106 protein-coding genes and 1 pseudogene are annotated in these 115,343 nt (G+C 43.9%); 52 read left to right on the top strand and 55 right to left on the bottom strand.

The annotated features are described in order from the left end of the window. Both D5I41_RS02870 and hpf read right to left on the bottom strand, forming a co-directional pair. Positions 1-2,121, bottom strand: a 2,121-nt coding sequence (locus D5I41_RS02870) for a tandem-95 repeat protein (protein WP_119008410.1), incomplete at its 3' end; no start/stop codon positions are given. Between the two features lie 386 nt (positions 2,122-2,507). Further along, complete coding sequence (gene hpf / locus D5I41_RS02875) at positions 2,508-2,864, bottom strand: ribosome hibernation-promoting factor, HPF/YfiA family (RefSeq protein ID WP_119008411.1); 357 nt, start codon at positions 2,862-2,864, stop codon at positions 2,508-2,510. 664 nt (positions 2,865-3,528) lie between these two features. Between hpf and D5I41_RS02880 the strand changes: the two genes are divergently transcribed. The 10 genes from D5I41_RS02880 to D5I41_RS02925 all read left to right on the top strand — a co-directional run bounded on the left by D5I41_RS02880 (position 3,529) and on the right by D5I41_RS02925 (position 17,559). Next, on the top strand, positions 3,529-5,607 hold the full coding sequence (locus D5I41_RS02880) for a DUF4962 domain-containing protein (protein WP_119008412.1): 2,079 nt from the start codon (positions 3,529-3,531) through the stop codon (positions 5,605-5,607). A gap of 247 nt (positions 5,608-5,854) precedes the next feature. After that, positions 5,855-6,316: a hypothetical protein gene (locus D5I41_RS02885; RefSeq protein ID WP_119008413.1), complete on the top strand. Its 462-nt coding sequence runs from the start codon at positions 5,855-5,857 to the stop codon at positions 6,314-6,316. A 92-nt stretch (positions 6,317-6,408) separates the two neighbouring features. After that, positions 6,409-7,308: a LysR family transcriptional regulator gene (locus D5I41_RS02890; RefSeq protein WP_119008414.1), complete on the top strand. Its 900-nt coding sequence runs from the start codon at positions 6,409-6,411 to the stop codon at positions 7,306-7,308. 133 nt (positions 7,309-7,441) lie between these two features. Beyond that, complete coding sequence (locus D5I41_RS02895; RefSeq protein ID WP_119008415.1) at positions 7,442-7,873, top strand: universal stress protein; 432 nt, start codon at positions 7,442-7,444, stop codon at positions 7,871-7,873. 273 nt (positions 7,874-8,146) lie between these two features. Further along, complete coding sequence (locus D5I41_RS02900) at positions 8,147-9,772, top strand: phosphoethanolamine transferase (RefSeq protein ID WP_119008416.1); 1,626 nt, start codon at positions 8,147-8,149, stop codon at positions 9,770-9,772. A gap of 824 nt (positions 9,773-10,596) precedes the next feature. Further along, positions 10,597-12,312 (top strand): aspartate-alanine antiporter, encoded by a 1,716-nt coding sequence (gene aspT, locus D5I41_RS02905; RefSeq protein ID WP_119008417.1) that lies wholly within the window; start codon positions 10,597-10,599, stop codon positions 12,310-12,312. A gap of 88 nt (positions 12,313-12,400) precedes the next feature. Then, positions 12,401-13,996, top strand: coding sequence for a bifunctional aspartate transaminase/aspartate 4-decarboxylase (locus D5I41_RS02910; RefSeq protein WP_119008418.1), 1,596 nt, complete (start codon positions 12,401-12,403; stop codon positions 13,994-13,996). 727 nt (positions 13,997-14,723) lie between these two features. Next, positions 14,724-15,683, top strand: a complete 960-nt coding sequence (locus D5I41_RS02915; RefSeq protein ID WP_119008419.1) for a TRAP transporter substrate-binding protein — start codon at positions 14,724-14,726, stop codon at positions 15,681-15,683. A 78-nt stretch (positions 15,684-15,761) separates the two neighbouring features. Further along, positions 15,762-16,253, top strand: a complete 492-nt coding sequence (locus tag D5I41_RS02920; RefSeq protein WP_186811089.1) for a TRAP transporter small permease — start codon at positions 15,762-15,764, stop codon at positions 16,251-16,253. A 1-nt stretch (position 16,254) separates the two neighbouring features. Further along, entirely contained in the window at positions 16,255-17,559 is a 1,305-nt protein-coding gene (locus D5I41_RS02925; protein WP_119008421.1) for a TRAP transporter large permease, read from the top strand. 68 nt (positions 17,560-17,627) lie between these two features. On the opposite strand, the gene D5I41_RS02930 is transcribed toward D5I41_RS02925, so the two are convergent. Then, entirely contained in the window at positions 17,628-18,299 is a 672-nt protein-coding gene (locus D5I41_RS02930) for a type 1 glutamine amidotransferase domain-containing protein (RefSeq protein ID WP_119008422.1), read from the bottom strand. Between the two features lie 134 nt (positions 18,300-18,433). On the opposite strand from D5I41_RS02930, the gene D5I41_RS02935 reads away from it, so the two are divergent. After that, on the top strand, positions 18,434-18,916 hold the full coding sequence (locus D5I41_RS02935) for a tetratricopeptide repeat protein (protein WP_119008423.1): 483 nt from the start codon (positions 18,434-18,436) through the stop codon (positions 18,914-18,916). A 20-nt stretch (positions 18,917-18,936) separates the two neighbouring features. Here the strand turns inward: D5I41_RS02935 and D5I41_RS02940 are convergent, their stop codons facing one another. Beyond that, on the bottom strand, positions 18,937-19,737 hold the full coding sequence (locus D5I41_RS02940) for an arylamine N-acetyltransferase family protein (RefSeq protein ID WP_119008424.1): 801 nt from the start codon (positions 19,735-19,737) through the stop codon (positions 18,937-18,939). Between the two features lie 136 nt (positions 19,738-19,873). Between D5I41_RS02940 and D5I41_RS02945 the strand changes: the two genes are divergently transcribed. Next, positions 19,874-20,212, top strand: coding sequence for a zinc ribbon domain-containing protein YjdM (locus D5I41_RS02945; RefSeq protein ID WP_119008425.1), 339 nt, complete (start codon positions 19,874-19,876; stop codon positions 20,210-20,212). Between the two features lie 21 nt (positions 20,213-20,233). On the opposite strand, the gene D5I41_RS02950 is transcribed toward D5I41_RS02945, so the two are convergent. Beyond that, positions 20,234-20,593, bottom strand: a complete 360-nt coding sequence (locus D5I41_RS02950; RefSeq protein WP_119009217.1) for a DoxX family protein — start codon at positions 20,591-20,593, stop codon at positions 20,234-20,236. Positions 20,594-20,693: 100 nt separating this feature from the next. Here D5I41_RS02950 and D5I41_RS02955 point away from each other — a divergent pair, with 100 nt between their 5' ends. Both D5I41_RS02955 and D5I41_RS02960 read left to right on the top strand, forming a co-directional pair. Continuing rightward, positions 20,694-21,581 (top strand): LysR family transcriptional regulator, encoded by an 888-nt coding sequence (locus D5I41_RS02955; RefSeq protein WP_119008426.1) that lies wholly within the window; start codon positions 20,694-20,696, stop codon positions 21,579-21,581. Between the two features lie 54 nt (positions 21,582-21,635). Further along, on the top strand, positions 21,636-22,265 hold the full coding sequence (locus tag D5I41_RS02960) for a YceI family protein (RefSeq protein ID WP_235868842.1): 630 nt from the start codon (positions 21,636-21,638) through the stop codon (positions 22,263-22,265). A 69-nt stretch (positions 22,266-22,334) separates the two neighbouring features. On the opposite strand, the gene D5I41_RS02965 is transcribed toward D5I41_RS02960, so the two are convergent. Further along, on the bottom strand, positions 22,335-22,802 hold the full coding sequence (locus tag D5I41_RS02965; protein WP_119008427.1) for a hypothetical protein: 468 nt from the start codon (positions 22,800-22,802) through the stop codon (positions 22,335-22,337). Between the two features lie 366 nt (positions 22,803-23,168). Between D5I41_RS02965 and D5I41_RS21175 the strand changes: the two genes are divergently transcribed. From D5I41_RS21175 to D5I41_RS02980, 3 genes are read left to right on the top strand one after another with little or no spacing between them, the layout of a single operon-like run. Beyond that, positions 23,169-23,327: a CCGSCS motif protein gene (locus D5I41_RS21175; RefSeq protein WP_162892780.1), complete on the top strand. Its 159-nt coding sequence runs from the start codon at positions 23,169-23,171 to the stop codon at positions 23,325-23,327. 47 nt (positions 23,328-23,374) lie between these two features. Further along, complete coding sequence (locus tag D5I41_RS02975) at positions 23,375-23,710, top strand: TehB family protein (RefSeq protein WP_119008429.1); 336 nt, start codon at positions 23,375-23,377, stop codon at positions 23,708-23,710. 53 nt (positions 23,711-23,763) lie between these two features. Beyond that, the gene (locus D5I41_RS02980; protein ID WP_119008430.1) at positions 23,764-23,982 is read left to right on the top strand and encodes a hypothetical protein; all 219 of its coding nucleotides are present in this window, start codon (positions 23,764-23,766) and stop codon (positions 23,980-23,982) included. A gap of 105 nt (positions 23,983-24,087) precedes the next feature. On the opposite strand, the gene D5I41_RS02985 is transcribed toward D5I41_RS02980, so the two are convergent. Further along, on the bottom strand, positions 24,088-24,840 hold the full coding sequence (locus D5I41_RS02985; protein ID WP_235868843.1) for an SDR family oxidoreductase: 753 nt from the start codon (positions 24,838-24,840) through the stop codon (positions 24,088-24,090). Between the two features lie 787 nt (positions 24,841-25,627). Between D5I41_RS02985 and D5I41_RS02990 the strand changes: the two genes are divergently transcribed. Both D5I41_RS02990 and D5I41_RS02995 read left to right on the top strand, forming a co-directional pair. After that, positions 25,628-25,888 (top strand): DNA polymerase III subunit epsilon, encoded by a 261-nt coding sequence (locus D5I41_RS02990; protein WP_119008431.1) that lies wholly within the window; start codon positions 25,628-25,630, stop codon positions 25,886-25,888. 515 nt (positions 25,889-26,403) lie between these two features. After that, a complete protein-coding gene (locus D5I41_RS02995) occupies positions 26,404-27,975 on the top strand; it encodes a polysaccharide lyase 6 family protein (protein WP_119008432.1) in 1,572 nt (523 codons plus the stop codon). Between the two features lie 352 nt (positions 27,976-28,327). On the opposite strand, the gene D5I41_RS03000 is transcribed toward D5I41_RS02995, so the two are convergent. From D5I41_RS03000 to D5I41_RS03010, 3 genes are read right to left on the bottom strand one after another with little or no spacing between them, the layout of a single operon-like run. After that, on the bottom strand, positions 28,328-28,696 hold the full coding sequence (locus tag D5I41_RS03000) for a GtrA family protein (RefSeq protein ID WP_119008433.1): 369 nt from the start codon (positions 28,694-28,696) through the stop codon (positions 28,328-28,330). Positions 28,697-28,734: 38 nt separating this feature from the next. Further along, entirely contained in the window at positions 28,735-30,138 is a 1,404-nt protein-coding gene (locus tag D5I41_RS03005) for an ArnT family glycosyltransferase (RefSeq protein ID WP_119008434.1), read from the bottom strand. Further along, complete coding sequence (locus D5I41_RS03010) at positions 30,135-31,136, bottom strand: glycosyltransferase family 2 protein (RefSeq protein ID WP_119008435.1); 1,002 nt, start codon at positions 31,134-31,136, stop codon at positions 30,135-30,137. Before D5I41_RS03010 ends, D5I41_RS03005 begins: the two co-directional genes overlap by 4 nt. A gap of 145 nt (positions 31,137-31,281) precedes the next feature. Between D5I41_RS03010 and D5I41_RS03015 the strand changes: the two genes are divergently transcribed. Together D5I41_RS03015 and D5I41_RS03020 are read left to right on the top strand one after the other, a co-directional pair. Beyond that, positions 31,282-31,959: a response regulator transcription factor gene (locus D5I41_RS03015; protein WP_119008436.1), complete on the top strand. Its 678-nt coding sequence runs from the start codon at positions 31,282-31,284 to the stop codon at positions 31,957-31,959. Further along, on the top strand, positions 31,956-33,206 hold the full coding sequence (locus tag D5I41_RS03020; RefSeq protein WP_119008437.1) for a sensor histidine kinase: 1,251 nt from the start codon (positions 31,956-31,958) through the stop codon (positions 33,204-33,206). The genes D5I41_RS03015 and D5I41_RS03020 overlap by 4 nt, the downstream gene beginning before the upstream one ends. A 266-nt stretch (positions 33,207-33,472) precedes the next feature. Here D5I41_RS03020 and D5I41_RS03025 read toward each other — a convergent pair whose 3' ends face one another. The 6 genes from D5I41_RS03025 to D5I41_RS03050 all read right to left on the bottom strand — a co-directional run bounded on the left by D5I41_RS03025 (position 33,473) and on the right by D5I41_RS03050 (position 37,828). Next, positions 33,473-33,862, bottom strand: a complete 390-nt coding sequence (locus D5I41_RS03025) for an ArsR/SmtB family transcription factor (RefSeq protein ID WP_119008438.1) — start codon at positions 33,860-33,862, stop codon at positions 33,473-33,475. 3 nt (positions 33,863-33,865) lie between these two features. Further along, on the bottom strand, positions 33,866-34,138 hold the full coding sequence (locus D5I41_RS03030; RefSeq protein ID WP_119008439.1) for a hypothetical protein: 273 nt from the start codon (positions 34,136-34,138) through the stop codon (positions 33,866-33,868). A gap of 202 nt (positions 34,139-34,340) precedes the next feature. Further along, a complete protein-coding gene (locus D5I41_RS03035; protein WP_186811084.1) occupies positions 34,341-35,240 on the bottom strand; it encodes a DMT family transporter in 900 nt (299 codons plus the stop codon). A gap of 130 nt (positions 35,241-35,370) precedes the next feature. Continuing rightward, complete coding sequence (locus tag D5I41_RS03040) at positions 35,371-36,744, bottom strand: FUSC family protein (RefSeq protein ID WP_119008441.1); 1,374 nt, start codon at positions 36,742-36,744, stop codon at positions 35,371-35,373. Beyond that, positions 36,741-37,616: an HlyD family secretion protein gene (locus D5I41_RS03045; RefSeq protein ID WP_162892781.1), complete on the bottom strand. Its 876-nt coding sequence runs from the start codon at positions 37,614-37,616 to the stop codon at positions 36,741-36,743. Before D5I41_RS03045 ends, D5I41_RS03040 begins: the two co-directional genes overlap by 4 nt. Before the next feature lie 8 nt (positions 37,617-37,624). After that, positions 37,625-37,828, bottom strand: coding sequence for a DUF1656 domain-containing protein (locus tag D5I41_RS03050; RefSeq protein WP_119008443.1), 204 nt, complete (start codon positions 37,826-37,828; stop codon positions 37,625-37,627). 200 nt (positions 37,829-38,028) lie between these two features. Here D5I41_RS03050 and D5I41_RS03055 point away from each other — a divergent pair, with 200 nt between their 5' ends. Next, the gene (locus D5I41_RS03055) at positions 38,029-38,931 is read left to right on the top strand and encodes a LysR family transcriptional regulator (protein WP_119008444.1); all 903 of its coding nucleotides are present in this window, start codon (positions 38,029-38,031) and stop codon (positions 38,929-38,931) included. 79 nt (positions 38,932-39,010) lie between these two features. Here the strand turns inward: D5I41_RS03055 and D5I41_RS03060 are convergent, their stop codons facing one another. The 3 genes from D5I41_RS03060 to D5I41_RS03070 form a co-directional block, all read right to left on the bottom strand. Beyond that, the gene (locus D5I41_RS03060) at positions 39,011-40,378 is read right to left on the bottom strand and encodes a TrkH family potassium uptake protein (RefSeq protein WP_119008445.1); all 1,368 of its coding nucleotides are present in this window, start codon (positions 40,376-40,378) and stop codon (positions 39,011-39,013) included. Then, on the bottom strand, positions 40,375-41,037 hold the full coding sequence (locus tag D5I41_RS03065) for a potassium channel family protein (protein ID WP_119008446.1): 663 nt from the start codon (positions 41,035-41,037) through the stop codon (positions 40,375-40,377). The genes D5I41_RS03060 and D5I41_RS03065 overlap by 4 nt, the downstream gene beginning before the upstream one ends. 203 nt (positions 41,038-41,240) lie before the next feature. Beyond that, positions 41,241-41,861 carry a 3'-5' exonuclease gene (locus D5I41_RS03070; protein WP_119009220.1) on the bottom strand — a complete coding sequence of 207 codons (621 nt, stop codon included), beginning with the start codon at positions 41,859-41,861 and terminating at the stop codon, positions 41,241-41,243. 129 nt (positions 41,862-41,990) lie between these two features. On the opposite strand from D5I41_RS03070, the gene D5I41_RS03075 reads away from it, so the two are divergent. The 5 genes from D5I41_RS03075 (at position 41,991) to D5I41_RS03100 (ending at position 45,946) form a co-directional block, all read left to right on the top strand. Then, positions 41,991-43,286 (top strand): alpha/beta fold hydrolase, encoded by a 1,296-nt coding sequence (locus tag D5I41_RS03075; protein ID WP_119008447.1) that lies wholly within the window; start codon positions 41,991-41,993, stop codon positions 43,284-43,286. Positions 43,287-43,813: 527 nt separating this feature from the next. Beyond that, positions 43,814-44,116 carry a hypothetical protein gene (locus D5I41_RS03080; RefSeq protein ID WP_119008448.1) on the top strand — a complete coding sequence of 101 codons (303 nt, stop codon included), beginning with the start codon at positions 43,814-43,816 and terminating at the stop codon, positions 44,114-44,116. 118 nt (positions 44,117-44,234) lie between these two features. Beyond that, on the top strand, positions 44,235-44,399 hold the full coding sequence (locus D5I41_RS03085) for a hypothetical protein (protein WP_162892782.1): 165 nt from the start codon (positions 44,235-44,237) through the stop codon (positions 44,397-44,399). A 474-nt stretch (positions 44,400-44,873) separates the two neighbouring features. Then, positions 44,874-45,431 (top strand): VC2662 family protein, encoded by a 558-nt coding sequence (locus tag D5I41_RS03095; RefSeq protein WP_119008451.1) that lies wholly within the window; start codon positions 44,874-44,876, stop codon positions 45,429-45,431. Between the two features lie 230 nt (positions 45,432-45,661). Further along, a complete protein-coding gene (locus D5I41_RS03100) occupies positions 45,662-45,946 on the top strand; it encodes a hypothetical protein (protein WP_119008452.1) in 285 nt (94 codons plus the stop codon). A gap of 65 nt (positions 45,947-46,011) precedes the next feature. On the opposite strand, the gene D5I41_RS03105 is transcribed toward D5I41_RS03100, so the two are convergent. The 10 genes from D5I41_RS03105 to D5I41_RS03150 form a co-directional block, all read right to left on the bottom strand. Further along, positions 46,012-46,812: a MalM family protein gene (locus tag D5I41_RS03105; protein ID WP_119008453.1), complete on the bottom strand. Its 801-nt coding sequence runs from the start codon at positions 46,810-46,812 to the stop codon at positions 46,012-46,014. A gap of 174 nt (positions 46,813-46,986) precedes the next feature. Then, a complete protein-coding gene (locus D5I41_RS03110) occupies positions 46,987-48,231 on the bottom strand; it encodes a carbohydrate porin (protein WP_119008454.1) in 1,245 nt (414 codons plus the stop codon). Between the two features lie 117 nt (positions 48,232-48,348). Further along, positions 48,349-50,892, bottom strand: coding sequence for a glycoside hydrolase family 3 protein (locus D5I41_RS03115; protein ID WP_119008455.1), 2,544 nt, complete (start codon positions 50,890-50,892; stop codon positions 48,349-48,351). A gap of 20 nt (positions 50,893-50,912) precedes the next feature. Continuing rightward, positions 50,913-51,938, bottom strand: a complete 1,026-nt coding sequence (locus tag D5I41_RS03120; protein ID WP_119008456.1) for an ABC transporter ATP-binding protein — start codon at positions 51,936-51,938, stop codon at positions 50,913-50,915. Next, on the bottom strand, positions 51,939-52,940 hold the full coding sequence (locus D5I41_RS03125; RefSeq protein ID WP_119008457.1) for an ABC transporter ATP-binding protein: 1,002 nt from the start codon (positions 52,938-52,940) through the stop codon (positions 51,939-51,941). Beyond that, the gene (locus D5I41_RS03130) at positions 52,940-53,872 is read right to left on the bottom strand and encodes an ABC transporter permease (protein ID WP_119008458.1); all 933 of its coding nucleotides are present in this window, start codon (positions 53,870-53,872) and stop codon (positions 52,940-52,942) included. The genes D5I41_RS03125 and D5I41_RS03130 overlap by 1 nt, the downstream gene beginning before the upstream one ends. An 18-nt stretch (positions 53,873-53,890) precedes the next feature. Next, positions 53,891-54,880, bottom strand: a complete 990-nt coding sequence (locus D5I41_RS03135; RefSeq protein WP_119008459.1) for an ABC transporter permease — start codon at positions 54,878-54,880, stop codon at positions 53,891-53,893. Positions 54,881-54,962: 82 nt separating this feature from the next. After that, complete coding sequence (locus D5I41_RS03140) at positions 54,963-56,612, bottom strand: ABC transporter substrate-binding protein (protein WP_119008460.1); 1,650 nt, start codon at positions 56,610-56,612, stop codon at positions 54,963-54,965. Positions 56,613-56,627: 15 nt separating this feature from the next. Then, positions 56,628-58,388 carry a DUF2264 domain-containing protein gene (locus tag D5I41_RS03145; RefSeq protein WP_119008461.1) on the bottom strand — a complete coding sequence of 587 codons (1,761 nt, stop codon included), beginning with the start codon at positions 58,386-58,388 and terminating at the stop codon, positions 56,628-56,630. A gap of 12 nt (positions 58,389-58,400) precedes the next feature. Beyond that, positions 58,401-59,579 (bottom strand): glycoside hydrolase family 88 protein, encoded by a 1,179-nt coding sequence (locus tag D5I41_RS03150; RefSeq protein ID WP_119008462.1) that lies wholly within the window; start codon positions 59,577-59,579, stop codon positions 58,401-58,403. Positions 59,580-59,776: 197 nt separating this feature from the next. On the opposite strand from D5I41_RS03150, the gene D5I41_RS03155 reads away from it, so the two are divergent. Then, on the top strand, positions 59,777-60,832 hold the full coding sequence (locus D5I41_RS03155; RefSeq protein ID WP_119008463.1) for a LacI family DNA-binding transcriptional regulator: 1,056 nt from the start codon (positions 59,777-59,779) through the stop codon (positions 60,830-60,832). 131 nt (positions 60,833-60,963) lie between these two features. On the opposite strand, the gene D5I41_RS03160 is transcribed toward D5I41_RS03155, so the two are convergent. Then, positions 60,964-61,983 carry a DUF1214 domain-containing protein gene (locus D5I41_RS03160; RefSeq protein WP_119008464.1) on the bottom strand — a complete coding sequence of 340 codons (1,020 nt, stop codon included), beginning with the start codon at positions 61,981-61,983 and terminating at the stop codon, positions 60,964-60,966. A gap of 135 nt (positions 61,984-62,118) precedes the next feature. Then, positions 62,119-63,189, bottom strand: coding sequence for a recombinase family protein (locus D5I41_RS03165; RefSeq protein ID WP_119008465.1), 1,071 nt, complete (start codon positions 63,187-63,189; stop codon positions 62,119-62,121). An 806-nt stretch (positions 63,190-63,995) separates the two neighbouring features. Here D5I41_RS03165 and napG point away from each other — a divergent pair. Then, complete coding sequence (napG, locus tag D5I41_RS03170) at positions 63,996-64,730, top strand: ferredoxin-type protein NapG (RefSeq protein ID WP_119008466.1); 735 nt, start codon at positions 63,996-63,998, stop codon at positions 64,728-64,730. Then, positions 64,730-65,578, top strand: a complete 849-nt coding sequence (napH, locus tag D5I41_RS03175) for a quinol dehydrogenase ferredoxin subunit NapH (protein WP_119008467.1) — start codon at positions 64,730-64,732, stop codon at positions 65,576-65,578. The genes napG and napH overlap by 1 nt, the downstream gene beginning before the upstream one ends. Here napH and D5I41_RS03180 read toward each other — a convergent pair. After that, positions 65,575-65,985 carry a DUF3429 domain-containing protein gene (locus tag D5I41_RS03180; protein ID WP_119008468.1) on the bottom strand — a complete coding sequence of 137 codons (411 nt, stop codon included), beginning with the start codon at positions 65,983-65,985 and terminating at the stop codon, positions 65,575-65,577. The two genes, napH and D5I41_RS03180, sit on opposite strands and share 4 nt — an antisense overlap. A 192-nt stretch (positions 65,986-66,177) precedes the next feature. Between D5I41_RS03180 and D5I41_RS03185 the strand changes: the two genes are divergently transcribed. From D5I41_RS03185 to D5I41_RS03195, 3 genes are read left to right on the top strand one after another with little or no spacing between them, the layout of a single operon-like run. Then, positions 66,178-66,846 (top strand): ABC transporter ATP-binding protein, encoded by a 669-nt coding sequence (locus D5I41_RS03185; protein WP_119008469.1) that lies wholly within the window; start codon positions 66,178-66,180, stop codon positions 66,844-66,846. Further along, positions 66,839-69,313: an ABC transporter permease gene (locus D5I41_RS03190; protein ID WP_119008470.1), complete on the top strand. Its 2,475-nt coding sequence runs from the start codon at positions 66,839-66,841 to the stop codon at positions 69,311-69,313. Before D5I41_RS03185 ends, D5I41_RS03190 begins: the two co-directional genes overlap by 8 nt. Continuing rightward, entirely contained in the window at positions 69,314-70,411 is a 1,098-nt protein-coding gene (locus D5I41_RS03195) for a lipocalin-like domain-containing protein (protein ID WP_119008471.1), read from the top strand. On the opposite strand, the gene D5I41_RS03200 is transcribed toward D5I41_RS03195, so the two are convergent. The 6 genes from D5I41_RS03200 to D5I41_RS03225 form a co-directional block, all read right to left on the bottom strand. Next, entirely contained in the window at positions 70,408-71,517 is a 1,110-nt protein-coding gene (locus D5I41_RS03200; RefSeq protein WP_119008472.1) for an ABC transporter permease, read from the bottom strand. The genes D5I41_RS03195 and D5I41_RS03200 overlap by 4 nt on opposite strands. Next, positions 71,514-72,653 carry an ABC transporter permease gene (locus D5I41_RS03205; RefSeq protein WP_119008473.1) on the bottom strand — a complete coding sequence of 380 codons (1,140 nt, stop codon included), beginning with the start codon at positions 72,651-72,653 and terminating at the stop codon, positions 71,514-71,516. The genes D5I41_RS03200 and D5I41_RS03205 overlap by 4 nt, the downstream gene beginning before the upstream one ends. Before the next feature lie 5 nt (positions 72,654-72,658). Beyond that, a complete protein-coding gene (locus D5I41_RS03210) occupies positions 72,659-73,639 on the bottom strand; it encodes an HlyD family secretion protein (RefSeq protein ID WP_119008474.1) in 981 nt (326 codons plus the stop codon). Then, entirely contained in the window at positions 73,629-75,050 is a 1,422-nt protein-coding gene (locus tag D5I41_RS03215) for a TolC family protein (protein WP_119008475.1), read from the bottom strand. The genes D5I41_RS03210 and D5I41_RS03215 overlap by 11 nt, the downstream gene beginning before the upstream one ends. 216 nt (positions 75,051-75,266) lie before the next feature. Next, a complete protein-coding gene (locus tag D5I41_RS03220; protein ID WP_119008476.1) occupies positions 75,267-75,992 on the bottom strand; it encodes a hypothetical protein in 726 nt (241 codons plus the stop codon). 85 nt (positions 75,993-76,077) lie between these two features. Continuing rightward, on the bottom strand, positions 76,078-76,731 hold the full coding sequence (locus D5I41_RS03225; protein WP_119008477.1) for a hypothetical protein: 654 nt from the start codon (positions 76,729-76,731) through the stop codon (positions 76,078-76,080). 206 nt (positions 76,732-76,937) lie between these two features. Between D5I41_RS03225 and D5I41_RS03230 the strand changes: the two genes are divergently transcribed. From D5I41_RS03230 to D5I41_RS03250, 5 genes are all read left to right on the top strand, one after another. Then, the gene (locus tag D5I41_RS03230) at positions 76,938-77,873 is read left to right on the top strand and encodes a Gfo/Idh/MocA family protein (protein WP_119008478.1); all 936 of its coding nucleotides are present in this window, start codon (positions 76,938-76,940) and stop codon (positions 77,871-77,873) included. Between the two features lie 12 nt (positions 77,874-77,885). Further along, positions 77,886-79,154 (top strand): diguanylate cyclase domain-containing protein, encoded by a 1,269-nt coding sequence (locus D5I41_RS03235; RefSeq protein WP_119008479.1) that lies wholly within the window; start codon positions 77,886-77,888, stop codon positions 79,152-79,154. 110 nt (positions 79,155-79,264) lie between these two features. Continuing rightward, positions 79,265-80,185 (top strand): DMT family transporter, encoded by a 921-nt coding sequence (locus D5I41_RS03240; protein ID WP_235868844.1) that lies wholly within the window; start codon positions 79,265-79,267, stop codon positions 80,183-80,185. Next, on the top strand, positions 80,179-80,721 hold the full coding sequence (locus tag D5I41_RS03245; RefSeq protein ID WP_119008480.1) for a MerR family transcriptional regulator: 543 nt from the start codon (positions 80,179-80,181) through the stop codon (positions 80,719-80,721). Before D5I41_RS03240 ends, D5I41_RS03245 begins: the two co-directional genes overlap by 7 nt. Before the next feature lie 82 nt (positions 80,722-80,803). After that, positions 80,804-83,155, top strand: a complete 2,352-nt coding sequence (locus tag D5I41_RS03250; protein ID WP_119008481.1) for a fatty acid cis/trans isomerase — start codon at positions 80,804-80,806, stop codon at positions 83,153-83,155. Positions 83,156-83,267: 112 nt separating this feature from the next. Here D5I41_RS03250 and D5I41_RS03255 read toward each other — a convergent pair whose 3' ends face one another. Then, positions 83,268-83,927 (bottom strand): GntR family transcriptional regulator, encoded by a 660-nt coding sequence (locus tag D5I41_RS03255; RefSeq protein WP_119008482.1) that lies wholly within the window; start codon positions 83,925-83,927, stop codon positions 83,268-83,270. 187 nt (positions 83,928-84,114) lie between these two features. Beyond that, on the bottom strand, positions 84,115-84,696 hold the full coding sequence (locus tag D5I41_RS03260) for a HupE/UreJ family protein (RefSeq protein WP_119008483.1): 582 nt from the start codon (positions 84,694-84,696) through the stop codon (positions 84,115-84,117). A gap of 258 nt (positions 84,697-84,954) precedes the next feature. Here D5I41_RS03260 and larC point away from each other — a divergent pair, with 258 nt between their 5' ends. Genes larC through larB form a run of 3 tightly spaced genes read left to right on the top strand, consistent with a single transcriptional unit; the run spans position 84,955 to position 87,618 of the window. After that, positions 84,955-86,172, top strand: coding sequence for a nickel pincer cofactor biosynthesis protein LarC (gene larC / locus D5I41_RS03265; protein ID WP_119008484.1), 1,218 nt, complete (start codon positions 84,955-84,957; stop codon positions 86,170-86,172). Continuing rightward, entirely contained in the window at positions 86,153-86,980 is an 828-nt protein-coding gene (larE, locus tag D5I41_RS03270; RefSeq protein WP_119008485.1) for an ATP-dependent sacrificial sulfur transferase LarE, read from the top strand. Before larC ends, larE begins: the two co-directional genes overlap by 20 nt. Continuing rightward, entirely contained in the window at positions 86,962-87,618 is a 657-nt protein-coding gene (gene larB, locus D5I41_RS03275) for a nickel pincer cofactor biosynthesis protein LarB (RefSeq protein ID WP_186811082.1), read from the top strand. Before larE ends, larB begins: the two co-directional genes overlap by 19 nt. Positions 87,619-87,699: 81 nt before the next feature. On the opposite strand, the gene D5I41_RS03280 is transcribed toward larB, so the two are convergent. From D5I41_RS03280 to D5I41_RS03300, 5 genes are all read right to left on the bottom strand, one after another. Further along, positions 87,700-88,989 (bottom strand): lactonase family protein, encoded by a 1,290-nt coding sequence (locus D5I41_RS03280; RefSeq protein ID WP_119008486.1) that lies wholly within the window; start codon positions 88,987-88,989, stop codon positions 87,700-87,702. A gap of 520 nt (positions 88,990-89,509) precedes the next feature. Continuing rightward, a complete protein-coding gene (locus tag D5I41_RS03285) occupies positions 89,510-90,805 on the bottom strand; it encodes a nickel pincer cofactor-dependent isomerase, group 22 (protein WP_119008487.1) in 1,296 nt (431 codons plus the stop codon). 81 nt (positions 90,806-90,886) lie between these two features. Further along, entirely contained in the window at positions 90,887-91,879 is a 993-nt protein-coding gene (locus tag D5I41_RS03290) for a TRAP transporter substrate-binding protein (RefSeq protein WP_119008488.1), read from the bottom strand. 256 nt (positions 91,880-92,135) lie between these two features. Next, a complete protein-coding gene (locus D5I41_RS03295) occupies positions 92,136-93,422 on the bottom strand; it encodes a TRAP transporter large permease (protein WP_119008489.1) in 1,287 nt (428 codons plus the stop codon). A gap of 1 nt (position 93,423) precedes the next feature. Continuing rightward, entirely contained in the window at positions 93,424-93,906 is a 483-nt protein-coding gene (locus D5I41_RS03300; protein ID WP_235868845.1) for a TRAP transporter small permease, read from the bottom strand. Between the two features lie 212 nt (positions 93,907-94,118). Between D5I41_RS03300 and D5I41_RS03305 the strand changes: the two genes are divergently transcribed. The 10 genes and pseudogenes from D5I41_RS03305 (at position 94,119) to D5I41_RS03350 (ending at position 104,466) form a co-directional block, all read left to right on the top strand. Continuing rightward, entirely contained in the window at positions 94,119-95,132 is a 1,014-nt protein-coding gene (locus tag D5I41_RS03305; protein ID WP_119008490.1) for a C-terminal binding protein, read from the top strand. A 2-nt stretch (positions 95,133-95,134) separates the two neighbouring features. Then, positions 95,135-95,788, top strand: a complete 654-nt coding sequence (locus tag D5I41_RS03310) for a bifunctional 4-hydroxy-2-oxoglutarate aldolase/2-dehydro-3-deoxy-phosphogluconate aldolase (RefSeq protein ID WP_119008491.1) — start codon at positions 95,135-95,137, stop codon at positions 95,786-95,788. A gap of 2 nt (positions 95,789-95,790) precedes the next feature. Next, a complete protein-coding gene (locus D5I41_RS03315; RefSeq protein ID WP_119008492.1) occupies positions 95,791-96,477 on the top strand; it encodes an RraA family protein in 687 nt (228 codons plus the stop codon). Positions 96,478-96,528: 51 nt separating this feature from the next. Beyond that, positions 96,529-97,509, top strand: a complete 981-nt coding sequence (locus D5I41_RS03320) for a 2-dehydro-3-deoxygalactonokinase (protein ID WP_162892783.1) — start codon at positions 96,529-96,531, stop codon at positions 97,507-97,509. Positions 97,510-97,580: 71 nt separating this feature from the next. Then, the gene (locus tag D5I41_RS03325; RefSeq protein WP_119008494.1) at positions 97,581-98,570 is read left to right on the top strand and encodes a zinc-binding dehydrogenase; all 990 of its coding nucleotides are present in this window, start codon (positions 97,581-97,583) and stop codon (positions 98,568-98,570) included. Positions 98,571-99,271: 701 nt separating this feature from the next. Then, entirely contained in the window at positions 99,272-100,090 is an 819-nt protein-coding gene (locus tag D5I41_RS03330) for an NAD-dependent epimerase/dehydratase family protein (RefSeq protein ID WP_162892784.1), read from the top strand. A gap of 81 nt (positions 100,091-100,171) precedes the next feature. Continuing rightward, positions 100,172-101,602, top strand: coding sequence for a sugar porter family MFS transporter (locus D5I41_RS03335; protein ID WP_119008496.1), 1,431 nt, complete (start codon positions 100,172-100,174; stop codon positions 101,600-101,602). Positions 101,603-101,664: 62 nt separating this feature from the next. Next, positions 101,665-102,837 (top strand): lactonase family protein, encoded by a 1,173-nt coding sequence (locus tag D5I41_RS03340; RefSeq protein WP_119008497.1) that lies wholly within the window; start codon positions 101,665-101,667, stop codon positions 102,835-102,837. A 98-nt stretch (positions 102,838-102,935) separates the two neighbouring features. Continuing rightward, positions 102,936-103,070 (top strand): annotated as a pseudogene (locus D5I41_RS03345) (fatty acid cis/trans isomerase); the annotation flags it as partial. A gap of 487 nt (positions 103,071-103,557) precedes the next feature. Beyond that, on the top strand, positions 103,558-104,466 hold the full coding sequence (locus tag D5I41_RS03350) for a LysR family transcriptional regulator (RefSeq protein ID WP_119008499.1): 909 nt from the start codon (positions 103,558-103,560) through the stop codon (positions 104,464-104,466). Between the two features lie 91 nt (positions 104,467-104,557). Here D5I41_RS03350 and D5I41_RS03355 read toward each other — a convergent pair whose 3' ends face one another. From D5I41_RS03355 to D5I41_RS03370, 4 genes are all read right to left on the bottom strand, one after another. Next, entirely contained in the window at positions 104,558-105,451 is an 894-nt protein-coding gene (locus tag D5I41_RS03355) for an SDR family oxidoreductase (RefSeq protein ID WP_208639135.1), read from the bottom strand. 261 nt (positions 105,452-105,712) lie between these two features. Continuing rightward, positions 105,713-106,699, bottom strand: a complete 987-nt coding sequence (locus tag D5I41_RS03360; protein ID WP_119008500.1) for a glutathione S-transferase family protein — start codon at positions 106,697-106,699, stop codon at positions 105,713-105,715. A gap of 70 nt (positions 106,700-106,769) precedes the next feature. Next, positions 106,770-107,507: a pirin family protein gene (locus tag D5I41_RS03365; RefSeq protein WP_119008501.1), complete on the bottom strand. Its 738-nt coding sequence runs from the start codon at positions 107,505-107,507 to the stop codon at positions 106,770-106,772. 55 nt (positions 107,508-107,562) lie between these two features. Further along, positions 107,563-108,009, bottom strand: a complete 447-nt coding sequence (locus D5I41_RS03370) for a DoxX family protein (RefSeq protein WP_119008502.1) — start codon at positions 108,007-108,009, stop codon at positions 107,563-107,565. Positions 108,010-108,444: 435 nt separating this feature from the next. Between D5I41_RS03370 and D5I41_RS03375 the strand changes: the two genes are divergently transcribed. Beyond that, complete coding sequence (locus D5I41_RS03375; RefSeq protein ID WP_119008503.1) at positions 108,445-109,458, top strand: helix-turn-helix domain-containing protein; 1,014 nt, start codon at positions 108,445-108,447, stop codon at positions 109,456-109,458. 77 nt (positions 109,459-109,535) lie between these two features. On the opposite strand, the gene D5I41_RS03380 is transcribed toward D5I41_RS03375, so the two are convergent. From D5I41_RS03380 to D5I41_RS03405, 6 genes are all read right to left on the bottom strand, one after another. Continuing rightward, positions 109,536-110,651, bottom strand: coding sequence for an MFS transporter (locus D5I41_RS03380; protein WP_119008504.1), 1,116 nt, complete (start codon positions 110,649-110,651; stop codon positions 109,536-109,538). 9 nt (positions 110,652-110,660) lie between these two features. After that, positions 110,661-111,833: a MalY/PatB family protein gene (locus tag D5I41_RS03385; protein ID WP_119008505.1), complete on the bottom strand. Its 1,173-nt coding sequence runs from the start codon at positions 111,831-111,833 to the stop codon at positions 110,661-110,663. A gap of 25 nt (positions 111,834-111,858) precedes the next feature. Continuing rightward, complete coding sequence (locus tag D5I41_RS03390; protein WP_119008506.1) at positions 111,859-112,248, bottom strand: RidA family protein; 390 nt, start codon at positions 112,246-112,248, stop codon at positions 111,859-111,861. Positions 112,249-112,329: 81 nt separating this feature from the next. Continuing rightward, complete coding sequence (locus D5I41_RS03395) at positions 112,330-113,598, bottom strand: dipeptidase (RefSeq protein WP_162892785.1); 1,269 nt, start codon at positions 113,596-113,598, stop codon at positions 112,330-112,332. 155 nt (positions 113,599-113,753) lie between these two features. Continuing rightward, a complete protein-coding gene (locus D5I41_RS03400) occupies positions 113,754-114,506 on the bottom strand; it encodes a GlcG/HbpS family heme-binding protein (RefSeq protein ID WP_119008508.1) in 753 nt (250 codons plus the stop codon). A gap of 54 nt (positions 114,507-114,560) precedes the next feature. After that, positions 114,561-115,076: a GYD domain-containing protein gene (locus D5I41_RS03405; RefSeq protein ID WP_119008509.1), complete on the bottom strand. Its 516-nt coding sequence runs from the start codon at positions 115,074-115,076 to the stop codon at positions 114,561-114,563. Positions 115,077-115,343 lie beyond the last annotated feature (267 nt).

Below are 115,343 nucleotides of genomic sequence, written 5' to 3' on the forward strand. Positions count from 1 at the left end.
ACCGTCAGTGATGGTGTAGCTAATGGTTGCATCGCCATTGAAATCTGTGGCGGGTGTAAACACCAACTTGCCATCCACAATCTCTACCGCACCTTGGTCAACTGGCACTGAGGCTGCAGTGATAGTCAGCTTGTCTCCATCAATATCTGTATCGTTGTTCAGCACATCAATGGTGACCGCGGTATCTTCATCCGTTGCAGCGGTGTCGTTAACCGCTATAGGGCCATCATTTTGTGGCGCAACCGCCACAGCCACTTCGGCGCTGGATTCTTTATCACCGTCAGTGATGGTGTAGCTGATCGTCGCATCACCATTGAAGTCTTTGGCTGGTGTAAACACCAACTTACCATCCACAATCTCCACCGTACCTTGGTCAGCTGGCACTGAGGCTGCAGTGATAGTTAGATCATCGCCATCGATGTCAGTATCGTTGTTCAGCACATCAATGGTGACTGCGGTATCTTCATCCGTTGCAGCGGTGTCATTAACCGCTACAGGGCCATCGTTTTGTGGCGTAACTGCTACCGCTACTTCAGCATTGGCATATTCACCATTACCATCCGTAATGGTGTAGCTGATCGTCGCATCACCATTGAAGTCTTTGGCTGGTGTAAACACCAACTTACCATCCACAATCTCCACCGTACCTTGGTCAGCTGGCACTGAGGCTGCAGTGATAGTTAGATCATCGCCATCGATGTCAGTATCGTTGTTCAGCACATCAATGGTGACTGACGTATCTTCATCGGTGCTTGCGGTATCGTTAACCGCAACTGGGCCGTCGTTCTGCGGCGCAACCGCCACGGCCACTTCAGCGCTGGATTCTTTGTTGCCGTCAGTAATGGTGTAAGAAATCGTCGCATCACCATTGAAGTCCTTCGCTGGTGTAAACACCAACTTACCATCCACAATCTCCACCGTACCTTGGTCAGCAGGGACTGAGGCTGCAGTGATAGTCAGCTTGTCGCCATCAATGTCTGTATCGTTGTTCAGCACATCAATCGTTACAGCCGTATCTTCGTCAGTGCTTGCGGTATCATTAACCGCAATTGGGCCATCGTTTTGAGGCTCAACAGTCACCACAACTTCGGCAGAAGACTCCAATCCACCTTCGTCTTCGATGACGTAAATAATCTTCACTTCGCCGTTAAAGTTTTCAGCGGGCGTGAACTCGACCTTGCCGTCCACAATCTCAACTGAACCCTGCGATGGGTCAACGAGCGATACGTCTTTTAGCGTGATTTTGTCACCGTCAATGTCGGTATCATTATCAAGCACATCGATAACCACTGCCGTGTCTTCTGGGGTTGATATGACGTCGTCGACTGCAGTCGGTGCGTCATTAACAGGGACAACTACGACAACGGCAGTTGCGCTGTCTTCGTTGCCATTACCGTCTTTGATGGTGTATTCGATTTCAGCTTCGCCATTGAAGTCTTTGGCTGGCTTGAAGTAGTAGCTTCCATCTGGGCTTTGGTGAACAGTACCTTGGTCTGCGGGTACGGAAATATCAATGATCTCAATATCGTTAGGATCAATAAAATCGTTTTCTAATAAATCTAGGGTGACGTTCTGATCTTCTAGTGTCTCTAAAAGGTCATCAACCGCAGTAGGAATAACAATTTTATCATTTTGAGAATCAGAATCGGCATCACTGCCTGGCGGTAGGATAGTGTTAGCATCAGTGACGAACTGTGTGATGGCACTTTCTTGTTCTTCAGTAAATAGATAGCCTGAAAAGCCTTCGGTATTGAACGTAGTTTGCGCAATAGTTTCGGCATTATCACGATCAACAGCGCCTGTTGCTGTTAGGCTTGAGCCCGATAGGTCACCTGAACTTGGTTCTGAGCCTTCCAGCTGAGAAGGATCATCGCCTTGTTTAACAATATTGATGACGTTTTCGGCATCAATATTGTTCAGAGCACCGTCTTTGGCCTGAGATATCTTTAGTTCTCTAACGAGATCCTCTGCAACCGTAACGGCATTGTCACCAACAGAAAGGACAACCTCTCCACTTTGCGGAGTATACCCTTCCGATGCCAACTTTAAATTACCATTCGCGTCTATAACTAACCACGCGTCTCCAAGAATCACTTCTTGAGCAAATGAGATACTATCCATGTCTTCTCCCGCTAAACTTCTTAATTAGCTTTTGTATGTATATTGTGCAGATCCTTCGCACTTGATCGAAATTTACCATGCAACAGTCAACAACTCTATTGTAAATTTCCATTAACAAATGATTTTTATGAAAAATGCAACATATGTGCTCCTAGACGCACTGATTCATATCCAACAAGTAATAACAGGCTCATAAATCCATAATCCAGGCGAATATTGCGAGGTGAAATATGCAGAGATTTGTTACGAGAGTTTTACACAAAAGAATCACATGAAAGGCTTGGTGAACACAGATAAAAGAGGGGAAGGGTTCCGAACTAGAATTAGATAAGATCAAAAAAGCCAGCATCTAAAATGCTGGCTTGATACAAATTCCGTTTTTGTTGTCACACTAGTTTCATTTCTTGAATAATATCGGATGCAATTTCCGGTTTAGTACTAGTTGGCTTTTCGTGAAGATCAGACTTCAGTTGTCCTTTACGGTTACGAAGACCCGTTTCCAGCTTCTTAAGTGCTCCAGCAATCGCCGGATACATTACCTCATTATTTGACTTCGCTGTAACTCTTACACCTTCATAGTTGGTGAAGACCTCTACCTCGTGTTCCCCATGTTCTTTGGTGATAATGATATCGCAGCTGATTAGTTGCGGAAAATGACTTGCTACCTTATCGAATTTCCCTTCAATCTCTTTGCGTGAATCTTCGGTAATTGATACATGATGCGTCTGAACATTTACTTTCATTGATTATACCTTTCTTATCACTCTGTAACTTAAACGTAGCAAACGACTGGCACTTCCACCAACAAAACTCCAAGACATCTGTGATTGGCTTCCCTGATATAAAATAATCTTAACTTTACCCCTTGAATATCACTTCACTAGACAGAATATGTTTGTCACCAGAGATTGTCGGTCTCTTCATTTCTATCTACTGTGCCTCAAATCACCCCTTAGAAAAGTGTAACAAAACATATCTTACCTTTGATTTTCGCAAGTGATTACTTCAGAAGCGACAAGAATGTCGAGCGAGCTCAAAATCGGAACACATGTCTTAATTTTCGACTATCTTTGATTCGGTTAATAAACCGTTTAGCCTTTGTAATCGAGCAAATAGTCATACTATATAAGGGAAATCAGCCACATAGTTGATAACGAAATATCCGTGCTCAAACATAGAAATGAGCGTGATTTTATCTACGTCAGCCTCGGTAAAATACTTCGTAGGCTCATATAAACATTGCTAATTTTTAATCAATACTTTGCATAAGGAAACGCTAGACCTGCGGAGGGCGTCACAAAATGAACAATTTTGTGAAATGACAATCGTGATCTTAGGTTAATTGTATTACAATAAGCTTTATAAGAATTTTATTTGTTCCCCCAAACACAATTTACGGGAGTTCGTATGAGCAACGACAAAGCGCTTGATGCTATCAGAAAGATGAAGCTTGAGAATGATACGTCAGCGGGTAACCTAGTAGACCTTCTACCAATCGAAGTTCAAAAAAGAGACTTTGATCTTTCATTCCTAGATAACCTTTCTGAAGCACGTCCACGCCTTCTAGTACAAGGTGCAGACCTAGCAGAATTCAAAGCAAAGGTTAAAGCAGATTCTTCTTTCTGCATGTACAACGATTTCATCAAGAACTCTACTGAGAAGTTCTATGAAACAGCACCGTTTGAAGAGCCACAGCCATACCCTGCAGAAACTGTAGGTAAAGCGTCTCTTTGGCGTCCTTACTGGCGTCAAATGTACGTTGATTGCCAAATGGCGCTTAACGCAACGCGTAACCTTTCTATCGCTGGTATCGTAAGCGAAGACGAAGACCTAATTGCTAAAGCTAAAGCTTGGACTCTAAAACTTGCTACTTACGATCCAGATGGCGTGACTTCTCGTGGCTACAACGATGAAGCAGCATTCCGCGTAGTTGCAGCAATGGCTTGGGGTTACGACTGGCTAAACGCTCACTTCACTGATGAAGAGCGCGAGATCGTTAGAAACGCACTAGTCGTTCGTCTAGACGAAATCATGCACCACCTGAAAGTAACGGTTGATCTACTGAACAACCCACTAAACAGCCACGGTGTTCGTTCTATCTCTTCTGCTATCATCCCAACGTGTATCGCGCTTTACCACGATCACCCGAAAGCAGGCGAGTACATTGCATACGCACTAGAATACTACGCAGAGTACTACCCACCATGGGGTGGTGAAGACGGCGGTTGGGCTGAAGGTCCTGACTACTGGAACACGCAAACTGCGTTCCTAGGCGAAGCATTCGACCTATTGAAAGCTTACTGTGGCGTAGACATGTTTAACAAAACATTCTACGAAAACACAGGTGACTTCCCACTATACTGCATGCCTGTTCACTCTAAGCGCGCTAGCTTCTGTGACCAGTCTTCAATTGGTGATTTCCCAGGCCTAAAACTGGCTTACAACATCAAGCATTACGCTGGTGTTAACCAGAAGCCTGAGTACGTTTGGTACTACAACCAACTTAAAGGTCGTGATACTGAAGCGCACACTAAATTCTACAACTTCGGTTGGTGGGACTTCGGCTACGACGATCTTCGCTTCAACATCCTTTGGGATGCTCCAGAAGAGCAAGCACCGTCTAACGATCCATTGTTGAAAGTATTCCCAATCACTGGTTGGGCTGCATTCCACAACAAGATGACTGAGCGTGATGAGCACATCCACATGGTGTTCAAGTGTTCTCCGTTTGGCTCTATCAGCCACTCTCACGGCGACCAAAACGCATTCACACTGCATGCATTCGGTGAAACTCTTGCTGCAATCACTGGTTACTACGGTGGTTTCGGTGTTGACATGCACACTAAGTGGCGTCGTCAAACGTTCTCTAAGAACCTTCCTCTATTCGGTGGCAAGGGTCAGTACGGCGAGAACAAGAACACTGGCTATGAAGGTCACCAAGATCGCTTCTGTATCGAAGCTGGCGGTAACATCACAGACTACGACACAGAATCTGATGTGAAGATGGTTGAAGGTGATGCGACGGCTTCTTACAAGTACTTCGTTCCTGAGATCGAATCTTACAAGCGTAAGATCTGGTTTGTTCAAGGTAAAGTATTCGTAATGCAAGACAAGGCTACTCTATCTGAAGAGAAAGACATGACTTGGCTAATGCACACGACTTTCGCTAACGAAGTGGCTGACAAGTCTTTCACTATCCGTGGCGAAGTAGCGCACCTAGACGTGAACTTCATCAATGAGTCTGCTGACAACATCACTTCTGTGAAGAACGTTGAAGGCTTCGGCGAAGTTGACCCATACGAGTACAAAGATCTTGAAATCCACCGTCACGTTGAGGTTGAATTCAAGCCATCTAAAGAGCACAACATCCTTACTCTTCTAGTTCCTAATAAGAACGAAGGCGAGCAGGTTGAAGTGTCTCATAAGCTTGTAGGTAACACGCTAGAGCTAACTGTTGACGGCGAGACAGTAACTATCGAGCTGTAATAGCTTGATATAATCCCCCCAAACGCCTAAATCCCAGAGTGACTCCCCCTCACTCTGGGATTTTTTTATGTGCCCCCCTTAATTCATACACCTCTTCATGCTACTCCCTCCCTTGATATTAATCCCATTATTGAGATTTAAGCTCTTAATATTTTATATTTACGGAATCAATAGCGAGGCGTAATATTCTTCTTGTCGGCAGGGAATGCGGAATATCAACTTTAAATTAATCTATAAAGGTGAACGTATGAAAACCCTATCAACACTATTAATTACAACTCTATTTGTCACTCCTGCCGTATTTGCAGCGAATCAAGACACGACTCAAATCACAGACCAACAAACCACAAGTTCGTTTATGGACTACAGTCAAAAAACTGGCGGTGGATACACTTGGGAAGATCCTAGTGATAAAACCGGTGGTAGCTTTACATGGGTAGACCCTAGCGAGAAAAGCGGTGGCGGCTATACATGGGAAGACCCTAGTGACAAAACCGGTGGTAGCTTTACATGGGTAGACCCTAGTGAGAAGAGCGGTGGCGGCTATACATGGGAAGACCCAAGCGACAAAACCGGTGGCAGCTTTGCATGGGTAGACCCTAGCGAGAAGAGTGGTGGCGGATACACTTGGGCAGACCCAAGCGACAAAACTGGTGGTAACTTTATCGGCGATGAAGACGATAAACGCAACGGTGGTCGTTTCTCGTAACCCTTATCCATGTTTTTATAGGCAAATAAACTCGCACCCTCAGCGTCTGTAATGTATTTTTATAACAGATACTTACAGACGTTGTATGGAACATGGCACGTAACCTAGATGACTTCTACCTATTCTGTCAGGTAGTAAAACTTGGCAGCATGAAAGCCGCAAGTGAAGAGCTCGAAATTCCTCTTTCGACTATCAGTCGGCGCATTGCTTACTTGGAAGAACAAGTAAGGTCTCCCCTATTTATTCGTTCTAAAGCCAGCCTTAAACCCACCAACATAGGCAAGCAATACTACGAACGTCTGTCTTCCCATTTTACTAGCCTTTGCGATGAGCTAGAAAATATCAATAGCGATAAAGACGATGTCTCCGGACGGGTAACCATTGATTGTACTGACTTTGTGTATCAGTATTTTATTAAAGATAGAATGGAAAACCTGCTTCGAAAATACCCAAAATTAAAACTGAAGTTTATTCCTGCTTCTGATACCTCAACTTTAGATCCAGACGCAGATATAGGCGTTTTGGTGGGCGATCTTCCAGACAGCAATTTAGTCGCAAAAAAGCTAATGTCAATTAACGTGAGAGTCGTTGCTTCACCTACGTTTTTAAGGTCACCCCCAACCACATTGGCGCAACTCAAAGAAATTGATTATGTTGGCCACCTTCAACATCAATCAATCACTGGCTACAACAAAAAAACACATAATCTCGAAACGGTTAAACTCTATCCAAAAATATCCTTGGCCAGCGCTGAATCCGTAGTGCAGATGGCGGAAAATGGCTTGGGGTTCGCATTTGTATCTGAATACTTTGCAGAGCAAGCCATGAAAAGAGGTAGCTTGATCGAGTGGTTACCCGACTACGATTTCTCTCATCGCGATATCTCCTTGGTGTATCGACACAGAACGCGGAAAACCAATGCCCAGCAAGTGGTCATCGAGGCTATTCTCGCCGAGTTCAAGGACTACAAAAGTAGGCTTGCTCAACAATAAGAACAAATAATTATCTCCATCACAGAAACCTTGAAATATATAAGGATATTCTCTGATGTGAGAGCTTTCCTACACTCTTTCTTTGTAAAAGTGTCTATTATTGAAAGTGTTACTAAAGGAACAGGGTGCCGTTATGAAATACAAACATATACTAGTCGCACTAGAGCTCGCGGAAGACAGCAAGGTGCTTATTGATAGAGCTGCCGTTCTGGCAAAAATACTCGACGCAGAGGTTTCATTTATTCACATCGATGGATCGCACGGAGAGATTTACCCAGACTTGGTAGATATTCAGGTGGATGAACAAGAACCTCCAATCAAACGTGCTTCTCTAGAGCAGTTGAAAACACTCACAGAGTATACCGATCAACCTATCAAGCACTTCCTCATTGGTACAGGAGATCTGAGCGATAAGCTACCTGACACCATAGCAAGTTACGGATGCGATCTTCTAATCTGTGGACATCACCATGACTTCTGGAGTCGTATTATTTCCTACTCCAAACACCTGATCCACAACTCACCTGTCGATATCTTAGTTGTACCGTTAGGAGAAAGTAACTAGAAGATATAAGCCACAGTCATCAAATAGAAAGGGCCTCTGAAGCGCAACGCTTGAGGGCTCTTTTTTTATTTAGAGTGCCTTCACATTCTGAACTTTAGACTAATCCCTTCCTAAATAAGTGATGAATTCCTTATCACAGTGTCAATAACAGCTAGAATCTTTCTAGACAGAGCATTCATAGCAGTAATCTAACTTTTACTCTCAGTCATCGCTGCACTCACTTGTTATCTTGCTCCCCTCAAAGAGGATAATTGTGAGCAAAGGGTTAATACAATGAACTTTCTATTTAGGATGATTACCGGACAATATAGGCTTATATGGTTATGTACCATCGTCTATTCCGCACTCTTTAACTTCTCATTCTTTAAGCACTTCACTGATGCCTTTCCTACAAGCGATGGTAATACCGGCTTTTTAATCAGTGTTGTCGTATTTTTGATTGCTGCTCACGCTCTAGTATTTTCAATCTTAGGTGGACGACTATTCACCAAGCTAGTGCTGATAATAGGTTTCTTGATTGGCGCTTCAGCCGCGTATTTCTCTTGGACTTACGGCATCGTGATTGACACGGTAATGTTAAGAAACATCATAGAAACCGATAGCAGTGAGGCGTTTGGCTTACTCTCACTAGAGCTCATCATGGTTATATTATTAGGCGCTCTGGTTCCCGCATATCTTGTCTACAAAGCACCGGTAGGTTATCAGGGGGTTCTCAAAGAAATTAGAGCTAAGCTTTTCTCTATCATGCTTGCTGTTGTGATGATAGCAGCCGCTCTAGTGCCTTATAGTGCCAATTACGCCTCGTTCTTTAGAGAATACAAGAGTGTTAGGTTTTACTCAGCACCTCTTTTTCCACTCTATTCAGTTGGGAAATACTTTGGCAAAAGCCATGTCAGCCCGCTTAAGCCAGAGTCTGAAATGATCAATGTTGTGCCAGATGCCAAAATAGAGCATAGCGACCCAAACAAACACGATCTCATTGTGCTAATTGTGGGAGAAACAGGACGCGCTGACCATTTCTCACTGAATGGTTATAAACGTCAAACCAACCCGAGATTGAGTAAGCGCAAGGGAGTTATTAGCTTCTCGCACATGACCAGTTGTGGCACCTCTACAGCAGTGTCTGTGCCGTGTATGTTCTCCCCTGATCCGAGAGATGAATTTGACAGTAAATCCATCTACAACAAGCTCAACGCCCTAGACGCGCTACATGAAAATAATGTCGCTGTCCTTTGGAGAGACAACAATTCCAGCTCTAAGGGCGTTGCTGAACGCGTTGATTATCAGTCATTTAAGTCTTCTGACCTCAATACGGTCTGCGACCCTGAGTGTAGAGATACCGGAATGCTAGTTGGTCTGGATGACTATGTCGATAAGCACCCAAATCAAGATATCGTTGTTGTACTCCATGCGATGGGCAGCCACGGGCCAGAGTATTTTAAGCGCTACCCTCAGGTCTTCGAACAGTTCACTCCTGTATGTAAAAGTAATCAACTGGCTAAGTGCTCTAGTGATGAAATCATCAATGCCTACGACAACACCATGCTATTTACTGACTTCTTCATTGATAGCAGTATTGATTGGTTAGATCAGTACTCAAACCAATACAAAACCGCTCTGCTTTACGTCAGCGATCATGGTGAGTCTTTGGGTGAAAACGACATATACTTGCACGGCATGCCCTTCGCTTTTGCGCCGGAGGTACAAAAGCACATTGCGGCAGTCGCATGGCTTAATGACTCGTCAACGTTCAAGTATCAAGACGTAGTTAAAAACAAAGAGGTGCCGTTCACTCAGGACAATTTTTACTGCTCAGTGTTATCACTGCTCGATGTAAATACGAAGTTTTGTCCTCATGAGAAATCAATTTTCTTTGAGCACCACAAAGAACAAAAGTAGTTGTGACGCTCAATTAACTGATTTAATTAGATTCTTAGTAAGAGAAATTTAAAAAGAGAGTATTTGACGGATCTGATCAGTCATATGCGAGTGTGTTGATCTTTACGCCTTGATTACACTCACTCGTGAACCTCGCCTAGTGTTTGATTAAGCCACAAATACTAGGCAGTTCGACCTACAAAGTTAGCGCCTTGAGCGTTTTATGGTCATCTTGACCAACATTTCTAATTGAAAAGTCCACACCTGAGACTCCCTTTGCCCTAGCTAGTTTGCTGGGGCTTTTTTTGTCTTAATTTCTCTCGCCAGTAGTACCCCTGTTTAAAAGATCATCATCGCTGCCCACTCAAAATGATTATCGCCTAACCCATTATTTTAAATAAGCACGCGCCCAATAAGAGAGTGCCAATCGCTACCCGAAGGGCTCGGCAAGAAAGGCTCGGCCAGAAGCCATTTACTCTTCGTTGAGCGACTTTTGCTTAGATGACTAGGCGGCAAGTCCCTCGCCTTGATTAAATGGCTTCTGGTCGAGCAAAATTTAATCGCAAAAGGTCAACAGACCCTAGTTACCTACCTAGAAAAGAGTGATTAAAGCAAATTTCAATTTAAATCAGTAACGCTCTACAGAGATTAAACCAATATAAAACAATAGGTTAATACTTTTTGCTAGCTAAGTGAGGATTTAATCATTCAAACCAGATTGTTTGATTTTAAATTACCTCGTTAAAGTTGCCTCACTCACTGATTTGGTGAGTTAATTTTAAGTCAATTCAAGCAATATGCCTCTGTTTGGCTACCTATTTTAGAATTTAGAAAGTGATTTAGTTATGAGCATAATTTCAGATTTATTTAACTTATCACCATTTATAGCTTTATTTATTACTCTCTCTTTAGGTTACCTAGTAGGTAAGATCACTATTGGACGTTTTGTTCTTGGTGGTGTTGCAGGAACACTATTGATGGGCGTAATAGTTGGCCAATTTGGTGTAAACATTGACCCTGGCGTGAAGAGTATCTTCTTTGCTTTATTTATCTACGCTGTTGGTTATCAGGGCGGAGCTCAATTCTTCAAAGCCCTTAACTTTAAAACCATCAACATTCTGCTGTCAGCAGTAGTGATGACAGTATCAGGCCTTTTATGTGTCTTGGCAGCAGCATGGCTGTTTGACCTAGACCGTGGTACAGCTGCAGGCCTTGCCGCCGGTGGTTTGACTCAATCTGCAATCATAGGTACTGCTGGTGATGCGATCGGACGCCTTGGCGGCTTGACCGAAGAAGCTAAACATCTAATGCAAACCAACGTTGCTGTGGGTTATGCGGTGACATATATCTTTGGCTCTCTAGGTCCAATCCTAATGGTAACTTGGGTATTCCCAACACTCATGAAGTGGGATATCCGCGCTGAAGCTATCAAAATGGCAGAAGCTAACTCAGATGGTCCGCAAGCTCTAAGTGAAGGCGAATTTAACGCTCTAACCAAACTAGAAACTCGCGCTTTTAAGATTGATAGCGAAAGCTCTCTTAAAAACAAAACCATTGCCAACGTCAATCAAGACTCAATCAATGCCCGCATTGAAATCATCGAGCGAGACGGCAAAGAACTTGATGCAGATAGATATAGCGTTGTTCAAGAAGGTGATGTTCTAGTCATCACTGGCACTCGAGATGCTATCTACAAAGTACAACACGCATCCATTGGCGAAGAAGTGGTGCTTCCAGCTGACTATCAAGTCATCGAAGAAAACCGCCAATTAATTGCAGACAACAAAAAGCTGATTGGTCGCACACTAAGCGATATACGTTCAGAGGCCAATGATGGTACTTACCGCGGCGTTTATGTCACTGACTACATCCGCGAAGGCAGTTCTATCGCAATTACTTCAGACCTAGTGGTTCAGAAAAACGATGTTATTCAGCTAACAGGTTCAGCTAAAGACATTAACCGTGTTGAGAAAAACATCGGCAAACGCATGAACACAAGTGCGATGACAGATTTCGTTATTCTTGGCATGGGTATGGTTGTCGGCCTTCTAATTGGCCTAATCAGCTTCAAGATTGCGGGCATCCCAGTGACCATTGGTTCTGGTGCAGGCTGTCTGATCTCTGGCCTGATAGTCGGTTGGTTGCGTAGCCGCAATCCGCATGTGGCTCAGTTCCCTCTTTCAGCTGCAGCCTTCATTCGTGACTTTGGTCTAGCTGCATTTGTCGGCATCGTTGGTCTAGAGGCTGGTCCTCAAGCTGTTGATACTATTAAAGAACACGGTATGAGCCTTCTGTTCCTAGGTATGGCAGTAACCATTATTCCGCAAATTATTTCGTTCTTCTTCTCTTACTATGTGTTGAGAATTAAGAACCCAATTGAAGCACTAGGATGTGTGACTGGTGGTCGAAGTGCAAACCCTGCATTCGCAGCCCTAATGGAGAAAACAGGTAATGCAACACCGGTATTTACCTTCACCGTCACTTACGCCGTAGCAAACGTTCTGCTTACGCTATGGGGCCCTATTATCGTCGGCATTATTACTGTTAACGCTGGCATGTAAATAACACAACTATTCAAGACTGATCCCTTACTCAAATAACAAGGGAGGGGATCGTCTTACCAAAAATTATTCAATTAAGGTTTTTAGAATGACTACTACAACTTCAAACATCGACTTTTCAAAATTTGCAGACCTAAGCCCATTCGAACTAAAAGACAAACTTATCGAAGTGGCACAAACTGTTCCAGATCGCGCACTGTTAGATGCAGGTCGTGGTAACCCTAACTTCCTAGCAACTCTGCCACGTAAAGCATTCATTCGCCTTGGTGAGTTTGCAGTCGCTGAAGCTGAGCGTAACTACGCTTACCTTGGTGGTGATTTCGGTGGTATCCCCGATGGTGTGGGTATTGTTGAGCGTTTCGATACCTTTACTAAAGAGTACTCAAACGACAAAGGTGTTCAGTTCATCGAGCGTGCACTCAGCTATGCAAAAGATCGTCTAGGCATCCAAAAACAAGCGTTCCTAAACGAACTCGTTCTCGCTTACCTAGCGTGTAACTACCCAGTACCACCACGCATGCTAGTAAACATTGAAAAAGTGGTTAAGCAGTACATCGCAGAAGAAATGTACGGCCCAGTACCAATGACCACAGATTTCGACCTATTTGCAACGGAAGGTGGCACGGCTTCAATGACCTACACATTCCAAACTATGTTCAACAACGGTCTATTGAAAAAAGGCGATAAGGTTGCGCTAATCACGCCAATCTTTACCCCTTACCTAGAAATCCCAGAGCTTTCTGAGTACGAACTAGAAATCGTTGAGCTACGTCTTGATGAGACCACTTGGCAGCTACCAATGTCTGAAATCGAGAAACTAGCAGATACAGACATCAAACTACTTTGCGTAGTTAACCCTGCTAACCCAGCATCAGTGAAATTCTCTAATGAGACTCTAGAGAACCTAACAAACTTTGTGAATGAGCAACGCAGTGACCTATTCATCATCACCGATGACGTATACGGTACATTTGCAGATGACTTTGTTTCACTATTCGCAAAACTACCGTACAACACACTTTGTGTTTACTCGTTCTCTAAATACTTTGGCGCAACAGGCTGGCGTTTAGGTACCATTGGTATCCAACACAAAAACGTATTTGATGATGCACTACGTTCTTTCAGCGAAGAAAAGCAATGCCAACTTGATGACCGTTACAAAACACTGACTCCAGAGCCACGTGACATTAAATTCATCGACCGCATCGTTGCTGATAGCCGTAGCGTAGCCTTGAATCACACTGCAGGTCTATCTCTACCGCAGCAAGTTCAAATGGCAATGTTTGCTCTGACTTGCCTTATGGATTCTGAAGGTAGCTACAAAGCAGCATGCAAACGCATCATTCGTGAGCGCTACATCACTCTATACACCAGCATGGGTCTAGAAGTTGAAGAGAACAAAGACCGCGTTGATTACTACACACTACTAGAGCTAGACACTCTAGGTGGCAAACTATACGGCGAAGAGTTTGTTGAGTGGTTCAAAGCAAGCGGTAAAGGTAAAGATTTCCTATTCCGTCTAGCTCATGAGACTGGTGTTATTTTACTACCAGGTAACGGCTTCGATACTGTGCATGCGTCTGTTCGTGTATCTCTAGCTAATCTGACTCACCACGAGTACGAACTTATTGGTCGCGCAACTCGCACCGTACTTGATGAGTACTTCGCTGATTTCCAGGGCTAATACTTCTTATTGAAGAATAAGCCAATGAGCCTCGGCTATACCGAGGCTTTTTCTTCTAAGAGTTGTCCCATCCTGAAATGTGTTTACACATTGAGGACAAATTATGACAATTCCCAATACTCTCTTTTCATGCCTATCTATCATTCGTAATCTCAATGTTGGTGCTTGTCATTAGGCTACTAAAACGTGTGCATTTTTTCCGAAAATACCAATTATTGGTGGGATTATCATTGCTAGACATCTTCCAAACCTATATTGCCATCTCGAATTAACTCGCTACCTACCCCCTCTAATAACGGTCCCCTCCCCCCTTTAAGAGGTCCTGCTTTAAACCAATGTCAATAAACCCCATAGACCTTCTCTAAAGTGTGACCTGATAAGGCACCGCACTTTCGGTTCACTTTGACTCAGGTCTCAATAACCCCACCAATACACCCAATGAATGACTGCCAAAATTTTAATCATCAGAAAAATCAACCAGTAGAGGTCAAAAAATAGTCAGCCGGCACATTCTTGATGTCGCTTTTCATAACACCACCAGCAACATCGTGATAAACCTTTGTTATTTAATACAAAAAACATACCAAACCAACTTAGTGAGAGTCTGCTCGAAAATAGGACGATATTTGTCATATAAGATGACATAGCACAAACACATTGAGTGGGTGAATAATTTACCTAAGTGTGTAAGTAAAAATCCATAATGATAAAAATAAGGATATCGTGAATGAAAAAGACTCTCGTAACGCTAGTGGCCACCTCTGTTCTTGCCGCCTTTGGCGTCAATGCTAAAACTCTTACACTAGGGCACGCAATGAATCTGGATAGCGCCGCTCACGCTGGCATGGTTATCTTCGCTGAGAAAGTGAAAGAGAAATCATCAGGTGATATGGACGTTAAGATCTTCCCTAACGGCATGTTGGGTTCAGAGCGAGACCAAGCTGAGCAGGTTGTTACTGGTGCCCTAGATATGGCGAAAATCAATGGCTCATTGGCTGAGTCGTTTGAACCTACCTACAAAGCAATTTCTATCCCTTATCTATTCCGCGACTCAGGCCACATGCATACCTTTATGCGTAGTGAATCTGCAGAAAAATTACTGGCATCCAGTGCGGGTAAAGGCTTTGTGGGAGTAACCTTATACGACTCAGGCTCTCGTAGCTTCTACAGCTCTAAGCCAATCAATACACCAGAAGATCTGGCTGGTTTGAAGATCCGTGTTCCTGAATCTCCAACCATGATGGAAATGGTACGCCTACTCGGTGCACGAGCGACGCCAGTACCATTCACTGAGGTTTACACTGCTCTTCAGCAAGGCGTCATCGATGCGGCTGAAAACAACATCTCAAGCCTTGTTGAGATGAGACACTCAGAAGTAGCTAAATACTACTCAATGGATCAGCACATGATGACTCCAGACCTCATCATGATCTCAGAGGTCACATGGGCAAGCTTAACCCCTGAACAGCAGAAGATTGTGAAGGAATCAGCCATCGAGTCTATGGAAGAAGAGATCAATATCTGGGCTGCAACCGATGCTAAGAACATGAAGATTGCTAAAGAATCTGGCGTGACATTTGTAGACGTTGACACAAGCAAGTTCCGCGAAAAAGTCCTGCCTATGATTGAGGACGCGAAGAAAGATCCTGCTCTGAAATACTACATCGATTCAATCGAAGCAATGTAATCACACCCACCTTTATTAATGCCCTCTGTTTTGGAGGGCTTATTTTACTGATCTTGACGTGGAGGGAAGATGTACTCAATTTTACGTCAGTTTAAAACACTTTTAGATAAGACCATTCTCACCTTTTGTGGAGTGGCAATTGTCACCTTAGTGGTTACCGTTACGTGGCAGGTTTTCAGTCGCTATGTACTCAACGACCCAAGCTCTTTTACCGATGAGTTGGCTCGCTATACCATGATCTGGTTTGGTCTCGCCGGGGCAAGTTACTTGTTTGGCAAGAACGGGCACTTAGCAATTACTCTCTTTATTGGTTCGGTTAAGACTGCACATCGCAAATATTTTCATGTCTTAATCAATCTAGTCTCTGTGACTTTCATCAGCTTGGCGATGGTTAAGGGCGGCATGTTACTAATGAGCCGTACCATGATGCAGTTCTCTCCTGCCCTGCAGATCCCTATGGCCTATGTTTACTTCATTTTGCCACTGTCTGGGATTGTGATGCTCATTTACCTAGCCCTGAATACCATGGAACTGTTCGCCCCTGCTCAAGACCTCAAGGAAGGTGAATAGTATGGATATCTCTATCGGATTTTGGCTACTGTGCCTGTTCCTATTTCTAATCGCATTTAGTGTACCTATCGCTATTGCGATCGCTATGTCTTCACTTGTGATCATGTGTACGATACTGCCAACCAACGTGGCATTTATGACCGCAGGCCAGAAGATAGTCACGGGTATAGACAGCTTTAGTTTACTCGCCATACCCTTCTTTATTCTCGCCGGTAACATAATGAACCGTGGCGGGATAGCCTCTCGTCTAGTGCACTTTGCCAAAGTATTGGTTGGCCGTATGCCGGGGGCGCTATCTCATGTAAACGTGCTCGCGAATATGTTGTTTGGTTCGGTCTCAGGATCGGCGGTTGCAGCAGCGGCAGCCGTTGGTAAAACCCTAGAGCCTGAATTGGAAAAAGAAGGTTACGATAAGTCCTATTCAACGGCGGTCAATGTGGCTTCCTGCCCTGCCGGATTGCTCATTCCACCAAGCAACTCTTTGATTGTATTCTCTGTGGTGAGTGGTGGTACCTCAATCGCAGCCTTATTCATTGCAGGTTACGTACCCGGCATTCTGATGGGCCTTAGTTGTATGGTGGTGGCTTACATCATTGCTAAGAAAAAGGGCTATAAGAGTGCGCCGATGGAGCTCACTTTACGTGAAAAACTCCTCATTACTTGGCGTGCCGTGCCTAGTTTAGGGCTAGTGGTCGTGGTTATCGGCGGGATCATTGGAGGCATATTTACCGCCACTGAAGGCGCCTGTATTGCCGTACTTTACTCATTCGGTTTATCGCTGTGCTATCGGACCTTAGGTCTTCGAGAACTCAGAACCATCTGTGTAGAAACCGCTGAAATTACCGGCATCATGCTGTTTTTGATTGGCGCTTCAACCATCATGTCGTGGGCCATGGCATTCACTGGTCTACCGAGCATGATCAGCGAATGGATGCTATCTATCTCAGATAATCCAATCATCATCTTTATCCTAATGAACATAATCTTGCTCATTGTAGGGATGTTTATGGATTTAACTCCTGCGGTATTGATTTTCACCCCTATCTTCATGCCTATTGCAACGCAACTGGGTATGCACCCAATTCACTTCGCTATGATGATGATATTCAACCTATGTATTGGTATTGCAACACCGCCAGTGGGTACTGCGTTATTCGTTGGCTGTAGTGTGAGTGGGGCCAAGATAGAGAGTGTCATACGATCCATACTGCCATTCTGCGCAGTGTTAATCGTCACCCTATTGATGATCACTTTTATTCCAGCGATTAGCTTGGCACTACCAAAAGCATTTGGCCTGATTAACTAATTTCTTGTTTAAAGCCAAAATTAAAAGCGCCTCTTCACTAACGAGCAAAGAGGCGCTTTTTTATTTATTTAAGAAAGCAACTTCACTAAGGCTTTACCAACTGCACTCGCACTGGTCGGATTTTGCCCTGTGATCACACGTTCATCAACAATCACTAACTCTTGCCAAGGCTGAACCTTGTTAAACCGAGCTGCACTCCTGGTCAAAGATTCTTCAAGTAAAAATGGAATGTCATTGATAGTGCCGAAGTCTATTTCCTCTTCTCGAGTAAAGCCTGTCACCGATTTCGACTGGAGCAGTGTTTCACCATTGCTTAGGGTAATAGGTAACAACGCTCCAGGACCATGGCAGACCGCTGAGATGATGCCACCCGCTTCATAGTGCTGCGCTGCAATTCTGGCGAAGTCTTCATTCGTTGCAAGATCTGAAAGCAGACCAAACCCACCAGGATAGAATATAGCGTCATAGTCTGCGATATTCACTGCAGATACAGGAATCGTGTTATTGACACGACTCTGAAAATCACTATCGGCAAGAATATCCGTATTCACGTTATCGCCCTCAATATCAGTTCCGTAAAGTGGGGCTTTACCACCTTGCATTGAAGCAATGTCATAGTCAAAACCAGCAGCTAGTATGGCATGCAGTGCATGAGTTAATTCTGGAGCGTATGTACCATTAGCTTGATCGGTTTCACCAAGAGTTGCATGGTTGGTAACGGGAATAAGTACTTTGGCCATTTTTTATCCTTGAGCGCTAAATGAAGTGGCTTAGTACTAGATAGTAGTTGCTAATTGATTGATGAGTAATAGTATTATTCATTAGTCAGCTCAAAGATGAGCGCCATTTTCAGATAGCAATCTAAGGAGCCAGCATCGATAATGTCATTGAAAATGCAATTGCATTGCGTAAAGAAGGAAAATATTCGGAGTCCCGACGACTGCTTGAAGGCCTTTTACTCAATGAACACTATCAAGGACAAGCGCACCTGCATATTGCCTGGTCTTTTGATAATGAAGGCAGGGAGCAACTGGCCATTTCACATTATCAACAAGCATTACTCGGCAAACTTACCTCAATAGAACGCTTCGACACGCTGTTTGGTCTTGCCTCCACTTTTACAAGTTTAGGTCAATACAAAAAGGCACTTAGATACTTTGAAAAGACGATCGATGAATATCCAAATTCGGTAGAGGTGCAACCATTTTACGCAATGTGCTTATACAATCTTGGCGAGCATAAAAAGGCGACCTCTTTGCTGCTAGAACTGCTCATTTCTACCACCAGCAGTGAGGCCATCAAAGAGTATCAACGAGCAATATTGCTGTACGCGAAAGATTTAGACCAGAAATGGTAGCAGCGGCAAAAGTATTAACATCACTTCACATCAAAATGCTGAGCAATCTTCTGATAAGGCACATCAAGATCTAAACCAAAATGAAGTTTTACTTGCTTAAAGTAGTCAAATTCATCCGACAGCTTGATCTCAGTAATCTGATCACCCTTCTTAATTTTCAGAAGATCATTCAGCAACGTAATTGCCCCGTCTTCAGTCGCTATAGAAGCTATGCTTGCAGACGTAAACACCGAGTTTGGGCTTGTTGACGTAAAATGATTACCATAATCAATATCTCCAGCACATACCTCTTCCATATCGAAACTATAAAGATCTAGCCAGTTATCTTGGTCTCTTACCTGAAGCATAGTTCCATATAAGTCATGGCTGACTAAACGAAAGGTTTGTAGATCAGTACAAAGCTCAGTATCCATTTTTAAAGGTAGCGGATGCCTTGGCGTTTGCGAACCAAAACCCACATCCACCAACCACTGCTGCCCGTCCAGAGTGACCAGTGAAGTTTGATGTCCTCGCCCAGTTGGTTCTCCCGACAGGTGAACTCGTCCTAGCAGTGCTCTTGCTTCAAAGCCCAAAGCCAGTAAGACTCTCAACATTAGGCCATTCAACTCAAAACAGTAACCGCCACGCTCACGAGTGACCACCTTATTGAAGATTCCATTTGCAGTAGTTTCGATATTTTTACCCGCAATCACATCAAAGTTTTCAAAAGGTACTGCTCTGTGCTGAGAAATGTGCAATGCCTTTAGACCTTGTGTAGAGACCTCGGGGGACATTGATAAGCCTATTCTAGAAAGGTATTGAGTGAGGGTATCTGAGTTCATTAGCCAAGTTCCTTATTTTAACTAAACAGCAAGTTAGCATATTTCTAGTCTTGTTAAACCCTGTTGTGCTCTCGCCAACACTGTAAAACCTCAGTACCATATGACGAAAATCTCAATCCATCGGAAACCCAATAATATGTCTCTTCCTCCTTGCCCAAATTGCGACTCAGAGTATGTGTACCAAGATCAGAGCAACCTTGTATGCCCGGAATGCGCTTACGAGTGGAACCCAACTCAAGAGGCTATTGAGGCAGAAGCATCAGCAGTGCGCGACGTTAATGGCAATAAGCTAGAGCAAGGCGACAAGGTCACAATCATTAAGGACCTCAAGGTCAAAGGCAGTTCATCAGCAGTAAAAATTGGTGCTAAAGCTGTAATCAAGCGCGTGACAATAGCCAAAGACCATCAACTAGACTGCAAAGTAGAAGGCTGGGGAGAAATCCTAATCACCGCTAAATATGTTAAGAAGAGTTAACCCCTGAGCGGATTCAAAACGTTAATAGAGCCTAAACAGTGGTAAGGCAACAAGTGTAGATAATAGCAATGTCACTATTGATGGAATCGCATCCTTCCACGTATCAAATCTAAAATGGAAGAATATCGCCCCAACGGAGACTATAGCCAACAAGCATCCGCCTAATGACGTCAGTAGGGATAAACTACTAATCATCCCTACTAAAATCATGCTTGCTCCCGTTGCCTCAATCACTCCAATAGCAAACATTATTGTCCGATTTAAACCGTACTTTTTGAAAAAGCTCAGCTGAATGTCAAACACCGCCTTTACCCAACCAAGCATTTTTATTGAGCTTGCAAGCAAGAAAAATACAACCAATAGACTTTTAACAATCAACATCATTTCAACCTCCGATAAACAGTCACAGCATTAAAGCATTCCTCTTTGAAGATAAGTACCCTAGTATTTAGCTAGTTATCATTCCTAAATGGAATACATTATGGATAAACTTGATTGTATAAAGGTATTCACTCGCGTAGCCACTCTTGGCAGCTTTACCGCCACTGCGAACGAATTGAATGTCACACAAAGCTCAATAAGCAAAAAAATCGCTTGGCTAGAAAACGATCTAGGCATTGCCTTGTTCAGCCGACATGCTCGAGCTATTAGCCTAACCTCAAGCGGCCAGAAGTACTTAGAGTTCGCATTAAAACTGACCGAAGATACTCATTTATTTGAATCTCAGCTTAGGCAAGAGCAAACGTCTGTCTCTGGCACCTTAAAACTCTCTGTACCTAGCGCGTTCAGTGTTCGATTACTCTCACAGCCTCTGAGTGATTTTATGTGTTTGCACTCTAATTTATATGTTGATGTGTCCGTATCAGACACACTTGTCGACCTTGTTGACGAGAATATTGATGTGGCAATTCGAGCATCCTACCTAAAAGATTCGGGACTAAAAGCCAAGTGGTTAATGGATAATGAACTCGCCTATTTCGCTTCGCCTAAATATTTAGATAACCACCCTAAGATCGAAAATGCCAATGATCTAGTTCATCATCAATGCCTGACATACTCCTTATCGATTCCTTCCAATTTGTGGCGATTCTCAATAGATAAGAACACGCTGAAGGTGAGAGTAAAAGAGCGTCTACGAAGTGACAGTCCGGAGATGTTGGTGCAAATGGCCAAACTAGGAGAAGGTGTAGCCGCTATGCCTAAGTGGATGATTGAGAAAGAATTACAAGACGGCTCATTGCAACTGATACTGGAGCAATATCAACAAACCAAGTTGCCCATGTATCTAGTTTTTAAAGATAGTGAGCACCAACCTCAACGCATTAGAGCCTTTATAGATTTTCTTGCAGACTACTTTCTTACGCGATAGTTTCCCAAGTTCCTCTTACATGAGTTGTTAAGTAAAAGTTGCAAAGTCTGTTGTTTGAACAACACTCTAACCCATACAATGGATATCGAGGAAAAAGATATGCGACCTCTACTGACGCTCTGCGCAATGCTCTCTATAAGTTTATTCATCCCTTTGAAGGCAATAGCTGCTGGACACTATAAGGTGGATTCAAAGGTCTCGACAGTCAGTTTTGCAACCATTAAGAAACAATATGTTGTTGAGCCTGCTGTAATTAGTGGTTTATCGGGAAATCTTGATGATAAAGGTATGCTCAGTGTTATGGTGCCTCTGAAGAACTTAGACACCGGTGTGTCGATTCGCAATGACAGGCTTAATGAGCTATTTTTCAACGCGGCAACTTTTTCAGACGTGAAGATTTCAGCTCAAGTTCCCGCAGAGTTGATGAAAGGAGATCGGGTAATAACCCAGGCAACAATTCCTGCAACAGTGACTTTATATGGAAAAACTCAAACTCTAGATTTTATGCTCAATATCGTAAGGGTGGGAGAGATTATTTCTGTATCGAGCGTCAAACCTGTGATCGTTGATGCTGGGAGTTTTGGTATTCCGAAAGCAAACCTTCAAGCCGTATCAAAAACGGTAGGTGATATAGCGATATCCGCCACGGTCGCTGTAAATGTTTCTTTGGTACTTATAAAGTAGCAGTTGCGAGGCGTAACTCAGTTAATAGCGCCGACTTTGTGGCGCTATTTTTGTATTTGATAACAAGTGTTATCTATTTGCCAGAACTGCTAAAGCCGACCCCATTGCCATACGAAAAAGCTTCTCCGTATCCTCTTCATTGAGCTCAAAAGCAGCTGATAAGCGCCCCTTTAGCTTCAATGACACTCGCTTAGAATAAGTACCGGTTAAGCCTTGAATGGCATCTAAAGCAAACAATTCATAATAGTTTCGGAACAGAGGCACTGTTAACGTATCGCACCAAGACTCTAGGAATGTATCAGGCGATGTCATATCAAGTAGAGGCAGCATTTCGGGGAACGCACGCCCCTCAATACCCTCCAAAAAATTTAAGCAATTTGGATAATAACCTTGAATTGTGCTTTTTCGGGTGTTCATAAACTGCGCAAGGCGCGAATAAGTCACAGCATCCCAGCCTTCGGCTTTAAACGTCTCCCAAATATAGTCATCCAGCATTTTTTTATTCGCTTCGTATTGCTCTCGTGAAATGCGCGCCATTGTAAATAAACACCTTCGGTTTTACGTACTAGAGACCCAATGTATCATATTGACCTGGATCAAAGCTAATTGATTAAACAATTAGCTTTGGCTAACTAGTAAAAAATGCCCATAAAGCACTGTTTAATTTGCTTAAACAGCATCAAAAACCGTTGACCCGTACAGGCGAGAAACGAAAGTTGAAAGGCATGCTAGTCACAAACGATCGAGATTTAAGAGGTTTTTATGTGTGAAAAAGCTTGATCTAAATAAGATTGAATATAAGATGTATTTCAGATGCAACTTAATAACATCAATGAGAACGCTCTCTGCTCTCAAGATCTAACGTTGTTAAAAACGATGAATGAACACACTCGGAGCTACGCTATGAACTTTTCAGTTAAAAAACTATTCGGCAAAAAAGACAACCAATCAGAAAATGCTGTACTAACTAAGCAACAAAATGCACAACCAAAAACAGACACACAAGAAGCACCAAAGAAAAAGCACGGTGAACCTGGTGTTTGCTGTGGCTCTTGTTCTTAGTTAATGGACGAAACTCACTCAATAATTCAACTTGGCAGGTGATAGATATGTCGATTCCAAACGATTTTGTAAATTATAAGAAAACGGACGTTTTCACAAAAGAGACTATCCCAAAAATGTTTTTGTTTGAGCACAACACAAAAGCGGGTGTATACGGAAAAATTAAGGTCATTACGGGCACATTGAAATTTACAGGATTTGAATCCCGCCGAGGTAAAGTCGAGAAAGAGTGTTTGATCGAGACCGGTGAAAGCCTTATTTCTCCCCCAGAGTACTGGCATAAGGTTGAGTTTATTGCAGAAGGTACTCAGTTCTATGTTGAGTTCTATGCACAAAAGGACTCTGAGATCGCTAGGCAAAACTTAAGCGAACGCAACGAGTGATATTGCTGAACCATTGATTGAACAATGAAGAAAATGAAAGGTAAAAATGGATTATGGATTTTAAAAAAGTAACTCAGATTGGCGGTATTATTCTAATTTTCAGTGCGTTAGTAATGGTGATATCGATATTAGTCAGCTTTCCTTTTGCCTCTCATTTTAGCATTGGTACACAAATTGCTGCACACATTGTAACCATACTTACCGCTGGCGTACTTAAGGTGGGATATGTCGCATTTATCGTAGGGAAATATGAGAGAGGCCTTGCATTTTAGAGTCTAAAAGTCGCTTCTAATCTAGATGAATCCGAAAACCTGCGAGTAGGCAAAGTGGTGGTGTTGACTGGCCTCGTAGAAGTGCCTACGAAGCCGTTACGTCAATTATTCCAATTCAACCAGAGGCCTAAAGGTCATCTCATGCATGACGATATCCTCGGGAAGTTCTAAGATATGGTTGATTGTTTTAGCAACACCTTTTGCTGACATATATTCAGGTCTATCAGCTTCTCGAAAATTGGTATCTGTACCGCCTGGAAATAAAGTGGTTACTTTTATCCCATGTGGTTGAGCTTCTTTCATTAAAATCGAACTAAAGCCAGCAAACCCTTGTTTCATTGCAGTGTAAATACTCATCGTTTCATTTGCTCGTTTGGCAACAGTGCTCACGACATTGATGATATAGCCTTGCTTTGAAGGTTTCATGGCTTTGAGAGCTTCTCTGCTAAGTAGAGCTGGAGCTCTTAAGTTAATAGCATACTGCAGGTCAAACTCTTCCAGTGTAAACTCGTCAATAGGGCACTTTCTTGAGTTCATCCCTGCATTATTTATCAGCACATCGATACCTGCTAGAGTTTCATGTGCCTGCTGAAACATCGCAAGTGTTTGGTTTGGGCTGCTAAGGTCGGCTTGAATAGCGGTACAATTATCAAGGCTCTCTAATTCTGTCAGTTTATTTTGGTTACGCCCAGTGGCTACAACCTGATGTCCTTCCGACGCAAGTAGTTTAACGGTTTCGAGTCCGATGCCGCTGGTGGCACCTGTTACTAGTATTTTCATGATGTAGAGCCCATGTTTATTAGGGTCTGTTGACCTTTTGAGTTTATTTTTGTAGCGATTTGTTGGGTATTTAAACAAGGCAGTCACTTTTAGGTGTGGTGGTTCCACATGAAAAGGGACTAACGCCGTAGAAATGCCCAACAAACGCTACCCGAAGGGCTCGGCTAGAAACCATTTACTCGTCGTTGAGCGTCTTTTGCTTAGATGACTAGGCGGCAAGCCCCTCGCCTTGATTAAATGGTTTCTAGTCGAGCAAAATTTAATCGCAAAAGGTCAACAGACCCTAGTGAATGATTGTATGGGTAAGTTAGCATAGTCTGTGATTTTTAGTTTAATAAAACAGTCAGTTAATACCGTGTTAAGACGAGCTCCCCTCTTTGGATTTTGTACCGATTTATCACATCAAAATATGGAATGCGTTGATATTTTCTAACCAATTGGGTCGTTTCATTACACCAATAACTAGGGCTTAAACTGTACGCTCGAGAAATTTAATTTTGAGTGATCAGATTTACTGTGCTGAATGCGGTACGGCTACTTTCCTTCCTCGCCTTATTATTTAGTGCTTTCCACAATCAGTGTGTACATGAAAATGGTCAGGCTGTGCTAAAATCGGCGCATCAGCGATATGAGTGTGTCAATCTCATTTGTTTGACTGAGGGAAGTAATACCAATCGTAGTAAATAACTGATCATCCTAGCTTGTTAAAACACTCGATAACGGCGTTAGAATTTTTGATTGTAGAATAACTACTTATCAAAAAGTTCTGCCTTGTTATCCAGCATTTTTCCTACGCTATTTCTGACCACTTACTTACTGTGATTGGTATAACCCCTGCCGTGATTGAATAATGAGGATACTCAAAATGAGTAAGTTAACATCAGCAGAACGTAAGGCTCGCGATGCAGAGCGCTTTTCACAACGAGTGAGTGAGCGCAGAGAAAAAGGCGAAGACGTAGTCGCGTACGCACTGACCAATAAGAAAGCGGTTAAGTTTTTAACAAAATCAGAGAAGAAAAGCCTAAACGAGCGAAAAACTCTGCTTCAAGAAGATAAAAAACGATTAGAGGAAGAAGAACTAAAACGAATTGAAGCGAGTTTTAGCCAATCAACCCACGAAGAGTAATCTGCAAAACCCGCCACTGACATGGCGGGTTTTTGTTTAAACACTTCGGACTGTTTATTCAAATAGAAAGTATTGTACGAGGCATCTCAACCTCCTGTAATAGCTCGGGGTCAATCATAGCCAACAGGGAGACGGGTACTGCTTTTACAAGGGTTGTTAGCCTAGGTTAGGCTGACCTGCACTTTCGTGATTGAAGTGGGTTCTCACTAAACCGGAACCGTTTTCAAATAACCTTAATGGCGCTGTGAATACTGACAATTACGCTTAATACACAGTAGTTCGTACCAACTACATGTTTTTATTGCCATTCGTTGATGCCTATTATTTGTTCTCGATTCATTTTTCAAGCCTAAGTTCAGAATTTTTATATTGTATTATTAAAATACATGAGCTAGCTTGCAATTTGACGAAAAAGACAAGTTCTTGATAACGCTTCTCAAACCATACAATTGCCTACCCATATTCCTTGTTGTTAATGTTCGCGTCACAATAACCCCCCTCAACAAGAGATTGTCATGAAAAAGACACCCGTTTTATTAATCGCAGGTTCCCTACTACTCACTGGTTGTATGTCAAACCAAGCAAGCACAGATCCCGTAACGAAACCAACATTGGTAATGGTAGATCAAGGCGTTAGTATCGCTTCAATGCAACAAGTTCTAGAACTCAGAGAAAGCATCCTAAACGCTCAAGATGGAGACGTGATCAGTATTAAGGCTGGTCACTATAGAGACTTGGGCAGCGTTACTTTAACCGCGAACAATGTCACCATTAAAGCTGAAGTACCAGGAACAGTAATATTTAATGGCTCAACTCAGTTCATCGTTAAAGGTGACAACAACCTGATTGAGAGCTTGGTATTTACAGATGGTGGCGCGACGCTAAGTACTGTAAGCCATGATGCAAACATCATGGGTGTGTTCGGTATCTTCGGCAAGAACAATACACTAAACAACTCAGTGATCTACAAGTTTAACGACTACGACTATGAGCCGGATGCAAAAGGCAAGTACCCTAACATCCGTTGGGTAACCGTTGGTGGCGAAAACAACAAGATCACTAACAACACCTTTGAAGGTAAGTACAAGCGTGGTGCAATGCTTGTAGTTGCAACCTCTGACAAGTTAGAAAAGACGTTAATCGAAGGCAATATCTTTAAAGATCTTACCGCTCTTGATATTGAGCTAATCGAAAACTCTGATCCTAAGATGGTTCGTACAAACCGCAACGATAGACAAGCAATCAGAATCGGTGATAGCCACAACTCATTGTTTGAATCTCAGAGTGTTGTAAAGAATAACTACTTTGACAATATCAGTGGCTATGTAGGTAAAAACGGCTCTGGTGAAATCGAACTGATCTCTGTTAAAGCGAGCGATGTGACCTTTGATGGAAATACTATTAGAAATAGTACTTCTATGATTTCACTAAGACACGGTCACAATAACACGGTTACTAACAACGTTATCTTGCCAGGTAATACCGCTAATTCGGGTGGCATCCGTATCTACGATGAGAATCACATCATCGAGAACAACTACATTGAGGGTACTTTAGGTAAGGGCACATATCGTGGTGGCCTAGTTCTAAATACTGGCATCATTGATGTTGCGAACGGTGAAGAGCTAAGCAAAGACTCTACCGAGGGTAAAACGCTACAAAAGCAGTGGACACCTAAGGATGTAATCGTTAAGAACAATACCCTGGTAAACAACACACAAGGCATCTTCGCTAGCAACGCGGTACATCGCGTGAGCCTAACGGATGATACTCGTGCCGAAACCATCTTCCCTGCTGTCGATACCCTGTTTGAAAACAACTTGTCTATTGCTGCAGAGGCAAACACCAACGCGTTTAGACAATTCGATGGTGAGAAATTCAAGATGATTGGTTCAGAGTTCAAGAACAATATCTTCTATGGCCAAATCGAAGGCTTAGATGAGCCATTGCCACAAGGTATCTCAACTGAAAAGCCAGCAATGGAACGAGATGAGCAAGGCTTGATTAAAGCTGTAGGAAGCGTAGGCGCAACTAACCTGACAGTATTAACTGAAGATATGGTTGGTTCTAATATCGCATTCAAATAGTAGGCTATAGCACTCACTATTAATGGGGCAGGTCTTTCAGTTTGCATTTAACTGCAACATGAAGGACCTGCCTTTTTTATTTTAAATCGCCTTAAGGGAAGTGCTGTGGGATAAAATAGCCCTTTAAACGAGATTTAATCTGATGCTTTAGTAAAGGACTTGAGATTGAAAGAAGTTGAAGAAGATACTCTAGATAGATGCCAATTTAGCAAGGTTTAGATTTAAGAGAAAAGGGTCTAAAGGAGATGAGGCATTGTTTGACCTTTATGCGAAGTGATTTCTCCCCATTACAATGTGCATTGTTAGTTAGCACCTACTTTTGAAAACCAAGTGTTATCCATTTTTCAAACCATCATTGTTCCAGCGAATTTCGATAAACCCAATGCTGACTTAAAAGGAAATTGCTCCCCATTCCAATCAGTGCGCCGCAAGCTAGGGCGATGAATAGACCGAGGTCTGAGCTAGGCAATAGTGTTGAAAGCCAAACAAACACAGCGAGATTGGGAATGGCAGAAATACCGGCACTAAACATAAACCTTAACCATTGCGTAAGTTTGTTTGGGTTATGCTTGCAAAAAGTGAACAGTCGATTGCCTAGCCAATTTGCGCTCGCAGCCACACAGAATGCGACTAAGCGAGCGTAAATGGTGTCTATTTCAAACAGTGAGAACAGTAGAAAAAAGCTGATACTGTCGATGAGAAACCCTAGGCTTCCAACCATAGAAAATCTCAAAATCTTCCTGTTAAGAAAAGGGTTGCTCAAGAGTTATTCTCACACTTGTACAAAGAGCGACGATTGTGTGGGTTGGTTTCGATGATGCAGTTCAGTTTTTTACTTTGAACAATTTCATCAAGCCTGTGTTGCTTGCCAATCAGCTGCACTTGACGCAATTTGTCGATCTCGCTCCAGTCCGTTAATTTTTTGGCTTGGCCTGCACTATAAAATTGACCAGAGAAGGGTCTTTTCCCCACGTAATAAGTAGTGACCTTTGGGGTTGTTTTGGCGAGTAGAACCTTGTCACTGCGCTCATCGCCGATGCCTTGTTGCAAAACCATGGCTGCAGCGACCAAAAGCACAGGAACCACACCTGCGGTCAGCTTTACCCAAAGTGCATCCCGGTCAATATCGTCGAGTAATATTGCTATTAAGCCAGCCAGGGCGGGGATGCCAGGCAGAACATAGGCAGGGAGTATGTTGCCTGCAAAGGTAAACAGCAGCATGGGTGATATGAGCCAGAACAAAAGGAAGCTAAACAAAGGGCTCTGTTTGAGTAGGTGTTTTAGACCTTTCTTTTGTTTCCAGCAAAATAGCAGTGGCAAAACAACCGACCATGGAGCTGCAGAATAGAGCCAGAACCACCAAATGGCACCACGAACCTCATCGTGTGCACTGCCATAGAGATCGCCCTCCCAACCACTGACGACAAAGCGGCTAAAGTGCTCACCTACAATGAAGTATTCTAAAAATCCCGGAGTGGCTTGTTCGGCCAATAAATACCAAGGCAAAGAGAGTGCGAATAACAGTGCAGTACCGCCTACAAGGGGGAATCGCGCCGAAAGTTCCTTAATCGCACCAATAAGCCCATGTTGTAGAATTAACCATGGCAACACCGCAATCCCAAATAGAACTAAGATCAATGGTCCCTTGGCGAGCATGCCAATGGCAAGACCAATAAAACCGATATATCCCCAAGCCTTGCTTCCCTGCCAGCATTGATAAAAACCCAGCATAGCGAGTGTCATACCTAAGGTCAGGGCCATGTCAGTCATCACAGCGCCCGCTGAGATAGAGAATATGCCACAGGTCGCCAGAACTACCGCAGTAAGCAAACCGCTAAACCCTTGTTTGTGAATAAACCGAGCGATCAGCCCGATCACCGCAAGGCCAGCCAACCAGTGTGGAAATCTAACCGCGAATTCGTTTACCCCAAACGCCTCGATGCCTATGGTGCTCATCCAAGTGAATAGTGGTGGTTTCCCCCAAAAAGGAACGCCATAGTCAAATTGAGGCGTGACCCAGTTTCCGGTTTCAAACATCAAGCGTGCCATTTCGCCGTAACGTGCTTCAGTGGTATCCATTAAGGGGTAAGCCGCAAGGCTGAGCAGTCTGATTAGCAATGCAGCCCCTAATAAGAACCACAGATGTAGGCGATTGATCCTCATGCTCGACACTCCAATGCGAGCGCAGTTGTCGCCGGCTTTTGGTTAACGGATTGGATTAGATACAAGGGGCGTTGTTTCGTTTCAATAAAGATGCGACCCACGTATTCACCAAGCAAGCCAATGCTTAGCAGTTGTATACCGCCTAAGGCAAGCTGCACGATCATCATTGATGGGTATCCTGAGGTAGGTTCACCTAAAAAGAGAGTTTTAACGACGATCAACATGCCATAAATGAATGCGCTACTGGCAACCAAAAAGCCGATTACCGAGGCAATTCGAAGCGGACTGACGGAGAAAGAAGTGATGCCGTCGATGGCTAGGCCTATTAAGCTAAGGTAATTCCATTTTGTCTCACCGCTGTGTCTCGCCTCTCGCTGGAATTGAAGCGTGGTTTGTTTGAATCCAGGCCATGAGAAAATGCCCTTCATGTAACGATTTCTCTCTGGTAGTCGATTGATGTGGTCAACGACTTCCCGGCTCAATAGGCGAAAGTCCCCCACATTTTCTGGGATGTTGGACTTAGACATCGTATTGAGCAGGCGATAATAGATGGCAGCGGATTGACGCTTGAACCAGGTTTCACCCAAGCGCTCAGAGCGCTGCATATTGACCACGTCATAGCCCTGTTGCCATTGCTCTAGCATTTGAGGGATGAGCTCTGGAGGATCTTGCAGGTCGGCATCGATAATGATGACCGCTTGCCCCTTACTTTGTGCAAGCCCGGCGCTCATGGCGGCTTCCTTTCCAAAGTTGCGACTCAAGGAGACGCTGACAATTGAGCTTGCTTCTGAAGTAAAGCGTTCGACGGCATCGAGACTATTGTCACTACTGCCATCATTGACATAAATGATCTCAGTTTGGCCGTCGATGGAACTCAGAACTGAGCTCAAGCGAGTGTGCAATTCAGGTAATACACACGCCTCATTAAAATAGGGAACAATGACAGTAAGAGTGATTGCTGTTTTTCCAAAAGTTGGAATAGAAGATACTATGCCCATAACGCTACCTTTATTATTCATGCAGTGATTGGATTCGCTGCGCGTGCGATGAAGGTTATCGGTATGGGTGTGAAAAGAGTGTTGTTCACAGTTTTTTCACGCTGAAATTGCGATCATCTAGGGATGATGAGTTGAGGGTAATGTAATGAGCCGTGTGTTGTTGGTTGAAGATAATCGAGAAATAGCAGGGATTTTGTTCGACTATTTTGAATTAGAGGGCATGGTGCTGGATTATGCAGACAATGGAGAGCTGGGGCTGAAGCTAGCACTCGATGGTAACTTTGACCTGATATTGCTAGACCTAATGCTACCCAAGATGGATGGATTTACAGTGTGCAATCGCTTAAGGGAGGCAGGCGTAAATACGCCAGTCCTGATGTTGACCGCACTGGATAATCGTGATGATTTGCTGAAAGGGTTTAAGCATGGCGCCGATGATTACCTCACCAAGCCGTTTGACCTAGAAATACTGGAAGCAAGAGTATATGCATTGATCAATCGGTATCGAGGTAAAGTCGCCAGCACTGAACTCAAATTTGGTGAGCTTAGAATCGATCAAAAAACACGACAGGCCTATCGACAAAATCGCCGCTTGGCCCTGAATCCTACCACTTACACCATCCTAGAAATGTTGTGTACCAAGGCACCAGAAGTGCTCTCTAAGCAAGAGCTATCCGACAAATTGTGGCAGGACGATGAAGGAAACTCGGATGCCTTACGCAGCCATATCTATCAATTACGAAACCAGTTAGATAAGCCCTTTTCCCATCCTATGCTCATTACGGTACCCAAGATAGGCTTTCGCCTCGAGGAAGCGCAATGACTGATGGTCTTTTCTCTAATACCAAGACACTAACTGGCAGACTGGCACTGTTCTTTATGGGCATGTCATGCGTGGTGGGTGTGATGGTCTTTCTGATTTTCTACGCGGCGGTTCATTGGTCGGAAGATAGGGTCGGCGAGAGGCGAATTGCCATTGATAGGGACAGTGCTGTTGAACGCTTCTTGTCAGGTGAACAAGGTAAGATCCGCTTAGATGCACTGACAGTAGCCTACAATGACCTATCGTTGGTACCCAGTGAAATTCAAGATATCCTCAAGGATGAAGCGAGCTTCTTGGGCGAAATAGAAGACCTCTCTTACATGGCTTTGAAAGGTCAATATTCAGATAAGGGACAGAGTAAGGATATCGTCTTAATCTCACAATTTGATAGCGTAGAGTTTGGTAACAAAGAAGTGTTGCTCGCTTGCTTGGTTGTGCTCGGGGTTATTATTCTTTTGATGGCGATGCTTGGGCTGGTGCTATCACGACTGTCGAAACGCCTGATTGAGCCCTTGAATGACATTACTAATCAGCTTAATCATCGAAGTGGAAATACTGAGCGAGCATTTGCAATAAACCAGGGTGCTGCTGACGAATTTCAGCTTTTAACCTCAAAACTGAACCAGTATCGCTCAGACTTAAACTACGCCTTAAAGAGAGAGCAAGCCTTTGCTCGCTACTCCAGCCATGAACTGAGAACACCATTAACCGTAGTAAAGGGAGCAAATAAACTGCTCTCTCGCTCAGAGCATACGGAGTTACAAGGTCGTCAAATCAATCGGATCGAGGATGCCACGGTGCAGATGACGACTATGGTTGATGCCTTGCTCTCCATTGTTCGTTATGAACGCCAGCAAGAACAGACGCCGCAAAGAGAAATCTCTGAGATTGAAATCAACAATATCATTGATTCAAATGCCATCAAAGCCAGTGAAAAGGACATCGAGGTTGAAGTGGAGTTCGTGTCCGCGCCTAAACTACGAGCCACCAATGCCGTGTTGAATATGGTTTTAGGAAACCTAGTGAGAAATGCCATTGCAGCCACGGCACAAGGAAAATTGAGTGTTCGAATTGAGGCATCATCAATATCGCTGGTGGATGATGGTGTTGGATTAGAGGGGAAACAAGACTCAGAGGGTCATGGCTTGGGTCTGATGATCGTCAATGATTTATGCTCTCGTTATCAATGGCAGTTTAAACTTAGCGATCACCCTACACGTGGTAGTGTGGCTGAGATCATATTCTAAAAAAATTCGTTACCAAGCTGCCCCAATAGGGCGGCGCTCAAGGTCAGACAAGACGCGATAGAAGCTTGGTATTGATAGATAGCTTGAATTACTTTGAACGCTGGCATGACTCCTTGCTAATCTGTGAGACAGTTTCTTCAGCATTTACAGTGCCTCTTCTAGGCTTGGCATACCATCGGCACCTGCTACTGTCTCTTCATCTACCATAACAAACGATGTCTGTGGGCTAATAGTTGAAGGGGATCATTTTAGGTTTTGTCTAGACCCTATTTAATTAAGCGATTCCACTCATCGCTAGCAGGGCCAACCACACACTCTCCATTAACTCGCATCTCTAACCTCAACTGACAACGGTTAGTCACCTCATTAAACTGTGAGGCAGGTAAAAACCCTACGGAATCAACCAATGACTTCCAGTGAGGAGCTTGATGTTTCGCTAAAGTGTAATATACCCACTTCCCACACTTCTCTTGAGTTAATAACCCAGCTTTATAAAGCATCTTTAGGTTACGAGACACGTTGTATTGTGTCTCGCCAGTCACATCCATAGCCTCAGCTACCGTAATCTTCTGATCCACATGAATGAGCAGCCAACATAGTCTTAATCGGTTCCGATCAGACAGCGCCTTTAATGCATCGAGATATAATAATTCCATCTATCACTTATTCGGTTTTCTTAAACTGGCAATCATTATAGCCAGACCAATAAGGAATACGATACTTGAGTGCGAGGCATGGAACACTAACTCGGGCTTGCTCGCCCCCGTAAACAGCGCATACCAAAATAGTGGGCAGAATATCCCTAGCAATGCGATTCTTCTTCCTGTTTTTCCCTGCTCTGACAAGTCGCCACCACGAATCAAAGTAGAGAAAACCTTAAACATATAACTGTATGCGCACCACTTACTTAGATGAACAACCATAGCTCTCATTTCACTAGACTCCTTTCGTTGCTTTATCGAATGAATTACAACACATAAGAAAAGCAATAATTGCATACATGCGCATTTTAGCAAGTGTTATGATTGAAGATTGTGATTTTAATTGAGTGGATAAAATGACACGCCAGACATCAGGGTAAAGTGCTCACCCTTGAAGTAGCAATGAGGCTTGAAGATATTGATAACCCAAGGTCTACGATTCCTTGCCTTTAAACGGTACCAGCAATTGCTTTCCAAATACATTAATCAGTGCACCGGTCACGATCAATCCACCGCCTATATAAGTCCATACTGACGGGATTTCATTGAAAACCCAAACCCCAAGCAAAGCGGAAAAAACTATCTGAACATAAGAGTAAGCGGAGGCCTTGCCGGCTGCTTGAGTTTGCATTGCCTTGGTTAATCCATATTGACCAATTTGAGTAAAGGTCCCAACCAATACCAACATGGCGGTAATGAATAGGCTTGGCCAAACAAAATCTTGCCATATAAGTAGTGTTGAGACTGGCAGTGCTACCAATGGGAAATAGAAGATAATCACTGAGCTGTCTTCAGATCGACTCAGCTTTCTTACTATGACATACGCTATTGAGCTTCCAAACGCCCCACACAAGGCAACCATGATACTGAACAGAGGCAGTTCACTATTGTTGCCGATCATATTGGGTTGAACCATGACTAGCAGGCCGACAAGGCAGAACGCGATGCAAATCATTGTAGATTGCTGAACCCGCTCTTTAAGAAACAAGACCCCAAGCAGAGCCGTAAACACGGGATGCACGTATTGCAGAATAGTCGCTTCTGCTAACGGTAATGTTGTTATCGCATAGTAGACGCACATTAGTGCCATGGTGCCTACCGTCCCTCGAAGAAACAGCAAAGGTCTATTGTTTCCCCATATCGATATTCCCTTGCGTCGCACGTCAACGTAACTGATGATCAAAGACACTAGCGCTCTTGCGGCCACAATTTCAAAAACAGGGATGCCATAGTTACTAATGTATTTTACGCACGCCGACATCAGCGCAAAGCCAAATGCAGAGAGAAGCATGAATCTGACCCCAACAGGGATCATTGATATAGAGGATGGCATAAAAATTTCGTCAAATCAGGGGGAAAGGAATCATATCCTAGTTTAGGACTATCCAGCGAAGTGTTTCTAAACAAAATCAACAATGCCAGTACTCACAGCTAAAGTACTGGCTTATCTTCACTGAGCGCTTCTACAGGTTTCGATACAGCTTAATGTAAAAAGCGCCAATCGACAGGCCTAGCGACATCACTGTAATCATGGTGATGGGGGTCATCAGCGAATAGCTTGGAGTAAGATACATAGCGCTCATCGTCATCACCAATAATAGGTTGACTCCCAGTAATTTTTGCAATGCAAGTGAAGGCTTTGCCGTTCCCCTCCATACTAGAAATACATTGATAAAGTAAAAGCCCGCCAATTGCCAAAGCTCGGTCAACTCAGGAAGAATCAACACATACTGAGTCAGAAATATCACTGCCCAAACAGCCATCCCAATGAAAGCTTGGCCGATAGCACTGTTAGGTAGGCTAACCAACACATTGGCAAAAATAGCGCACATCATAGGCATCATATATGCCCCTGGAATCGGTACGTACCACCAAACAACTAAACCAGTTAACAAGATGCTGAGTGAGCGCACCACATTAGCCAGCCGCGTCTCTAATGGAAGGTCAAATGCACTGTATTTGACCTTAGGAATCGTATACTTAGACTCAACGAGCTTAAGCCATTGTTGCAATTCACCCTTTGTCTCCATTGGATTGGCAATGGCTTTTGTGAGTAGATGTTGACCATCGTGGATGTCTATCCCTTCTACTGCATGAGTGGCCTTTGGGAGCTCAGCGAGAACCTCTAATATTTCAATCGTTTGGACAATGACACGCCATGCTGCACGCTCGTATCTCAATCGATAGCTGCCATTTAGAGGGAGATCGAGTATCGCCTTCAATTTGCTCAAATTCGCTTGCTGTTGCTGGGCAAAATCGTCATCACTCTCGGTATCTGTAGACGATCTTTGAGCGAGTTTTCTTGTTAGATTTTCGGTTGTAGGTGTCAGTAGTTCAAAGAAATTATCTTCTGTTTTTTGTGGCCAAAGCAAACTAAAAACCACACTGAAAACAAACAAACCTAAAACGGTTTCCTGAATACGAAGGATGGCAATATTAAAGGTATTAGCGCCGTCAAACGACCCCATACTCGCAACCAAGGTGCACACCGTAAAGGTAATAGTAAACGCATAACCGAATTTTTTATGTGACCCCATGAAAGAGCACACAGCAAGCAATAACGAGAAACAAAAAATAAACATCAAGTGGTCTTGAGGGAAGTACATCAACAGAAGTCCCGCACATACCACCCCGAAAATGGTACCCAAGAGCCGGTTTATCCCCTTCCTAATCGAATGAGAGTAAGACTCATTAGCCGCAGCTACAATGACCGCTATCCCCGCCCAATAAGGCTTATCCCACCCAAACCACAATGCTAGACAGATGGACAAAGAAACGGACAGTGCCACCTTTATCGCGTCTTGCGTAGATCGAGATAGCGTAAACACCCCGATCATTTCGCACTCTCTCCCTTGATGATCTTAACCGATGCAGTCATGCCAATGCGCAACTGAAGGTCCTCTGGTATATCGGTCAAATGGACCTTTACTGGGATTCTTTGTGCAAGACGAATCCATTCAAAATTAGGGTTAACCACAGGTAGCAAGCTATTTCCTGTAGAGCCATCTTGCATTGAGATGCCATAGCCAACACTTTGGATCTTACCCTCAAGGACACGATCAGATTGAGTCAGCAAGGTCACAAACGAGACGTCTCCTTCCGCAACGCCTTGCAGGTCGGTTTCTTTGAAGAAGCCTTCAATCCAAAAACTGTGCTCATCAATAAGGGCAACTACCGGTGTATTTGCCGTAACCTGAGAGCCCTCGCGAAGCTGTAGATTGGTAATGTAGCCATCGGTTGGCGCATAGATCTTAGTAAACTGGAGATTAAGCTTCGCTTCTTCAACAGCGGCTTGCATCACGCCTAGGTTCGCCCTTGCCGTTTCTACTGCATTGCTCAGGTTGTTGAGCGTTAGTACAGGTACTGCACCTGGCGCACGCTTCTCAAGATTGACAGAGCGACGTTGTTCATCACGTGCTTTTTTAAGTAGTGCACCCGCTTGACGTTCGCTTGCCAGCGCTTTATTTAATGCAGCCTGATAGATGCTCTGATCAATCTCAAATAAAAGGTCACCCTTTTTTACTTGGGAATTATCGTTCACTAGAACATGGGTCACTTGACCTGTCACACGAGGAGTTACCTCTACGATGTATGCTCTCACCTGACCATCTCGCGTCCATGGATTTGAATCATAGGTAGAATAAAGTGAAAAACCGACAAAACCTGCAGCAGCCACAAAAAGTAGGGTTGTGATATAACGCATCATCATGCTTTACCTTAAACTAAATGCCAAAAACGACTGATAATTCCGACGATTATCACCACCAGACTCAGCTCAAAAATCGCAGGTACCGCTATGTATCGATACATACCGATCTTGTTACCCACGAAAGAAAATATTGTTGTTGCTAGATAGGCGATCAGTACCGCCAATAACAATGGCGGAAAATAGATCTCTCCAATGACCACTTCACTTGGCATAGATTTCAACCTGTAACTCTGTTCAATAGCGCTAAGATATGTCGGATTTGTGGTTAGTTGTTAATCTCAGTTGACGGACAGAATCCATCAACTAGATAAAAAAAGAGGATAAGAATGCGTTCTTTTAGCTCGGTTAAGTGGTCTTTTTTGTCTTTAGTTGTTAATGTTTTAGATATGAATTAGATCGAGTACACCTACTTATGAATTTCAGTCTCGAACAACTGTTAGCCTTCGTAAACGTTTATGAACAACTCTCTTTCAGCAAGGCCGCAGTCAAGCTAAACAAGCACAGAACCACCATCGGACAGGTAATCACCAACCTAGAAGACCAATTAGCTGTCACACTCTTTAACCGGATTGGACGCTCGGTTGAGCCCACTGAAGATGGGCACCTGCTTTATCACTATGCTAAGCAAGCTATTGAGCAAGCCAGAACCTTTGATAAGGTCGCTTTGAGTCTTTCCTACGGGGAATTGGAAAGCATTAACATTGCCTACTCCAACATCTTGCCACAACAAGTATTAACCGACATACGAGTGCAGTTGGTCAAAGACTTTCCCAACATGAGAGTGAACTTTGCTGCTAAGACTAAAGCTGAGGTGAAGAGTGGCATTACCAATGGTGATTTGCATTTTGCTTTGGTCAACATTCATGAGAGCACTGCAATCCACAGTATTGATGCAACCTTTTTAGGTAACCTCGAATTCTTACCTTTTGTTAAAAAAGACAGTGAAGTTACAAAGCTACCATCAGACAAAGTTCAAGCTGCTCTGCGTGGCCAAAGGCAATTTGTATTAACTGCAATGGTAAACGATGGGATGAAGGATAAGATTTTGCTTTCAGCTGATCATGAAGAAATTGACCAGTTATCACTCATTGTAAAGTTGGTACAAGAAGGCTTGGGTTGGGCGTTTCTGCCTAGGACGTTGACCTCATCAGACTATGTTTCAGCAAAAATACAATACATTACGCTGGATCAAATGAAGCAAGGCTTTAAGTTTGGGTTTGCCCTTTGGTGTCCTCACTCCAAGCAGATATCCCCAATTAAGAAATCCATACTCGTAGCGATCGACAAATACATACAAGAACATCAGCAATACTAAGAAGTAAAATTGAGATTAAAAGGGCCATTGAAGAATTCACTTCAATGGCCCTTTTTTGTTGAGCTAATCACTTTAAAGATTACCCAGTGAAGACAGGCTCTTCTGGGTACCTGACCAAGGTTTTCTCTGGGCGGGCAAGCATATAGGCCAAGGTTAGCGGACCAATACGCCCTATTATCATCACCACCACCATAATCAGCTTTCCGGGTTCTGATAATTGGGCCGTTAAGCCAGCACTTACGCCCACAGTAGCAAACGCCGATATCACCTCAAAAATCACCATTTTAAAAGGGGCTTGTTCTGTGATCATCAAAGAAAACATGGCCAAAAACAAAAGAATGCCACTCACAACAATGATGGCTAATGAACGCACTATGGTTTGGCTGCCGATGGTACGATGAAATAACACAACATGATTCTTTTGGCGCAAGAAACTCCAGGTTGCCACCGCTGCAACGACAAAGGTTGATACCTTAATTCCACCACCCGTAGAGGTAGAGCCCGCGCCAATCAGCATTAGCAGCATCATGAACAGCATGGCAGGAGAAGATAACGCAGCCAGATCAATGCTATTAAAACCGGCGGTTCTTGCGGTTGCAGACTGGAAAAAAGCCGCGAGCCATTGCTCTGAGGTAGAAAGGTGTCCTAAGGTTGCCGCATTATGTCGCTCCAGCAACCAAAACATTAAGGTTCCTATAATCAACAAGGTAGGTGTACCAATTAACATGATTTTGGTGTGAAGCTGCAGGTGTTTAAACCCTTTGTGTAAATTGGTGGATAAATCCCCAACCACCGTAAAGCCCAAGCCACCCAGTATAAACAGTGCCGCTAGACTGCTGATTATCACGGGGTCTCCAACAAAGCCTACCAAACTATCAGAGAACAAAGAGAAGCCGGCATTATTGAATGCTGATATGGAGTGGAATAAGGCATAAAAGAGACCTGTAGCCCATCCCATCTCAGGCACCCATCTAAAGCTCAAGACCACAAACCCAACAAACTCTGCTGCCAAGGCAAAAATGATGATTTTTTTCACCAGTCCCCGCAGGTTCACCCTGCGATCTTGACCTAAGGCTTCTTTAGCTAATGCTTGCTGTTGTAGCGACAATCGAACGCCAAACATATACAAGAGAACCGCAGATAAGGTCATCTGCCCCAACCCACCTATCTGCATCAAGATCATCAATAAGATTTTACCGCTCAGGGTAAAGTGCTGCCCAGTGTCGACCACGCCTAGTCCGGTCACGCTGATGGCAGAGGTTGCGGTGAACAAGGCATCCGTCATCGACAATCCGGATACCGAAAAGATGGGCAGAGTGAGCAATACCGCGGAAGGGAGCAATATCATCAAAAAGCTAAGGACAATGATCCTCGGCTCTCCGCCCTTTCCGCCTTTGCGTTCAGGACCAAGGGTATAAACTCGACTTTGGTGAATTCTAGGGATCATAGTGCACGCAGTTTCTGGGCTAATTCAGCTTCTGGACCAACAACAATGATGACATCGCCTATCTCTAAGCTCTTTTCAAAGCTTGGAGAGGCTACCACTTCAGGTCCTCGCTTCAAGGCAATCACATTTACGCCTTCATCTCTACACAAGGCCATTTCCGACAAAGACTTACCGAGCAAGTTTGCTGTCACCACCACCTCAGTCAACGCTAAACCGCTTCCTAATGGATGGAAGTCTTTTACGCGCGTATCAATCATTTGATTTGCGATACGTATCCCCATCTCCTTTTCAGGCATGACCACTCTGTCGGCACCGACTTTACTTAATATCTTGGCGTGGAACTTGTCATTGGCTTTTACCCATACCGTTTTACAGTGCGCCTCTTTCAGCACTAAGGTCGTCAGGATGCTGGCATTGATGTCACTGCCAATGGCAACCATGACCATGTCATACTCTTCTAGCTTTAACTCGGCTACAGTTTCTTCTTGAGTACAATTAGCAACAATGACGTCTGTAGCAAACTCGATAGCACTTTTTACTCGCTCTTCATTCAGATCTATGGCGAGTACTTGCGCTCCAGCATGGCTTAATTCCTGGCACACGGACAAACCAAATCGTCCCAGACCAATCACTGCATATTGTTTTTTCGCTGATCTCATTTACATCCTCCAATGACACCGTTTTCGCCTTACAAAAACAGTTGCGTAGTGAAGTATAGTAAACATCTGATTTACATAACTAAATAATGAAAAATTAAAAGATAGTTACCACAGTTCGATAAGAAGAGAAGGAAGAAGATTTACACTGTAAAGATGAGGAGGGAGCCCTACGACAACAAATGGTAGGGCTTTAGCGATACTTTCTATGCGTTGGAGTGCTTCATCACCAATGTATTTAGCGCAGCCTTGCTGGTTTTGGATATTTTTTGCATCAAACTAAATTCAGGGTTGTTAATCCCTCGGGTTCGCAAGTCTTCTAGCATGACTAACCATAGCTTGGCTGTCATCTCGGAGTCCGCTAACGCTCGGTGAAAAACGCCATCGTGCTCGATATTTTTGTAATGAATTAAATCACCCAACTTATGAGTTGGCGCCTGCTGATACAGTCTACGAGCAATCAACATTGAGCATGCGAACTGGCCGGTATATCCCGCACCAATAGCATCCAACTCCGCATCCAAGAATCGCTTATCAAATGAGGCATTGTGAGCAACCAGATTACAGTTACTGATAAAGGCGGCAAACTCCCCCATCACCTCTTCACAACTAGGTGCAGTACGCAGCATGTCGTTAGTGATGCCGGTGTATCCAGCAATGAACGAACTCACTCGAAAACCCGGGTTCATCAGTTGTTGAAATGTGTCAACGACCTCGCCATCAACCAGTTTTACTGCACCTATCTCTATGGCCCTGTCGCCCATATTGGGGGACAAACCGGTGGTTTCAAAATCGAGAACAACAACAGAGTTAGCAAGAGAGGTCATAGTAGTATCTAGGAAGTAAAAAATGCCGCGAGATTCTAACACGATCAACCAACACTTGCCTCGTTCGTCACTTGGCAAAATCGAAACCAATCAGTAGAGTAGTTTGCTAAATCTACTCAAGGACACATCATGCAAGGATATTCTTTTATTAACGATGGCTGTTGCTATCAAAATCATACCTTTGAGGCTCCCCTAAATTACGAGAAGCCCGATCAACAGCAACTGTCTATTTTTGCAAGAGAGATCCGCCTCGTCGGAGATGAAAAGAGCAACAAGCCTTGGCTTTTATATTTCCAAGGTGGGCCAGGTTTTCCTTCACCTAGACCAAACGGTCAATCAGGATGGATTAAGGCTGCCTTAAAACGATACCGAGTTTTGTTGCTCGATCAGCGTGGTACAGGTAAGAGTAATCCGGTTACTCATCAATCTATTGCACACCTAGATAGCGCTCAACAAGCTGAATACCTGACTCACTTTAGAGCGGACAACATCGTCAGAGATGCTGAGAATATCCGCCAGCGCTTAGGCATCAAACAATGGGCAACGCTAGGTCAAAGTTATGGTGGCTTCTGCACATTGACCTATCTTTCTTTGTTTCCAGATAGCTTATTGCAATGCTATGTCACTGGCGGAATCCCATCCATTGAAAAGCACATAGACCATGTGTACCAAGCCACATTCAAACGCACTGTGCAAAAAAATGAAGCCTTCTTTAGGCAGTTTCCTCTAGCACAAACACTCTGCCAGGAAATTGCCACTCACCTGTTAGAGCACGACGAATTTTTGCCTAATGGCCAGAAGTTTACCGTTGAGCAATTTCAACAAATCGGGATTAACTTCGGTGTGAGCGATACCTTTTTGCCAACCTACTATTTGTTAGAAACGGCATTTGTGGACATGAATGGTACTCGACAACTTAGCTACGAGTTTTTGAACGCTATGCTTGCGGAGCAGGCTTTTCAAACCAACCCAATTTACGCCATCCTCCACGAGCCCTGCTATTGCCAAGGCTTCGCGTCACAATGGAGTGCTCACCGAGTCAGACAAAATCATGCGTCGTTCAACTATCAAGCTGGCCAACCCTTCTATTTCACTGGGGAAATGACCTTCCCATGGATGTTTGAGCAGTACAAAAATCTAAAACCCTTAAAAGAGGCTGCATTCTCGCTGGCAGAAAAAAATGACTGGAACCCTCTCTATGATAGCGATGTGCTATCTAACAACAGAGTTCCTCTAAGCTGTGCTGTCTATGCCGATGATATGTTTGTAGAAATGGCGCTTAGCTGTGAAACATTATCCAACATCCCCAACTCTCAGGCGTGGATCACCAATGAATACGAGCACAACGGTTTGCGCGCCGATGGAGAGCGCATACTAGAAAGGCTGTTTGCTATCGGAGACCAAACCGCCGCAACGCTTATTTAGAAAATATGTATTTGGTCGAGGAGTGGAACATCGCCTTCTCGACCATATAGGCGCCCTACAAATCATCTCAAAAAGGTCAACCGACTCTAGGGTCTGTTGACCTTTTGCGATTAAATTTTGCTCGACTAGAAACCATTTAATCAAGGCGAGGGGCTTGCCGCCTAGTCATCTAAGCAAAAGACGCTCAACGACGAGTAAATGGTTTCTAGCCGAGCCCTTCTTGCCGAGCCCTTCGGGTAGCGTTTGTTGGGCATTTCTACGGCGTTAGTCCCTTTTCATGTGGAACCACCACACCTAAAAGTGACTGCCTTGTTTAAATACCCAACAAATCGCTACAAAAATAAACTCAAAAGATCAACAGACCCTAGACACCAACAGTTACATAGACTGCGTCTAATTGCTGTAAACTCCTTTCATTTTGATGCCTACTCCATCACGCTATTGATACTAAGATCACCGTAAAGTTTGCCCTCCTCCTCATCCAAACCCTAACATTAGCCCGAATCCACCAACTTATTGACACACTCATGGCCTATGCATCGAAACGATTTCTTCTTCTGAACCAAACTCAGCAAGAGGAAGCAAAAAAGCGCCAATCATTCATTGAAAAGTACCTCTCAGATACGGATCCTGGGCTGTTCTTGGAGCAAGCGAGCTGGGATGAATTCTGTCATGTTCACTGCGATTCGATGCAGATAGAAAAGCCAGAGCGAGAGGAGTTTGCTCGATGGTGTTTTGAACTCAAGATGTGGCAAGGAGACCTGTTTGTCCTTGCGCCTAAACCACCAACGAATCAAGAATACCCGTCAATGAGACGTATACAGCCATGAATTTAGGTCACTACTTAAGGGCAGATTACGCCTCGGTTAAGGCGATTTGGAGCAGCTTAATTGTTGCTGAACACAGTCGATGAGGAACGAAGAGATTAAGCTCCAAAGCTATGAGGTCATGTCTTTTACTTCAGTATTCCACCCACTAATTTGGGATATTGCTTTGATGTTCTTCTTTGTGTGCGCGTCAGGGTTTGCCATTGATACCCTGACTAGGCCCAGAGAGCACGGCGATCTTGATATAAAGGACAGCACTACAGGTCGAAATAAAGACAATCAATGAGAATATTAAGCTAACTGTAATAAAAAACGCTCGAGGAATTCGAGCGCTTTAATGTTGAGTTACACAGGCAAATTAGTTAAGCACTTCTGATTCTGGGAAATACTCAAGCCAAATAAGTTTCAAAGGTTTGCCATTAATCATAATATGGAATGCTATATTACCAATCCAGCATAAATTTATTATTAATAACAGGAACAGTAATATAAACACTGTTCCTGTTATTAGTAAATTGACATAAAATATCGACACCGCATCAAACCAAAACTCAGAAACCCACATTAAACCACCATAAAAATAAATTAAAAACAACAACTTAAGTTAGACCAAACCAAGTAAACCCTTGATTATGACTTGTTTAAACAATAGGGAATAAAGTTACTTTCCATTTTTAGATATTATATGAAACTGATTTTACGATTATTATTCACTGCATAGAAAAGAACATCACTTTATTAATTTCTGGATGGATAAATCATGAAAAAAATACTTATTGCTACTGCTATCGCAGCAACCATGGCTTCTTCTTTTGCTTCTGCACAAACTCCTGTCATGTTTTCAACTATCGACATGAACGCTCCACAAGACAACTCAGTACAAGGGGTAAGACTCTCCGTATTGCACGGTAAAACCTCGGAAGTGAAGGGCGTGGATATATCACTATTGGGTATGTCTGAAACTGATCGCACTACCGGCTTAAACCTCAATCTTTGGTTTGGTGCCAACAAGGTGAATCAGGAAATGAAAGGCCTATCTTGGGGTTGGTTTAACTGGAACGCTGGTAAAGCAACAGGTGTTAACCTAGGTGTCGCCAACATTACTCACAACGTGGAAGGCTTGAACTGGTCACTGGTTAACTATTCTGACGGGCAAACCATGGCAGATGTGGGCCTCGTCAGTCTATCTAACAAATCGAACATACAACTGGGTGTGTTTAATAAAACAAAGAACATCGATGGTGTTCAGATTGGCCTGATCAACTGTGCTGACAACGGTTTCTTAAAGTGCTTCCCAATCGTAAACTTCGCTAAATAATCACGTAAGCGTCTATTTTGAGGTGAGAGGATCTCCTAGTGTCCTCTCATCTCTTACCTCATTTAGGAAAAAGGTTTCTTATAGCTCTCCATATCGCCACACCTTGAAATATCCCACTATTATCTAAAAAATTTCTTAGCTTTTATCCGCTTTTTTCTTTGTAAAAGAAACATTTATCTACAACACTTACCTTGCCGTCAATGGAAGCACACGACCACAAGGAAGTTAACATGAAGATATTAACGATACCTGCCCTACTATTTGGTTTGAGTCTATCTTGCAACGCATTAGCCACCAATGCGTTAGATTCTCTAAGTATCGAATCCATAAAGCAGAATATGAGCGCCGAACAAATTCAAATGACACTCGATGAATGGAAAGAACAACAACTTTCGATGGTTGAACAGAAGGTTGAAGCAATGTCTGACAGCGCCCCATATATAGAAAGAAAGAAATACGTAATGTTGCGAATTGAGCAAGAGTACGACAATCTCAATAAAGCATTAAGCCAATAAAAGAAACCCACCACACCCTAGGGTGTGGTGGGTCCATTCACTTTATACAATATCAATTCAGTCAGCTAGCTTTGATTGCTTGAATTTTTTAGTGCCTTAGAAAATGCCTCATCAGCCCCTTCTATACCGTAAAATTTTGCCTCATCTCTTACTCTAAGCGCTTCTTCAATGTTTCCTTCATTCACAAACTTATTAATCTGTTCGAAGTAGTAATCTTCAGATTTAGCATTTTCTTCGCGTCTTTGCTTAGACTCCTCACTGTCGAGCGAGATCGATTCAAGGGTTATAGTGATCTCACCATACTCAGAGTGCCTTACCTTGATATCGTCTATATCCAACACTTCATCTCTCATCTCTGCTTTTAAGCGAGCAGGATGAATAGCTCGACTAAAAGAGTTCAAGTCTTCATCTGTAGTAAAGATCACCATGTGCGAGTAATCTCTGTGCTCAATACTGTTGATCTCAAACTCATAAACAAGAGCATCGCCTTGGTAGGTTTCTGGCCTCTGATATTCAAACTCATCAAAGTCTACCGATGCTACGGGTTGCCACTCATCGTTCAAGAACATGATATTGGGTGCAAAAACACCCATGTTGATCTCGCTGCTAATCAATACGGTTATGCCCGTTTTGTTTTTCGGAAGATCGACACCGATAACAGGGCTATCAATAGAATCAGTGGTGAGCCTCTGTGTGCTAGATGTAATATCAAATTCATACTTAGCCATTTTGTCTAATTCAGTAAATGTCAGATCGGAATAATTTGAATAAGAGGCAGAGTTTTCTTGATCAAGAACATCAATAGATTGACACCCTAAGATCGATACCCCAAAAGAGAACGCGATTACTTTAAATATTTTTTTCATGAGGCACACCGTTTATATAAACACTAAAAGTCCATAACACTTTCATGCCATGGACTTAATATTAAACACTAATAAAAAATACAGTCATTTTAGAATATCTTCATAGATTAAATATAATCATCATTGAATACTAGATCATGAGTATATTAATTATAAAAATATGACTCAGCTCAATTACCACCAAGCTTCAAATTGAACACCAAAGGTCCAAGAATCAATGTCTTTTGATGCAATCGCTACGTGTTTACCAAAGCTTTGTTCTTCCCAGTTAGTTTCTGCTTCCGCATAGGTTGCGTAAAAACGAATATGTGGGACGGTACCGAAGTGAACTTTTTGAGATAAGGTCGCTTTCCAAGAGGTGTTGCTATCGTCAAATCGGTCGCTGTTTACTAACTGATAACCCAGTTCTACTTCTGTCTGCAAGTACTTGTTCCAGCTGTACTTTGGTCGAATACCGGCCGCAAACCAATCCTTACCATCGTCAGAAGAGTTGTCCATACTGATGTTTTCATAGGCTAAAGAGTATTGGCAACTCCACGCATCGTTGATGGTACAAAAACCATGGTTCATAACACGATAACTTGTCCCTGGAGTGGTTAAGTTCAGCAACTCACCCTCACCATCGTGCCAACCACCCACACCGATACCACCATTCATCTGCACGGTGAAGATGTTATAGGTACCAGCAAAACTAGCTTTATGGTTCACCGTAAACATATAGCCGTCTCGGTCGTAATTACCGGCTCCAACATGCTTCTTAATGTCTGTATCATCAATAATGTAGGCGTAGTTAGCACCCAGTGTTAGGTTACCCCCTAACACATCGATTCCGTGCACTCTAAACTCAGGCATAAGTACTGCAGAACGGCGCGTACTATCAGGATTATTTACATCGTCATAAGCCACGTTGTTATAAACGGTAGCAAAATCCATAAGAACGCTGCCTGCTTCAATATCTCTAAGACCAAAACCACGGCCACTGTTATCCCAATACTTAAAGTCCAGCATGTCATCAGCGATGTTTCGCGTATAGCGTTGACCTGCCCAGATACTGGTTTTGTCGCTACCCAGAATGCCGTACATCTGTCCCCAAGCCTGCATTATGGTAAAGGAGTTAGAGCGTGTTTCTGGGTTATGCCAGGTCCCCATCATGAAGCCAATCTCAGCACGCTCCGGACCATTTTCGTACATGTCGTGACGGATTCCCAACTCCGCCCAGTCATCTTCATTACCCAAACGGTATTTGTTTGGAGCACCTTCCGCTCTAATATAGTCAGGATGGCCATTGCCTTTTTGACCATCTGGAGAGACATGCATACCAGCACGAGCATATCCAAAGAAATCTGTTGAAGCTTGAGCTCCGAAAGAACAACAAACAGCGAGAGCAATTAGAGACTTATTAAGGTAATTATTTTTCATTATTAATCCACTATGTTTAGGTACAGAGATCCCTTAACCTTGAATAGAATCCAAGGTTTTGGTATTAAGTTTTTATTATTGTGTTTTTAGATGTTTATTTATATTTAAGTGCTTTTATTATTTATCCCACCTTATATTTGCTATAACCGCTTCAAATTCACCGTTTGTGGAAATAATAAATAATTTATCAACTATTGTTATTCCATTAACATTGAATTTATTAGCCGGTATTTTTATTTCTATAAATTCATTGGTATTAACCAATTGGTTATTAATGTCGACTTGGCCATAGAGCTCGGAATTACCATATTGCACTGAAATCAGAACAGGTTCAGTCGGCAAACGGCTTACTTTAATTTCAAAGTTTAAAGTACCCTTATCAAAGAACTGAGAGATAGGCTCTACAGCACCATTGGTTGCTTCAACATAGACACCAGCAGATCGACCTTGAAAGCTGATAGCCATGGCATCTTGTTGTTGCTGATAGTTGTAGGGACGTGTAGCCAACCAATCAAATTGCACTGGGTTATTGCGGGAGATTTCAAAGCCATTATCTTCTCCTAGCAAAGATGTCTTCAATTGGAAGTCACCAATCGTCGAGCGTACCCCATAGATGTGCATGCTTTGTTGCTGATTAACCGTATCACTGGCCAACGCATCAAGCGTAAGATCATCAAGATTGTTTTCCTGGACGCAATCGGTGTAGTTCAGTCCATAGCCGTAGGCAAATAATGGTTTATGTTCACCCTCTGGATCTTGTTCGTTAGTCGGTACCACATAGTTGGGAATATGCGGTGCTAACCTGCTAACCCGAGCGCTGTTTCTATGATTTGGCCAACTGAAAGAGAGTTTTCCCTGAAAATCATGGTTCACTTCCCCCTCTTCATTGCGCAGCAATACATCGACAAGACCCATTCCTTCGCTACCAGGAAGAAACGCAGCAACAAAGGCATCTGATTGAGAAATCTCTCGGTTCAGATATAAAGGCCTACCGCTATAAAACACCGAGATAACCTTCACACCCGCCTGATGGAGCTTTTCAATTAACTGGCAATCTGCGCGATACTTACGCTTCAAGGTAGCGAATTCTAATGATTGCCATTCCTTAATGTCACCCATCATCTCAGCATATGGGTCTTCACCAAAGGCAACGATAGCCACATCATGCTTTGCCAGATCACCATCGAGGTTAGGGTCGAATTCGACCATTTCTGGACCTAATTCTGTTTCAAGAGCCATACGAAGAGTTGTAGCTCCAGGAAAATCAGATAGCTGATTCTCATCCCCCTGCCAAGTAAGGTTCCAGCCCCCTGATTGCTTGTTTAGATCGTCTGCAGCACTACCCGTTAGCAATACCTTTTGGCTACGCTTAAGGGGTAATAGTTGTTGTTTATTCTTTAACAACACTAACGACTTTCTTACCGCTTCACGTGCAACTTCTCTGTGCTCTTGCGCACCAAGTAAAGCCTGCTTTCCAGCTAGCAAACGCTTACTTGGTTGAGACTTGTTCCACAAGCCAGCACGCATCTTGACCCGAAGGATACGCATGACCGCGTCATCAATGCGAGACATTGGAATAGTGCCATTATTCACATCACGTACTGTTTGATGATATAGCGCCATCCAGTGCTCCGATTCTGGCACCATCAACACGTCGTTGCCCGCATTGATCGCATAGGTTGCATTAGTGTCAGTGCATTTGCTGACTTCAGAGTGACCATGCCAGTCAGTAACAACTAAGCCATCAAAGCCCATCTTGCTTTTCAGTACATCAGTTAGTAAATACTTACTACCATGGATCTTGTAGTTGTATTGTTCACCAACTTCAGGAGCGTGGTCATAGTTCGTTGGGTTATCCCATGTATTGAACGATGACATCACCACCTGTGCGCCCGCTTCTAGACCACTGAAGTAGCCCATCGCGTGGATATTACGCAGTAGGTCTTCGCTGTAGTCATTAATGCCACGATCCACTCCACACTGCGTGCCTCCATCACCTACCCAATGCTTTACATTAGAGATAACTTTGCTGTCACTCTTTAGTTCTTCTGCATTGCCCTGCAACCCCTTCACCATGCGCCCTGCATAAGCGAATGTGATCTCAGGATCCTCTGAATACCCCTCGTACACCCTACCCCAACGAAGATCACGTGGTGTGGCAACGGTGGGAGCAAAAGTCCAATCCAACCCAGTTGCTGCAACCTCGATGGCCGTGATCTCGCCAATTCTCTCAATCAAATCAGGGTCTCTGGTACAACCAAGACCTATGTTGTGAGGAAACACTGTCGCACTAAACGCGTTGTTGTGACCATGCACTGCATCCGTCGCCCACATGAACGGAATACGAAACGGGCGGTCAGCAAACGCATCTTCTACAGCAAACCAAAACTCATCCGCCTTCGCTGCCCACTCTTGAGCCGACGAGTATTTATTCTCGTTCGGCCAAGCGCCGCCGCCGTTAAGTATCGAACCCAGCTTGTACTCTTTCGCTTGTGCTGGAGTAACGCCACGTAGGTTTGGCTGAACCATCTGCCCTATCTTTTCCTCAAGAGTCATCTGCGACACTATGTCCGCAATAATGGCTTCCATATCAAGATCTTGAGCAATGGCCGAATCAATCTTCGGCCAATCCGAGAAGTAAGGTGTCTTCAAAGTATTCATTAACTGCTTATCTGCCTTAACTACACAAATAGGTGACAACGAGTGAAGTGGTTTGGCGCCACCTCTACTGCTTCGGGTAGGTATTCTGTACAAGCCGCCTTGGCTTGAGGGCAGCGAGCTGCGTACGGGCACCCTTTCTTCTCTGGAGACCACATAGGGGTTTCCATCGAACGATGAGTCGGTAGCTTCTCATGAATACTGCGACTTGGATCTGGCACCGCAGCTAGCAACAGCTGTGTATATGGGTGCTGTGGATTCTGGGTGATATCTTCTGTCGAGCCCCATTCCACCATATGGCCGCAGTAAAGCACGACCGTATCTTCCGCAAAATAACGTGCCGTAGCGATATCATGAGTGATGTACATAAAGGCTTTGCCCATCTCATGCTTCATCTTATTCATTAGGTTGAGTACACCAATACGAATAGAGACATCCAGCATAGACGTAGGCTCATCAGCCAATATCACCTTTGCACCAATGGCGAGAGTTTTCGCCAAGAACACGCGTTGGCGTTGGCCGCCCGATAGCTGATGCGGAAACTTGTCCAACACCTCTTTTGCTGGCGTTAAGCCAACCTGCTCAAGGATAGAGACAAGGCGCTCCTCCATCTCCTCTCCAGGTTGCAGATCATGATAGATCTTAAGAGGTCGAGTTAAGTGATAACGGATGGTATGCAATGGATTCAAAGAGCTGAACGGGTCTTGGAATACCATCTGCACATCACGACGATAAGCGTCTAATTGTTCGCGATCGGTAATGTCATCAATATTAGTGCCACGGAAGTAGATCCCACCTTCGGTTGCGTCATGGATCTTGGTGGCAATCTTGGCACTGGTGCTCTTGCCACAGCCAGACTCTCCAACCACTGCCAGACAGCGGCCTTCACGCAATTTAAAATCCAATCCATTCAAGGCACGAAGGTATTGTTTAGGTCCAAAGAAAGAACCACCTTTTTTGCGAAAATCTATGGTCAGATTCTTAGCTTCTAGAACGACAGGATGAGCCTCATCCAACGACTTGTTCACTTCTGGGTTGATAGCGTTCATTTATACCGCCTCCTGTACAATCTCAATCTTCTCACCATCGATAGGCAAAGGGTGATGGCATGAAACCCATCGATTCTCTCCGGCACCAAGCAGTTTTGGTGGCGTAGTCTTGCAGGCTTCAGTGGCCTTGAAACAACGAGGGCTGAAGCGACAACCTGCAGGAACATTCTTGAGATCCAATGGTGTACCAGGAATGCCCTTCATCTCTTGCAATTCACCGTGCAAGGTTGGGAAAGAATCCCCCAAACCAAATGCATAAGGATGCTTTGGTTTACTCAGGATTTCCTTAGATGGTGCAAGCTCTACAAGCTGCCCTGAATACATGATGCCAATGCGGTCACACAGTTCTACCATCAAGCTCAAGTCGTGCGTGATGAATAAGATAGAGAAGCCGAATTCTTCTTTAAGCTGATACACCTTTTGTAGGATTTCTCGCTGTACAACCACATCCAAAGCAGTGGTAGGCTCATCCATGATCAGAAGCTTAGGCTTAAGAGCCAATGCCATAGCGATAACAACACGCTGGCGCATGCCACCCGAGAACTGATGCGGGTAATCAAACAAACGCTCTGTAGGGATATCAACAATGCGCAATAGCTCTTTGGCTTTCTCTATGGATTCCTCACGACTATTGACCAGACCGTGGGCATCAAAGATGTCAAAGAACTGATATTCAATGGTTTTAACTGGATTCAGACAGTTCATCGCGCTTTGAAATACCATTGAGGTATCTTTCCAGCGGAAATCTCGCAGTTGCTCTTCATCCATTTCCAGCACATCTTTGCCATTAAACAGAATTTGACCCTCAGAGATCATCGCTGGCGGGCGATGCAAACGCATAAGCGAATACGCAATGGTCGATTTACCACAGCCCGACTCGCCCGCTAAGCCTAAGATCTCACCCTCACCGATATCAAAGCTGACGTCGTTGACCGCGCGTACACGGCCATCAAAGGTGATGTAATCAACAGACAGATTTTTAACTTCAATTAGCTTTTTCATTACGCCTGCTCCACAGTCTTCATTTTCTGAGCTTTAGCTAGCTTGGCTGCTTTCTTCTCTTCACGACGGAAGCGAGCCATGATGCGTTGTGCTTTTAATTTAGGGTTTGAGATCTCATCAATTGAGAAGTTAATCAAAGCCAAACCTATCGCGACTGACGCTAGCGCAATACTTGGTGCAGCAATTTCCCACCATGCGCCAATACGGATTGCCGAGGTTTGCTCTGCGTTGTACAGCATGCCACCCCAAGTCACACTCAATGGGTCACCCAAGCCGATAAACTCTAGGGTCGCTTGAGTCATGATGGCGTAGATAACCGTGCCAATGAAACAAGACGCTAGAATCGACATCATGTTTGGCATGATCTCTGCGAACAACATGCGTTTCTTACTCTCACCCATTACCTCTGCGGCATGCACAAAATCTCGGTTACGAATCGCAAGGGTTTGCGAACGCAATACGCGAGCACCCCACGGCCAAGAGGTTGCGCCGATAATAACCGCAATGATCATTGGTGATACTTGGTCAAGGAATGACGCCAATACCAGCATTAGAGGTAGGCTTGGGATTACCATGACCAGGTTAGTAATGAAGGACAAAACGTTGTCCACAATACCGCCAAAGTAGCCCGATGCGATGCCCACAATCATTGCCATAACGATAACGAAGGTGCCTGCTGCGAAACCCACCATCAAGGAGATGCGTCCGCCGTACAATAGCTGTGACCACACGTCACGGCCCATTCGAGTCGTGCCTAAAAGGTTGTCCAAGTTAGGCGCTTGGTGCGGTCTTGCCACACGACCGGTTGGGTCGAATTGGGTCAGCAAGGGTGCAAACAAACACATCAAGCAAACCGTCACGACGATAAAGATACCGATAGCCGCTTTAGGGTTATCAAGGAAAAACTGTTTCATTAATTTAAGCGATTTCATAGTGATGATTCTCTTCTCTTAATCCAATTGAGTTCGTAGGCGTGGGTCTAAAACGAACAGTAAGCAGTCAGCTACAAAGTTCGCTCCCAAGACCATCACTGTCATGATGAGTAGGTATCCTTGAATCAAAGGATAATCTCGTGCCAGCATCGCTTGGAACATCACTTGGCCTAGGCCTGGATAGTTAAAGATGATTTCAATGATCAGTGAGCCACCGAAGATGGCGCCGACAGACATTGCAAAGGTGGTGATCATTGGCAGTACCGCGTTACGCGCACCGTATTGCATCATTACCTTTTTGTCTTTTACGCCCTTTGCCCAACCCATTACGATGAAGTCTTCACCCAGTTGGTTGATCATGTTAGAACGCATTCCCATTACGTTACCCATACCCAAGGCAACCATACACAGCAGTGGCAATACCAAGTGGTAAGCAACACTACCGATGAACTCAAAGCTCCAGCCTGCGTCAATCGATGGGTTGTAGGCGTATCCTGTTGGGAACCAACCTAGATTTGAAGCAAATAGGAAGTACATACCTAGTGCCATAACAACTGCAGGGATAGAAGAAACGACAACCGAACCAACCGTAATCACTGAGTCTGTCCATGTACCTCTCTTCCATGCCACGTAGATGCCAAGCAAGGTAGTGATGGTGTAAGACACAAGCAAGTAAGTACCTACTAGTAGCAATGTCCACATCATTCCTCGGCCCAATACCTCAAATACAGGTTGGAAGAATCGAGTCGATGTACCCCACTCCCCAGTTAGGATTGAACCTACATAAGTAATGAACTGCTCCATCAATGGAGTGTTGCTTGAGTAGCCGTACAGCACCTCAAGTGAGGCGATTGTCTCAGGGCTGATCTGGCCACCATTTTGCGCTAAGCGAGCCAAGAAAGACTGAATCGGGTCACCAGGCATTAGCCTTGGTAGAAAGAAGTTAATGGTTACTGCCGCCAAAAAGGCCAGCAAGTAAAAGCCGAGTCGACTAAGAATAAATTTCATGAATACCCCAGGTATACGTTTCAGGATAGGGAATACCGCATTGGGTATTCCCACTTCTCAATGTGTAACTAAACCGATTTACTTATGTTCTTGGTTTAATATGCATAACATGCAGAAGCTTGTTAGATTCAAACGGAGCCGGGTGAGCTACCGGGTTTTCTGCGTTGAAGAAGCCAGTAAAACGAGAGTCGTTGTACGAGTACCAGATTGCGTTGTAATACAGTGGCACTTGGATGGCATTTTCAGCGTAATGACGTTCTATGTGTGAAGAAATCTCACGTTGTTTCTCAACGTCTACCGTGGTGCTGAGCTCTTCAATCCAAGCGTTCAACTCATCGCTTTGATAGTTGGTCATGGTTGAAGACCACCATTGGCCACTCTTAGCGAAGCGAGAGTGCATGGTGTAGTCGTAAAACTTCCAACCTGAGGATGCGATGCTGCCTCCACCGAAGGTCACATCAAAGTTACCACCGCGCCAGTTTTGGCTGTACGCTTGTACTTCTGGCGTGATCAGATGAGCGTTAATTCCCGCTTCACGCAGACCATCGATAGCGATCATTGCGTTGTTCACCATCGCAGACCAACCACTTGGTACCTGCATTAAGAAACGCAGCTCAGAACCATCTGGGTTTTCAACAAATCGGTTACCCGTGACATCTTTGTAGCCAGCCTCAGCAAGGTACTTCTTCGCTTCAGCAATGTTGTAGTCTGTGTATTTTGCCCACGTTTTGTCTGCTTGCTCATCGCGCCAGCTCTCAAGTGAACTTGGCAGGTTACTGGCTGAGTTGCCTAGCTCTACATAACCATATGCACCCAGCTCTTTCATCGCTTCACGGTCCATCGCTAGGTTGAACGCTTTTCTGAAGTTAACGTCGTTAAAGGCTTTCTTTGCACCCTCATTCTTGGTCTCGAAGTTCATAGTGATTCGAACACCATCACCAGAAGGGAACCAGTATTTGTTGCCTTCTGCTGCATCAACAAACAAGCGATCAATGTCTGGTACGAAGATTCCGTTCCAGTCAGTTTCGCCTTTTGCCATCATCTCTAATGCAGCATCACTAGAAGAGTATTGTGGGAACTCCAAGCATTTAACCGCCAATTCTTCGTTCCAGTAGTTCTCATTCTGACACTGGATATACACTTGAGGTGTAAAGCGAGTTACCTCGGTAAATGGACCTGTTCCTACTGGGTTCTTCACCACTTGCTGAGAAGGGTTTTCAATATCTTTCCAGATATGTTCAGGAACGATCTTGGTCATCAAGATGTCGTACTGAGAGAATGCATTTTCTTCGTTTAGATAGATCTTCACCTCGTAATCGTTGACCAGCTCAATCTTTTCAACTGAAGAGCTAAGGCCTGTTACGTCGATGCCTGGATTTTCACGAGTGTAGTTGAAGGTAAACAACACATCTTTCGCCGAGAATGGCTGGCCATCAGACCAAGACACGCCTTCACGAAGAGTCACGGTTAGTACCTTTAGGTCTTCACTGACTTCATAGCCTGTTGCCAGCCATGGATATTCTTTGGTGTCATCAAGCAGGTTGAAGATAAATAGCGGTTCGTATGCGAACTCGGCAGAGGACAAGCCACCCAACCAAGGGTTGAAGTTATGCGTCCACGCCGTAGTGGACTCACTTAGTATCTTCAGATTAGGGGTGTCAGCTTCTTTAGCGTTAACACCCGCTGTTAGGGACAGAGTAGTAAGGGCTAAGCCAATCAGAGTTTTGTTCATTATGTAGGCCTTCTATTAATCACGTAATCTTATTGTATTATTTATAGGGGACACCCAAAATTTGCTCGAAATGCGGTGTGTGCCCGCTTTTAGTTTTGTAAGCAAATATGGGACATGTGTTCGTGGTGAAACAAGGTTGCTGTGTATACGACAACACTGCCTTGCATCCTTTTGGTAACTGTCTTCACTGGCTATCAACGAGACGCCATTTGTGCCTTGCAATTCAATCGTTGCATTCACACCAGACATGTCTTGTAGCGTTTTACGCTCTTGGTACCAATTGCTCACAGCGAAACCGGTTTCAACAATCCAAGCAGGTTTATCTAGCTCAAAATCATGATGACGGATTGACTCACCATTCTCTAAAACCTCGATTTGTGTAGTCACTCGAATCGTGCCTGTGCTCCACTCAACCGTAAGGTCGTTGTTGGTGATGTCGACTTCATGGTTAAACAGACGCGTTTGCCAGTTAGCACCTTCATCAAAGCTAAATGCCAAGATATTGTCACCGAAGCTCAGCATATTGCTGTATTGCAACGCACCGATATCGGCACCAAAACATGTTGAGTATGCAAACTTGTTGTATTTATCTACCTGAAACTGTGGCTCTATCGTTCCAGCAAAATGCACAATGCTGTGTCCGTTGATGCGTTGTGCTATCGAACGGGCTGCTGGCATTGGGTAGATTGTCTTGGTTAAATTTTGTGGGACTTCTTCACACTGCCAAAACTCATGCGAGTCTTCGAGTAACAATGGGAAGAACGCCTTGAATGCCCAATATGGCGAGGTTGGTGAGTTATATCCCTCACACACATTTAGATTTGGGTAGTCATAGCCACGAGCCATAAGACCGTCAGCGGTGAAAATAGGTTTATCCTTCCACTGGCGTATTTGTCTTGCCCACAAGCCTTTGATCTCTCCCATCGGCATTGAGGTTAGATTGGCAACCGCTGCTGCGCCCCAAAATCCAGAGGTAGCAAAACGATAAGTCAAAGAGCGACCTTGGGCCAAGCATTCACCCGTCTCTGCAAACCAATAAGAAAAAGGTTCACAATACGCTTCTGCTCGCTCAAGGAAGAGTTGCTTAAGCTCAGAGTCCGTGTGATCTAGTACTGTTGCATAAAGCAGGCTGTAAAAATGGATAGCAAAACCACCATAATGGTCGATATTTTCTACCTCACCATCACCATACCAACCATCACCCAGATAGAAGTTCTTTAGCTTATTGAGATACTTAGCTTCAATATCAATATCCACTAAATCAGCACGGCCAACCTTACGCAATCCTGCTTGAACCAACACGGTAAAGAACAACCAGTTGTTCTGTGGCATTGGGCAGTTTTGGATATTAGCCAACCAGTTCGCTAGGTTATCTTGTACCTCAACGGACAAAGGTTCCCAACCATGCTCAGGAAGTACCGCCAGTAACAAACCAAATGCAGCCATTTCTACACTGCGTTGGTTAATGCCCTGTGCAGGCCCCCAGTAATTTGGGTCTTCTGGGTCTGTGCCTTGTGCAATGGCATTGTGATAAAGCGACCAGTAATCAAAACTACCGCCACCTTTCACTAAAGGGATGATTCCCCACAATGGGCGGGCAACGCCTTCAAGTCCGCTAGCAGACATATCAAAGATCGCACCACCTTCATCGAAATCAGGGTGAGATCCTTGGGTCTTTAAAAAGGGAACCATAGGTTCAAACAAATCTAGAACAAGTTGCTGGTAATCTTGCTTAGATTGCATCGGGTTTTCGGAAAATCGGGAATAATACGGCATAAGAAATTCCTCTTAGTTCCAAAAGAACTGGTTGTGGCCCACAGAGCGCATCGCAGCTTCAAAGTAGTAATAATCACCGTAAGGCAACATACCATCAGCTAAGTAGCTCGTTTCTGGACCTTTCATCATATTGACAAACGAGGCAGCACCAGAGAGTAATCCCTCAGCATGCTCCACTTCTGTTAGGTCATGATGGGTACGCAAGGCAGTCAGCATCTTTTCAGCAAAGGCGTGATATCGCTTCGCCTCTTCTTCACGACCTGCCCTCTTATAGACATCGGCCAAGATATAAATGCCTGAAGCCGTTACAGCCCCAGCAGAGGTATCTTTATATTGGGTATGACTTGCCGGTAGTGAGTAATCCCACACAGGGATGCAATCATCGGTGATATTTTCGATAACGTAATCCGTCAGCTTTGCTGAGATGTCCGCATACTCTAGGTTGCCGGTGGTTTCTGCCAATTGAGCAAAACCATGTACCGCCCATGCATGACCTCGGCTCCAGCAAGATTCATCCGCAAACCCTTGCACAGTTTTGCCTTCCACAGGCTCATTGGTGCGTGGATCGAAATTAAATGAGTGGTAAGTACTAAAGTCGTCTCGTACTAAGTGTTTCAAAGAGGTATCTGCTTGCTGAAGCGCAACCTCTTTAAAGGATTCCACGTTGGTCTCTTTATATGCCCAAAGCAACAAGCCTAAGTTCTGCATGCAATCAATGATGATCTTGCCTTGTACAAATTCGGCATGCCCAGGGTTATTCGCTTGAGCGTTCCAAGCTGGAAGGTATCGACCATTCCAGTTGAAGCGATTACGTAAAGCTTCAGCGGCACGCAGAGCTTGATCTCTTGCTTCATTGCACCCTGTCAATTTGTAGTCAGCAACAGCGGTAAGGCTAAACAGGAAACCCATGTCATGGTCAATCCACATTGGGGTGGATAAGATTTTTTCCAGCTGCTCTCTTCTCATACGAGCACTGTTCTTAAATTTTTCTTCTCCGGTCAAGCTATATGCCAGCCAAAGTTGTCCGGTCCAAAATGAATCCGTCCAGAAATATTCATCGGGATAATGCCAATCAAATGTTGGCGCACCATTTCCAATCATTGGATTTCGGTTTCCGATACGAGGCAAGTTCCTTTCTATAGACGCTAGGATGTCCTCTTGAATCTGATAGCGATTATTTATTTTTGTCATTGCTCACTCTTTTTATTCAGAAGCCAAATTATCAACTGAGGCGATTATGTATTAGTTGAATGAATGTCGCTGTGAGCGAAATCACAAGACTGAAACATTCCATGCTCATGAAATATTTCACAGTATATTTACTTGGTGAAATTTCTCTTGATAGCGAGTACTATAGAAATTCCTCAAGTCTTCTGTACCTAATAACAATGAAAAAAGTAACGATTACCGACCTGGCTGAAATGACAGGAATATCAAGAAGCACCATCTCAAGAGTGCTGAACAACAACCCTAAGGTTGATCCTGAGGTTCGCAAAAAGGTTGAGCTTGCGATTGAAGAAAGTGGATACCTACGAAAAGCATCCAAGGTGAAATACGAGGTTCCTATACGTTCTGTCACTATTGCTACGACAGTTTTGGTTGATACACCGGACCCTTACTACTCGATCATGATTAACCAGTTCCAAGAGCAATTTCATCAAATGGGGCTTCAACCTCAATTGATTTTGCTCAATGCATCAATGAGCGAAGAGCAGATCCTGGATAAGCTTTCAGACTCCGAATGTGTGTTGATGCTGGGGCCAGAACTGCCCTCTATTGCTAATGCCTTAAAAGACAAAGACATCCCTGTAGTCATGGTTAACGGATTTGATGTCGATATGAGAATATCGAGTATCTCCCTAGACTACGAACTGGGTGGAGAGCTTGCAGCCAAGTATCTCATTGGCAATGGACACAAAAACATTGCCATGCTTACCGCTCAAACCCGACCTTCAATTCGCAAGAGAACCTATGGATTCCAAAGGGCAGCCAGTGAATTAGGTGCTGAAAAAGTCACGGTTATCGATATCTTGAAGTATTGCCAAGATACTGACCAAACCGCCATCAGCGAAAGCATTAAACTTGGTGAAGCAGGAGCCGATTTTGGTGCCAGCAAGGTATTGCCTCAAATCCTAGATAAAGGACTTTTCAATGGTGCGACAGCCATATTTTGTTTGTGTGACAGAGCGGCTATTTCATTGCTCGACGAGTTGGATAAACGTGGCATGTCAGTACCTGAAGATCTATCGGTAATGGGTTTTGATAACCTGTCTATTGGCAAAATGATCAGCCCTTCATTGAGCTCCATAGGTTGTGACCACAGATTGACAGCCCAAGCGGCAATACAGCTTCTGATTCAAGAGTTTAATGAGAATGTGAATGTCGCCAAACGAGTAAATATGGGGGTAAAACTCTTCTCTCGTGATTCTGTAAAACCCTTGTAAGAACACGATTCATATTGCAATCCCAAAGTAGCTCAACCCTCGTTGTAGGGCCAATCCTTGTGAATCGAATCTTCTTGCATCCAATAATAAAAAAGAGATAGCTCTACAAAAGCTATCTCTTGATCGTTCTATTATTTAACTTTGTGGAAAGTCGAAATAGGGTTCCATTTTCCTGCTTTCACTTTGTATGATGAGCCATACGCTCGCCACGCCCAGTTAAATGTCTTATCCGTTCCTGTTTCTAGGTTATTTATCGCATCTTCGCCACAATTAAAGGATACCGTGTAACTGCCATCTTGATTCGGCTTTGCGTCGCGAGAGTTCAATACCGTTTTCATATCGGTAGGGAGTAACCAACCGTCCTCTGAGTACACGGTAATTGACCAAAATTCATCTACTCTTGGATCCTCAAAGGTTGTTTGGTAACAGCCACTGTTCTCATAATCTTTAGATACTTGATATGAGTTGATGCGAAAATCCATTCCCCCCCAACCAACTGCATCAGACATACGTTTTGTCTCTTTTGCGATACGACCTTCGGTGTGCCCGTAATCCAGAACGATGCCGCCATCGATCGCTTTTTGCATATATTCTTTATGCAGTGTCTCGTATTGAGCTTTGTCGTATGGTTTTGGTTCCCATACTCCATTGCCTTGCCCCTCGACCTTCATGGTTTTTTGAACTTTACGGGCTTCGTCAATGCCGTTTTCCAAACCAATTCTGAATAGAACCCATACAAACTTACCTTTCTCAGGAGGAAGAATTTTATGGGTACCTTTTTGCCAAATATAATCTTCTGAATAACCGTTCTCATTAATAACCAATACAGATGTAAAAACTTCATTGTCTTCAGGCATTGTAATCGTTAGACCATTCGAAGCGTCTGCAACTTGCGCTGAATACAGAGTATCTCGGTTCATACGAACAGTAGGCATAGGGCCTGCAGGTGTAGGGATAGTTAGGTCGAACATCTTGTTCATCGCATCTTTGTTTTTCCATTTTAAGAAATTAACTTCCGCCTCCACTTGCGTAATGTTGTCAGCAGTCACAGGGATAGTTTCCGCATAATCTTTACCATCGATTCCAACGGCCGCATATGCGCCATGAGAAAGTACAGATAAAACAGACATTGTGAGTAGGAGCTTTTTCATAGTTTTTCCTATTTGATAAATGACAAATAAATATTATTGAGTTAACGAATACAAAGTAACATACCCACCCATGTGCGAATAATGAACAAAGAACATACCGGATATTCATGCAAATTATATCTATTCGTTGAGGCTTTACTTAGTTTGAGTTGGGGGAGTCAAAAGTTGTCGTAATTTAGTAGCACTTACCTCTACATCATCTTTTAATAACAAAGAGCTTAAACCTTGAAGTTCCCAAACATTTGCATGTCTAATATCGTTAATACTTGCTGGACGCTTTTGTGTGTGATTATCGATTTTCGTGACTAAAGTGATTTGTTCTGACGAAAAATCGACAATGATTTTTTTAAAGGTAATATTCAGAATCAGATTGAGTGTAGCTCTTCCAGATTTTGTTCCCACATTCAATCCATCTAAAATTGTTTCGTGGTTTCCACTTTCAATAGTGCGAAAAAAAGTGATGTACACATCATGCTGCTCTATTCGTTCAACCAGATTTTCTATTACTGTTAAGTTTGATGCCTTCTGTAAAATCTGATTTAGTTTCACTACTTGCTTTTCATGATAATCAATACGCTCTTTACTTCGCTTGATATCTTTAAGCGCCTTAGTTATCCAATGGACATCTAACAGGCTATCAAGTATTGGCAGAAGGACCTTAGAGTACTGTAAAGACCTTTGCACCATGCACCCATGGCTGGATTTCACGCACTTCAAATATCTGAACTTACTCTTAGATGTTTTGACAATAACGCCATTGTGACACTCATTGCAGCGTGTCGTTCCTTTTATTACATTCGTAGTCCCTGCTTTGGCCGTTACTACACCCGTCATAAATGGTTTCCTATCATTTGCTTGAAGATAAGTGGCATCAGAGATAGCAGCAGGAAAATAATCAGCGACCTCAGTGTTGTCTCTCATGACTAACACACCTGTTGTTGCCCTATCTTTTAAGACACGCAGAACAAAGTGTTGAGAAAACTCGCCCTTTCTCAGCTTTTTAGGAGCATCAAATTCCTCATTAAGAATCTTGGCTATTGATGGAGCGCCTTTACCCTGTATCCGTAATTCAAACATTCGAGCAACGATTTCTGCATACCTAGGAGTATAAACTGACTCCCCATCAATTTTTATAACCTCACAATGGAAAGGCACTTTTTTCACTAGCCTTGAATTCACAAATTTTTGTTCTGCTAATCTTTTCATTCTACAACGCACGCTGTGTTCGTTTGCTGGGACTGGACAGTACTACATTAAATTGCATAGGTATGAACTCCCCTCAATTGGTTGTACTCGTATCAATAGCAGTAAAAACTCATTGACCCAAGGCATAAATATACGCGCGATATTGCCAACTAATAAATTGCGCGGCTTGGTTCTGAGGTTGGATCGTGAAGCATCGTAACCTTGTCACTCATTATGATTCTTTATTTCAATGCTTCAATGTAGGTACTGCTGGCTTATGAACTTCATCAATGATGATCACACTTTCTTGAACTCTCAGTTGCAAAAAGGCTCTGATGCGGTGCTCAAACGTAACAATCTTAATGTAGTAAAGTCTATTATCCTCCCACAATATCATTACCCTCAACGTCTTACATCAAGGCTTTAGCTTCCCTTCATAAACCTTGACTCCTAAAAGCTAATCTATTCTTAGTTATGTCGCTGTTAATGAGTATCATTCTGTCGTTGAACAAAGAATGGTTATAGATTTCGGGATTTGATCCATAAAATAACGCACAGAACACTTAAAAATCGAACTCGTTGTAACTACGTGCGTATACAGATTGAATCATCAGCCTTTATTTGATGCTTATGAGTTAAGGGGACGCTATAACAAAAAACCGCACATCGATAAAACTGATGGACTCCTTATTTGGCGCCTGTCCCGCAATCCTGAGCGGCCCTAGATCATAAATTAGCCAACTTTCCTGTAATCATTCTTCTTAAAGCTCACTTTTTGCCCAATAAGGGCACATAATTAATAAGGGTAAATCCACAAGGTCAGCACAATGAACAAACCAAAGAATGGCCCCTCTCCAAGTAGACGGCGTTTTTTGCGTGACGCTGCTCGCACCGCTATTGGGGTGGGTTCTGTTGCAACACTTCTTGGAATACAGTCTCGGCAAAGCCAAGCTGGCGGTTCTGGTGTCCCTATTCGCCCGCCGGGTGCTCTGGCCGAAGGTGACTTTGAGGCGGCATGTGTGCGCTGCGGGCTTTGCGTTCAGGCTTGCCCTTACGACACACTCAAGCTCTCTACTCTGATGTCCAAATCTGCTTCTGGTACCCCCTATTTTACTGCCAGAGATATCCCGTGCGAAATGTGTGATGATATTCCCTGTGTTGTGGCCTGCCCGACTGGGGCTCTTGACCCCTCATTAACCAACATTGACGATGCAGCTATGGGCACCGCCGTGCTCATTGACCATGAAACCTGTCTAAATTATTTAGGTTTACGCTGTGATGTTTGTTATCGCGTTTGCCCGTTAATTGACGAAGCAATTACCCTTGAGTACCAAAGGAATGCTCGAACTGGAATTCACGCAAAAATGATTCCTACGGTTCATTCAGAGTCATGCACCGGATGTGGTAAGTGCGAACAAGCTTGCGTGCTTCCAGTGGCGGCAATCAAAATCGTGCCAACTGAACTAGCAAAAGGTGAGTTAGGACACCACTACAAGTTAGGTTGGGAGGGAGATGAAACTATCCCCGTGCCTAGTCTTAAAGAAATGCGGGAGAACAAATAATGGCTAAAAACCTCGCAAAAGATGCCGGGAAAGAGGCAATAGAAGCCTTAGGTTGGTGGCAAACTCACCGTTTTTTAATCAGTCGTCGACTGTGCCAAATCGCCATCATGGCCTGTTTCATGCTTGGGCCTAGCTTGGGAATACTCAAGGGAAACCTTTCATCAAGCCTACTACTGGATACCATTCCGCTTAGCGACCCTTTAATTGTGATGCAAACGCTCGCGACCGGTCATATTCCAGAGCTAACCACATTCATTGGCGTGGCGATTGTGGTTGTTTTTTATGCCTTGCTCGCACCTAGAGTGTTCTGCGCATGGGTTTGCCCGTTGAATATGGTGACAGATTTGGCCGCGTGGTTAAGGCGAAAATTTAACCTTAAAGCAAGTTATCGCTGGCCATCTAGTCTTAGGTACTGGTTGATTCCTGTGATTCTTCTTGGCAGTGCAATTTCCGGCACTACCTTATGGGCTTGGGTAGACCCAGTTGCGACGCTACATCGTGGGCTTGTTTTTGGAATGGGAGCGGGATGGATTCTCATACTATTAGTTTTTTTACTCGATCTCGTTCTTGTCGAGCATGGGTGGTGTGGTCATCTGTGCCCGTTGGGGGCAACTTATGGCGTGATAGGACGTAAAAGTACTCTTCGCATCACAGCAACAAAACGCGAAGATTGCACCAAATGTATGGATTGCTTCAATGTGTGTCCAGAGCCAGACATCTTAAAACAGCCTTTAAAAGAGGGGGATCGCAGGGTAATGAGCCAAGACTGCATTAGTTGCGGGCGTTGCATCGAGGTATGCCCAACTAAGGTTTTCGAATTTAGAGCCAAGGGCAGCAAGCACAACTAGATCACAATCAAGGCCAGCATGCAAAGGTGCGCGGTAAGAACAACACCCGTTAGGATAAATCTTAATTTTAGGTACCTGGGGTGATCTCGTTTTGGTTCAAAATACAGGTTCAGCCCATGAGCAAGCCCAATACCGATTAGTAGCACCATAGGGCTATAGAAAACAAATAACCCAAGAGCGATGACACCTAGAGTGATGACGTTAGAGGCCACCAGCGACCTCTTCTCCGGAACTGTTCGATCTACACACCTTCCCCAAACAGCTCCGGCCATAAACAACGCAATGCCCGCACTGTAAATCAAAAAGCTCATTATAAAATGAAACGATGCTTGGCTGTGCGTCAGACCAAACAGTACTGGGAGTAAAATAAAAGGGACAAGGCCCATGTAACCAAGAATATAAATCATACCCTCTGTTACGCAGTTAGCTATATATGGATCAATACCTTACGCCATAAATCACACCGTTCAGAAAAATGATCTTGCCCTATACTCAAGTCGCCAACGATGGAATCTCATGCTCCCCCCCCCCACAGGCCCGATGATCACTTGGTCGAATAAATGGGTATCAACTGAGAGCAAGCAGTATAAGGAACAAAAATGACAGACCCAATTGTTCAGCTCAGCCAAGCGACAAAGCAATTCATAGACGGAAAAGATAGACACTGCGTGCTCGATCAAGTCGATTTCTCATTGCATGCGGGTCAAAGCGTCGCCTTGACGGGAGCAAGTGGTAGCGGAAAGAGCACTCTACTCAATGTCATCGCGGGCTTCGAATCGCTTTCTAGCGGCGTGCTAGCAATCAATGGAGAAAGCGTTGAGCAATGGAAAGACCCCCAATGGAGCTTATTTCGCCACCGAAAACTTGGCGTTGTATTTCAACAATTTAACCTTCTTACTCCATTAAATGTGAGACAGAATATTTCCTTTCCTCTCAGCCTTAACAATCAAAAATGGAGTGAATGGTGTGATCATCTCGTTAAGAAGTTAGAAATTGATGGCCTGTTAGATAGGCACGTTGCCTCATTATCTGGAGGGCAACAACAACGAGTGGCCATAGCAAGATCATTGGCACACAAGCCCGCCTTGCTACTTGCCGATGAACCCACTGGCAACCTCGATCAACAAGCAGGGCTCGAGGTGATGCGACTGCTTACTGAGATCAGTTCAGAGGGAGAAACCTCTGTAGTTCTAGTGACCCATAGCTCAGAGTGTGCCGATTTTATGGACACACGTTACCACCTTTCCAATGGGCAGTTGCATGACTAGCTATACCCTCACACACCTTTGGTTGGTGATCAGAACCTTTATAGCTCATTACCGACAAGCCCCCTTACAAGCTGCCGCGATAACGCTAGGGATAATACTCGCTGTTACCTTGTTTGTTGCTGTTCAGGCCATCAACCTCAACGCAAAACGAAGTTACAGTGAATCAACCGAGCAGCTAAGTGCTCGCGCAGAAAGCTTAATAATTCCCTTGTCAGGGCAAGAATATTTAGATCAGTCTGTTTACTTTGAGCTTCGCCAATCCGGTATCAGTGCCTCCTTGCCCATCATTGAAGGTAGAGTACGAGACGAGAATGGACAGCGCTTGACCATTCAAGGCAGTGAACTCATTGCAGCCATTACCTCTGGCCTTAGCTTCGGTCAGAATCAAACACAGGTGTCCTTGTTCAATGGAAACTTTCCACTCGCTGACTTGCTAGCGGGACGTCCTTTAATGATGGTCAGTCAATCCCAAGCAGAACGCATGGGTGGTAAAGATTATCTAACGCTGGATGGTGTGCCTACAAAGGTGGTGGTGGTGCCCGAAGAATGGCAACTGGGCAGCCGGGTCTTGATGGACATAGGGTTTGCACAACGCTTGCTCAATAAACCCGAACAGATCAGTTACATTGCTATGTTTGATGCGCAACCTGAGGGTGCGCTGGTTGATATCATCCAAAACAAAGCGCAATGGATAGCCAACACACAGGACACCGACCTTGATGCCTTAACCGATAGCTTTCATTTGAATCTGACGGCAATGAGTTTACTCGCCTTCGTTGTTGGCATGTTTATCGCCTACAACGGAGTAAAATACAGTTTACTCAAGCGTAATCGATTGTTGGTGCAAATACGTCAGGCTGGCACACCCGCTTTAACTGTACTGTCCGCCCTTTTGCTTGAGCTCATTGTACTTGTGTTCTTTGGAACAAGCCTTGGATTTATTCTAGGTATTCAGCTTAGCCATTGGTTGCATCCAACGGTCGCACTTACCCTGGAACAACTGTATGGGGCAACACTATTGCCAGGTACATGGCAGTGGCATTGGTGGGGACAAGCCTTATTACTAACGCTTATTGTCACCACAATTTCTTGTCTACAGCACTTTAAGCAACGAATTAATCAACCCCTTTCTTCCCATGGTGGTTTTTATAAAACACCAGAACATAACCATGCCACGAGGTTGTTCTTAATTGGTTTATCACTCTCGATCCTTGCACTACTTGGGCTATGGCTAAGTCAGCATTTTAGATACACCATGGCATGGTTGGGGCTTTTCATTGTTTCTGTCCCTCTATACCTGCCCAAAGTGCTTCATAAACTCGCGCAGTGGAGTGAAAAACAAGCTCAAGCAGGGCTGACCCACTACCTCTTTGCTGAACTCAAAGAGCTTGTCGCTCCATTGTCCCTAGCAATGATGGCACTACTTCTGGCTGTTACAGCAAACATTGGGATGAATACCCTAGTTGGAAGCTTTGAGTCCACTCTTAAGCAGTGGTTAGATCAACGATTGCATGCGGACATTTACATCAGTCCCTCACAACGAGATATGCAAAAGGTAGAAGAAACCTTAGAAGAACTCGCAAGCATTGATACCGTCTACAAGCAATATTATGTCGATGATTCGGTACAAGGTGTTCCGATCATCCTAGGAACCAAAGATAAAGATACCCTAGAACAAACCATGGTGTTTAAGTCGGCCATCGATGAGTTCTGGCAAGCATTTTATGCCAGCAAAGTGGTCGCTATCAGTGAGCCCATGGCGATCAAGCTCGATATCAACTTAGGGGATGACTTACACATAGGAGCCCTTCCAGACTATCCGTTAAAAGTTGGCGCCATATTTCACGATTATGGTACTCCGAAGGGAGAGGTGCTGATCTCACCAAGGTTATGGGTTGAAAAAGGGTTTACTCCTACCCCCACTAGCCTCGGAGTTAAGGTTGCCCAAGATAAAGACAAGGCCTACCGTGAACTGGAGCAAATCTTAGGGTTACACCCTAGCCAACTCTACGACCAAGCTAAGATAAAATCTCTCGCTTTGGACATCTTTAGTCGCACCTTTGCCATTACCAGTGCATTAAATGCAGTAACACTATTGGTGGCTATTATCGGCTTGTTCACTGCTTGCTACATGTTGCTCGATGCTCGTAAAGCCGCCATTGCAAGGCTTTATGCCTTAGGAGTAAATCGAAAGAAATTGATGACAATAGTTGTCGGACAGATCATCGCCTTGGTTATATTCACCCTCTGCATCGCCATTCCTTTAGGGGCTATCGTTGGCTTTGTTCTGACAGACATTATTACCCTACGGGCCTTTGGTTGGAGCCTCACTTACCTTTGGAGTTGGTACGATGCCGCCTCAATTGCGCTTATCACGATCTTGGTCTCTGTAATTGCTACCCTTGTACCTCTTTGGCGCTTAGTTAATCGACCTGTGGTGACCAGTTTGCAAAGCGAGGTGTTGTAAATGAATCTCTTCTCTAAACTATTCCTTCTCACCTTGCTACTGACCATCGTAGGCTGTGAAGAACAAAAATCTGATGGGTTAGGCAATTGGCTGGGAGAAAGTGATACTGATTACGCCAAGGTACTTGCAGGAAAAGCCATTGAATACCCAAAGGATCATGGCGCACACCCTGATTTTAGACATGAATGGTGGTACTTAACGGCCAATCTCATTGATGAAAATGGTGACGCACTAGGAATACAATGGACACAATTTCGCGTTGCGATTGAACCAGAAGCGACTCAACAAGAGGATATAGCCTCTCTTGAGATCTGGCATAGCCAGCAACTTTATATGGCTCATAGCGCAGTGACCACAGATGAGATTCATTATGCCGACGAAAAATGGTCGCGTGACAATCCGATGCTTGCGGGTGTGGACAACGACCCATTTAGGGTATTTCTGGATGATTGGCAATGGCGCTCTTCTACTACCGATATGTTCCCCGCGACCCTAGATGTCACCTCTAAAGGCTTCAGTTATTCATTGACACTGAACAGTGCTGCGCCATATCAAAAGCAAGGCGAAGAAGGCTACAGCGAGAAAAGTGCCGATGGCAGTGTCGCCTCTTATTATTACAGTCAGCCATTCATCTCAGTCCAAGGCGAAGTCACCATTGATGGCAAATCACACCAGGTCAAAGGGCAAGGCTGGATAGACAGGGAGTGGAGTTCGCAGTTTCTTCTCGATTCACAGCAAGGTTGGGATTGGTTTGCCCTAAGGCTCGACGCAAAAACAAGCCTTGTTGTCTTTCAACTCAGAGACTCCAAGTCAGGTGACGCTAGTTACTCCCACGCAAGACTGATGTACAGCAATGGTGAATCAACCACGCTGACTGAGAGTGAAATATCCCTCACTGCAACCGAGCAAACCTCCATCGAAGGTCGCCCATACCCAACTAAATGGCAGCTTAAGATCCCCTCTCAGCAGATCGACCTCAATATCTTAGCACTCAATCCCAATGCCAAGATGCCCTTAACCATCCCCTATTGGGAAGGCCCAGTGACGATAACAGGAAGCCATTCGGGTAACGGATATATGGAGTTGACCGGGTATTAGGTGTTGTATTGTCTACCCCTAAAAAACCAAACCAACACACCCCAACCAAACACCTGAGCTAACAAAGTGAAGTATTGAGGGGTAATCTGAGAGAAGTCAGCGCCCATTTGGTTGAGTTTCAACAACCCTTGGATTGCGGGGGTACTTGGAAACAGATTTGAAGCCCAGATTAGTGGCGTAGGGATAGACTCCAATGGCCATATAAACCCAGCACTGAACACTAGAGGCATAGAGCTCATCAGTACCAGCACAGTGACGAGCTCTCGTCTGGGCAATACGATTCCTAGCAACAAGCCAATCATAATCGAAGAGAGTAGGAAGGGGGTCACAAACGTCATTAGCTGCCAAGGGTTAGCCAACCTAGAAACCGAGTAAAAATCGAAGCTCCAGCCGAAGTAATAGGCACTTAGAACGTAGTAAAATCCGGTAAAGCAAACGACTCGAGCCAACAATCTAGCCCATGACTCTCGCTTTGCTATGGTCGCTCCTACCAAGCCGACACCCATCACTAGGGTTTGCTGAAGAATCAATACAAACACCGCTGGAACCACATAATTGACATATCCACCGGTCACATTGAAAGTAGGCTTCATATTCACGTCAATAGAGGCGTGGTGCTTGGCTGCGCTAGCAATAGGCTCGCCTTCCATCACCAATCTAGCCACCTTAGCCTGTGCTGCCAATGTACCACCCGCTCTAGCTAGACCCTCGGCAATGGTGCCGTAGACAAGAAAATAGGAAGCATCACCAGCAAAAGATAATGTAGGACTCTTACCTAGCAACAAATCTCTATAGAAATGCTCAGGAATCACCAAGATGCCTCTGACGTCTCCATTGAGGAATTGGCTTTTCGCCTGCTCTACACTGTGCGCGCGTTCCACTATTTTGATCTGAGAGGTGGCGTCGACCATTCGTTCTAAGTCAAAGCTTACCTTGCTCTTGTCCAAGTTGACTACCGTAATCTGTTGCTCACTTGGTGTCTGTTTTGCATAAGGAAGTGGATACAAAAAAGAATAGAAGACCACCCCACCAAAGATAGTGAGCACTACCACAGGATTCGTCAGTATGGCTCTCAACTCTTGCTTAAACACATCTACCCAACTCATAGGTTGGCTTCTCTTATTTTCATGGGTGCAAGTTTCACAATCACCAGCGTAAGCAATAGGTAGCCCAACATTGGAGTAAGGATTGCAAGGGTTTGAACGTTAGGTACGGCATATGAGACTTGGCTTACCTGCGCCTCGATATAATGGCTGATTGGCAACAAACCACGCCAAAACTGAGCGAGAAAATTCATATCGGTCACAGGAAAGGTGATACCCATAAAGGCAAAGCCAGGGGCAGTAAACGCACCGGCAAAGCTAAGCGCTCTTGCTGCATCATAGGTAATAAAGAAGAAGACGCAACCTACCAGCATACAGGCCACAATTGTTACCAGTTGAGCCAATAACAACACCAGATAACTCCCCTGCATCGGCCATTGTAGCCAAGCATAAAACCAGACTAAAAATCCAACGCCAAGAGCAAGATAGATGGGAATATAACAAGCAAGAGTTTTGGCTAGGTTGGTCATTAATCCATCCTGAACCCAGCGTTCAATCAAGCCTGTTCGTTTATGCATTGCTAGGGTCAAGATGGTGCCGACCACTATGACTATCTGCCAAATTGCAGGGACAATTGCAGAAACTAAAAATTGAGCGTAATTGCTGTTGAGATTGAATAGGGGCGTGATTTGAGTACGTACGTTCACGGCTTGGCCCAACGCGCTCTTAAAGGTGGCATCACCAGCAGCCAATTTTTTGATGGTTTCAATCTGAGCATCAAATGTACCGATAGAACGCAACACTGCAGAATTGATCAGCTTGCCCACCAAGATGTATTGGCTGTTGTAAAAGACACTAATTTGCGGGGGATTGGAGAGGTAAATGTCTCGGTCAAAATCGCGAGGGATCACCACATAAGCATAGATATCACTACCACTTAATGCCCTTTTGGCTTGGTGCTCATCTTGAAAGTGAGCACTAACCTGCATGGTATCGCTTGCATCTAGGTATCGCACTAGCTGTTGTGAGATAATGCTCTGTTGATGGTCAACGATCGCTATAGGGAGAGAGCGTGCAATGCCTTGAGAAAATATCCACCACACGCTAATAGCCACCAGTATGGGTAGCCAAGTGATAGAGGCTAATAGCCATTTATCTCGCCACAGTCTTTGCCATTCATCGGCAACAAAACTCAGCATTGCGATTACTCGCTCTCATCCAGTGTCAATACCACGCTCATACCGATGCGAAACTGCTCTGGGTTCTCCAAAGGACGAGCTTCTATCTCAAAAGTCCGTAGGTCAAAGCCTTGGCTACTGTCCGTCGCTCTCCAAGTAGCAAAGTCTCCCATGACCGAGATATGCGCCACTCGAAAGCTCACGTCTTTATCTAATGCTGGCACATAAGCAGTGATCTCAGTTCCCTTCTCAAAATGCTTTAATCTGTCTTCTCGAACATTGAATACTGCCCAAGAATCTTGGGTATCAATCACAGTCACTACCGGAAAGCCTTGCGGAGCAAGCTCTCCACTGTGAAGCAACACTTGTGAGACCTCACCATCAAACCAGCTCTCTATCTGAGTATCCGCGACATAAGCCTCCACTTCTGCAACGGCACCAGCGGCCATACGCGCCTTTTCACTGGCCGCTTTCTTGGTTTCTGAACGCGCACCTTCTTGTGCTAATAGGTACATTTGATAAGCCGCATTTTCAGTGTATTTAGCCGCTTGCCATTGTGTGTAGGTTTCATCGCGCTTCTGTTCGGCTACAACCCCATCTTGATACAGGCTATCCACTCGACGAAAGGTTTTCTCCATGAGCTCGGCCGCCGCTTTCGCTTTTCGCCACTGATCACGGGCTGCCGCAATTTGTTGAACCCGGGCACCGTTTTCTGCTTCTTGAGCGAGTGCACCCGCAGCTTCTTGACCCGCTTTTGCTTGTTCAAGCTTGGCTTCAATCTCTGGGCTGTAGATAGTAAAGACGAGATCGCCTTTCTTGATAATATCGCCGCTCTTTACGTCTACAGTGTCTATGCGCCCCGGAACCTTAGACGAGATACTGTATTGCTGTGCCGTCATTTGTCCTTGAATTCTTACAGGCTGAGGCTTATACGCCTCATAAAAGCCGTATCCAACAAGACCTGCTAGGACAATCGCTACAACAGCGATAGGGGTTTTAGTTGACATTGGCTTCTCCTTGAATGCTCGCATTGGTTGATGTTCCTGAGATCGAGCGACTTTCATATTGGTCAAACGTGTTCATCTTGCCGCTTAGAGCAAGAAGCTTATTGAGAGAGATAAGGTAATTGAATCGAGCAACATGCTGTTGCGTTTGGATACTGGCTAGGTACAGTTCAGCATCGACAACATCCAGCGAGTTGGACAAACCTTGGCTGAACATCTTCTTACGCAGACGAAGGTTTTCTTCGGCTAACGCTATACTTACCTGCAATCCCTTAACCTCTTCCATTGACTGCTCAGCCTCAAGGTAGGTTTTTTGCACCAATACAGATAAATCCTGTTTGGCTTGAGCTCTTAAATGGGAGATCTGCAGTATCGCACTATGTGCAGCCTCAAGCTGGCCAGAGCGTCCACTGTTTTCCAAGATAGGTACATTGATACCTATGCCCACAAACCAATCCGGTGTCAGTTGAGCCGCTAAGGTGTCGTCTTCATACAGGCTGTAATCACCGTATAAGTACACATCAGGATAATACTTCCCTTTTTCCACCTTGGTTAAGCCCTTTGCCTGGCTTTCCTTGGCATCAAGAATGGAAAGACCTGGATAAGAGGTCAGGGTTTCATTAGTAAAAGCACTCAGTGGCGGTAGGTTGTCATTGATAAATAAATCACTTGTGGGGGAAACGGTTTGTTGCTGATTTAAGATTTGAGTCAGTGCACTGGTAGCAATCTGCAGGTCGCGCTCGGATTTCCTGCGATCTACGACTGCCTTGGCCAAAGATGCATCAGCCTGAAGTCGCTCAACTTTGGCAATTTGCCCCTGCTGCTCGAGCTTGGTTGCAAACTCGGCATGTTGCTTGAGCCCACTCTCAACAGACACATAGGTTTCAACCACCTGTCTCGACAACACCACGCCAAAATAGTACTTCGCTAGGTCTTCATAGCGTGCTTGTCTATCCATCTCCAATTGGGCTCTCGCTTCTTCCGTTTGTGCCTGAGCAATGGATTGAGCCGAAATGATTTTCCCGCCAGTAAAGATGGGCCAAACTGCACGAATGGAAGAGGTAAATACATCTTTTTCTGCAATTGTGGAGTATGAGTTGGCTAAAAATGGAATGGATACTGGAGGCAAAGCTGTCGGTGTGGTGATACTGTCCGCTAGCTGCTCGCCACTTAAGGTAACGTCATCATCTAGACGCGTGTAGTTCGCGCTTAGAGTAATAGACGGTAAGCTCAAGCTCTTCTTTGCACTTTCTAGGTTTTGATACCTTGCTATGTTCGCTTGACCCGCGGCCAACGAGTTGTTTTGCTGCTGTACCAGTTGCCACGCTTGGGTAAAGGTCACCTCTTGAGCACTGACAGGCAAGGACAATCCACACACTAACGCAACCGCAATACGTTTAAATTTCAACTTCACACTCTTCCTTGTGGCGTTCACACCTCAAAATTAGAGCATATACTCTAATTTATCTCAGGTACTAAAACAACGAGACTTACAGATATCTGATAAGTGTAGCTCTATATTGTATAAACTTGCGCCATTAGAAGATGAAAAGGTATATTTTTCAGACAATTAAGTATGAACTATTCTCCAGAATAGGGACAGTACATACAAAGGTTCATAGTTCAGATCTTAAAAGCTAAAGTAGAAGCCTATTTCGGTATAGCTTGAGTCTTCAACCGGTTGGTTCGGACGAACACGATATTCACCTTTCGTATATCGGGCATAGGGCGTTATGTAAGGCAAATTTAAGCTAACGGAAACATCCACGCTGTCTCTCAAATTATTTTCGTATGGATGGTCGCCCAATAAAAAATCGAAGTTGTAGCTTAGCCCCAAACTGAGCCAATCTATTGGTGAGTAGTCCACAGCTAACGTATTGTTCCATTCAGTCTGTTGATTCAACTCATAAGCTACTGAACCATCAACCATGCTGGGTAGATCAATATTATGGCTAGGGTTACGATATTGAATTGATGTATCCAGATATGTAAAAACCTGATTATTAATGGCTTTTCCTGCCAGAAATCCCACATCATAGATATGAGTCTGATACTTGAGGTTTTGCTCATTTTCTAGAGTCATCGATAGTTCATCACCAAATCCATAGCGAGCGTAGGTCTCTAGATACCAATTACCTTTGATCACTGAATATGAAGCGCCCACTTCTAGGTATTTTTCTGTATCAATATCGATAGAGGCAGAGAACTGATCAGTAAAATCGTAACCCACACGCAACACTCCCAGATAGTCACCATCATACTGAGAAGCTTGCAGATTAACCTTGATGTCTTCCACTGCACCTAGAGCGCAGGATGAAAAAATAGAACAGAGTAAAGCGGGCCAAAGTAGTTTCATCTTAGCTCCATCAAACAGTCATAAAAAAGGCTCCTAGATCACCATCTAAAGAGCCTTCCCAAGCAAGTTATCGTTTTCTTAAATGCTAACCGCTGATGCGATGTGCTTTTATCTTCATCTTGACTCGTTGAGCTTTGGCTTTAAGTTGCTGCTTATCAATAGAGCTTATTTGCTCAAGGCGATCACCCTCAACCTTGATGAGTTTTCCGTTGATAATGACGTAGTCATTATTGGCTTCGCCCTCAATGAAGTAAGCGTTATAACCATCAACTTTCACGATCTCTGCAACGACTTTATCTTCACGAATATTATCTGGGTCATTTATCGTAATGGTGCCCGTGCCATCAGGCTTCATCTCTACTTCAGCAACGCGATTACCATTGTGGTAGATCCCATATATTTTGGTACCATCGCCTTCTGTTCTCTCGAGTTCGCGAACCCAATCCAGCTCAGGGTTATCTTTAGGGATATCACTCTCAAATCCACCATCATTGATAGCGATAGCATCTTTTGCCGCTTGAATCATGGCTTTCGCTTCATCGATTCTCTCTGTATCACGGATAGGGTTTTCTGTCGGTGGTAAGGGCGCCTCGTTTCCATATTCAGGATCGTAACCATAAGCCTCAACCACATCTTGCACCTTATCTTTGGCTTGTTCTGCACGAGTAGGTTCAGATGAAGAACAACCCGTCATCGCTACCGCTGATGCCAATGTAATTAGAACTAAAATCTTTTTCATATTCATTTCCAAATGTGTATCTCGATTTGATGAGTACATTCTGCCTAGGACATGAATACAAAAAAATAAGCTCATTTATAAAACTGAAATTTCCAATATAAATATCAGAACTCAATCCGCATTATTCTTCTGTTTAAGAAAAGAAGATTAGTTTTTGCCCACTCAACTCTGATAAAGTGGCAAAATAATAACAAGTGGAATAAGAAATGAAGATAGGAATCATTGGCTTAGGTGATATTGCTCAAAAGGCTTATCTCCCCTATATCACTCAGCTGACCGGTATAGAACTGGTGCTTTGTACTCGTTCAAAGCAAGTGCTAGATGAGCTCGCGCTACAATATCGAATTGAGCTTTGCTGTCGCGATTATCGCGAACTGCTTGGCTTAGGGGTCGATGCCGTCATGATTCACTCAGCCACTTCCTCACACACACAGATTGCCAAATTCTTCCTAGAGAAAGGCATAGCGACCTTTGTTGATAAACCCCTGGCTGACTCCGTTTCTGATGTCGAAATGCTTTATGAGACCGCAGCCAAAAGCAGGGTTCCTCTTTATGTAGGGTTCAATCGCCGACACATCCCACTGTACAACCAACACATTCCTGAATTGAAGCAACAAAAAGCAGGGGAGCTCAAAGCGTTACATTGGGAGAAGAATAGGTATGATCTGACGGGGGATATTCGCACGTTTATCTTTGATGATTTTATTCACCCACTTGATAGCGTTAACCTCAATGCGCAAGCCAATCTCAATGATGTGCATGTAGTTCATCAAATGTCAGGCAGTAAGTTGGCGCGAATCGATGTTCAGTGGCAGGTTGGGGAAACCCTATTGCATGCCAGTATGAATCGACAGTTTGGCATTACTCGAGAAAGAGTGAGTGCCTGCTATCGAAATAAAGCTTATGAGTTCGACTCCTTTTATACAGGAAGATGTTGGCAAGAGAACCAAGAGCGTCACCTCAACCTAAAAGATTGGACACCAATGCTTGAGAGCAAGGGCTTTCATCCTATGCTCACTGACTGGCTAGAGGTGGTCAATAGCGGGCATTTGGATACACGAATCATTGAAAGAAACATCGCCTCACATCGTCTAGCCGATGCCCTTTTCGGCTATCTAACAAAACAGTTAACACGAAACTAAAGGACTTTATTCGTGACTATTAAAACCAGGCTTAAGCTGCTATTGGGAACCTTGTTCTTTTTCTCTATCGCTAACATTGTCTTTGTCTACTTTCTAGAGTCTCGTAGCGAGAGCAAACTACAATGGGTAACGCATACCAACCAAGTATTGCAGACCTCTGGCGATTTATTGAATGCAGTATCTGATGCCGAAACAGGCCAACGAGGTTACTTACTCACTGGACAGAGTTATTACCTCGAACCCTACTTTCGCTCTCGAGATGAAATCAAGTTTATCTGGGAAGAGTTAAAGACCTTAACCTCAGATAATCAAGAGCAACAAATTTTACTCGATGAACTGGTCGAAGACATCGACAACAAACTCGAAGAATTAGCTTTTAGTATCGACCTGTATAACGACCAACCCGCCGAGGCATTAAAACTAGTGCGCTCAAATGTGGGCAAAAAGTTTATGGATAATATTCGTCGTCACCTATTGGTATTCAACAGTGAAGAAAAACGACTGCTAGAGCAACGTAAAGGCGACTATCGTGAGGCCCGAGCCTACATCACTATGATGATAGTGATAGAAACCATAGTGATGCTGTTTCTTGCATTCTTTACCATGATTACCATCAATCGTACTTTGTTTACCCCTTTAACCAAACTACTCGACGCCACACAAAAGATTGAACAAGGTAAACAGCAAGACGTAGTCGATTACCTTCCACGAGATGAAATTGGTTACCTAATGGGACGTTTTTACAAAATGAGTGAAAGCATCCACCAGCGACATGCCGATCTGCACACCAAAGCCCATACCGACGAACTCACCAGCGTGAATAATCGTTTTAATCTGTATGCTGACGTAGAAAGTGCGATACAAAACAGCCAGATAGAGGGAACAGTAACTGCAGTGTGTTTTATCGGTATGGATGGATTTAAGAGCATAAATGATGAGCTCGGCCACGAGTTTGGGGATATTTTATTGCAAACCGTTGCTAGCAGATTAAAAAGGACCGTACGCACTACTGATGAAGTGTATCGATATGGGGGTGATGAATTTGTGGTTCTACTCCAATCTGTTCGTGCGGAAGAAGAAGTAAGCACTATCGTTAACGCCTTAGTAGATAAAATTCGTCACCCCATAACTCACAAAGGTCATCAGTTAAACGTTCGCTTTAGTACCGGCGTTGCCATCTCTCCAAAGGACTCCACCGATGCGATGGTCTTGTTAGATAATGCCGACAAGGCTATGTACCGCGCTAAGCAAACAACTAAGGGTACTGTTGAGTTCTACTAAAACTATGCCTAGGGATACCCTTCTCCCTAGGCTACTTTTATCATTGATCCATATTGACCCGTCTATAGGTATAGGGCTTATTCTCCTGCCATCATGAATAGGAGGACCTAGTGTCAACAATAACAAAGCTAAGAACAAAACTTGGGGCGTTAACCTGCGACCCTACGGCTTCCAATAAGATAGGGATCGGGCTGGCTCTCATCTCCACGCTTCTATTTACTCTGGTGGCTGTGTTGGTCAAACAGCTCAGTACTAGTATCGATGTATTTCAGATCCTACTTTTTAGGCAGATGATATTCCTAGCCGTCTTATTGCCTGCGATTTACCAGAACATTCATATCATCCTCAAACCAACCAACATCAAGCTACACAGCTTTCGCATTCTTGGTGCCTTTACGGCTCTTTATCTCGGCTTCATTACTGTGAGCAACATCCCTTTGGCGGACGCTACAGCACTTGGCTTTACACAGGTGCTGTTTGTTGCTGTGATCTCTCGAATCTACTTAGCTGAATCCCTCACCACCTCAAGAATAACCACGATTGCTGTTGGCTTTATAGGTGTGATGCTGGTTGTTCAGCCTGGATTCGATGACTCCCCCTTGCTATATATTGCATTAGGTATGCTCGGGGCTCTTGGCGCTGCAACCGCTGTGATATGCGTGAGAAAAGTCGCTCAAGTTGAACCAAAAATAACCTTACTTGCCTACCAAGCCTTCTTTGTTGGCGCCTTTGCTTTTATTCCAAGTATGTTCACATGGACTTGGCCTGACCCGCAACAACTGCTGCAATTAGTCGCAGTAGGTTTTCTGTCGTCTATTGCACAATGGGTTGGAATTTCGGCTTACCGATACGGGCAAGCTAATGTCATCTCCAATGTCGAATACGCTAAAATTATCTATTCATTGCTGCTTGGTTTCTTGATATTTGGTGAGCAACCAAATTCGCTAGCGATAGTCGGAATGCTAGTTGTCATCAGTAGTAGTGCCGTCCCTCTAATAATAAAAAACAGGAGTCGCGCTCAATCATGCTAACTGTCACTGGGCTTGCCAAGCAATGCAATGTCTCTCGAACAACGGTACTGTACTACGAGCGTATGAAGTTGCTGACGCCGGCTCATCGCTCCGAGAATGGTTATCGTTGGTATGGCGACGAGGAAAAACAACGATTACAAAGTATCTTATCCTATCGGGCTTTCGGGTTGCCTGTATCAGAGATCGCCACTCTTCTTGAAACTAATAATAAATCCACTCAGCAACACGCTTTACAAGAACAGTTCAAAGTTATCGAACGCGAGATCGAAGGTTTGAGGCAACAGCAAAAGGCCATCGTCATGCTCCTAGAAGAGCCTTCATTAATTGAAGATAACCAACTAACCAAAGAGCGCTGGGTGATGATCATGGAACAAGCAGGCTTTGATGAGCAGGATATGCAAAATTGGCATGTCCAATTTGAGCAAAGAGAGCCCTCGGCCCATCAGGCGTTCTTGGAATCTTTAAACATCACATCCGAAGAAATCTGCAAGATTAGAAGCGACGCGAAAACAGCCCTGAACAATAAGCTTAGCTAACCCAATAGGCTAAGAATTTTGACTCTTTGGTAAGTTACAACCATCATAAAAAGAGTCACTTTTATCAGGGAAATGATAGTAAATGAAAAAGTACGCGCTGATTGCCTTCGTGATTGCCTTCTCAGGCTGTGCTTCTTATGTGGGTTTAAACTTTGAAGAGCTTTTTGGGCCAGAAAAGGTCCAGGATAGAATGGTCGCTCATGACTTCTCCCAAGCTCAATATTTCATCGATGAAGTGCAACCCATTCTCGACAAGCGCTGCGTGGTTTGTCACGCCTGCTACGATGCCCCATGTCAGTTAAAACTCACCTCTCCTGAAGGCATAGACCGAGGAGCAACCACGGCGCTGGTATATCAAGGTGCTCGCCTCACAGCAACAAAGCCTACGCGTTTGTATGAAGACGCTTCTTCTACCGAAGAGTGGCGAACGCATGGATTCTATCCCGTATTAAATGAACGCTTACAGCGAAGGGATGCCAACATCGAAGCCGGTGTTATGGCACAGCTGCTGATCCAAAAAGAAGAATTTCCGTTGCCAGATGATGTCATCTTAGATGATGACGATTTTGACTTTAGCCTAGATCGCACTTTTGTCTGCCCAACCTCAGACTCAATTCAAGCCTACAAAGAAGAGCAGCCCTTAGGTGGGATGCCATATGGCATGCCAGCTCTTGCGAATGATGAGCAACAAACCCTGCTGGCTTGGCTTCGCCAAGGTGCCAGCATGTCTGAATTGGCACCGCTAACGAAACAACAACAAGAAGCTGTGAATAAGTGGGAGGCCTACTTCAACAAAGATAGTCTCAAGCGCCAGACCACGAGTCGCTATATCTTTGAGCACCTATTTTTATCACACCTCTACTTCTCTGATCACGACGACAAGGTGTTCTTTAATCTGGTTCGCTCCTCCACTCCTCCAGGTGAGCCCATTAAGCGCATTTCAACCCGCAGACCCTATGGCGACCCTAAAGTGGATCGCGTCTATTATCGATTAACGAGAGAGCGCGAAACCATCGTAGACAAAACTCACATGCCGTTTGCGCTAAACCCTGAACGCATGGATAAGTGGCTAGAGTGGTTCGAGGAAGAAGACTACACCATCACGGCATTGCCGAGCTATAAGATCGAAGTCGCCTCTAATCCCATATTGGCCTTCAATGAGATTCCCGTGAACTCTCGCTATCGTTTTCTTCTCGATGAGGCTCAGAACACCATCATGGCTTACATTAAAGGGCCAGTATGTCGAGGTCAATTGGCCCTCAATGTCATCAACGATCATTTTTGGGTCTTCTTCACTAGCCCAGGGCGAGTTGACAGTAAAACAGCCGATGATTTTTTCCGCTCTCAAGCCGAGAATATGAAGTTACCAGGGCAGTTGGACAGCAACACAACGCCTCTATTCAACTGGATAAAATTCTCTAAGGCACAGTCTCTTTACCTTACGAATAAAACGAACTTTATGAATGACTACTTCAAGAATGGAGAGCATCTTGATATCGGCTTAGTCTGGGATGGTGATAACACTAACCCAAACGCAGCACTTACTATCTTTAGACATTTTGATAGCGCAACCGTGACCAAGGGGTTAGTCGGCAATCAACCAAAGACCGCATGGATCATTGATTACTCGCTATTAGAACGCATCCATTACTTGTTAGTTGCTGGCTTTGATATCTATGGTAACTTCGGTCACCAGTTGATTACTCGTATGTATATGGATCTGCTTCGCATCGAGGGAGAGAGTAATTTCATTGCCTTATTACCCAAAGAAACTCGCCACAAGACTTTATCCAGTTGGTATGAGGGACAATCCATCGAGTTTACCGATTACCTAACGCGAAACGCGAAGCCTTTCAATCAAGAGTCGGGTATTGAATATCGTACCAACGAGCCGAAAGCAGAATTACTCACTTTGCTGAAAGAGCGCGTCTCTCCAGCCCTTGAAACACGCTATGAGATCGTAAATACGCCTTTGAAAAGAGAGAGTGAACGCCTACTACACCAGATCGATAGTTTCGTTGGGGAAGGCATTGAATACTTCCCACAATTAATATCCATCAACATAGAGGCCGACAACGGCGAGCAGCATGTGTTTACGCTGATTCACAACAACTCTCACACCAACATATCGAGCTTGTTTAGTGAAGAAGACAACCGTAAACCAGAAGAGGATACATTTACCTTGGTCAATGGCGTTTTGGGTAGTTACCCTGCGGCATTCTTGAGCTTGCAGGAACGAGAGATACCCGAACTCGTCAAACGCATACGAGAAGTGGAAGATGATGATGACTACGAAGAACTGTTGGACCGCTTTGCTATCCGACGCACCGATATCCGTTTCTGGCCATTCAGCGATAAGATCCACGCTTGGTATGAACAAGACCAACCCATTGAATATGGTTTGCTAGACTATAATCGCTTTCAAAATAAATAGGCGATGAACACTATTCAGATACCAAGCTTCTAGCGCTTCGTTACAGCAATCTAGCCACTTCCTTTTTGAAGTGGCTTTTCTTTAGTTCATCGCGCTTTTCCAGAAAAGGCTGTTATGCCTCGACTGCGAGACAAGCGTCAATAATGGCCTTGATATCTAACACATGCTTACGCAACGTCGATTGAGCCTCAGCGATCTCTCCAGTACTCAGCATCTGATAAATACGACGATGGTCTTCTAGAATCTCACCATAGGCATCTTCTGTGGTAGTAAGGTGGCTACGGATCGCACCAATGTGGAATTGCACTAGCTCATAGCTTTTCTGTAGCAAGGAGTTGCCGCAATACTTAAAGAAGGATTCATGGAATTCACCATCAAGTAACAAAAACGCTTTAAAGTCTTTGTTCTTAAACTTGTGCTCCATCTTAACAATGCTGATCTCTAAGCATTCCAAGAACGCCTCTGAGTTGTTTTTCATCGACTCTTCAATCGCAATAGGTTCCATGAAACTACGGAAGTTACAAAGCTCAATCAGCGATTTCTCATCAGGTTGAAATACAAAACTTCCTTTCTGAGGAATAATATCAATTAATCCCTCTTGTTTAAGGATAAACAGAGCTTCACGAACTGGTGTTTTACTGACACCAAAGGTCTCGGAAAGGGACGCTTCCGAAAGTGGTTGGCCTAACTTTAATTCCCCACTAACAATAGAGTAGCGCAGGTTCTCAGCCACATTTTCTGTCAAACTTTTAGGGCGAGTAATAGCTTTCAATCTCGTTACCTCAATACTTAAATTTAGCTCACGTAAGTCTACCCTAATATCTTGTTGTTCACAGCAACAAATAGAGGATATCCAGACTCAAAAATAGTCTTCATTCTGAAATTCGTGATAGTGTGCAATCTGATACATCACGATTTAAATCAATAGATTAGCCAAACTATTGATGAGACAAATCAGATCATAAACCTAGTGCCAAGCCCACTAACATGTAAGCACCACCTGAAAGCATACATAGCTTTTGCTTGTCTAGCACCGACGTCAGTTTATTTCCTAGGCTCAATCCAGCGAAATACAAAGCAATACTAGAAATAATAAAGCCTAAAGCATATTGACCAAAGTTCATCACACCTGAACCTTCTAAGATATGAACATATCCATGAAAGGCTGAAAGCACGGCTAAGCCACAAACCGTCCACTGGTTGATCGAACGTCCAAGTCCCCCCAACAGCAAGAGCATACCCACGCACACTACAGACAATGTAATCATAGCCTCAATAAACTGAAGCTTAAGGCCTACCACGGCCAACAAGGCGCCAACGCCTAAGCTTGATGCCAATACTAACAATATCGCCCACTTGAAGTTTTTCTCTTTGCTAAAAAATAAACTACAAATAAGACCAACGCCAAACATTGCCGCCAGATGATCTATGCCTGTAAATGGATGAATAAAACCAGACACAAATCCTGCCTCTGCATGACTCGGATGAGCCAACGCTAATCCGGGGCACATCGAAAGTGCGAAAATCCCTATTTTTTTCATAAAACTAACCTTGCTAACAATTTTGACATTTGAAGATAATTATTTCTTTTTAGTTGCACAACTAACATATCAGATACCATAAAATACTCACTAGACTAATTATGCTTTTAAAGAAGCCGATCACACTAACGCCAATCGCCTTATCAATAAAGGGGTAAACCACTAGAACAATACAGAAAATAAACATAAAGTATCTAACATATCAGAATTAACAATTTACTTAAGAGTAAACTCATAACCCAGAGGTTGGAGCAAACTATGCACATTCATCTAGATCTTGTCGGTGGTATTGCGGGAGATATGTTCACAGCAGCAATACTGGATGCGGCCCCCGAACTAAAAAGGCCTCTATTTGAAGCGTTAGAGGTAGTCCGCACGCAAACACAAGTCAAATACTGGACTGAAGACGCCATGGACAAAGGCCTTAGCGGTCAACGTTTCTATGTTGAGGAAGATCTGGGCGCTGGGTCAGACCATCACCATCACCATCACCATGGTGAGCATAGAAGCTGGAAGTCCATTAAAAAGCTACTAATCGCACTTCCTATAGAAGACAAAGTAAGGCGAAATGCGATTGGAATTTTTGAACTTCTAGCCCAAGCAGAGGCAGGGATTCACGGCAAGAGTGTTGATGATGTTCACTTTCATGAAGTTGGAGCATGGGACTGCATTATCGATATAGTGTCCGCAAGCTGGCTTATTGAATATTCACGAGCAAGCTCTTGGTCATGCTCAAAAATACCTTGGGGTGGTGGCACAGTTCGATGTGCTCATGGAGAAATACCGGTTCCCGCGCCAGCAACATTGACGCTTCTGAAGGGCTTCACTGTCTTTGATGATGGTATCAAAGGAGAAAGAGTAACTCCAACCGGCGCCGCCATCTTGGCTTGGTTGCGCCCTTCGCACACGGTGGCTCAAGGTTGCGTCTCTGGTGTTGGGTATGGGTTTGGCAAACGCAAGCTTACTGATAGAGCCAATCTACTTCGCGCATCCTTTCTGTCTACCGAAAGCAACAAAAATATAGAATCCCAAGAGATTTGTGTCGTTCAGTTCGATATCGATGATATGACCGGTGAAATGCTGGCTATCGCTCGGGAAAGAATACGTGAACAACACGGAGTACATGAGATCACTGAGGCGATTTCTCACGGTAAGAAGAACCGCCATATTAGCACCTTTACTCTTCTAGCCTCACCATCGCATCAAGACTCGATCATCGAATATATCTTCAATAACACGTCTACTTTAGGGGTGCGCTATTGGAGTTGTATGCGAAAGGTGCTTCCTCGCCTACACCATACCATATCTTCAGAGGGTCAAGATTTTGAGGTCAAAACGGTCACCAGACCGGATGGTTCCATTACCAGTAAGCTTGAGTCTGATCATTTAGGTAACTCAAACATGAATTACCAATCCCAAACAACCATCAAATCTCATTTGGAGGCGGCGGCAGTCAATGAAAAATCTCAATCATAAACTGACTCATTTACAACAAACGGTTAGGGCACTAGAGAGAGTGACAGTGGCGTTAAGTGGCGGTGTAGACAGTATGACCCTTGCCTTTATCGCTCACCAAGTATTGGGTGACAATGCAAGAATGGTGCATTCCATCTCGCCGGCAGTTCCTCCTAATGATACCCAGCGTATACGCGAATTTGCAGCAAAGTATCAATGGAATATAGAGTATGTATCCACTGGCGAGATCGATACGCCAAGCTATAAAAATAACCCCGTGAATCGTTGTTATTACTGTAAAACCTGTTTATACAGCACGCTTAAACGCCTCGCTTTTGGGCAAGTCGTGTCTGGAACAAACCTAGACGATTTAGGTGACTATCGCCCTGGGCTTATCGCTGCAAAAGAACATAATATTGTCCACCCATTTGTGGAAGCTAAGATAAACAAACAAGAGATCCGTCAACTTGCCTTGCAATTAGGGCTGCCAGCAATATCAAAGCTACCAGCATCTCCCTGCCTAGCAAGCCGAATAGAAACGGGTATCCATATCGACAACAACAATCTTGGTTTAGTCGATGCGGTAGAACAGCACCTGCGTTCGCGCATAAACAGCGCAACCTTAAGATGCAGAGTTAAGAAACAACAGATAGGCATAGAGCTAGATAACGAGACATTCAAGAACTTAACGCAGCAAGAAATCGATTCTTTAAAAAGAGACATTGCGAAGATTATTGATAACTTCAGTTCAAACCTTCCCATCCAGTTCATGCCTTACCAACAAGGCAGTGCCTTTGTAGGAGATAAACAGTGTCTGACATCATTATAGATTTTGATCGGAAACAGCGTTGTGGAGTCGAAGAAGCCATTCTTTGTGAGCGCAAAAGCATCGCACAGATCGAAAGCATCATTGAGCTGGGCCTAACCAACCAAGTCAGGTTCTTGTTTACCCGGCTCACTAAAGAAAAGTGGTCTCAGTTAAAGCCAACTTACCACCATCATCTGACCTATTGTGCCCTATCAAATACCGCAGTACTTGGAGAGGTCTATAAATTACAAAGACAAGAACACCAAGTCGCAATCGTATCTGGGGGATCATCCGATACTGGAGTATGCCATGAAGTCCTCACAACGCTGAACTACCATGGCTATTCAGCTAGCTTGTATGAGGACGTCGGCGTATCCGCTCTATGGCGCTTAAACAATGCCCTAGAAGAGATCAACAAGGCGAAAGTCATAATTGCAGTCGCAGGTATGGAAGCAGCACTACCTACCGTTTTATCAGGTATGACACACAGGCCCATTATTGCCGTGCCCACCTCAGTAGGCTATGGCGTATCAGAGGGGGGACAGCTTGCTCTGCATTCCTGTTTAGGAAGCTGTGCCGCTGGGCTAATGACGGTCAATATCGACAATGGGTTTGGCGCGGCTTGTGCGGCCATCAAGCTCCTTAATGCCTTTTCTTGATCATTCCTTGACCCACAGTCGCTGACCATCAAAAAATGGGGCTAGTCGCAAAGCGGGTTGCCCCTCTTCTATGTTCAACCTTTATAGAAAAGCAAAATCGACTGGTACCGGGATCTTCGCCGTAGTCAAAGGCTCTCCCAACTTGCCTGTCGATGGCTCAATCTTGAAAGATAGAGTGTTATCGGAGTTTTGGTTACCAACCAAAAGGATGCTTCCTGTTGTATCAATATTCATACCACGAGGCACATTACCTCCTGAAGAAACCCATTCCACTGGATATAGCTTGCCCGTCGTTTGATCGATACCATAGACTGCAATAGAGTCCGCACCGCGATTCGTTGCATAAAGCCACTTGCCCTGCGGATGCACTTTGATTTCAGCCGTAGTATTTGTGCCAGTTGGTACATAACCCGGGTTAGTAGGATTAAAGTTTGGTCGCTTAAACTTAGTATCTACAGGTAGAGTTGAAATACTGTGGATCAATGCAAACGAGCCTCGAACCGAATCAAAGTCGAACACGTCAATAGTTGATGAGAACTCATTGAGTACATAGGCAAACTTACTACTGGGATGAAAATCCATGTGCCTAGGACCCGCTCCCGCAGCAACATTTGCAAAAGGAACATCACTCAACGACAGTTCACCCGTGTTCGCATTCAAGTTGAAAGCAAAAATCTTGTCTGTACCCAGATCAACACCAAATACGTGCTTATCGCTAGGCCCATTAACTATCATATGGGCATGAGCGCCTTCTTGCCTTTCCCCGATAGATCCTTTGCCATTGGCTTCACTTTGATAGAAGCCAACGATCTCTCCTAAACTACCATCTGCATTAATAGGTAGGCTGACAAAGCTACCAGAGCCATAGTTTGCCGCGAGCAAGTATTGGCCACTTGAGTGAACAGTACAATGACATGGCCATGTACCATTAGTCAGTTGCGTATTTAAATAGCTTAATTCGCCACTCTCTTTATCAATTTTGTACGCGCTCACACGACCCATTGGGTGACCGCTATCGTTATTACCAAGCTCATTAACGCAATAAAGTACACTTTTGTTTCGATCTACAGCTAAAAAAGAAGGGTTGTCAGATTGAACTGACTGCACGAACGATAGCTCTCCACTTTCAGTAAGCTTATAGACATAAATGCCTTTTGCTGTGCTTGGTTTTTGCGCACCAGGAGCAAAATTTGGGGCTGAGTAGGTGCCAATATAAACGAACTGCTCTTTAAAACCCGCTGCACCTTGGGTGGTCGCTGCATGGGCGGCGAAACTAGGCACCATTGATAGCCCTCCAACAGCTCCAAGCGTCTTCAACACGCTACGTCGAGAAACGTCAGAGGACGCGGTATCCATATTTTTGTCTTTCACTGTCTCACTCCTTTCCTTTGAAATCTAACATCTAATATATTAGACCTCAGTAGTTGTAATTGTGACCAGCTACTAAATTTATACAAGCTGCTAAGAAGCCGATCGCAACTTTCAAAGCAATCTTATGTAACGGAGCTATTTTGATGTATTTGTGCATTAGCAGACGTGAGGAACCACTCCATTCTTTTAAAACCGAGAGCGGTGAGGGGTTAGCTTCAGCATCTTTGACGAGATGGATACGGGGAAAACTAATGTTTTTCTCGTTCAAAAGGCAGATCACACCAGGTTGTTCAACAACTACATTTCAATTACTTAGTAGGTGCGGACACATATTCAATGTGTGTTATGCATTGCAATAAAAAACGGCAACCCCGTCTAAAAGGTCGCCGTTCATTTGTTAGCTACTGGTCGGGCTCTGAACCCATGACAGCCCAAGAATTCACAATATGACTAGGTACGACTCTGCCGAACCTCACCACCGACTCAGCTAGTGAAAAAGGTGATTCTATCAACCTCTACTTTAGCTTTCCCAAGGCAGCAATTGCCCTTCTTCATTGAAGCTAAACGCTTCTTCCGAGCTAACACACTCGGTTTTCTCGAGTGTTTCTACCTGAGGTTTCAAAGCCTCAGACACATAGATATTATCCAGATCCAATGTGTTCTTGATCCAGACAATTTTCGCATTTTTAATGTCGTGTATTGGCGCAGTTTTCAGAGCAAACACTATCGCTTCTCTGTCATTACCCATCACCATAGGTATCTTGGCCGTTGCCAATGTTCCTGCGGTTGCAGCATTGGTATACATAGCGCCAAAGTCGAGTTCTTGTACCAATTGTCTGGTGGTAATATCGGCCATACCTATGCCGACACCATTTCCGTGTGTGGCCTCTGTCAAAGACAGCACCACGGTGCTGGAGATCTTAGGTCCTTTAAAGCCCCCCACTCCAGAACCTGGTCTTCCGGTCACATTAGGATCCATCCCTTCACCACTGATGTTTTTCCCGATCTCTTGAATGATTAACACATCAATATCCAGGATCTGAATGGTGGCGATATTGCGCTTTGCTTTGGCGAGGTATTTTGGCTCCAAAGAGAGGATCTCATGTTGCTCAACAAGCTCAATATCCATGAGTTCATCGTATGCATTCTCAACCAACCCAATCGCAAAGGGGACGTTAATTTTTTCCAACAATCGCTCGCCCGCTTCAGGTATTACACGATGAAACTGATGAAAGCCATAGCGATGCAATGAGGACGCGCCAAGGTGGTTGCCAAGCCCAATACACAGCATCTTCAGCAAACCACTTTCGACCTGTCCTTTGAAATCCGCATGAGGTTTGATTTTATTACATAAAATAATGCCATCCGCTTCCATCGCCACTCTATCCAAATAAAGTGGGACACCATCAGGCATGCTTGCCACTTGAACCACTTCCATAGACGACACTATGGGGACTCCCATAGATTGCTCAGTGACACCGTAGGTTTCAAGAATCTTAACTTGGCCCTCGGCATTGGCCGAACCATGACTCCCCATTGACGGCACAACAAAAGGGAGCGCGCCATGGGCTTTTAAAAAAGCGATGGTCTGTTGCAAAACGGGAATAAGGCCAGAAATCCCTCGACTACCCACAGTAATCGCCAATGACATCCCTTTTAGGCGCTCCGGATTTGGAAGCTTCAACAGCTCCAAGTTAATACGCTCTGCAATGTCGTCAAGCTTGTTACGCTCAAAATGCTGCTTTACCTTTACCATTTTTGGTAGTTCACACTCAAAGCCGCCATCCAGTGTGAATTTGATCTCTTTATCAAACATGTTTTATCAACCCCAGCAAAACTAAAACAACAAGAGAGGGCATAGCCCTCTCTTGAAAAACATCGACATCTTTAACAATGACTAGTTAACAGCAACTTCCTTAATGGTGCTCATCCACTCATCGTAAACGTCTGCACCCAGTTTATCTTTGTACTCAGCACGCACAGGCTCAGTCGCATCGATGAACAATTGCAACTGCTCAGGGGTCAACGCATTCACTTTAGTACCAATCTTCTTAAACTCTTCTATTTGCTGACCTTCTTCTGCAGCAACAATCTCTTGTTGGTAGATTTCAGCATCATGCATAGCTTGCTTAATTAGCACCTGGTCTTCTGGAGTCAGGCCATGCCAGAACTCTAGATTCATAACAGGGATGTAGAACGTAATAACATGGCCCGTCAAGCTCACGTAATCCTGTACTTCATAGAAACGTTGCGCATAGATGTGAGCAATTGGGTTCTCCTGACCATCGATAACGCCCTGCTGTAGGCCAGAGTAAACCTCACCAAAGTTCATCGGCGTTGCAGAAGCATTTAAAGAGTTAAACGTCTTAACGTGCGCTGGAACCTTCATGGTACGAATTTTCAGGCCTTTCAAGTCTTCCGGTGTTTCTACAGGACGAGAGTTATTTGTTACGTGTCGAACACCATTCTCCATCCAGCCAATTCCTTGAAGGTTCATGTTGTTCAGCTTGCTCAGCATCTTGTCGCCCGCAGGGCTATGTACTGTATCGAGTGCTGCTTGTTTGCTTGGGTAAATAAACGGTAACTCAACCACATCAAAAGAAGGGTCCCAAGAAGAGTAGAAAGATGAAGGAGATACCGCCATTTGTAGCATTCCGGACTGTACGCCCTCGATCATTTCGCGATCTGGACCCATTTGTGAGTTTGCAAAGATCTGTACTTCAAACTTACCATCTGATTTTTGTTCGAGGTCAGTTTTAAACTTCTCAAGAGCACGGTGAAGGTGGTAGTTTTCATTTGCTCCATGGCCAATTCTGATTGTGGTTGCCGCCATTACCGAAGTAGATAGTGCCAGCATGGATACTGCTGTAGCCATAATTAGTTTTTTCATAGTGCCCTCTTTAAACTGTGTAGGGTGGTTCATCGTTAGTATCAGTTGTTGATGCAACTGTTGTTATGTTTATCTTGTTTTGTGGCATGTAACATCTGATATATCACACTCCAGAACTTAATTATTGAACATCCTTCCCTAACTTGCTGTGAGTGTGGTCACGAAATGCATCAATCAGATGAATCATTCTAATATAAACAAATAAAGCCCTAGCATTTGTAGGGCTTTATTTTTCAAGTGAAAGTGTAATTAATCATTAACCAATTAATTCTGTTAAAAATAAAGATAAACTCGGAATAAATGTTACCGCTAATAATAAAACCAACATGGAACATAAGAATGGTATTAATGCTCTCGATATTTTCTCAATACTCACATTTGAAACTTGGCTAGCAACAAATATATTTACACCTAAGGGGGGTGTACAGAAACCAATAGCAAGGTTAACAGTAAGAATCACACCAAATACAATGGGATCTACACCAAGTTGTTTAACTACAGGAAGAAGGATCGGTGTTAGTATAATAATTGCCGATATAGTTTCCATAAACATACCGATAATCAACAACATGCCATTGATTAATAGTAGCAACACAATAGGGTTATCAGATAATCCAACGAGCGTACTTGCTACTACACCGGGTATCTGTTCAAAGGTAACCAAGCGGCCAAATGCAGCAGCGAAGACAACCAGAACAAGTATTGTGGCTGAGGTCAGGGTTGAACGTGCGAATATTTCAGGAAGATCAGAGAATGAAATCTCTTTATAAATAAACAACCCACAAATAATCGCATATACCACAGCTACGGCGCCCGCCTCTGTTGGCGTAAACACACCGCCGTAAATACCTCCCAAGATAATCCCAGGGACAATCAGCGCCCAAATAGATTCTTTAAACTGTGAACCCACTCCTGCCCAAGAGAAAGGTGTAGGCTCCACGTCCATAATAGGCAACTTTCTAACTACAAAGCGGCTCATGGCCATAAAAGTAAGACCAAACAATACACCAGGGACGATACCGGCTAAAAATAGTTTACCTATAGAGACTTCTGCTGATACACCGTAAATGATAAACGGAATACTCGGTGGAATCATCACGCCAATCATACCGGCAGAGGCCGTTAGAGCGGAAGAAAAGTCCTTCTTATACCCTTGCTGTGTCATTGAAGGAATAATGTTCGAGCCAATTGCTGCCACAGTTGCCGGAGCAGAACCAGAAATAGCCGCAAAAAACATCGATGCAATGACATTCACATAACAAAGAGATGCGCGAATATGGCCAACCAAAGAATACGCAAAACCAATGATTCTTTTTGATAGGCCACCTTTCTGCATCAAGTCACCCGCTAAGATGAAAAGAGGAACAGCAATCAATGGAAAAGAATCCGCACCAGTTACAATCGAGCGTGCCATTAAGCTTAAAGGGGGCGTTCCATCGACGAAACTCATTACAAACAGGGAGCTGATACCTAAGCTCATCGCAATTGGCACACCTAAGATTAGTAAAGCTCCCAGTGCACAAAATAAGATTATTCCAGACATTTTAAACCTCTACTGGTGAAGTTACTTTGGTTCTATCAATTACATAGAACTGAACAATTCGAAACACAGATAATAATGAACCAACAGGTGCAGATGCATACATGACTGCAATTGGAAGGTTAAGAACTACCGACTTTTGAGATAACACATAAGGTAGCGTTATTAATTTATATGACTGATAGGTCATCGTTAATAAGAAAACAACAACAGCAATATCAATCATAATCTCTATGACTTTCTTTACTTTGCTAGGTAATAAGTCTTGGAAAAAAGTTACCTTTACATGCTTTCTTTCTTTAAATGCATAAGCAATGCCAATCCAAATAAACCAAATAAAGGTCCATAAGGTTAATTCTTCAGACCAAGATAATGCATTTTGAAATACATACCTCATTACTACTTGCATCGTTATCAATATTACAATTACTGCTAGAAGTAACGCCCCAACAGCTCCCTCTAAGTTTTCATTTAACCACTTCATCATATTGTACCCGTCAATTAATCCAGTAGAACTGATATATCAGATAACATACACCTCAAAAATAAGTAAAAATACCGAATATCTTACTTAGACGGCCAAAATGTTGGGTTTTTTGGGATTGATCACAATTTGAAAGTAAACAAATACCACTTCAAAAAAACCACTGATATGTTAGATCTCAGATATCAAGCATTACAACGAGAAGGTGACGAGAAATGACAGCTGAGACCAAATTCAAAGTCTACGTATCAGACTATGACTACCCAGACTTGGATATTGAACGTAGTGTATTGGAGCCAATTGGCGCAGAAGTTATTGGCCTGAAATGCAAGACAGGTATTGGCCTGGGTGAGTTGGCGAAAGATGCCGATGCTATCTTGCAACAATATGCAAAAATCCCTAGAACCACTATCGAGCAGCTCGATCACTGTAAGATCATTTGTCGCTACGGTATTGGTGTCGACATTCTTGATGTAGAAGCGTGCTACGACCATGGCATCAAAGTGTCCAACGTGCCTGACTACTGTATTGATGAAGTAGCAGACCACTCTATCTCACTAGGTCTAACTCTATTTAGACGCATTCCGGCGTACAACAAATTCACTCACGAAGGCAACTGGCACTGGGATATCGATGGCTTAGTTCCTAAGCGCTTCCGATCTTCTACTTGGGGTCTGATTGGTTTTGGCCGAATCGCACAAAACATCGCGAAAAAAATGACAGCGCTTGGCTTCAAAGTAGTGTCTTACGACCCTTACGTTTCAAGCTCTTACATGAATACCTTTAATGTAGAGAAGGTAGATCTGGACACACTCATCAGCACTTCTGACGTGGTGAACGTAATGTGCCCACATACGCCAGAAACGGATCGACTCATCAACGAAGATCGCTTCCGTCAAATGAAACCCAATGCTGTGCTTGTTAATGGTGCTCGTGGCAAGGTTGTCGACAACAACGCGCTTTATAAAGCACTGGTAGAAGGCTGGATTGCATCAGCAGGCCTTGATGACCCAGAAGAAGAACCAGCGAAGCTGGATAACTGGAACCCTAACGACAACCCAATCTTTGGCTTGGATAACTGTATTGTGACACCACACGTTGCTTACGTATCGCAAGAAGCATTCCAAGAATGTCGTCGCATTGCGGCTGAAAACGCTAAAGCTGTATTGCTCGGTGGCGAGCCTCTTGATCCTGTTGCCCGTATCAAAACACCTATCTCGGAACAATAATCATGAGAAATGAAACCATCGCTGCGATCGAAGAGCACAAAGTGTTCGCTATTGTTCGTGGTCTATCTCCAGATAATGTTCGACCGACGATGCAGGCCCTAGTCCAAGGTGGAATCAAGCTAGTTGAAGTCACGTTCGATCGTAAAAACGGTGATTCAAATACCTTGGCCGCTCTTGACATCTTAGCGACAGATTTTTCTGACCAGCTAATTTTTGGTGCAGGCACAGTGACCACGATTGAACAAGTTCAAGCGGTCAAACACCTAGGTGGTCAATTCATCGTCTCACCCGATTTTAACCCTGAAGTGATCAAGAAAACACGAGAACTGGAGATGGTATCGCTACCCGGCGTAATGACACCAACCGAAGCCGTTCAAGCCGATGCAGCTGGAGCCGACTTTATTAAGTTGTTCCCCGGAGGTCTGCTTGGTCCTAGCTATCTAGGCGCGTTAAGCGCACCGCTTTCAGATCTCAAATTCATTGCAGTGGGCGGAGTCAACGCAGACAACATCGCAGACTTTGCCAAAGCTGGAGCTGTTGGATTCGGAATTGGATCCAACTTAGTCAATAACACCATGGTCGAGAATCAAGAATTCGACAAAATTTACCAAAACGCTTGTCTGTACAAACAAGCCATTGAATCAATTAGGAAATAAAAATGGAATACGCAAAGAAAATCATCAACCCACGTCCAAACGTTAACGAAGACCTAATCGCTAAATGCGCAGAAATGACTGATGTACTGAGTGTGAGTGCGGTATTCAGTGATGCATTCAAACGTGACGGCGTGATGGACCATGAAATCAAGTTCCGTTCAGTGAACAAGCCATTCATCGGTACAGCACTGACAGTAAAACTTAAGCCAGGCGATATCGTTGACTGTCTGCCAATCTTCGACATTGCAAAGCCAGGTGATGTTGTTGTTATCGATGCAAACGGCACACCAAACACCTCTATCTGGGGTGGTTTGATGTCGGGTCTTGCACGTGCTGCTGGCGTAGCTGGCGCTGTGGTTGACGGTTCTGTACGTGACACAGATGAATCAAAAGTTCTTGATTTTCCTGTGGCTTCTCGTTCAGTTTCTCCACGTGCTGCACACTCAGCAGAGACTGGTCGCACTGAGCCAATCGAAATCAACGTTCCTGTTGTTTGTGGTGGTCAAATTGTTAAGCCTGGTGATCTTGTTGTTGCGGATGAGCTAGGTGTAACGGTTGTTCCTTACGAGTTCGTTGAAGAAGTATACCCAGCGGCTAAGCAACTTGCTGAGAATGAGAGAAAAGTTCGTGAAGAGATCCTAAACGGTGCAACAGTTGAGCAACTGCTTTCTAAGTTTGGACGCATCTAATTCACCTTTAAGGCTCATCTTGTGGTGAGCCTTTTTTTGAGGACTATTCCATTGATCATTACAATAGACACAGGCACTACGAATACTCGAGTAGCGCTATTTGAAGGTAAACAACGCGTTGATCAGGTAAAAGCGAATGTCGGTGTTCGTAATACCAGTATTGATGGCAATAATCAGTTGTTGATCAACACTATTTCAGAAGCAATTGTTGAGCTTAAGAATAAGCACTCATTGCAAGATTCTGATATTCAAGCCATTTTGGCTGCAGGCATGATCACATCGAACCTTGGGTTATATGAGGTGCCTCATCTCGTTGCTCCAGTATCTCTTGAGGGTTTTGCAACAAACATTAAATCCGTTGTCATTCCATCAATATCAACACTCCCAATTCACTTTATTCCTGGTGTGAAGAATCTAGATACAGACAACCTGCAATCGGTGGCTGGTTTAGATATCATGCGCGGTGAAGAAGTGGAAGCGCTGGCTATTGCGGATCTGTTCGATATAGAACAAGACGCCGTCATCGCCCTGCCAGGTTCTCATTCTAAATTTGTGTCCATTGATTCTAAACAGGCCATTCAAGGTTGCTGTACAACCCTTGCCGGCGAGCTCAATGCCATAATCACCAGCAATACCATACTCACAAGTTCGTTGGAGAACCGCTTCTCTGATTCTCTTTGTAATGAGGCACTGTTAGAAGGTTATCAGGCAGCCGAATCATTCGGAATTGGGCACGCACTTTTTCAGATTCGACTTAAAGAGCAGTTTGAAGGTAAGTCACATGAGCAACTTGCCAGTTTCTTGATAGGTGTCGTCCTACACTCTGATATCAAAGCCTTACGTTCTGCTCCACAGCTTGGCTTCACTTCAGGAACCCCCGTTTACATTGGCGGCTCTGGCTTACTTTGTGAAGCAACGGCTGTGCTTGTAAAACACTTATTCCCTGAAGCCCCCGTTTATCAGTGCAATGACACTCAAGACCTGTCTGCTGTTGGCTCTATGTATATAGCGAAAAAAGCAAACATCATTTAACCAATCTTGGGCCCCTTTGGAGCTTTCCTTAGTCTTTAAGGGCAAGCTCCTTTTTTGTATGGAGTAATAAAATGAAAGCTGTGACTTATTGCAAAACCTCCGACCGCTTCCAACTTCGTGATGTTCCAACACCCAAAAGATCAAATAAAGACGTATTGGTACGGGTACTCGCCTGTGGATTGAATCCTATCGATACCAAGATCCCTCACTGGCATCACCTTGTAGGCGATATGGACGATGATTTTATTGTTGGATTAGATGTAGTAGGTGAAATAACTGAGGTTTCAGACGAAGAATCATCATGGCGAGTCGGTGATAAAGTTTTGTTTCACGGCAATATGTTCCGAAAAAACGGTGGCCTTGCTGAATACTGCCTCCAAAACCATCAAACACTTACCCTACTACCCGATGTTTCAACTGAGTTTGCAGCTTCTACACCATGTGCTGGCTGGACAGCGTGGCGTGCGTTAGTTGACAAATTATGCATTCAAGGTAAAGAATCAATCTTGATTACCGGTGGTTCAGGGGGTGTCGGCAGTTTTGCTATTCAACTGGCCAAATATTTTGGGGTTGATACCATCATTGTCAGCTGCTCTAAAGGCAACAGTCAGTATGTCAAACAACTAGGCGCAACTCATGTGATTGATTATCACACGCAAGATGTGGTCAAAGAAGTTATGACGATCACAGGACACAAAGGCGTTAATGTTGCGCTTGATTGTGTAGGTGGCGAATCCGAGCTCTTTTGTGCCAACTCACTTCAATTTGACGGCGCAATGGTGGAGCTAGTAGAAACGGCCGACCTCACTCGTTACCAGCAAGCCAAGGCAAGAGGCCTGAGTGTGCATCAACTTAGCTTGGGCGCAGGATATAACAATGGCCAATCTGGTCTTAGATCCATACTCAACGCCGGTGAAGGCTTCAATAAGCTGCTAGATCAAAATCGAATTCAAGCGCCTTACATCACGAGCATTTCTCTTAGTCAGGCAGGAGATAAGTTACTTGAGATGAGGAACCAACGAACCGTTGGCAAGGTCGTAGTGATACTCGAAAACAAGTAGCCAATATAAGCGCACATGGGTGAAAACCGGCTGATAACGCCAGCATTGTGCGTTTTTGGTACCAACAAGATCTTAAACAGGCGCCGTTGAAGTACTAGTTCATGCCGTTATCGGTGACGTTTCACTTTATTTGCGACGTATTCTCTACATGACAAGACATGGAGACGTTAACCAAAGATTGAGTTATTCATTCTTCTCATGATACCAACTCCCAACCCCCTGCTTTCTCAAAAAGGGAGTCTCCTAATTACTCTATCCAAAATTTATAATTATTTAGACATTTGTCCTAGGCTTACATGAGTTTCTCCCGCATCTTATAGGTTGAAAGCTAAATACCGTTCACTCCCCCGTAACTCGATCACTGTCGCATACTCCATTGTTCATGGTACTCGTGCACCTTGTAAATTAATCCAGATAAAGTATCACTTACGCATCAATCTCTTTTCAAACTACAACGTTCCCCCTTCACTGATGACACCTCTGATATATCAGATATCAAATAATAGGTGTTTGTTAAAAAGTGTGACTCACATTCACATGCTTGCATCAAAAAAACCAACTTTGCAGTAATTTCACGTATTTATTTAACCCCCGCAATAGTGAGAATAGCAATATCAAATTCTATTTAATGCAAATCAACAACGCTGACATATCAGACTCTAGATGCTGAATGTGTATTATTTACCACAAGGAAACCACACGTGAAAAAAATTGTGATTACTGGTGCAACTGGCCATTTAGGCAAAAAAATATATGACTATTTGAGTGCCAGAGAAGACCTTGATGTCTGGGGATTGGATATCCGTCCAAGTGACGATGACAAGATCGTAGTGGGCGATATCACTCGCTACGAAGAATCCTGGGCAAGCGTATTCGAAAACTGCCATGGGGTAATTCATCTTGCAGCCGATCGCGATAACCAATGTGGTTGGGAATCAGCCATACCTAACAACATCGATGCGTTGTACAACGTGTTCCATGCTGCATCTGTACATAACGTAAAACGCTTTGTATTTGCGAGTTCAAACTGGGTGGTAGGTGGATATCGTTTCGTTAATGCCAAACTTACACCAGACATTACGCCAAACCCTGTCAATCCCTACGGTGTCACCAAGCTAGTGGGCGAACGCACAGCCCAGTACTTTGCCGATCACCACGGTATGGAAGTGGTAAGTGCCCGTATCGGTTGGACCCAATGGACGCACGATAATCAGCCAGGCGCTCACATGGAAATGGGGCGCTGGGGTCAACTGATGTGGTTAAGCGATCGAGACTATCTGCATGGTATGGAGAGTTCCCTATTGGCGGACATCGATGGCCATGTCGTGGTTAACCTAATGTCCAACAATAAGGGCATGAAATGGTGCCTTGAAAGCTCACGTAAAGCCATTGGTTATATCCCACAAGATGAGTCTTCAGCTGACCTCCCAGCAGGCGTGCGTATCAAAGAATTTTTCGCTTGGATAGGCCAACGCCTCATCCCCGCGTTAGGTAAAAAGATCAACAACCCCAGTTTCTAAACTCCCCTTAAAGTTGCAAAAGACAACTTGCGGTTAAGGAAATTTAAAGTCAAAACACAACGTGAACATTAGGAAAATAAAATGAACAAAGCACATAGTAATGGATACCTATGGTTTATCTGTTTGGTTTCAGCCCTCGGTGGATTCTTCTTCGGATTTGACCTCATCGTAATCTCCGGCACCATCTCATTGGTAAAAGCTCAGTTTGGTTTCTTGCCATGGCAAGAAGGCTTTTTTGTGAGTAGCGCTGTTGTAGGGTGTATTGCGGGAACCGCCCTAGCAGGGAAGCTTAGCGACCGCTACGGTCGTAAGAAGAACCTATTTTTAGCTGCCCTCGTCCTGTTTGCCTCTGCAATGGGCTGTACCTTTGCAACAGACGCTAACACACTGATTTTCTTCAGGCTGATTGGTGGTTTCGGTGTTGGTATCGCAACCTTGACCTCTCCGTTGTACATCTCAGAAATTTCACCAACAAACGTTCGTGGACGAATGATCACTCTGTTCCAGTTTGCGATAACCGTTGGCATCATGATTTCTCTTTTTTCTAATGCAGGAATCCAGAACTTCTCAAACTCTTTAATTGCAAGCGGCAGCACTGAAGGTGTCATTGGTTGGTTATTCGGTTCAGAAGCATGGCGTGGAATGTTCTTGGCAGAAGGTATTCCAGGAATCGTGTTTGTACTGATGTGCCTATTGATTCCAGAGTCTCCTCGCTGGTTAATCGCAAACAATCGTGAAAAAGAAGCACGCATTATCATTGAAAAAGTGGCAGGAAAAACAGGAGCGAACGCGCTAGTTCAAGACTTAAAGAACGTTATCTCTCAAGAAACGGGGAAATTTGCCGACCTATTCAAAGGAGGCAACAAAAAAGCACTTAAGATCGCCGTCGCACTGTCATTCTTCTCTGAAATGAGCGGTATCACCGTAGTCTTCTTCTACGGCCCAACTATCCTTGAAAAAGCGGGGCTTTCTTTAGGTGATTCATTAGGGGGCTTTGCCATCATTGGTATCGTCAATGTGATTTTCACTGTCATTGCACTATGGCTAATGGATATTGCTGGACGTAGAAAACTGCTTCTAATTGGTACAATTGGTGTCATCGTAGCTCACACTATGATTGGCTTGCTGTTCTTAAACGGCCAAGATTCAGGTATGTTGCTGGTTTTCCTAATGTGTGCCTTTGTGGCCTTCTTTGCCTTTTCTATGGGACCAATCAAGTTTGTTGTCATGAACGAAATCTTCCCTACAAAAGTTCGTGGACGCGCCGTGGCAGTAGCGACAATCATGGTTTGGGTATGCCAAGCGTTCTTAAATCAGTTTTTCCCAATGCTTCGTGAAATTATCCCTGTTGGTGCCATCTTCCTGTTCTTCGCAGCGATTCTGATTCCTCAAGTCTTATTCACTCTAAAAGCTATGCCTGAAACTAAAGGCATGTCACTGGAAGAAATTGAACAGCAGTGGAAAGCGCAAGATGAACAAGTTGAAGGTGAACTTCAGTCTGCTAACTCATAAAAATAAATAGAAAGACATCCAAGCCTCTGCTTGGGTGCCATCTTCTTTGGAATAGTATAACGATGAAACAACAAAGCTCTATATTCAATTCACGCTTCATGTATACCGCAAGCTATACTTACCCTCATTTCGCACCCGGTGCCGCAGAGCAAAGCTCAGCCAAAGGCATATCCGTTTATTCTTTTGCATTTGATGGCTCATTTGAGCTCATTCAAGTCATTGAAACCCCTAACCCATCCTTCATCACGCTCAATCGAGACCAAACCATGCTCTACTGCGTTAATGAACTGGGTGTTGATGATCGCAAGCTGGAAGGTATGGTGAGTGCATTTCGTATTGATGCCAAGAGTGGCAAACTCACGTTTGTAAACTCTCAACTTACCCATGGTAACTGGCCATGCCATTGTGAAATTGATAGTAGCGGTGGCTATCTAATGAGTAGCAATTACGGTAGCGCCAATTTTGTAACGCACCCTATCAATAGTGATGGTAGCTTAGGTGAACTCAGCTATCAGCATATAAACCAAGCCAATGGCATTGGTCCTGAAGCAAACCGCCAATCGGCCTCTCACCCTCACATGATAACTAGTAGCCCATCGGGTAAATTTGTACTGGGTGTCGACTTGGGTATCGACCAAATCCTGTGTTGGACGCTTGGTGAGAATGGTGAGCTCCACTCGGCCCCAGTCCCAGTTGCTAACATTGCTTCCGGCAATGGCCCAAGACACTTGGTATTCCACCCCTCGGAGCAATCCGTGTATGTATTAAACGAACTGTCATCATCAATCGATGCGTTTCGATTTGATAAAGAAAGAGGCAGTATGATTTGGTTGCAGTCTATTTCCATGCTACCGACAGACAGTGATTACATACGTCCGGAGTTTGATGCTACGAACCCAGGAAAAGTAGCAACTGGCGGAAACACAGGTGGAGAGATCTGCATCGACTCACAAGGAGGATACCTTTACGCCACTAATAGGGGTATGAACTCTGTAGCGCAATTTAAAGTCTGTCCTGAAACCTTCAAACTGAACGCGCTTGGGTGGACACCAACCCAAGGTGACTGTCCACGAGGAATGGCAATTGAACCCGATGACCAACACTTATGTGTAGGCAATCAAAATTCAAATAACATTGTAAGATTCACTATCGACACAACAACAGGGTTGCTAAAATCCAGCCCTACCATAATTGATACTCCTGTACCCGTAGATTTTGCTTATGCAGGGTACTAGCTCGATGGGTTGTTAGTACACTCCGAGCTATGTTCGGGGTAATCAGCTTGCTATTCTCTCTGAGCATAATCCAACTTCATAATTGACACCGACAAATATTATTGGACCGCTTTGCTATCCGACGCACCGATATCCGTTTCTGGCCATTCAGCGATAAGATCCATGCTTGGTATGAACAAGACCAACCCATTGAATACGGTTTGCTAGACTATAATCGCTTTCAAAATAAATAGGCGATGAACACTATTCAGATATCGAGTTTCTAGTGTTTCGATACCGTAATCTAGCCACTTCCTTTTTGAAGTGGCTATTATCTATCACACCAAACAGCCCTATTCGCAATTGTTGCACTTTCTTCCTCCAACGTTCACATGCTCACGCCGCTGAACCATCACATTGAAATTAAGCTGATAGATGTATTTGACATAACGACTCCCCTTAATAAAGACTGATTATGCACTAGCTTGGCTAGCGAATACGGCCATTATAGGTCATCAATTAGTGCCACTAGACATCCAAAGACGACATCATTCATTCAGATCACGCCAAACTTAGAGTGCTTGATGCTGAGCTTCTCTGTCCTGTGATCCATCATAATTGCAAGTAAGGGGGGAACAAGTACTTAATTCATCAATTTTGAATGTAAAAAAGATTAGTATTTAACAGGTTTATTCTTATTATTAATAAATGGATAGCTATCAATTCAGATAATTTGGATCTATGAATTCACCGATTACCCTCGATGCACTCAAGGTTTTAGAAGCAATTGAACGTAAGAAAAGTTTTGCGGCCGCTGCTGAATCTTTATTTCGCGTTCCTTCAGCCGTTTCTTATACCGTTAACAAATTGGAAGAGGACCTAGGAGTCCCCTTGTTTGATCGAACCAAACGCAAGGCCGAGCTAACACCTATAGGTAAAATGGTTGTTGAGCAGGGTCGCCTTATTCTCAATGCCACAGAAGAACTGACCCATCTAGTTAAACAATCGGCCAGTGGCTGGGAAGTTGAGCTAAGAATTGGGATAGATAGCATCTTAGAGTTCGACCCAATCTATGACCTAATCAAAAAATTTCACATCGATCATCCTTGGATAGATATCAAGGTCAGAGAGGAGGTGTTTGGTGGAACCTGGGATGCCCTTGCTGCTGAACGCTGTGACCTCGTTATTGGTGCCGCCGGTTTATCTCACAATAAGAGTTTTCAAACTCATGCCATCGGTAATATAGCGTTTGTCTTCGCTGTGGCAAAAGACCACCCACTGTGTAATGAACCGCAACCTTTGGCCGCTGAAATTATTAAGCAATACCCTTCAGTCGTGGTGGCTGATAGCTCTCAACTCCTTGAAGCTCGATCCGCGGGCTTGCTTGATGGCCAATCAAGGATCACTGTTCCCACTTTTCGAAAAAAAATAGAGCTTCAACAAGGTGGTGGTGGTGTGGGATACCTTCCAGTACATCGAATACAAACAGAACTGCAAACTGGGCAATTGGTCGCATTACCTGTTGAACTGGAAGATTGGCGAAAATTAGATCTTCATATAGCATGGAGAAAAGACAATGAAGGGAAAGCGCTCGCTTGGTTTGTAGAAGAGCTTAAAGCCATGCAAGAGTCGTGTTTCTTAATGTTCTAACCTCACCTAAACATACATTGACCTTGTACTAACAAAAAACCCAGCAATAAGATTGCTGGGTTTTTATGTATCAATCAAGTAGCGCTATTATTTAAACAAATGCTTGTTTGTTAGCACTAACAAACTCTTCTAAAGTTGTCATTGGGCGACCCAATAATTGCTCACCGTCAGGGCTTACAACAGCCGCTTGGTTAGATGCAAACACTTCAAACAGTTCAATCATGCCGTGAGATTGCCACTCTGGCCAACCCGTGCTCAGCAAAGACTCGAGTGTTTGTTCTTCTGTCGGTGATACGTACGCCACCTTTTTGCCTGTCACCTCAGCAAATACCTTCGCCATATCTTCACCACCTAATAGCTCAGGACCTGTCACATTGTACGCTTTGTTATCGTGACCTGAAGTGGTTAGGATGTTGGCTGCCATTTCACCAATATCAGCAATATTTAGCGGAGCAAAGCGACCCTCACGTAAACCTACGTACAAACCACCTTGCTTAATGCCATCAGCCCAACCAAAGAAGTTGTCTTGGAAGAATATAGTACGCAAATGCGTATAGTTCAGACCTGACTGCTCAAGGTACTTTTCACCTGCACGGAACTGACGCGCAAACAAGATTGCTTCGTATTCAGCGCCAACCACTGAGTAAAAGACAAACTGCTTGATACTGCCAGCTGCAACAGCAGCATCAATGGCATTTTTCGCATGCTCTTCACGGTTTTCTACATTACCAGGGATCATGAAGACTTTATCTACGCCCTGCATTGCACCGGTTAAGGTCTCAGCTTTCTCAAGGTCAATCAAGACAGTTTCAATGTTCGGAAACTGAGCTTTTAATGCTTTTGCTTGCACATCAGTACGCACAGCGGCACGTACCACAGTATTGGACAGTGATTTTTCTTCCAAAGACTGAATAGTCGCAGTACCGTTATTACCTGCAGCACCAATAACCAAAATTGTTTCTTTGTTCATCGTATTTTTGTTCATAATTTTATTCCAAATATTTTTCAACATTTTGCATTGACCGATTGTTCGTTAACACCCTTAGTGAGGTGCAGTTCGTTTGGTTAAGCGCTATATTAAAGCAGTGGCTGATTAAAAAAAGCGCACAGTTTTGAACTTTGAATTCTATATTTTTGAACTAATAGTCAGACAGATTTTTCATAGAAAATGACGCCAACGCCCAACAACAAAAAAGCCCGCCCCACTGAACGTCAATGGGGCGGGCTTGATGAATCGGCAACGATATTAGATGTAAAGCTTGGTATCGCGATTGTGCGGTACATTCCAATCTTGTTGATGACCGATAGGAACAATGCCGTAAGGGTTAATCGCTATATGACTCGCATAATAGTGACGAGTGATGTGTGCGTGATTCACTGTCTTAGCAATGTTAGGCATTTGGTACAGCTCTAACATGTAATGGTATAAGTGGCTGAATTCTTTTAGCATCTTAAAATTACATTTAAAGTGCGTGTGGTACACAGAGTCAAAACGAATTAAGGTAGTCCATAGACGCCAATCCGCTTCGGTTAAATGATCCCCCACTAGATAACGCTGTGTCGCGAGACGGTCATCCAACACCTGCAATGCCTCAAACAAGCTCGTGACATTCTTAGAATACGCTTCTTGAGAAGACGCAAAACCCGACTTATACACACCGTTGTTTACTTTGTGGTACACCAACTCATTCACTTCATCGATTTGCCCGCGCAATTCTTCCGGGTAATAATCGTCAGTGTTGCCAGTCATTGAATTAAACGCGGAGTTCAACATACGAATGATCTCTGAAGATTCATTGTTCACAATCACTTGCAGCTTTTTGTCCCACAATACAGGTACGCTAATCACGCCAGTGTAGTCCGGTGCATTCACTAGGTAACGCTCAGACAAAAACTCGCCATTAAACAGGTCATCACCCGTTGTGCCAAATTGCTCCGAGGACTCTGCGTCGTGTTTAAATGTCCAACCGTGCTCATGCATATCAGGATGAACCACACTTACCGTGATGATGTCTTCTAGTTGCTTTAACTGACGGAACACCAAAGTTCGGTGCGCCCAAGGACAAGCCAGTGACACGTATAAGTGGTAGCGCCCCGCTTCGGCTTGGAAACCGCCCACGCCACTTGGACCTGCGCTGCCATCTTCAGTGATCCAGTTTCTAAACTGAGAATCTTTACGACGGTATTCGCCACCATCGATGCTGCTGTTCCAACTTGCTTTTACTGTAGTCATGCTTTGTATCCTTAGACGCTTAACGGATGGTATTCAGTCTCACCCGTCAAACATTATGTAATTGAGGTTATTATTGTTTCTTCATTTCGATGACCACAAAATGCGCAGTTTCGCCATTTTGTGTAAAGGTCAACGAAGTAGGATCTGTAATTTCCAAGGCGTCTTTTTCATTCAATGTAGGGAGACCTTCAATGTTTAGGCTTCCTTCTACACAGTAGATGTACGCTTGACGACCAGGGTTCAACTCTAATGAAACGCTCGCATCCGCTTCGGTAAGCTCTGATGCATAAAAGTTCACATCCGCATTGATATACAAGGGTGCAGAATCTTGATTCTCAGGGTTACCTACTATGTGCAATAGCTTGTTTTCTCTGTCTTCCAGTTCAATATTTTTGTGGTTATAACGCACTGGGCCACCCGCTCTATTCGGCATCACCCAAATCTGTAGGAATCGACACCACTCATCATGCTTATTCAACTCCGAGTGCCATACACCCGTACCCGCTGAAATTGCTTGCACATCACCGCGACCAATCGTCTCTTCTTTTTGCGTCACGCTGTCCCAGTGAGTCAACTGGCCGTGAACAATGTAACTAATAATCTCCATATCACGGTGCGGGTGACGGTCAAAACCACTGTGTGGTGTCACATCATCATCATTGAGTACGCGCAACGCACCAAAGTTCATTCGGGTTGGGTCGTAGTAGTTAGCGAATGAAAAATGGAAATACGTATTCGCTGGATGGTAAGGACTGCTTGGTAAGTAGTGCAGATCCGATGCATTAATTTTGTTGTATGCTAGGTTCATGTTAGCTCCTCGAGAAGGTAGATAGCTTAGGCTGATACGAATCAGCCTAAAGAAATTACGCAAGACGTTGCTTGATGACGTTATCCACAGAAAGTTTGCCTGCGCCGCTGATCATCAGAGACACGGATGCAGCAAACAGCGCTAATCCAAACTCATAGCCGTTGTTTGCCATAAACAAACCATTCTCGAAGTGGACAGTAAAAATTGCCACCAGCATGGTAATCGCCAACACAAATGAAGTTGGACGAACCAATAAACCCAGGATAAGAGCAAGACCACCAAAGAATTCTGCGCTACCGGCCATCAGAGCCATTAGGTAACCCGGTTCAAGGCCAATTGATGCCATCCATGCACCTGTACCCTCAAGACCGTAACCGCCAAAAGAACCAAATAGCTTTTGTGCGCCGTGAGCCACAAACATGATTCCAACTGGTACGCGAAGCGCCATCGTTGACCAAGTTGCGTTAGAAGTAAGTAGTTGTTTAATAGTTGTAATAGACATAATCGTTACCTAATTTGTTTGATTGATTGTTTGTTTAAATAGTCATTGTGCTTGACTGATGGAGCTATTCTATTCAAACAAACGGTTAAAAAATAACGATCAAATTTGCTCTTCAAGTTCAAATAATTTGAATTAACTTAAAATACGCACTGTTAAACAATTAAGTAATTGATTTATATAATATAATACACAGTATTAACTCAAAATAAATTTGCGGAGGACTGCTAGAATCTGATTTAAAATTCTAAATTTCTGTTGCTTTGGGGGTTTTGGAATCAAGAAGTTCGACTTTTAGGGTTAAAGTATTGATTCGCTCTCACGATAGGCTATTCTGAAATAGTGTTTAAGAACCCTTGTGCCAGGTTTTTTACTCGCTTAGGGTTTTCCATTCAACCGTGTTCAAATTGACAGTAGACAACGCATTAATTTAATAATATGTCTTCAAAGATCCCAATAATCACCTCCCAGCAATTAGAGCCTGTCTTTCAATTTACGAAAGAAGTGGGCGTGCCATTTGAGCGATTAGCGAGAGAGAGCCTATTACCTTTTAATGAGATTGAAGATCCTAACCACGTTGTTTTTGAAAACCCAATGTGGCTTATTTTTCATCATCTTTATCACAAGCATGGTATTAAAGACATTGGTAAAGAATCCGCGCTTAAATATGGCCACTTAGTTGTCAAGCCTTTAGCTGAACAACTGAAGAAAACTGATACATTATTGGATGCACTTACGGAGGCATGTCAGTTATTAACTAGCGTATCTTCCAACGCCAATTTTTGGGTTAAGACTACGACTAAAGGGATATGGTTTTGTCGATTAGGCAGTAAAGGGCTAACAACTGGACGTATACCTATCGAACAATATTCACTCAATCTACAAGTGATGTTAATTCGCGAGGTTCTGAACGATACTAAATGGTTACCGACAAAGATAATGTGTCAGGCTAAAAAGGGTGACTTCGATAAGAATGATGCTTTTCCACACATTGCCGTGCTCTTTGACCGACCTCAATCGGCGATTTTCGTAGATAATGCAACACTAAAACGTAACACGGCAAAGATTATTACTGATTCCGCGTTAACCGGAATAGTCGAGTCCGAATTAACGTTTGATGAGTTTCTTAATAGCTTAGCGGCGAATATATACCCACTTTGCAATCAAACACTGCCGTCTGTGGCCATCCTCAGCCAAGCGACCGGGGTACCTTCACGTACCTTGCAACGCTACTTTCAAGAACATGGAATTAACGCCAGAGACTTTATCACTAAATTGACCATAGATAAGGCAAAGCATCTATTTGAGAGCGGCAACACTTTAAAACAAGCGAGCTATGAACTCGGCTACGCAACACCTTCTCATTTCTCTCGAGCTATTAAAGCCAATACCGGCCAAACACCCAATGATTTTCGCCTAAGTGTCCTCGGCCAATCGGAAGAAACCAAATAACTTCTTATTTACTGCACTAAAACGCAAAAAAGCCCGACGATTGTCGGGCTTTTCAAATTCGATCATTCACTTAATAACTAGTATTTTTTCGCAATCACTGCAGTACCCGTTGCGTACATTGCAAGCAATGCGACTAACACTAGGTTACTGGCTGGACTACCAATCAAAGAAGGAAAGCTGATTGAAGTCGCGGCAACAATACTATCAGAGCCAATCCAAAGCATCATAAACGTAGTACCTAATGATGCTGGCGTAGCCCAAGATTGATTGAATGCTAGCGTAATGTAGCTCGGGATTCCTGCAAATAATGCAAAACCACACACCAACGCCGCCGATGGAATACCACCCATGAAGAAAGCCACACCTGCAATCGCAGCAATAATACTACTAATAGTTGCCACTTTCTTATGAGGGAAAGAACCACCTAGTATGATACCGACAACGTTACCGCCTACTGCAGCCCATAAAAATGGGGTAGCTTCAATGTTCATTTTTGATGCAAAAGTAAACATTAGGGTAAAGAAAACAATCGCTGCGGTAAAAGTCAGCATGAAGATCCAGTTAAACGGAGTCATCACTGCTTGCTTTAAGCTAGCAGGTTTTTGTTCTTCACCATTACTACCCTCCGGTACAAGAGGTTGAACATTCAGTTTTGCAAGAAAAAGAACAACAGCAAGCAAAACTAAGATACCAACAGTAACGTGAATAACATCAATAGTATGAGTCGCAATCATTACCCCTAAAGCACTTGCTACTGCAATGCCACCAGAGTAAGCAGAACTGTTGGTACCATTTACCAAAGAAAGTGCTTTGCCTTCAAATACTGAGGCTGTAATAGGGCTAAGTGTAAACAGGATCATACCGCCACCTAGACCCACTAATGCACGAGAGATCAAAAGTAATGCGAACGCTTCTGTCATCGACGCAACAATCAAGCCTGCTGCGATAGTAATCATGCCAAGCATGAATCCATACACATTAAACTTAAAGACTTTCTCCGCTAACACTTTACCGATCAGCACGCCGCCCACTAAGTTTGCTAACATTTTAACAATATTCAGTGTTGAAGTAGATTCGCCCACTTCAGTAGCAGAATAGCCCATAGAGCCAATGTAAATATCACCAAGTACCCACGAAAAAGCGAACATGAAGTAACCAGAAAATAGTACGAGACCAATTATAAACTTACTCATTTTTCTAACCTATTTGTAGTTAGCAAAGGCTGCACACATGCGCTTCAAGCCTTCTTCAAGCTGAGAGTGAGTACATGCAAGGTTAAGACGCTGCCAACCCTCACCACCAGTACCAAATGCCGGACCACCTTCAAGAAGAATGTTTGCTTCTTTGATCATGATTTCATCAATTTGTGCATCGGTTAAATCGAATGCACGGAAATCCAACCACGCAAAATAAGTTGCGTTAGGAATAGTCATCTTCACTTTTGGTAAGTGTTTAGCAAGATACGCTTGAGTAAATTCAAAGTTTCCGTCCAGTGTGTTTCGAAGTCCATCAACCCACTCATCGCCCTTGGTATAAGCCGCTTCAACAGCAGCCATCGATACTGGGTTTGGTAGTGTTAGACCAATTTCAGCATCCCACTTATTACGCAGTTCTTCGCCATCGAATATAGCGTGGCTAATATGCATACCCGCTAGATTAAATGTCTTACCTGTACCATTAAGAGTAACAATATGAGGTGCGCCACCGACGGCTTTACTTACTGGAAGGTGAGTAACCCCCATACGAGTCAAGTCAGAGTGGATTTCATCGGAAACTAAAGTAACATTGTGACGACCACAGATATCGGCCACTTTCACCAACTCTTCTTGAGTCCATGCACACCCAACTGGATTATGAGGATGACAAAGAAGCATTAGGCTGTTGTTAGGTTGGCTTGCCAACTCTTCCAACTGCGCAAAATTGATATCGTATTCACCGTCTTGCTCGACAAGCGGGTTTTCAACTACGGTACGACCGTGCTTTGTCACTAGCTCCGCAAATTTATGGTAAACCGGAGTTTGTACAATAATGCCATCGTCTTGCTTAGACGCGATTTTGATCATTGTGCTGATCGCATGAAGTGTACCTGACGCAATACGAATATTACTTGGTGATACTTCCCAGCCGTAACGGCGGTTCAGCCAAGCTGAAGTGACTTCAAAGTACTGTGGCGTTGCAACTGAGTAACCAAAGGTTAGGCGATCAATTTCAGATTTCATCGCATCAGTGATTTGTGGTGCAACATCAAAGTCCATATCAGCAACCCAAAATGGCAATGTGTGTTCATTTGCATGCGGAGACCAAAGAGTCATTGCTGTCCACTTACCTGCGTAAGCACCTTTACGGTTTGGAGCCTTTGTAAAGTTATAAGTCATCTTATTACCTTAAAATTCAGCGAAATTACGCTTTGCTGTGAGAAGCTATAAATTTGATTTCACATAGGAACTCAGGGAATACAAAGCCAACACCAACAGTGTCGCGAGCAGGTTTTGCTAGCTCACCCCAGTATTCATTCCATGCCTTGTTAAATTCAGCGGCATCGTCTGCTGCAATGGTTGGACCATTGCCACATGTTTCGCGTAGTGGTAGCCAAACACTTGCTGACATAACGTTAGATTTGTCGAGACCAGCTTCAGCCAGTACGCCATCAAGCACCGAAAAAGTAGCCATGGCTTGGTCGTAAACTGATTCGGTTTCTTTGAATTTAGGGTCAAAACAACCTGCTGTTACAAGCACTGAATTGTCTGAAACGCCTAGGCTGAAAAGTGGTTTTTCTTGAATATGATTCATAAGATAGTTACCTAATTCTAAAATTTTGACAAAGTTCCACTCTCCCAAACGCTCAGGCAAATAGGAAAGTGTATTAAGGGATTACCAGTTAGCGTCGTATACACGCATAAGGTTGCCACCAAGGAAGCCTCTAATTTCTGCTTCGCTCCAGTTGTAATCATCTTCAAGTAGCGCAACCACATGCCAGATATTTTCTGCTGCAATGTTCTGTGTGGGAGCACCAAAGCCTAACTCTGGTGGGTACATTTCGTAGTTTGGTAGGTTGAACTGATAGTACTCGTAAATATTATGAATGTAGTCTGTAGAGAAACATGTGCCATCACGCCCCATTACATCACCCGTGTGGTTTACGTGTCTTGCAAATGCATCAAGCATTGGTTCATCAACGTCAGCGGTCAAAGTGAAGCTAAGGCCAACGGTACATACTGCACCCTCTCCTTTTGCTATAGCACGCATCGCATCATCTGAGATGTTACGGCCAATAGGCATTAACTCTTGAGAGTTTGAGTGTGATGCAATGATTGGACGTTCTGAATAGTTAGCCGCCTCAATACACGTTTGGTTACTGCCATGAGAACAGTCTGGGATAATGTGGAACTTATGAGCCTCATCAATCAGTTTGTAACCAAGTGGTGTTAAACCCATATTCTGTTCAGTACCACCACCTGCGTAATCATTATTTTTGTTGTACGCAAAGTTTACTGTTTTTAGACCCTGGCTCGCATGAGTGCCTAGTAGTTCAGGCGTTTTATCTAAAAAAGCGCCATCTTGTGCCATGTAAAATAGGCCGTATCCGCCACTTTCCTTAAGATCACGAATGTCATCCGCATCTTTAACAATGGCAACACCTTGTTGGCGTGCTAGTTGGTTAGTACGTGCGTAACGACCATATACTGTGTAGTACCCATCGTTTGGGTGGCCATAAATAGTCGAAGCAGAGGCCGTAAACCCAGCGGCACGATTTCGTTCAATAGCCGCAATCATGTGTTTTTCTTCTGCTGTTACCAGGCCAACAGAGGTAGGAATCGTGCTATTAATGAGTATGGCATCGCTATATTTTGCGCGGGCTTTATCTGCTCGAGCATTTTGCTCTGGAGTCGTTGGGATATTTTGAGCGTCTGCAAGGAAACGAGCTCGTTGCATCATTTGTTCTTTAGATTTACCGCGTGGGTTCCAAAGCTTAAATTCATAATCTGTGTTACTGACTACAACACCATCTACTTCATAGTAATCGGCAGAGTCGCTGTATCCTTTGTGGATGTCTTGGGGTTGAGTATTTGCAAAGCTCGCCATTGAAAAAACAGAAGCCAAGACTGTAGTTGCGAGTGATAGTGTATTTATTCGTTTCATATTGATAGCCATGAGTGCTTTGACACCGTCTCTGAAAAATGAGTACTGATATCTTCATTCAGTCGTCGAGACTGAGTTCTAGTTACAATGAGCTTCAATCCGTTGTTACTCGACTTAAAAATGGCTTAGCCTAAAAAGGCTAAGCCATTTCGCTATTAGTGAGATACAGGGTGAGTTTTAACAAACTCTACTGATATTTTTTCAGCTTCTGCTGTACAAGATGGGTGACCCCAGCCACTTGCTCCAGCACCGTTATCGATGTCGTAAACAATGTTGTCATTGCCTTCAGGGCTTACGCCTGCTGGAACGTAATCTAATTCCAGAGCATCTCGTAATTTCCATGCGATGTTGTGGTCCGCACAAGAAGAATCACCACTTACACCAATTGCGCCAACTAGCTCACCATTTTTGTCATAAAGCGGAAGACCACCACCGAATACATTTACACCACCGATCTTTTTGCCGATCATTGGGTCTTTTTGAGTACCGATAGCTTCAGAGTCGCCACCGTACGCTACAGATGTGTCTACAGGGTTTGAATGTTGCAGACCGAAAAGGCTACCGCCTGGTTGTACTGCTGAGTAAAGGTTAGCAGTAGAAAGAGCTAGACCAGGTAGGCTGAAAGCGTTAGCTGTGTTTGCTTTTTGAGCAGAAATAACACGGCTACCAGGCCATTGATCGCCACGGTCTTCACCAGAGTAAACGACTGCTTGAACCACACCGTCACGGTCAACAACTGTCGCCCACATGTTTAGGGCGAAACCACCGTTTGCGTCTTTTACTACAGTTTGTAGTGCTTCACGCAATGTGTCATGCATACCATCATGTTCGTTAGAAATATGAGCCGATACGCCTGTCGCTACTAATACAGAAGCGGCGACTAAGGTTTTAATAAGTACTGTTTTCATTACTAGTTGTCCCGAATATAAAGTGTTAAGAAATAAGGTAATTAGAGTTTCTGCTTAGTATTGCTTGCTGTTTTTATTCAGCTCAGGTTTGCCACGCAGTACATTCCCCATTTCCATTGCACCTTGCATATCAGCAGCAGACATCAGTTCAATAGAAGTCCAAGAGTTTAGGTTACCGTTTGCTAAAGGCATTAGATGAAGCGCTTTGATGAGCTCTGGGTTATCAGGGATTTCCATCAATACATAGCCTTTGTTATCGGTTAGGCCAAAGTAATAGCTCAACATGCGACCACCTAGAGCTTCAACACCCGCTTTGCTATCTGCGAAACGATCTGAAGGCGCAGCCATGATTGCATCCCAACCTTGTGAGTTATAATCACTGATGAACATGAAGTAACGCTTTCTTTCCGTAGCTTCTGGCGCCGCTTTTTTAGCAACTTGTTCAGTTTTTGCTTTTGGTGCTTTGTCTTTTTCATCTGCTCCAACGTGCGCTTGAGCATAAAAACTAGAACCAGCGATTGTCGATGCAGCCAAGACTAAAGACGTAATAACTTTGCGAGATATAGGCATGTTTCCACCTGTCAGTTAATGTTTCATTAATAAACAAAAACCACTCAACAAACTTCCATTTGATGCTTCAGAGATAAGCTCTTCTGCCGATTTTCCCTAACACTCATTCAATTGCTTGATTGGATTTTCGTGTTTTGTTGGGACGCAGTATAAGTAGACGTAGTGCTGGAGAGAACTCATTTGAATTGCCTATTTGCGCCAAAATAGGATCAAAAAATAGGCAACTGAATCAAATTTATGCCAACTGTGAATGCACTGATAACGTAT

The sequence above is a fragment of the Vibrio superstes genome (assembly GCF_003569005.1).
In the GTDB taxonomy this organism is placed as follows: Bacteria; Pseudomonadota; Gammaproteobacteria; order Enterobacterales; family Vibrionaceae; genus Vibrio; species Vibrio superstes.

Excerpts from the sequence above, each read along its gene's own strand:
- D5I41_RS03355 (WP_208639135.1), bottom strand. The coding sequence starts at position 105,451 with ATGAACAAAAATACGATGAACAAAGAAACAATTTTGGTTATTGGTGCT.
- D5I41_RS03080 (WP_119008448.1), top strand. The coding sequence starts at position 43,814 with ATGGCCTATGCATCGAAACGATTTCTTCTTCTGAACCAAACTCAGCAA.
- D5I41_RS03200 (WP_119008472.1), bottom strand. The coding sequence starts at position 71,517 with ATGAGTTGGGTAGATGTGTTTAAGCAAGAGTTGAGAGCCATACTGACG.
- D5I41_RS03065 (WP_119008446.1), bottom strand. The coding sequence starts at position 41,037 with ATGAGATCAGCGAAAAAACAATATGCAGTGATTGGTCTGGGACGATTT.
- D5I41_RS02925 (WP_119008421.1), top strand. The coding sequence starts at position 16,255 with ATGGATATCTCTATCGGATTTTGGCTACTGTGCCTGTTCCTATTTCTA.
- D5I41_RS03195 (WP_119008471.1), top strand. The coding sequence starts at position 69,314 with ATGAATCTCTTCTCTAAACTATTCCTTCTCACCTTGCTACTGACCATC.
- D5I41_RS03315 (WP_119008492.1), top strand. The coding sequence starts at position 95,791 with ATGGAATACGCAAAGAAAATCATCAACCCACGTCCAAACGTTAACGAA.
- D5I41_RS03115 (WP_119008455.1), bottom strand. The coding sequence starts at position 50,892 with ATGAATACTTTGAAGACACCTTACTTCTCGGATTGGCCGAAGATTGAT.
- D5I41_RS03105 (WP_119008453.1), bottom strand. The coding sequence starts at position 46,812 with ATGAAAAAAATATTTAAAGTAATCGCGTTCTCTTTTGGGGTATCGATC.
- D5I41_RS02980 (WP_119008430.1), top strand. The coding sequence starts at position 23,764 with ATGGATTTTAAAAAAGTAACTCAGATTGGCGGTATTATTCTAATTTTC.
- D5I41_RS03160 (WP_119008464.1), bottom strand. The coding sequence starts at position 61,983 with ATGAAAAAGCTCCTACTCACAATGTCTGTTTTATCTGTACTTTCTCAT.
- D5I41_RS03145 (WP_119008461.1), bottom strand. The coding sequence starts at position 58,388 with ATGCCGTATTATTCCCGATTTTCCGAAAACCCGATGCAATCTAAGCAA.
- D5I41_RS03030 (WP_119008439.1), bottom strand. The coding sequence starts at position 34,138 with ATGAGAGCTATGGTTGTTCATCTAAGTAAGTGGTGCGCATACAGTTAT.
- D5I41_RS02910 (WP_119008418.1), top strand. The coding sequence starts at position 12,401 with ATGACTACTACAACTTCAAACATCGACTTTTCAAAATTTGCAGACCTA.
- D5I41_RS03205 (WP_119008473.1), bottom strand. The coding sequence starts at position 72,653 with ATGCTGAGTTTTGTTGCCGATGAATGGCAAAGACTGTGGCGAGATAAA.
- hpf (WP_119008411.1), bottom strand. The coding sequence starts at position 2,864 with ATGAAAGTAAATGTTCAGACGCATCATGTATCAATTACCGAAGATTCA.
- D5I41_RS02955 (WP_119008426.1), top strand. The coding sequence starts at position 20,694 with ATGGATAAACTTGATTGTATAAAGGTATTCACTCGCGTAGCCACTCTT.
- D5I41_RS03025 (WP_119008438.1), bottom strand. The coding sequence starts at position 33,862 with ATGGAATTATTATATCTCGATGCATTAAAGGCGCTGTCTGATCGGAAC.
- D5I41_RS03135 (WP_119008459.1), bottom strand. The coding sequence starts at position 54,880 with ATGAAATTTATTCTTAGTCGACTCGGCTTTTACTTGCTGGCCTTTTTG.
- D5I41_RS03005 (WP_119008434.1), bottom strand. The coding sequence starts at position 30,138 with ATGAGGATCAATCGCCTACATCTGTGGTTCTTATTAGGGGCTGCATTG.
- D5I41_RS03120 (WP_119008456.1), bottom strand. The coding sequence starts at position 51,938 with ATGAACGCTATCAACCCAGAAGTGAACAAGTCGTTGGATGAGGCTCAT.
- D5I41_RS02885 (WP_119008413.1), top strand. The coding sequence starts at position 5,855 with ATGAAAACCCTATCAACACTATTAATTACAACTCTATTTGTCACTCCT.
- D5I41_RS03405 (WP_119008509.1), bottom strand. The coding sequence starts at position 115,076 with ATGCCTATATCTCGCAAAGTTATTACGTCTTTAGTCTTGGCTGCATCG.
- D5I41_RS03335 (WP_119008496.1), top strand. The coding sequence starts at position 100,172 with ATGAACAAAGCACATAGTAATGGATACCTATGGTTTATCTGTTTGGTT.
- D5I41_RS03295 (WP_119008489.1), bottom strand. The coding sequence starts at position 93,422 with ATGTCTGGAATAATCTTATTTTGTGCACTGGGAGCTTTACTAATCTTA.
- D5I41_RS02940 (WP_119008424.1), bottom strand. The coding sequence starts at position 19,737 with ATGAACTCAGATACCCTCACTCAATACCTTTCTAGAATAGGCTTATCA.
- D5I41_RS21175 (WP_162892780.1), top strand. The coding sequence starts at position 23,169 with ATGAACTTTTCAGTTAAAAAACTATTCGGCAAAAAAGACAACCAATCA.
- D5I41_RS03085 (WP_162892782.1), top strand. The coding sequence starts at position 44,235 with ATGTCTTTTACTTCAGTATTCCACCCACTAATTTGGGATATTGCTTTG.
- D5I41_RS03100 (WP_119008452.1), top strand. The coding sequence starts at position 45,662 with ATGAAGATATTAACGATACCTGCCCTACTATTTGGTTTGAGTCTATCT.
- D5I41_RS03180 (WP_119008468.1), bottom strand. The coding sequence starts at position 65,985 with ATGATTTATATTCTTGGTTACATGGGCCTTGTCCCTTTTATTTTACTC.
- D5I41_RS02945 (WP_119008425.1), top strand. The coding sequence starts at position 19,874 with ATGTCTCTTCCTCCTTGCCCAAATTGCGACTCAGAGTATGTGTACCAA.
- D5I41_RS03150 (WP_119008462.1), bottom strand. The coding sequence starts at position 59,579 with ATGACAAAAATAAATAATCGCTATCAGATTCAAGAGGACATCCTAGCG.
- D5I41_RS02965 (WP_119008427.1), bottom strand. The coding sequence starts at position 22,802 with ATGGCGCGCATTTCACGAGAGCAATACGAAGCGAATAAAAAAATGCTG.
- D5I41_RS03015 (WP_119008436.1), top strand. The coding sequence starts at position 31,282 with ATGAGCCGTGTGTTGTTGGTTGAAGATAATCGAGAAATAGCAGGGATT.
- D5I41_RS03055 (WP_119008444.1), top strand. The coding sequence starts at position 38,029 with ATGAATTTCAGTCTCGAACAACTGTTAGCCTTCGTAAACGTTTATGAA.
- D5I41_RS03075 (WP_119008447.1), top strand. The coding sequence starts at position 41,991 with ATGCAAGGATATTCTTTTATTAACGATGGCTGTTGCTATCAAAATCAT.
- D5I41_RS03350 (WP_119008499.1), top strand. The coding sequence starts at position 103,558 with ATGAATTCACCGATTACCCTCGATGCACTCAAGGTTTTAGAAGCAATT.
- D5I41_RS03300 (WP_235868845.1), bottom strand. The coding sequence starts at position 93,906 with ATGATGAAGTGGTTAAATGAAAACTTAGAGGGAGCTGTTGGGGCGTTA.
- D5I41_RS02915 (WP_119008419.1), top strand. The coding sequence starts at position 14,724 with ATGAAAAAGACTCTCGTAACGCTAGTGGCCACCTCTGTTCTTGCCGCC.
- D5I41_RS03000 (WP_119008433.1), bottom strand. The coding sequence starts at position 28,696 with ATGGTTGGAAGCCTAGGGTTTCTCATCGACAGTATCAGCTTTTTTCTA.
- D5I41_RS03390 (WP_119008506.1), bottom strand. The coding sequence starts at position 112,248 with ATGAATCATATTCAAGAAAAACCACTTTTCAGCCTAGGCGTTTCAGAC.
- D5I41_RS02990 (WP_119008431.1), top strand. The coding sequence starts at position 25,628 with ATGAGTAAGTTAACATCAGCAGAACGTAAGGCTCGCGATGCAGAGCGC.
- napH (WP_119008467.1), top strand. The coding sequence starts at position 64,730 with ATGGCTAAAAACCTCGCAAAAGATGCCGGGAAAGAGGCAATAGAAGCC.
- larE (WP_119008485.1), top strand. The coding sequence starts at position 86,153 with ATGAAAAATCTCAATCATAAACTGACTCATTTACAACAAACGGTTAGG.
- D5I41_RS03125 (WP_119008457.1), bottom strand. The coding sequence starts at position 52,940 with ATGAAAAAGCTAATTGAAGTTAAAAATCTGTCTGTTGATTACATCACC.
- D5I41_RS03185 (WP_119008469.1), top strand. The coding sequence starts at position 66,178 with ATGACAGACCCAATTGTTCAGCTCAGCCAAGCGACAAAGCAATTCATA.
- D5I41_RS03340 (WP_119008497.1), top strand. The coding sequence starts at position 101,665 with ATGAAACAACAAAGCTCTATATTCAATTCACGCTTCATGTATACCGCA.
- D5I41_RS03395 (WP_162892785.1), bottom strand. The coding sequence starts at position 113,598 with ATGAAACGAATAAATACACTATCACTCGCAACTACAGTCTTGGCTTCT.
- D5I41_RS03380 (WP_119008504.1), bottom strand. The coding sequence starts at position 110,651 with ATGAGTAAGTTTATAATTGGTCTCGTACTATTTTCTGGTTACTTCATG.
- D5I41_RS02895 (WP_119008415.1), top strand. The coding sequence starts at position 7,442 with ATGAAATACAAACATATACTAGTCGCACTAGAGCTCGCGGAAGACAGC.
- D5I41_RS03045 (WP_162892781.1), bottom strand. The coding sequence starts at position 37,616 with ATGATGATGCGTTATATCACAACCCTACTTTTTGTGGCTGCTGCAGGT.
- D5I41_RS03210 (WP_119008474.1), bottom strand. The coding sequence starts at position 73,639 with ATGTCAACTAAAACCCCTATCGCTGTTGTAGCGATTGTCCTAGCAGGT.
- D5I41_RS03245 (WP_119008480.1), top strand. The coding sequence starts at position 80,179 with ATGCTAACTGTCACTGGGCTTGCCAAGCAATGCAATGTCTCTCGAACA.
- D5I41_RS03220 (WP_119008476.1), bottom strand. The coding sequence starts at position 75,992 with ATGAAACTACTTTGGCCCGCTTTACTCTGTTCTATTTTTTCATCCTGC.
- larC (WP_119008484.1), top strand. The coding sequence starts at position 84,955 with ATGCACATTCATCTAGATCTTGTCGGTGGTATTGCGGGAGATATGTTC.
- D5I41_RS03375 (WP_119008503.1), top strand. The coding sequence starts at position 108,445 with ATGTCTTCAAAGATCCCAATAATCACCTCCCAGCAATTAGAGCCTGTC.
- D5I41_RS03400 (WP_119008508.1), bottom strand. The coding sequence starts at position 114,506 with ATGAAAACAGTACTTATTAAAACCTTAGTCGCCGCTTCTGTATTAGTA.
- D5I41_RS02930 (WP_119008422.1), bottom strand. The coding sequence starts at position 18,299 with ATGGCCAAAGTACTTATTCCCGTTACCAACCATGCAACTCTTGGTGAA.
- D5I41_RS03225 (WP_119008477.1), bottom strand. The coding sequence starts at position 76,731 with ATGAAAAAGATTTTAGTTCTAATTACATTGGCATCAGCGGTAGCGATG.
- D5I41_RS02995 (WP_119008432.1), top strand. The coding sequence starts at position 26,404 with ATGAAAAAGACACCCGTTTTATTAATCGCAGGTTCCCTACTACTCACT.
- D5I41_RS02975 (WP_119008429.1), top strand. The coding sequence starts at position 23,375 with ATGTCGATTCCAAACGATTTTGTAAATTATAAGAAAACGGACGTTTTC.
- D5I41_RS03070 (WP_119009220.1), bottom strand. The coding sequence starts at position 41,861 with ATGACCTCTCTTGCTAACTCTGTTGTTGTTCTCGATTTTGAAACCACC.
- D5I41_RS03365 (WP_119008501.1), bottom strand. The coding sequence starts at position 107,507 with ATGAACCTAGCATACAACAAAATTAATGCATCGGATCTGCACTACTTA.
- D5I41_RS03325 (WP_119008494.1), top strand. The coding sequence starts at position 97,581 with ATGAAAGCTGTGACTTATTGCAAAACCTCCGACCGCTTCCAACTTCGT.
- D5I41_RS03060 (WP_119008445.1), bottom strand. The coding sequence starts at position 40,378 with ATGATCCCTAGAATTCACCAAAGTCGAGTTTATACCCTTGGTCCTGAA.
- D5I41_RS03285 (WP_119008487.1), bottom strand. The coding sequence starts at position 90,805 with ATGTTTGATAAAGAGATCAAATTCACACTGGATGGCGGCTTTGAGTGT.
- D5I41_RS02900 (WP_119008416.1), top strand. The coding sequence starts at position 8,147 with ATGAACTTTCTATTTAGGATGATTACCGGACAATATAGGCTTATATGG.
- D5I41_RS03110 (WP_119008454.1), bottom strand. The coding sequence starts at position 48,231 with ATGAAAAATAATTACCTTAATAAGTCTCTAATTGCTCTCGCTGTTTGT.
- D5I41_RS03010 (WP_119008435.1), bottom strand. The coding sequence starts at position 31,136 with ATGGGCATAGTATCTTCTATTCCAACTTTTGGAAAAACAGCAATCACT.
- D5I41_RS03290 (WP_119008488.1), bottom strand. The coding sequence starts at position 91,879 with ATGAAAAAACTAATTATGGCTACAGCAGTATCCATGCTGGCACTATCT.
- D5I41_RS03370 (WP_119008502.1), bottom strand. The coding sequence starts at position 108,009 with ATGTCTATTACAACTATTAAACAACTACTTACTTCTAACGCAACTTGG.
- D5I41_RS03230 (WP_119008478.1), top strand. The coding sequence starts at position 76,938 with ATGAAGATAGGAATCATTGGCTTAGGTGATATTGCTCAAAAGGCTTAT.
- D5I41_RS03165 (WP_119008465.1), bottom strand. The coding sequence starts at position 63,189 with ATGAAAAGATTAGCAGAACAAAAATTTGTGAATTCAAGGCTAGTGAAA.
- napG (WP_119008466.1), top strand. The coding sequence starts at position 63,996 with ATGAACAAACCAAAGAATGGCCCCTCTCCAAGTAGACGGCGTTTTTTG.
- D5I41_RS03020 (WP_119008437.1), top strand. The coding sequence starts at position 31,956 with ATGACTGATGGTCTTTTCTCTAATACCAAGACACTAACTGGCAGACTG.
- D5I41_RS03190 (WP_119008470.1), top strand. The coding sequence starts at position 66,839 with ATGACTAGCTATACCCTCACACACCTTTGGTTGGTGATCAGAACCTTT.
- D5I41_RS03050 (WP_119008443.1), bottom strand. The coding sequence starts at position 37,828 with ATGCCAAGTGAAGTGGTCATTGGAGAGATCTATTTTCCGCCATTGTTA.
- D5I41_RS03360 (WP_119008500.1), bottom strand. The coding sequence starts at position 106,699 with ATGACTACAGTAAAAGCAAGTTGGAACAGCAGCATCGATGGTGGCGAA.
- D5I41_RS02950 (WP_119009217.1), bottom strand. The coding sequence starts at position 20,593 with ATGTTGATTGTTAAAAGTCTATTGGTTGTATTTTTCTTGCTTGCAAGC.
- D5I41_RS03260 (WP_119008483.1), bottom strand. The coding sequence starts at position 84,696 with ATGAAAAAAATAGGGATTTTCGCACTTTCGATGTGCCCCGGATTAGCG.
- D5I41_RS03140 (WP_119008460.1), bottom strand. The coding sequence starts at position 56,612 with ATGAACAAAACTCTGATTGGCTTAGCCCTTACTACTCTGTCCCTAACA.
- D5I41_RS03385 (WP_119008505.1), bottom strand. The coding sequence starts at position 111,833 with ATGACTTATAACTTTACAAAGGCTCCAAACCGTAAAGGTGCTTACGCA.
- D5I41_RS03310 (WP_119008491.1), top strand. The coding sequence starts at position 95,135 with ATGAGAAATGAAACCATCGCTGCGATCGAAGAGCACAAAGTGTTCGCT.
- D5I41_RS02890 (WP_119008414.1), top strand. The coding sequence starts at position 6,409 with ATGGCACGTAACCTAGATGACTTCTACCTATTCTGTCAGGTAGTAAAA.
- D5I41_RS03130 (WP_119008458.1), bottom strand. The coding sequence starts at position 53,872 with ATGAAATCGCTTAAATTAATGAAACAGTTTTTCCTTGATAACCCTAAA.
- aspT (WP_119008417.1), top strand. The coding sequence starts at position 10,597 with ATGAGCATAATTTCAGATTTATTTAACTTATCACCATTTATAGCTTTA.
- D5I41_RS03155 (WP_119008463.1), top strand. The coding sequence starts at position 59,777 with ATGAAAAAAGTAACGATTACCGACCTGGCTGAAATGACAGGAATATCA.
- D5I41_RS03250 (WP_119008481.1), top strand. The coding sequence starts at position 80,804 with ATGAAAAAGTACGCGCTGATTGCCTTCGTGATTGCCTTCTCAGGCTGT.
- D5I41_RS03305 (WP_119008490.1), top strand. The coding sequence starts at position 94,119 with ATGACAGCTGAGACCAAATTCAAAGTCTACGTATCAGACTATGACTAC.
- D5I41_RS03035 (WP_186811084.1), bottom strand. The coding sequence starts at position 35,240 with ATGCCATCCTCTATATCAATGATCCCTGTTGGGGTCAGATTCATGCTT.
- D5I41_RS03095 (WP_119008451.1), top strand. The coding sequence starts at position 44,874 with ATGAAAAAAATACTTATTGCTACTGCTATCGCAGCAACCATGGCTTCT.
- D5I41_RS03040 (WP_119008441.1), bottom strand. The coding sequence starts at position 36,744 with ATGATCGGGGTGTTTACGCTATCTCGATCTACGCAAGACGCGATAAAG.
- D5I41_RS02880 (WP_119008412.1), top strand. The coding sequence starts at position 3,529 with ATGAGCAACGACAAAGCGCTTGATGCTATCAGAAAGATGAAGCTTGAG.